Origin of the sequence: Micromonospora sp. NPDC048930 (assembly GCF_043197935.1) — a bacterium.
Classification (GTDB): Bacteria; Actinomycetota; Actinomycetes; order Mycobacteriales; family Micromonosporaceae; genus Micromonospora.
Genome location: NZ_JBICUB010000003.1, coordinates 115,344 through 230,686 on the forward strand (window position 1 = coordinate 115,344; position 115,343 = coordinate 230,686).

Here is a 115,343-nt window from a genome sequence, read left to right on the forward strand (position 1 = left end):
TGGAAGACGAGCCGGTGGTAGACCGGCCCGTAGATCAGATCCAGAGCGACGTCCAGATCGGCATCGGCGGCTAGCTGGCCGTCGCGCTGGGCCTTGCGCATGCGTTCCCTGAACGCGGTGATGCGTGGCTGGATGAGCCGTTCCCGTAGGCCGTGTGCCAGTTCGTTGTCGTGGAGGGCTTCGGCGATGAGCCCGGTGACGGCGGAGTTGCCCGGCGGGGTGAGCAGCTCGATGACCGCGGTGAGCTGCTTGTGCAGGTCGGTCGCGAGGTTGCCGGTGTCCGGGTAGTCGGCGACGGTCGCCGCGTCATCGACGGCCTCCAGGACGACGGCCCCTTTGGATGGCCACCACCGGTAGATCGTCTTCTTGCTGACCCCGGCGCGGGCGGCGATGGCTTCGATGGTCAGCCGTGAGTAACCAATCTCGGCGCACAGCTGCAGCGCCGCGTCCAGGATGGCGCGGCGGCTGGCCTCGTTGCGGCGCAGCGGGTTGGGCGATGCGGACATGACCAGCAGCCTAACAGGAAACGACACGTGCCGTGTTGACAGCCGCCGGGGCGATGCATAGCGTGTCGCCCAGTGGCAACACGACACGTGGCGTGTCGTGGCGTGGCCAATTGGCCGGATGGCAGAGCCTTGCCCACCCGGTGTGGCACAGACCACCGACCACAGCTGTCACAAGGATCCGTAGCGCTGGCATCCCATGTCCGACAGAGACCAACGAAAGGAACGCACAATGAGCAAGATCTGGTTCGTCACCGGCTCCTCGCGCGGCCTGGGCCGCAATGTGGTCGAAGCCGCCCTGTCCCGCGGCGACAAGGTGGCCGCGACCGCCCGGAGCACCGCAAGCCTCGATGTGCTCGCCGCCACGTATGGCGACGCGGTGCTTCCGCTGAAGATGGACGTGACCGACAAGGCCGCGGTCTTCGCGAGCGTGAAGCGGGCCAAGGAGCACTTCGGCCGCCTCGACGTGATCGTGAACAACGCCGGGTACGCCCAGGTCGGCGCGATCGAGGAGCTGTCCGAGCAGGAGTTGCGCGACCAACTCGAGACCAACGTGTTCGGCGCGGTGTGGGTGATCCAGGCGGCGCTGCCGTACCTGCGCGAGCAGGGTTCGGGGCACTTCATCCAGTTGTCGTCGGTTGCCGGGCTCATCGCGATGCCGCTCGGCGCCGCGTACCACATCTCCAAATGGGGCGTCGAAGCGCTGAACGAGACCCTCGCCCACGAGGTCGCCGAGTTCGGCATCAAGGTGACCGTGATCGAACCCGCCGGCTTCGCCACCCGGAAGGGCAAGAACCCGGATCCGCTCGCCAACGGCCACATGGCCCAGACCAAGCCGGTTTACGACGGGCTGCGCCGCCGCCTCGCCGAGATGACGGGCAGCAAGCCCGCCGGCGACCCGGCCGCTGCGGCCCAGACGCTGCTGAAGATCGTCGACTCGGACAACCCGCCGCTGCGGGTGCTGTTCGGCCAGGGCTTCCACCAGATGATCGAGCAGGTTTACGCCGACCGGCTCAAGACCTGGGCCGACGGGCAGCACCTGTCGCTGGCCGCGCACGGAAACCTCGACCAGTAAGACCGGGGCCCGGCCAGATCAGGGATATCGCTGGCATCCCCCGACCACGATGCCGGTGGTGTCCCTGATCTGGCGCCACACCTGCCTGCGAGGCGACCGCCGCCACAGGCGATCTTCCGATCCCAGGCAGAGCGAGTCCCACCGTCGGTGACGGTCGACGGGCGAGAGAGGTTGCTCGTCCTTAGCACGCCTTTAGCGATCGCTCAGGGCCTGTCTCAAAGTCCGGCTCACTTGATCTTGTGGCAAGATCGCGGGATGCTACGACTAACCGACTTCATCATCGATTGCCCGGACACGATGAAGCTGGCAGCCTTCTACTCTGGGGTGACGGGGCTCCCGGTCAAGGAGGGCAGTAACGAGAACTGGGCCGGTATCAAGTTCGGCGAGATCGAACTGGCCTTCATCCAGGTGGAGGACTACCGCGCCCCGCAGTGGCCCGACAGCGAGCACCCCAAGCAGTTCCACCTCGACTTCGAAGTCGACGACATCGAGGCCGAACAGCGCCGCATCCTGGCCCTCGGCGCGACCCTGCAGCGGGACTGCGTCGGCCCCGACGGCTACGGCTTCCGCGTCTACGCCGACCCCATTGGCCACCCCTTCTGCCTCTGCCGCAACAAGGGTGTCGTTTGGACCGATCAGGGCCCCATCTGGCCCAAGCGCGACTAGGGCGTGCGTCGAAGTCGGCGCCAGGGCTTGAGCTGACTTGAGGATCTTCGCGTGTCGGAGATCGAAAATGGGCGTGGTCTCCGGTAGATGGCTCAGCGACCAAGCAGAACCTGAAACCGCAGACCTCGTGGACACCCTGGCGGTGACGAGGCGGTGTGACCTGACCGACGTGCAGTGGGCGGGGCTGGAGCCGTTGCTGCCGGCGCCGAAGCGGCCGGGTCGACCGTCGTTGTGGAGCAGGCGGCAGTTGCCCCGGACCGCCAGGACCGGGGCGCTGCGCCGCGCCCCGGCCACCACCGCGCGGGTTCGGTCGTCGTGGTCACGAGAGCGAGCGTGCGCTGTTACGGTCGGCGCTGTGCCCGCCGAGGAACTCCGGCAGCGTGTCGGGTCGGCCCGGGTGGCCCGGCTGGCCACGGTCGGGGCCGACGGCCGCCCGCACCTGGTGCCGGTCTGCTTCGTCCTGCTCGGCGACGTCGTCTACCACGCGGTCGACGAGAAGCCCAAGCGCCACCAGCGGCTGCGGCGGCTGGAGAACATCCGGGCGACGGGCCAGGCCTGCCTGCTGATCGACGAGTACGACGAGGACTGGTCGCGGCTGTGGTGGGTCCGCCTGGACGGGGACGGCTGGCTGGTCGAGGACCCGGCGGAGGAGGCCGCGGTCCGCGCGGCGCTGGCCGACAAGTACCCCCAGTACGCCCGGCGTCCACCAGCCGGGCCGGTGGTCGCGGTGCGGGTGACCCGCTGGTCGTCGTGGTCCGGGGCGGACCCGGCCGGGTGAGGGCCTGACGCGGGGGTCAGCGGGTCGGGGCGAGGGCTTCGAGCACCTCGTCGGCCCTGCGCAGCGACTCCGGCGCGTCCGCGCGGGGTGAGCCGATCTCCGGGTCGAAGTTGAGGTCGATGAACAGTTCGGTGATCCCGGCGTCGGCGAGCCGGCCCAGATCCGACCGGATCTGCTCCAGCGTGCCGGTCAGCGGCTCGCGTCCCGCCGGCGTCGTCGCACGTACGCGGACCGCGCCGCGGCACACGAACCGCAGGGAGCGGGGGTCGCGCCCGGCGTCCGCCGCGGCGGCCTTCACCGTCGCGACCGCCTCGCCGATGCCCGTCAGGTCCGCCTGGCTGCCGCTGACCCAGCCGTCGGCGAGCCGGCCCGCCCGGCGCAGCGCCGCGGGCGCCTGGCCGCCGAGCAGGATCGGCGGGTGTGGCCGCTGCACCGGCTTCGGCGCGAGACGCGTCGGCGGCACCTGGTAGAACTCGCCGCGATGCTCGGCGACGTCCTGCTCCCACAGGGCGCGCAGGACCGTGAGGAACTCCTCGGCCCGCTGGCCCCGCCGATGCTTGCTCACGCCCGTCGCCTGGTACTCCTCGTCCGCCCAGCCGAGCCCGAGCCCGACGTCGAGCCGGCCGCCGGAAAGAATGTCGAGGGTCGCGGCCTGCTTGGCCAGCACCACCGGCGAGATGAACGGCATGTTGAGCACCGCGACGCCGAGCCGGATCCGCGCGGTGTGCGCCGCCAGGAACGCCAGCGTGGTCAGCGGGTCGTGGACGCTGTGGTAGGTCTCGCTCCAGGCGAGGTCGGCGGGCACCAGCAGGCGCTGGAACGTCCACAGCGAGTGGTATCCGAGCTGCTCGCAGCGGCGGGCGACGTGGATCATGTGCTCCGGGGTGGCCCACGAGCCGGACACGGGCGGGGCGAATCCAACCTCCACCCCGGCACGGTACCCAGTCCGGCCCCCGTCGGGCACGACGATCCGCTCAAGCGGGGCGGGCGGGCCGGGTGGCCGGGCGAACGGTGGTGAGGAACAGGGCCAGGGCGACGGCCTGGATGCCGGCCACGGTGACGATCAGGACGGTGATCGAGTAGTCGTAGAGGGCGCCGGTGAGCAGCCCACCGACCAGGGTCGCCCCGCCCAGGCCGGCGGCGAAGATGCCGTAGGCGGTGCCCCGCCGGGCGGCCGGCACGATGTCGGCGATGGCCGCACGCATGGTGGACTCCTGGATGCCGAGCACGGCACCCCAGGCCAGGACCCCGGCGATCGCGGTCGCCGAGGTGGTGGTGAAGGTCGCCAGCGGGATCAGGGCGGTCAGCACGGGCACGGCGGCCAGCACCCGGAAGCCGGCCCGGTCGTACAGCCAGCCGGAGGCCAGCGCGGCGAAGGCGTCGACGCCCATCGCGGCGGCGTACACGACCGGGACCACCGCCGGCGGTACGACGTGCCGGGTGGCGAGGTGGAAGCTGAGCACGCCGAAGGTGGCGTAGCCGACCGTGGTCAACACCGTGAACGCCAGGTAGGTCCAGAACGACCGGGGCAGCCGGGCGTTCGCCGGCGCGGGCGCGGCGCCGGGGTGCGGGCGCGGTTCGAAGCGGTGCGGGTCGGGCACGCCGGCGCGCAGCCACAGCAGCAGGAGCAGCGCGGCCACGCCGGGGACCGCCAGGGCGAGGAACGCGGGCCGGTAGTGCTGCGCGGTGGCGGCCAGCACGGCGGCGACCAGCAACGGCCCGGCGACCCCGCCGGCCTGGTCGAGCGCCTCGTGGACCGCGAAACCCTTGCCCCGCCCGATGGCCGCGGCGGCGTAGGAGATCATCACGTCCCGGGCGGGGCCACGGATCGCCTTGCCGGCGCGCTCGGCGATGAACAGCGCCGCGGCCAGCCACAGCGCGGTGGTCAGCCCGAGGGCGGGTACGGAAACCACGGTCACCGCGTAGCCGATCAGCACGAGCGGCCAGTAGGCCCGGGTCCGGTCGGCGAGCGGCCCGGTGCCCAGCCGCCCGGCCAGGGCGAACGCCTCCCCGGCGCCGGTGACCAGGCCGACCAGGGTCGCCGACGCGCCGAGGGTGGCCAGGTAGGGGCCGATGACGGACCGGGCACCCTCGTAGACCACGTCCGACAGCAGGCTGACGGCACCGAACGCGGTCACGAACCGCCACGGCGTCCACCTGATCGTCGGCACGGCGACTCTCACCCCTGCAGTCTGGCCCACCGGCAAGCCGGTCGGGCGGGCTCCTCGCCGAGTCGGGCGTGTCCGGGGCGGCGGCCCGCCCCGGACACCACCCCGCGGATCACGCCGTGCGCAGCCAGCCGAGGGTTTTCATGGTGGCGAGGCTGGTCGCCTTGAGGCCGGCGTCGGAGACGGTCCAGAGCACTCCGTCGACCACCAGTGACCGGCGGATCGGCGCCAGGTCGTAGGGGCTCCCGTTGGCCTGCGTGTGCGAGACCGCGCCGACCTCGGTGAACCCGCCGTCGTCGACCCGCAGCGCCAGCGCCACGTTGCTGGGCCCGCCCGCGACACCACGGCGGTCCACCGCACCAGGGCTGCCCACGATGCTGGGGCCGTAGACGGTCAGGGGGACCACGACCAGGCGTTCGGCCGGCCAGTAGAGGAACGCGTGCGGGTCGAACTCCGCCTCGGACTGCCCCTTCTTGACGTGATACTGCGAGATCCGGGTCGGCTTGGCCGGATCAGAGACGTCGAAGAGCGACAGTTGGGTGCCCTGGACCCGGCCCCGGTCGGTGGCCTCCTGCCCGACGCCGAGCAGCCGGCCGTCACCGGCCGGGTGCAGGTACGCCGAATACCCGTTGATCTTCAGTTCGCCGCTCACCTTCGGAGCAGCCGGTTCGCGCAGATCGACGGTGTAGAGCGGGTCGGTCTGCCGGAAGGTGACGACGTACCCGGTGCCGCCGACGAACCGTACGGCGTGGATCCGTTCCCCCTTGCCCAGTCCGGTGATCTTGCCGACCCGGGTCAACGTCCGGCCGTCGGCGCGCAGCACGTACACGCTGGACATCGAGTCGGGCTTGGCGCCCCAGGTACGGCCGCTGGTGGTGGCCACCCGCAGGTGCCCGTCCCACTCCGACATGGCGTACTGGTTGATCAGCCAGCCCGGTACGGACGCGGAGGCGACGTAGCGCGGGGTGCCCGGACCCGAGGTGTCGAACTGGTAGATCTCGGTGGTCTCGTCCTTCGGATCGGGTGCGGCGTTGCGCGCGGTCAGCATCGGCAGCACCCGCCAGCGCTGGTCGTTGGCGACGTACAGCCGGGGTCCGGTGCTGTAGACGGTGTCGCCGTCGGCGAGCACGGTGACCGGGTCGCCGGCGCCGAGCACGGCCGCACCGAGGTCGAAGCTGAGCACGGTCACCAGTGACGCGCCGGAGTAGGTGGCCGGTCGGCTCACCCGGTCGCAGCCGACCTGACCGGTGCTGGTCCGCCCGCCGGCGGTGACCTCGTACCGGGGCAGCCAGTCGTCGAGGGTGGCGTGGTCGATGATCTCGCGGGCGGCGGCGGTGCGCTGCTCGTCGGTGGCCCGTTCCTGGTACGGGAAGGTCAGCCGGGGCGCGGAGCGGACCACGACGCGGACCGTGGCGCCCACCTGGCGGGCGTCCACCAGGTTGCCGTCGATCCGGTATTCGCCGATGGTCTTCGGCTGGCCGGAGAGGTCGACCATGATCAGCCGGGGGCCGGGGATGTCATCCGGCTTCGGCGCGCCCGGCGGGGCGAAGCGGCCGCCTCCCTCAGGAACGGCCGGCTTCACGACTGGGCCCCACCCCTCCCGGAGCAGCACCAGCGCCCGGTCACCCTGGAGCAGCAGGCTGCCTTCGGCACCGCCGAACCCACCGGGTGCCAGTTTCAGTTTCCCGGTCAGCCGGCGGGTGGCCGGGTCGATCACGTACAGCGCGCCTCGGCTGACGGTGACGATCCGCTTGCCGTCGGTCTTGACCAGGTCCGGTTCGTCGACACCGGCCTCGTGGGTGTTGGTGCCCGAATAGCCGGAGCCCTCAGCCCCGGGCGCCGCGGACAGCGGGACCTGCCCGTTGGCCCCGGACGCCGCATCCGCCCGCATCACCCCGGACTTTTCCGCCCAGCCGAAGGTACGGATGCCCCCGTTCGGCCCGAACCCCCAGGGCCCGACGGATGTCTTGGCAGCGGTCTTGAGCTGCTGCAGCGCCTCGGCGCAGGAGTCGAACGCGACCAGCCGGAACGCGCCGGCCGACACTGCCCGGTCATGTGGCGGGGGAACCGGTTCCGCCGTACATCCGGTGACCAGGGCCAGCCCGGCGACGAGGGCCAGGCCCGCGATTCGGGGGATGCCCGTGGTGGCCGTCCGGCCGGGTACGTGGACGCTGCTACCTGTCATGCGTCCTACGACGTGTCCGTCCCTCTGTGGGTTCCCAGCCCGGGCAGACACCGCGCTGCGTGGTTGACCCCGTCCGAGCCGGACCTGTCGGGAATGTCCCCCTCCCAGGAGGTGCCGCCGGCTGCGGTTGCCCGCCGGTACCGGCCACGGACGAGGGTCCCATGCCGGGCCGCAGCGTTTGCCCCCGTACGCCTCGGGCAATCGCGCGCCGGAGCACCGTCACACTGGAAGGAGCAGGCTATGAAGATCCACGACCCGGCCAGCCAGGCGATGCAGAAGGACTACGACGTCACCGACATCGAGCGCCTGATGGGCAAACGCGACTGGAAGAACTACGACGACGTCATCAACTGGCTGAAGAAGGAAGGTGACGAGGACCGGCGGTTCACCCCCGGCGAGGTCCAGCACATGATCGACGACTTCTCCCGGGCCCGGGACAAGGGGATCGACTTCGTGCACGAGCCGGAACAGCTCTACAAGAAGCTGAAGAGCAACCGATAGGGCGTCGCGGAGACGCTTCGGCGCGTCCGGGTCGCTCGGGAGAACCGGTGCGACCCGGCATGCCGTGCAGGAGACACGAGCAGAGACATCGCATCGACAGCCAGGGGGCGTACGGGGCATGCGGGGCAGCGTCGCGGTGGAACCGAAGGTGACCGGCGGCGAGTCGGTGGGGCTGGCCGATGTGGTGTGGGACAACGCGCGGCGGAAGCCGGACACGGTGCAGTTCCTGCGCCCGAACCCGGACGCCCGGTCGTGGCCCGCGCCGCCGCCCGGCGCCGACGCGGGCGCGGTGACCTGCCGGCAGTTCCGCGACGACGTGCTGACACTGGCGCGAGGACTCATCGCCGCAGGGGTCGAGCCGGGGACACGGGTCGGGCTGATGAGCCGCACCCGCTACGAGTGGACGCTGGTCGACTATGCGTTGTGGACGATCGGCGCGGTGACCGTTCCGGTGTACGACACCTCGAGTCCCGAGCAGCTGGCGTGGATTCTCGCCGACTCCGGCGCGGTGGCGTGCGTGGTGGAGACACCGGATCACGCCGCGATGGTCGCCGGCGTGCGGGACAGGCTGCCCGCGCTGGGTCAGGTGTGGCAGATCGACGCCGGCGACCTGATCCAGGTGGCCGACCGGGGCCGGACCGTCGACGACGCGCAGGTGGAGACCCGGCGCGGCGCGGTGTCGGGCGCAGACATGGCGACGATCGTCTACACCAGCGGGACGACCGGCCGACCGAAGGGCTGCGTGCTGACCCACCGCAACATCAGCCTCGACGTCGGCAACGCGGTCGCGGTGCTACCGGACATCTTCCAGGAGGGGGCATCGACGGTGCTCTTCCTGCCGTTGGCGCACGCGTTCGCCCGGATGATCCAGGTCGGGATGGTGCAGACCCGGGCGACGATGGTGCACAGCGCCAGCATGAGCGGCGTGATGCAACAGCTCCACCGGTACCGGCCGACGTTCGTCCTCGCGGTGCCACGGGTGTTCGAGCGGATGTACAACCGGGCGCGGCAGAAGGCCGCCGAGGACCACCAGGGTCGCCTCTTCGCCATCGCGGACCAGGTGGCGGTGCGGTACAGCCAGGCGCTGGACCGCCCGTCCGGTCCGGGCCTGATGCTCCGGCTGCTCCGGCGGGCCTTCGACCTGCTGGTCTACCGGAAGCTGCGAGCGGCGCTCGGCGGCCGGTGCCGGCTCGCGATCGTCGGCGGCGCCCCCCTGGGCGAGCGGCTCGGACACTTCTTCCGCGGGGCCGGCCTGACGGCGCTGGAAGGGTACGGGCTGACCGAGACCTCCCCGGCCCTGGCGGTGAACCGGCCCTCGGCCATGCGGATCGGCACGGTCGGCCGGCCACTACCCGGCGTGGAGTTGGCGATCGCCGACGACGGGGAGGTCCTCGCCCGCGGTGACGTCGTCTTCCAGGGCTACTGGCACAACGACTCCGCAACCCGCGAGGCGTTCACGCCCGACGGCTGGTTCCGCACCGGCGACCTCGGCAACCTCGACGACGACGGGTACCTGCGGATCACGGGACGCACCAAGGAGATCCTGGTGACCGCGGCCGGCAAACACATCGTGCCCGCACCGATGGAGGACCGGGTACGAGCGGACCCGCTCGTCAGCCAGTGCATGCTCGTCGGCGACGCCAAGCCGTACGCCGCCGCGCTGATCACCATCGACCCGCACGCGTGGCAGCGGTGGCGAAGCGCCCACGGTCATCCGCGCGCGTCGGTGGCGGACCTGCGCGACGACCCTGCCCTGCGCGGTGCGATCCAGACCGCGGTCGACCGCGCGAACCGGACGGTCTCGAAGGCGGAGGCGATCAAGACCTTCCGCATCCTGCCCGACGACTTCACCGAGGCCAACGGTGAGCTCACCCCGACCCTGAAGATCAAACGCGAGGTGGTGCAGCGCCGCCGCGCCGCCGACATCGATGCTCTCTACGCCGGCCATTAGGGCCCGCGTCAGGGTCTGCGATCGTGGTGGCCGGCCGCTCCGGCCAGCGGGGCGGCCGGCCTGAGCAGGAGCGGTGAGAGCGACCGCGGCCTTTACGGTCCGGCCTGCGCGGCACGGGATTCGGGTGGCGTCAACCCGACGCTCGCCGGAACGGATCCGAACAGCGCACCGCCGACGAGCATGGTCGCGTAGGCGAGGCCCTGGGACTGCACCGTGATGTGATCCCCGTAGGGTTCGCTGGGCCACGCCGTGAAGTAGGAGAGCGAGACGAGGAACGCGCCCAGCACCCCGCTGATCAGCACCGCGGACCGACTCGCGGCCCGGCTTCTGGCGGCGAAGGCCGACGCTGCTCCGATCAGCATCCACAGCGCGGCCGGCAGCGGGAACCAGCCGCCCAGGTGTGCCATGTGCTGGGTGCGGAACTGGTCGGTGGGGAGGCCGAGTGGTGGTACCGCGACGGCGAGGTGCGTGCTCGCCGCGGCGAGGGCCCAGATTCCGGCGGCCGTGACCAGGAGGCCGGCGGTGACCGGCCGTCGGTCGGGCAGGCGGATGGCGGTGGCGGTCACCGCGCCCAGTGCGAGCCCAATGGCCAGGGCGACGGTCACGGAGTTCGCCGGCCCGCCGATCGCGAGCGAGACGTCGTGGGCGTCGGCCGCCAGGCGGCGCAGGTAGGGCGCCGAGGACAGGCCGGCCGCAGCGACCAGCATGACGAGGCCGAGTCGCGCCGGCGTACCAGACAGCAGGCGTGACGCGACGAGCCCGCCCAGCGTCGAGGTGATCGCCGCCAGTCCGGTGACGGTGGCCATCAGCGTCAACCACTCGCCGTCTGCGCCTGCGGCGAAGCTCCGGTCGAACGGCAGGAGCCCAATCCTCGACGCGGCGATGAGCTGCGCCAGGAGGACAACGGCCGCGCCGGTCGGCGCGAGGGTCCAGACGAAGGCATGGGATTTCCCGCTGACCGGCATGTGGCGGATCCTAGCCGCCCCCGGCATTCCGTTCCGCCCTCTGGGCAGGCCGATGCCGAGCCTTGTCGAGCCTTCTACCGTCGAGCATCCGCGACGTGCCGTTGACCGGCGCGGAAGCTTACCCACTCCGACCATCGCCGCAACCCGACGGGAAACTTTCGTTCACGGCGAAGGAAAGTTCGGTCAGTCCAGATGAAAGCTATAGACATGTCGACATGTCTTTTGTAGCGTCGGTCACATGGATGGTGTCACGTCGTGGTTGAGCCGCCGTGTCCGCGGCCCCTCGGCGCGGGCACCCCACGACGGTCGGCAGCGCGCCGGCACCTGACCTGACACCTGTCCCCTACCCCCGTCCTCCGCCCGTTCGCGGACACGCTGCGACGCCACCGGCAACAAGTCGGATGCCGCCGCGGTAGCGGCATGCCGCGCGACGGGCGGCTCAACCCTGCCCACGTATCCGTTCCGTCCACGAAGGAGCAGTTGGCCGCTCCCCCTCGACCTGCCCCGACCAGCCCCCAGCACAAGGAGAGGCAGATGAAGAGACCACTCGCGCTCGCCGTAGCGGGTCTGACGACCGCGGCGCTCGTCGCCACCCCCACCGTCTCGCAGGCCGCGCCGACCAGTCCGCCGCCGGAGAGCGACTTCCAGAAGGTGACCCTGAACGACCACCCGGGCGAGCCGATGGACCTCGCGGTGCTGCCCGACAACCGGGTGCTGCACGTGACCCGGGCGGGTGAGGTGTGGCTGCACGACCCGGACAGCGGGCGCAACACGATCGCCGCGACCCTGGACGTCTACCGGCACGACGAGGAGGGCCTGCAGAACGTCGCGATCGATCCGGACTTCGGCAAGGCCGGCAACAACTGGGTCTACCTGTACTACTCGCCGCCGATGAACACCCCGGTCGACGACCCGTCCACCCCGAACGTCAACGAGGGCGACGCACCGGCCTGGGGCACCGCCGCGGACTTCGCGAAGTTCAAGGGCGGCATCCGGCTCTCCCGGTTCCGGCTGGTCAAGGACAAGCTGGACCTGTCCACCGAGCAGCAGATCATCGACGTGCCGGTCGACCGGGGCATCTGCTGCCACGTCGGCGGGGACATCGTCTTCGACGCCCAGGGCAACCTGTACCTGTCCACCGGTGACGACACCAACCCGTTCGAGTCCGGCGGCTACGCGCCGATCGACGAGCGCCCGGGCCGGAACCCGGCGTACGACGCGCAGCGCACCGCGGCCAACACGAACGACCTGCGCGGCAAGATCCTGCGCATCAAGGTCGGCGAGAACGGCGGCTACCGCATCCCGGACGGCAACCTCTTCCCCGAGGGCACGGCCGGCACCCGGCCCGAGATCTACCTGATGGGCCTGCGCAACCCGTTCCGGATCGAGCTGAACCGCCAGACCGGCGACCTGTACGTCGGCGACTACTCGCCGGACGCGGGCCAGGCCGTTCCGTCGCGCGGGCCGGCCGGGCACGGCAAGTGGCTCGCCGCCCGCAAGGCCGGCAACTACGGGTGGCCGTACTGCGCCACCGCGCAACTGCCGTACGTGGACTACGACTTCGCCACCGGCCAGTCGGGGGCGCCGTTCAACTGCGCCGCGCCGGTCAACGAGTCGCCGCACAACACCGGTCTGCGGAACCTGCCCCCGGTGCAGCAACCGCAGGTCTGGTACGGCTACGGCCCCTCGGCGCAGTTCCCTGAGCTGGGCACCGGCGGTATCGGTCCGATGGCGGGGCCGGCGTACCAGTTCGTCCGCCCGACGACGAAGGGCCGCGCGCCGGTGGCGTGGCCGGCGTACTACGACGGCATGCCGCTGTTCCACGAGTGGACCCGCGACTACGTGAAGGGCTTCCGGCTGGGCGCCGGCGGCGAGCTGACCGGGATCGAGCCGGTGCTGCCCTCGTTCACCTTCGACAACCCGATGGACCTGGAGTTTGGCCCGGACGGCGCGCTCTACGTGCTCGAATACGGCGACGGGTACTTCAGCGAGAACCCGGACGCGCAGCTGGCCCGGATCGACTACACCGGCTGGAGCGGTAACCACACCCCGGTGCCGCAGGTCTCGGCCACGCCCACCAACGGGGTCACCCCGCTGACCGTCACGTTCTCCAGCGAGGGCACCACCGACTACGACGGCGACCGGCTGGCGTACGCGTGGGACTTCGACAACGACGGCAAGGTCGACTCGCGCGCGCCGAACCCGACGTTCACCTACCGGAAGAACGGCCTCTACCACGCCACGCTCAACGTGAGCGACCCCGGCGGGCTGTCCGCCTCCGCCTCCGCGCGGATCGTCGTCGGCAACGCCGCCCCCGTGGTGGAGCTGGTCAAGCCGGTCGACGGCCAGCCCTTCGCGTTCGGCGACACCGTGCAGTTCGAGGTGCGGGTCACCGACGACCAGCCGGTGGACTGCTCCCGGGTCAGCGTCACCTACGTCCTCGGCCACGACCAACACGGACACCCGCAGACCACCGCCAGCGGCTGCACCGGCTCGATCCAGACGACGGTGCCCTCCGGCCACGACCCGGAGCACGACAACCTCACCGCCGTGTTCGTCGCGTCGTACACCGACCCCGGCGGTGACGGCCTGCCGTCCCTGACCGGCACCGACCAGGTCGTCCTGGTCCCCACCGCCTGACCCAAGGAGAAACCATGTGTTACGGATACGACGGGATGGCCGCGCTGCGGCACTCCGTTGACCGACGCAGCCTGCTGCGCGGCTCCCTGGCCGCCCTCGCCGGCCTCGGGCTCGCCTCGTCCGCGATCGGCGCGACGCCCGCGGCGGCCACCACCCACAGCACCGGCCGGCACCAGGTACCGCCGGGCCTGATCAGCATCCAGCTGTGGACGGTCCGCGACGCCCTGTGGGGCGCGCCCGGGTACGACGCCACCCTCACCCACCTGGCCCGGATCGGGTACCCGCGCGTGGAGCTGGCGCTCGGCTACTTCGGTCGCACCGCCGCCCAGCTGCGCCAGTTCCTCGACGGCATCGGCATCCGGGCCAGCTCCAGCCACGACGGGATCAGCGGCAGCGCCGCCGAGCTGGAGCAGAAGATCCAGAACGCGGTCACCCTGGGCCAGCAGTTCATGGTGGTGCCGTACCTGTACTCCGAGAGCGCGGACGAATGGAAGCGTTGGGCGGAGCAGATGAACGTCGAGGCAGCCGCGGCGCAGGCGGCCGGCCTGCGGTACGGCTACCACAACCACGCCCACGAGTTCACCATCGACCTCGGCGGCGGTAAGCGCCCCTGGGACGTGCTGACCGCGGAACTCGACCCCGGGCTCGTGCACCTGGAGGTCGACCTCTACTGGGCGGTCACCGGCGGCATCAACTCCGGTGACGGCGTCGCGGACCCCGAGGGCTTCACGCTGGACGTGATCCGCTCCGCGCCGCAGCGGGTCCTGCAGTTCCACGTCAAGGACCGGGACGCGGCCACCGGCGACATGGCCGACCTGGGCACCGGGATGATCGATTTCGCCCGGATCTTCCGGGAGCACTCGGTGCTGGAGTACATCGTCGAGAACGACACCCCGGACGTGACGCCGCAGCAGACGGCCGAGGTCGGCTACCGCTACCTGCGCAAGCTCCGCTTCTGAGAGGAGTGCTGACGGACACCAGGGCCGGCGTCCGACCGGTGGGCGCCCCCACCCCGCTCGTGACGACCGGAAAGAATTGCCGGCCCTGGTGACCCGCCGCCATTTATTGTCGATATTCATCTGACCACCGATAACCACTCACTCCACTGGAGGCAGTGGTTATCGGCATGCCAGAAAACGGCAGGCGGAGCCATTGCCAGCGGAAATACGGAACACGCGGGAATATTGACCGGCCGAAATGGATCTCGTAGGGTGCAGGGAACGTGGAAAGCGCTTTCTTACCACCGTCCCCACCAAGGAGCGCGTGAATGAGACGCCATCGCACGCTACTCTTCTCCCTGCTCACCGCCATCGCCCTGGTGTTCACCGGCACGCCGATCAACGCCGCGAACGCATCGACCACCGACACCGATTTCCGGGTGCTGGTCTTCTCCAAAGTCACGAACTTCTACCACGACTCCATCCCCGCCGGCATCGCCGCCATCCGGCAACTCGGCGACCAGTACGGGTTCGCCGTCGAAGCGACCACCGACGCGGCCGCGTTCACCGACGCCAACCTCGCCCGATTCGACGCCCTCGTGTTCAACAACACGAACTCGACCCCGGCCTCCGGCGACCTGCTCAACGCCGACCAGCGGGCCGCGCTCCAGCGGTTCATCCGCGGCGGTGGCGGCTGGGTCGGCCTGCACGCCGCCTCCGCCAGCGAGCGGGACTGGTCGTGGTACGAGGGACTGGTCGGGGCCATCTTCGACACCCACCCGGACTTCTCCGCCACCGGCGGCACGTTCCCGGGCCGGATCAAGGTCCTCGACCACGCCCACCCCTCCACCAAGGGCCTGCCGGAACTCTGGGAGCGCAGCGAGGAGTGGTACAACTGGCGGGCCAACCCCACGGGCAAGGTCCACACCCTGGCCCAGATCAAGGTACGCGACGGCATCCCCGGGCTGAACGAGGGCGTCGACCACCCGTACTCGTGGTGCCAGAACTACGACGGCGGCCGCTCCTGGTTCACCGCCGGCGGGCACAGCTCCTCGTCCTTCCAGGAGCCGGCCTTCCTCCAACACCTGCTCGGCGGCATCACCTGGGCGGCGGGCGCCGCGCCCGGCGACTGCGGCGCCACCCGGACCACCAACTTCGAGCGGATCCCCCTGGTCAACCAGAACCTCTCCGACCCGTTCGAACTGGCCGTGGCACCGGACCGCCGGGTCTTCTACATCGAGCGCACCGGCGCGCTGAAGGTCGTCAACCAGGACACCCTCGCCGTCACCACCCTCCTGGACTTCGCCTACACGCCGGAGCAGACCAGCCAGTCCGACGGCCTGCTCGGCATGACGCTGGACCGGCACTTCGCCACCAACAACTGGATCTACCTGCTCTGGTCCGACCGGGTGGAGAAGCAGCTGAACCTGTCCCGGTTCACCGTCGACGGCGACACCGTCAGCCTCGACTCGGAGAAGCGCCTCCTCACGATCCCCACCTGGCGCGGTGAGGCCCGGGCCAACTCGCACATGGGCGGCTCGGTGACGATGGACAAGCAGGGCAACCTGTACGCCGCCATCGGCGACAACACCGACCCGTTCGAGTCCAGCGGCTTCGCCCCCATCGACGAGCGGGCCGGCCGGCGGGCGTACGACGCGCAGGGCACCGCCGGCAACACCAACGACCTGCGCGGCAAGGTCCTGCGGATAAAGCCCCTGGCCAACGGCACGTACGACATCCCGGACGGCAACCTGTTCGCCCCCGGCACGCCGAAGACCAGGCCGGAGATCTACGCGATGGGTCTGCGGAACCCGTTCCGCATCACCGTCGACTCGAAGACCAACGCCCTGCTGGTGGCCGACTACGGCCCCGACGCCCGGTCGGCCAACCCGAACCGGGGACCGGAAGGGACCGTCGAGTTCAACCGCATCACCAGCGCCGGCAACTACGGCTGGCCCTACTGCATCGGCAACAACACCCCGTTCAACGACTACGACTTCGCCACCGCCACCTCCGGACCGAAGTTCGACTGCGCCGCACCGGTCAACGACTCCCCCAACAACACCGGCCTGACCGACCTCCCCGCCGCCAGGCCGGCGCTGGTCTGGTACGCCTACTCCGCCTCCCCGCAGTTCCCCGAGCTCGGCACGGGCGGCGGCGGCCCGATGAGCGGGCCCGTCTACGACTACGACCCGTCCAACAAGCGCCTCACCAAGTTCCCGCAGTACTTCGACGGCAAGTGGATCGTCTACGAGCTGACCCGGCGGTGGTTCAAGACGCTGTCGATCCACCAGACCGCCCAGACCTTCACCGACCCCCGCTTCGGCGCCACCAACGTCGGTGACCTGCAGTCCATCAACGGGATCTTCGGCAACATGTCGTGGATCCAGCCGTTCGAGGCGGAGTTCGGGCCGGACGGCTCCCTCTACGTCATCGACTTCGGCGAGGGCAGCGGAAGCGGCCGCGGCGGCAGCAACGAGGGCGCCGGCATCTACCGCATCGACTACGTCGCCAACAGCCGCCCACCGGTGGCCAAGCTGACCGTCGACAAGGACAGCGGACCGGCGCCACTGACCGTCGCCTTCTCCAGCGCCGGCTCCACCGGCCCGGACGGCACCGCCATCGCGTACGCCTGGGACTTCGACGGCGACGGCAGCGTCGACTCCACCGCCGCCAACCCCACCCACACGTACGAGACACCGGGTCGCTACACCGCGCGGCTCACCGTCACCGCCACCAACAAGCAGACCGCCGTCGCCGTACAGGAGATCACCGCCGGCAACACCCGCCCGACGGTGACCCTCAGCGTCCCCGACGGGGCCTTCTTCGACTTCGGTGACCGCATCCCCTACACGGTGACCGTCACCGACCCGGAGGAGAACAGCATCGACTGCTCGAAGGTGGTCGTGCAGACCCAGCTCGGCCACGACTCACACACCCACCCGCTGGACAACTACATCGGCTGCACCGGAGTCGCGGTCACCGAGAGCAACGGCGGCGACGGGCACGGCCCGGGCCAGAACCTCTACACCGTGCTCACCGCCCAGTACACCGACGGCGGGGCGGCCGGAGCACCGCCGCTGGTCGGCTCCACCAAGGCGGAACTGCAGACCAAGAGCAAGGAGGCCGAGCACTTCGACGGCCAGAGCGGCATCCAGGTGCTTGACCGGGCCACCGCCAGCGCCGGCAAGCGCATCGGCGACATCGACAACGGTGAGTGGATCAACTTCGGGCCGGTCAACCTCCGCAACATCGACTCGGTCACCTTCGGAGTCGCCTCCGGCAGCACCGGCGGCGACATCGAGATCAGGGCCGACTCCCCCACCGGCCAACTCCTCGGCCGGGCCACCATCGGCAGCACCGGCGGCTGGGACAACCTCGTCTCACCCACCGTCGAACTGACCGACCCGGGCCGCACGATCACGCTCTACCTGGTCTTCGTCAACCCCAACCAGACGGGCGGCACCCCCGACCTGATGGCGCTGGACTGGCTGCGCTTCAACGGCGCCGGGGTACGCGAACAGACCGACGCCACCGTTTCGGCCTCGGCCACGCCCACCACCGGCACCGCGCCGCTGGCGGTCGCCTTCACCGGGACCGCCACGCCGGCGGCCGGACGCACCATCACCGACTACGCGTGGGACTTCGGCGACAACTCGGCCGCCGCGCACGGGGCGTCGACCAGCCACACGTACGCCCGCCGAGGCACGTACACGGCGCGACTGACCGTCACCGACAGCCTCGGGGCGACGACGTCCTCGCTCGTGGTCGTGACGGTGAGCTGAGCGTCACGGGTGGTGGCGGGGCGATGTCCCGCCACCACCGACCCGGCACGGCCCAACGGCCTCCAACAGCCGCCGTCCCTGGCGCTGCGGCCCACCCCTTCGATTTCCGGGAGACAACGATGAACTCCAGCTTCCCCCGCCCGTCCCACCATCGGCCCCGAGCCCGTCACCTGCTCGCCGTGTCGCTCGCCGCGACACTCCTGCCGCTCACCGCGGCTCCGGCGTCGGCCGCCGAACCCGAGACGCCCGCCGCGGAACAGGCGGCCGCCGACCTCTGCCCGTGGGGCTACACCACCTCGTCCACGGTCTTCTTCGGCCGTGCCGGCGCCGACTCGGGCGTACCCAACCGCGACCTCGGCGACGGGTGCACCATCCTGGACGCCGTCTGGGCACAGGCGCCTTTCGCCGACCACGGCAGCTTCGTGAGCACCGTCAGCGGGCTGGCCAACACGCTCCGGCAGGACGACGTCCTCACACCCGAGGAGAGCGCGAGCATCGTACGAGCGGCGGCCGACTCCGACATCGGCACACCGCAGCCGGCATCGGGGACCCGCGCCCTGCCCGACGACCGGATCGGCCTCGTCCTCTACACGGTGCGGGCCACCATGCCGACCGCGCCCGAAGCCACCCTGGCCTCGCTCGCCGCCTGCGGCTACCGCAACGCGGAACCCTCCGGCGGGGTGAACAACTTCTACGGCAGGACGGCCACCGCGCTGGCGCCCCTGGTGGCCGACGCCGGACTCTCCGTTCCCTCCATCGGGATCGGCCTCGGCGACCTCCAGAACAACCTCGACGGCGTCATCGCCAACGCCAGGGCGTTCGGCGCGAAGTACGTCCGCATCTCCGGATCGGGCTCCTGGACCCTCGCCGACTACTCCAGGGTGGCGGCGACCCTCAACACCGTCGGCGCCACGCTGAAGCAGGCGGGTATCACCGTCGCGTACCACAACCACGGCTTCGAGTTCACCGCCCAGAACGGCGTACGCGGCTACGACGTGCTGGTCCGCGAGACCGACCCGAACCTGGTGGCGATGGAACTCGACCTCTACTGGGCGGTCAACGGCGGCGCCGACCCGGTCGAGCTGATCAAGCAGTACCCGGGCCGGTTCTCGCTGTTCCACGTCAAGGACATGGCCGCCGACGGCTCCTTCGCCGACGTGGGCGAGGGCACCATCGACTTCGCCCGCATCTTCGCCCACAGCGAGATGGCCGGCGTCGACTACTACCTGACCGAAAACGACAACCCGCGCCCGAACGGCGTCTCGTCGGCCTGCGACAGCTACGCCAACCTCCGCGCCCTGCGCTACTGACATCTCCCACGGATGCGCCCGCTCCGGCAGACCAGTTGTGTCGGCCGGAGCGGGCGATCAACGGCATCAACATGATCATGGAGCAGCAACGCAAGGGCCGGCACCGCGACCTGTGCTGACCGGTATCGAACCGTCCGTCGGGTACGAGTAGGGTGCCGTTGATCATCCGACCTGGATTGGGGCGGCGGACACTTTGTGGCCTTCGCGCCGGAGTTTTGGAGGACTGTGTGCGCACACTGGCACGACGACTGTCGACCTCGGTGCTCGCGGTAGCTGTTGCTGTGGCGACGTTCGGGTCGCCGGCCCGCGCCGCGACGAACCCGTACACCCCGGCGCAAGCCTGCAGCACCGACTTCGGTGGCTCGTGGACCCAGGTCTCCGACGGCCACCGGTCGATCATCGCCGACGACGGCGTCCAGCTGGGCGACGTCTACCTGATGTACAACAGCGGGACCGGGTACAACTGCGTCACCATGATCAAGACGCGGTCCGTCGGAACGGCAACCAGCATCAGGGCCAGCATCAAGGTCGACGTGGAAGGCACCTTGCGGGAATGGCAGTCGGACTCGGGGTCCTACAAGTACTACGCCGCGATCCAACGCTATGGACGGGGCATGTGCATCCAGTACTGGGGAAGTGCCCTGTACGGCGGGTACTGGCAGGGCAACGGTAGGGACACCTGGGGGAACTGCATCTGACGCGCCGTGGGTTGCGGGTACGCGGCCACAGCCGCGTACCCACCCGGTAGAACCCGGCATTCGCCCGCTCCGGCCGACGCACCTGGTCCTCGGCCGCAGCGGGCGAATCCGTCTCTCCGCCACCCGCGACGGGGCGAGCGGCGTTCATCACCGGACCGACGTGGTCCTTGATCCGCCAGGCCCGCCAGCCGGACACTGGTCATGGCCCGCACCAGTCGCCGTCGCCACCCGCCCGCAGAGCAGGGGAAGCCATGACCACAGAGTTCCGGCCAACGGGGAATCAACCGTCGAAGCCCGACGCCGCCGGGCCGGCCGGCCTGCCGGTCGAGCTCAACGGCATCAACGTGATCGCGGAGGAGGAACGCAAAGGCCGACCCCGCGACCTGTTCTGGCCATGGTGCGCCGCGAACATCGCCGTCCTGGGCATCAGCTACGGCTCCTTCTTCCTCGGCTTCGGCGTCTCCTTCTGGCAGGCGACGATCGCCGGGGTGCTCGGGACCGTCGTCTCGTTCTTGCTCGTGGGCTTCGTGTCGCTGGCCGGCAAGCGCGGCTCGGCGCCCACGATGATCCTCAGCCGGGCCCCGTTCGGCGTACGCGGCAACGCCCTGCCGGCGGCCATCAGCTACGTCCTGCTCGTCGGCTGGGAGACCGTGCTCTGCGCCCTCGCCACGCTGGCCACGGCGACCGTCTTCGACCGGCTCGGCTGGGGCAGCGGCAACACCACGAAGGTCGTCGCGTTCCTCGTCGTCGCCCTGGTCGTCGTGCTCGCCGGGGTCCTCGGCTTCGACGCCATCATGCGCCTGCAGGGCATCATCACCATCGCCACCGCGGTCCTGACCGTCGGCTACCTCGCGCTGACCGCCGATCACATCTCCTGGGCCAGCGTGTCGTCGGTGCCGAGCGGGTCCGTCGAGGCGTTCATCGGCACCCTCATCTTCGCGATGACCGGCTTCGGCCTCGGCTGGGTCAACTCCGGCGCCGACTACGCCCGCTACCTGCCGCGCGGCGCGTCGAGCCGCGGTGTGGTCGGCTGGACCACGTTCGGCGCGAGCGTGGCGCCCGTGGTCCTGGTGGTCTACGGCCTGCTGCTCGCCACCTCCGACGAGCAGCTCAGCGGCGCGATCGCCGCCGACCCCATCGGCGCCCTGACGGCGCTCGTCCCGACCTGGTACCTCGTACCGTTCGCGCTCGTCGCCATCCTCGGCCTCATCGGCGGCGCGGTCCTGGACATCTACTCGTCGGGCCTGGCGCTGCTCACCCTCGGGCTGCGTGCGCCGAGGTGGGTGGCGGCGGGCATCGACGGCGTCCTGATGATCCTCGGCACCATCTACATCGTCTGGATCGCCAGCAGCTTCATCGGCCCCTTCCAGGGCTTCCTCATCACCCTCGGCGTGCCGATCGCCGGCTGGTGCGGCGTGTTCCTCGCGGACCTCGCCCTGCGCCGGCAGGCGTACGCCGAAGCGGACCTCTACCGGCCCGACGGCCGATACGGCTCGATCGGCGCCGCAGCGGTCGGGCTCGTCGTCGCCGGCACCGCCGTCGGTTGGGGCCTGGTGACCAACAGCCTGGCCTCGTGGCTGTCCTGGCAGGGCTACCTGCTCTCGGCCACGGGCCTCGGCGGCCGGACCGGCGGCTGGGCGTACGCGAACCTCGGGGTGGCGGCTTCCTTCGCCATCGGCTTCCTCGGCTACCTGCTGCTCGGCCGGCGCCGCGTCCGCGACCAGGAACGCACCGCGTGATCCGGGCAGTCCCGGCATAATGCCAGGTGTCCCTGGGACCTGAGAGGATGGGCGATGAAGCTCGGCCTGCACTACTGGAACTTCTCCACGCCCGCCGACCCGTCCGAGATGGCCGGGGCCCTGGCGGAGACCGCCCGGATCGCCGAGCAGGCCGGAATCTCCGCCTTCACGGTCATGGACCACTACTTCCAGATGGAGTTCACCACGTCGGCCGAGGAGCCGATGCTGGAGGCCTACACCACCCTGGGCTACGTGGCCGCGAAGACCGAGCGGATGACGCTCGGCGTCCTCGTCACCGGCGTGATGTACCGCTATCCGGGCCTGCTCGCCAAGATCGTCACCACGCTCGACGTGCTCTCCGGCGGGCGGGCCCGGCTCGGCATCGGCGCCTCCTGGTACGACCGCGAGCAGCACGGCCTCGGCGTACCGGTCGTCCCGGTCGGCGAGCGCTTCGAGCGGCTCGAGGAGACGTTGCAGATCTGCCTGCAGATGTGGAGCGACAACAACGGCCGGTTCGACGGCAGGCACTACCAGCTGGCCGAGACGCTGAACGTGCCGACGCCGATCAGCCGGCCGCACCCCCCGATCATGATCGGTGGCGGCGGCGAGAAGAAGACCCTGCGGCTCGTGGCCCGCTACGCCGACGCGTGCAACCTGTTCGGCAACAGCCCGGCGGAGGTCGCGCGCAAGCTCGACGTGCTGCGGGAACACTGCGCCGCCGAGGGCCGGGACTACGACCGCATCGACAAGACGGTGCTGGTCATGCGGCCGCCCCTGCCCGACGTCGACGCGTTCGTGGCCGAGGTGGCCGACTACGCGGCGCTGGGCGTGACCGAGGTGCAGACGATGCCCGACCGCCACCCGGTGGAGTTCGCGCGGGCACTGGCCGAGCAGCGGGTCGCGGCAAGACTCGCCGAGCTCGCCTGATCCACCATCGGCTCCGCTGCCCGCGAAACCTAGGACAGGCAGCCGGGGCCTCGCGCGACCCGGAAGCGTAGGTGGGTCACGGTTCCAGCGACCGGCTTTCCGTCCGCGATCAGCTCGGCCTGCTCGCCGGCGAACAGTGGTGTTCCCGCACCCAGCAGGAGCGGAACCAGGTGGATACGTACCTCGTCGAGCAGGTTCGCCCGGAGCAACTGGCGGGCGACATCGGCGCCCAGCACCAGGACGTCCTTGTGCCCGGCGGCCTGCTTGGCGCGCCGAACCGCGGCCTGCATCCCGTCGAAGGCAAACGTTCCGCCGTTGTCGCCGAGCAGGTCCTGCCTCGCCCGGTGGGTCACCACGAAGCTGGGGACACCGGGCCATGGAGTACCGCCCCACGGGCCGAGGCCGAGATCGAACGTGCGTCGCCCGATGACCGTTGCGCCAACGGCTGCGTCCACTTGCCGGCGCACCGCGTCGTCGATCTTGCCCTCGGGCCCGTTCGCGGCCATCCATGCGTGTAGGCGTTCGCCGCCATCCCCCATCGGCTCTGCCTCGCGGACGTTCGGCCCAGCCGTGAACCCGTCCAGGGACACCGACACGTCCAGCACGACCTTGCCCATCGCTAACCTCCGCCACTCTCGGCACCGCCGTCCGGCGCCGTCACGAGGTAGTCGGAGCCGACCCGGCAGTCCCGACATCGGCTCTCGAACGAGGTGCGGCGTTCGTGTCGCCGCCGGCCGGCCCTCAGGCGGCGAGGAGCACGGCGACGGCTCAGGCCGAGCGGTCGCCGTGCTCCTCGACCGTCAGTCGCGCGCCCAGCGGCCGACCACGGCCGCCGCGCCGCCGCCCCGGCGTACCGGCTCGGCGGCGGCGAGCAGCCGGCCGTCCGCCAGGAACTCGATACCGGTCGCCGCGCCGATCTCCGCCGTCGGCGAGAAGGCGTGGCCCGGCGGCAGGCCGGTGGCGTACGCGGTGATGAAGGCCGCCTCCGCCTGCGTGCTGGCGCCGTTGCGCTGCGACGCCCGCGGCGCGGCGAGGGCCTCCGGCAGCGTCATGCCCCGGTCGATCCGGTTGACCAGCATCTGCAGCACGGTGGTGATGATCGTCGCGCCGCCGGGCGAACCGACGGCCAGGAACGGCCGGCCGTCGGCCAGCACGATCGTCGGCGACATGGAGCTACGCGGCCGCTTGCCCGGCCCCGGGAGATTCGGGTCGGTCGCGGCCCCCTGGGTCGGCGCGAAGTTGAAATCGGTCAGCTCGTTGTTGAGCAGGAATCCCCGGCCGGGCACGACCATCCCGTTGCCGCCGGTCGCCTCGATGGTCAGCGTGTACTCCACCACGTTGCCCCAGCGGTCGGCCACGGTCAGGTTGGTGGTGCCGGTGCGGTCGTCGCGGACGTCGGCGACCGCCGCCGCCGAGCAGCCGCCGTAGGCGCCGTCGGGGACGCCGGGCGCGACCGGCTTGGGCAGCGCCGCCGACGGGTCGATCAGGCAGGCCCGCTCCTTGGCGTACGCGTCGCTGAGGAGCTCGCGGCGCACGTCCTGCTGGGTGTGGTCGCCGACGTACCGGTTGCGGTCGGCGAACGCCAGCGCGCTGGCCTCCAGGTAGTGGTGCATCGCCTGGGTCGGGGTCATGGACCTCAGGTCGAACTGCTCGAGGATGTTGAGCGCCTCGCCCACGGCGGTGCCGCCGCTGGACGGGGTGGACATGCCGTACACCTCGAGGCCGCGGTAGTCCGACCGGGTCGGCTCGGGGAAGCGGGTGCGGTACGCGGCGAGGTCTGCGGCGGTCATCCCGGCCGGGCGGATCGGGTACGGCCAGGAGCTGACCGGCTGCGCCGCCACCGGCGGGTGCTGCACGGTCGCGACCACATCGCTACCGACCTCGCCGCGGTAGAACACGTCGGTGCCCCGCTTGGCGATCAGCCGGTACGTCTCGGCGAGGTCCGGGTTGCGGAAGGTGCTGCCGACCGCCGGCGGCTGCCCGCCGGGCAGGTACAGCGCGCTGGTCGAGCTGAACTGGCCGAACGCCGCCCGGTTGCCGGCGACCTGACCGGCGAAGGTCTCGTCGACGGGGAAGCCGTCCTCGGCGACCCGCGCGGCGGGCGTGAGCAGCTGCGCGAGCGACCGGGTGCCCCAGCGGTCCAGCGCGTCCTGCCAGGTGAGCAGGGTGCCCGGGACGCCGACGGACAGCCCGCTGATGCGGGCCTCGTCGAACCGGTACGGCTGCCCGGTGGCCGGGTCGATGAAGGTGGTCTCGGTCATCGAGACGGGTCCGGCCTCGCGGCCGTCGATGGTGTGCACCCGCCGGCTCTTCGCGTCGTAGTAGACGAAGAAGCCACCGCCGCCGATGCCGGCGGAGAACGGTTCGGTGACGCCGAGGGTCGCGGCCGCGGCGACCGCCGCGTCGACCGCGTTGCCGCCGCGCCGCAGCACGTCCAGGCCGACGGCCGTGGCGGTGGCATCCACCGTGGACACCGCTCCCCCGTACCCGACGGCCACCGGCTCCTTCGGCGGCCCGGCCGGCGTCGCCTGGGCGGGAAAGGCGGTCCCGGCCACGATCGTGGCCAGGGCGATGGTCGCGGTGACGAGGGCCCGAGGTCTCATGTGGCCTGCTTCCTACTTGTTGCTCATAGTTGAGCAGCTTGGATGATTCGCTCTCCGCTCGGCGGTGGCCGGGCTGGAGTCCTGGACCGGCAGTCTGGTCCGGTGGCGATCGGTCCGGTCCTGCAGGATCTGCTTCACCCGATGGTGTGGGGTGTGCAGGGCGATGTCGGGGTCGCCGGCTCGCTGCAGGATGTTGATCGCGGCGTTCACGTCGGCCTGCCACACCACCCCGCACCAGGTGCAGTGAAACCGGTCCCCACTGCGTCGGCCGAACCGGCCGCAGCGGTGACAGGCTTGTGAGGTGTAGGCGGCGTTGACGGGAACGAGCGCAGAACCTCTGCGCTCCGACACGCTTTTCAGCGCCTCGCCGGTGACCCCTTTGGTCCACGCGGCCAGACGCCGATTCATGTTCTTGCCGAGCGTCTTGCGTCCGGCGAACTTCTTGGTGAGGTCTTCGGCGACCACCACGGCGGCTTTGTCCACGACCTCATGCACCGCGGTGAAGATCTCCGTACGCACCCGCGCCCGATGTCGGGCGGCTTGGCGGTCTCGCTTGATCGTGCCGAGGTTGTTGGTCTTGATCCGGTGTGCTTTCGCGTGGTCGCCACGTAGCGCGGCGGTGTTGGCGATGGAGCGTAGCTTCGCCCGACGGCGGTTTCGTTGCTTCAACCGGTCCGACTCGCGGGTGAGCAGGTCGCCGAGCTGTTCACCGTGGGGCTGGCCGTCGGAGTCGGTGAGGACTTCGGTGTAGCCCTTGTCCACGCCGATGGTCTGGTCGCCGCAGGGCCGCTGCGAGGACCGCATCTGCGATGCGTCGATCTGGTAGTGCACCTCGACCCGGCCGCCGCGCAGGATCAGCCGCAACGTCCCCGCCGGCGCCACCGTCGTCGACAGCGGGATTCTGACCATCTTGCGGCGTTCCAGGCCCGGGACCGCCAGCCACAACCGGCCCCGCCCATCGACGAGCGTGTTGTACTTGTCGGCGCGCACCACGATTTGATCATGCGTGCGGTTGCGGCCACGCTTCCAGTGCTTGCGCATCTGCCGCGCCAGGAACGGGTCACTGGCCCACTGGTCGGCCTTCAGCGCGCTGAACATCCGCTTACGCTCGGCCGGATCACTCGTGCGTCGGATGATCGCCCGCCGGACGTCGACCTTGGCCGCCTCCAGGCTCGCGGCGATGCCGGCCACGGCGTCGCGGACGGCTTCCTTCCACGCGTTCGCCAGCACGCCGAACCGGATGTGCGTGCCGTGGGCCAGCCACTGGTCTCGCACCTGCCGGTCTCTCAACCCAGATCCGACTCCGAGCATCGAGCCGTAACGCTGCCACACCTCACTACGCACCCGGCCCAACCGGCGGGCCTGCTCCGCCAGGGCCGCGTACTTGCCCGGATTCAGTCGGGCCGAGTAGGCGATCCGAGTGACCTTCACCGGTCACCTTCCATGGTCAAGTCCGTCCTTTAACTCCTGCTCGTAGCGGCGCAGACCGTACAGCCGGCACGAAAGGTGTGCACGATGGCCAGGAGGTCCTCGACCAGCTCCTGCTACGGGGACAGGGGCTCGTGATCGGCGACGAGGCTCTCGCAGCCGCCGCACGCCGATAGACACTACCCACGGCAGTCAATTGTGGACAGCTCAAGAGAAAGGATCAACTACGAGTCGCTACTTCCCATATCGACATGAGTGGACTTATTGGCTACTCCACCGGCCGGGAGCGGGCAACCCGAGAAGCTGGCCCGGGTCGGCCCAGGCACGGGTGCCCGCTCGGTTCGCGCGGCCAGCCGCTCGCCGCCCGGCGGCGGACCAGCAGTTCAGTCCTGCCGGTCGAGGAAGGCGAGCGTGACCGCGGCGAACAGCGGCGAGTCGGCGATGTCGTAGTGCGTCAACCCGGGCAGGATGGCCAGCGCGTGGCCGCCCTTCGGCCGGCTCTCGCCCATCCAGCCACCGTCACGCAGGCCGCCGTCGAGCAGCTTGAACACCTCGACGTAGTGGCTCGGCGGCGCCATGTCGGCGTCGGCTGCCATGATCAGGGTCGGCACTTGCAGGCCGCGGACCTCGTCGGTGTAGTCGTACTCCTTCGCCATCGCCGCGCCGATCTTGTCCAGCAGCCGCGGGAAGTCCTCGGGACGCGGGGCCACCCGCTGGTAGAGCTCGTACATCGGGGTGTCCTTCAGGAACTCGGCGGCCGCCGCGCCGACCTGGCCCTGCTGCTGGAGCATCTCCGGGTAGACGGCGTCGCGGCGGATGTGCGCCGACGCCGCGACCACGCGGCCCACCGTGTGCGGGTGCCGGATCGCGGCCTGGAGCGCCACGCCGCCGCCGAGAGAGAAGCCGACGACGTCCGGCTTGCGCAGCCCGAGGTGATCGATGAGGGCGGCGATGTCGTCGGCCATCAGGGTGACGTCGAGCGGCCGGTCGATGTCGGCGGTGCGGCCGTGTCCCTGCAGGTCGACCAGGATGACCTGGTGGTGGTCGGCCAGCGCGGGCAGGATCGGCGCGAACATCTCGCCCGAGCCCAGGCCGCCGTGCAGCAGGACCATCGGGTGTCCGGCCCCGTGCGTCTCGTAGTAGAGGTTGATCCCGTTGACCTCGGCGTACTGTCCGGTGCCGGCGCTGTGCTGGGTCGCGGTCATGGTGTGCTCCTCGGGTCGTCTCGAACTCACGCCGGTTCTGACCAGCTGACCCCCGGGAACTCATCGCTGCCGGCGCGGCGAATGTCGCGGGTGCCCGGACGACGGGCGCTGGACTACCGTGGTCGAGGTGAGTGAGCTGGCGACCAGCGTGTCCGTCGAGTCACAGCTGGAGGCGTACCGGCCGGAGCTGACCGGCTACTGCTACCGCATGCTCGGGTCCGTCTTCGAGGCCGAGGACGCCGTGCAGGACACCTTCGTGCGGGCCTGGCGCGGCTTCGACCGGTTCGAAGGCCGGGCGACGCTGCGGTCCTGGCTGTACCGGATCGCGACCAACGTGTGCCTGACCATGCTCGGCAGCGCCCAACGGCGGGTCCTGCCGATGGATCTCGGCCCGGCCGGGTCCGGCCACGCCACGGCGCCGGGAGAGCCGCGCCCCGACGAGATCTGGGTGGGCCCGGCGCCCGACAGTCGGGTCCTGCCGGAGAACAGCGACCCGGCCGACGTGGTCGCCGCGCGGGAATCGGTCCGGCTGGCGTTCGTCGCGGCGCTGCAGCACCTCCCACCGCGGCAGCGGGCCGTGCTGATCCTGCGCGAGGTGCTGGCCTGGCCGGCCCAGGAGGTGGCCGAACTGCTCGACACCTCGGTGGCGAGCGTCAACAGCGCCCTGCAGCGGGCCCGGGCCACGCTGGCGGCCGTCGACACCACCGCCGACGTGCACCGGCCGATGGATGACGAGCAGAAGGCGCTGCTCGGGCGCTATGTGCGGGCCTTCGAGGCGTACGACCTCGATGCGCTCACGACGCTGCTGCACGAGGACGTGACCATGTCCATGCCGCCGCTGCCGCTGTGGCTGCGCTGCCCCGACGACATCCGCGCCTGGATGGCCGGCACCGGCATCGGTTGCCGCGGATCTCGCCTGGTGCCGGTCGTGGCCAACGGCATGCCGGGGTTCGGGCAGTACCGGCCCAGCGTCACCGGCTCGGGACACGACCCGTGGGCCCTGGTCGTGCTGGGGCTGTCAGCCGGGCGGGTCGCCGCGATCACCAGTTTCCTGGACACCGCTCGGCTCTTCCCGTTGTTCGGGCTGCCGGCCCGACTGGGGTAACTCGTCGGTCAGGCCGAGCAGTTCGACCAGCCGCAGCAGGGCCGGGCCGGCTCCCCGGACGACGAGCTGCCAGCCGTGCCGCCGGGCGGTCAACCGCAGCCGGGCCAGCGCCTCGACCGTCACCACGTCCGGCGAGGCCACGGCGGCCACGTCGCAGGCGACGATTCCCGGACCGCGGCCGCGCAGCAGGTCGGCGAGGTCGGCGCAGAGGACGGGGATGTCCGCGCGGACCACCGCCGCGCCGACCGCGAAGGAGATCCCGGGGGCCACCCCGATAGGACCGCGCGCCGGCGCGGAACTCATCGCGCCTCCGTACGCCTCCTCGGGGCGACGAGATCGCCCGCGTTTGCGGTGCCGGCTGACGCGCGCGCGAGCAGCACTTTCAACCACAGGGTTGACAGGCTGTTCGCCTGCTGCCTACAGTCGTTTCAACCATCGGGTTGAAAGGGAGGGACGGATGACCACGGACGCGCTGTCCCGGGCCTTCGCCGCCCTCGCCGATCCGACCCGGCGCGACATGGTGGCCCGGCTCGCAGAGGGCGACGCGACCGTCAGCCAACTGGCCGAGCCGTACCGGATCACGCTGCAGGCCGTCTACAAGCACCTGCGAGTGCTCGAGGACGCCGGGCTGGTCAGCCGACCGCCGGGGCCGCAGCCCCGGCCGGTGCGCCTGGAGGTCCACGCCTTCGACCTGATGGACACCTGGATCGAGCGCCACCGCAGCCGCGTCGAGGAGCGCTACCGCCGCCTGGACGCCGTCCTGGCGGAGATGAAGGGAGACGAGCATGGACAAGATCACGGAGACGGTCATCGAAGCCGATCCGAGGCTGCCGGTCATCCGGATGACTCGTGACTTCGCGGCAACGCCCGAGCAGCTGTTCCGGGCCCACACCGATCCCGTGTTGTTCGCCAAGTGGGTGGGCCCCGACACCATGGCCACCCGGATCGAGCACTGGGACGCGTCCACCGGCGGCAGCTGGCGGTACGTCTCGGTGCACGACGGCGCGGAGTACGGGTTCCGCGGCTGCTTCCACGAGGTACGACCGGACCGGATCGTGCAGACCTTCACGTTCGAGGGCGAGCCGGACGGGGTCGCGCTGGAGACGTTGTGGTTCGAGGACCTGGGTGACGGCCGTACGCGGCTGCGGGCACAGTCGCTGGTCGACAGCTTCGAGGGCCGCGACGCGTGGCTGCGCAGCGGCATGGAGGTCGGTGTCAACGAGGGTTACGCGAAGCTGGAGAGGATGCTTGCCGATGGGGCTGTCTGACCGCCCGGCCGAGCGGCACCGGCAGGTTGCCGGGCTGTTCACCGACCGGGTCCGCGGCACCCGATCGTGGGACGCGCCAGCCCCGGTCGCCGGCTGGACCGCCCGGGACGTCGTGCGTCACCTGACCGAATGGTTCCCCGGGTTTCTCGCCTCCGGCGCCGGCATCGCACTGCCCGAGGGGCCGTCCGTGGACGAAGACCCGGTCGCCGCGTGGCAGGTGCACTGCGACGGTGTGCAGGCGGTGCTGGACGATCCGGAGACGGCGCACCGGGACTTCACCAACCCGCACCTCGGCAGCCTGCCGCTGGAGGCCGCGATCGACCGGTTCTACACCACCGACGTCTTCATGCACACCTGGGACCTCTCTCGGGCCACCGGCCAGGACGACGCGCTGGACCCCGAGTTCTGCGCTCAACTCCTCGGCGGGATGGCGCAGATGGAGGAGGTCATCCGCTCCTCCGGCCAGTACGGCGCCCGAGTGGCGGTGCCCGACGGCGCGGACGCCCAGACCAGACTGCTGGGTTTCATCGGCCGGGACCCTTTCTGGTCGTAGCGCCGACCTCGCACACCGCCTACGGTGCGCGAGGTCGGCGCGCAGCAGCGGAAAACCGTTTGAGCCTTCCTTCCGTCTTCCCGTAGGTTGCCTGCGGCCCATCGCAGTGAGGACAGAGGACAAACCGCGTGACCCCGCCTGCTCTTTAGACCTGACACCTTCTTCCGCTCACCTGTAGCCGACGCTCCCGTCGGTTCTGCCGGGCTGCCCTCGTGCGCCCGGTCATACAGCGCTTGAGGTCGCGCGTATTCGGCCTCGTGTCAGGTCTAGAGAGATCAGGTCTAGAGACATCGTGTCTTCACAACCTCATATCGTGCTGCCCTGGGTCGTTCGTCGGACCAGGCTGCCTCTGCTGTCGTTGCGGTGCGTGGACTGCCGGTCGGAGTCGGCCACCACCGGCGAGGGCAGGTTCCGCGTCAACGCCAACGGCAAGCTGCTGGACGTGTGGCTGCTGGTCCGCTGCGTATCCTGCGATCGGACGAGCAAGCTCACCGTGCACGAGCGAGCGCCGGTCAGATCCTTCGATCCGGCCGAGCTCCACGGCTACGGCGTCAACGATCCGGAACTGGTGGCGTCCAGGCTGTTGGATCCGCTGCTGGCCCGGCGCAACCGCTTCACCCTGGACTGGACGGGGGCGTGGCGGCTGGACACCCCGTCGGCATGGCTCGACGAGGCGTGGCCGGTCCAGGTCGAGGTCGTCTTCGAGGATCCGGTACCGGTGCGCCCGGAACGGCTCATCGCGCACGGGCTCGGCCTCAGCAGGAACGAGGTACTGCGCCGGGTCAAGTGCGACAGTCCGCTACGCCGTCCGACGAGCACCGGGTTCACCTTTACCGTGACGGCCGGGGACTAGTGGGGAGGTAGCCGCGGCGGGCCACCCCGGCCCGCCCGGCTTCACCCCGCTGCTCATCGGTCAGGGGCTTCACCGGCGCCACCGGTTGAGCCGGGATGCCGCACTCGGCCACGTCACGGTGCGAGGCGCTTCTCGAACCAGTGATGCGCGTAGCGTTCCGTGTTGTACGGGGCGATCTCCTGGTAGCCGGCGGCGCGGTACAGGGCGATCGCCTCGGTGAGGTTGCGGTTGGTGTCCAGCCGGACGGCGGTCCAGCCGTGGTCGGCGGCGTGCCGCTCGAGCTGAGCCAGGATCCGTCGGCCGATCCCGTGCCCGCGTACGCTGTCCGCCACCCAGACCCGCTTGATCTCCGCGGGTGCGCCCGCGTGGAGCTTGAGCGCGCCGCAGCCGACGGGCTCGCCGTTGAGGGTGGCGAGCAGGAACACGCCGGCGGGTGGGAGGAGTTCCTCGTCGCGCACCGGGTTGCTCAGCGCCGGGTCGAACCCCTCGTCGAACCGCTGCGCAACCTCCCGGGCGTACGCCCGTACGCACGCGCGGGCTCGGGGGTCCCCCGGTGGGCACGGCTCGATCACCACCATCGAGCTGACCAGCAGCCGTTCCACCTCGGCCATCGCCGCGACGAGACGCTCGCGGCGCTGCTCGCTGAGCGGTTCGAGGATGGACCACGCGAGGTCGTCGGACCGCTTGTCCAGCTCGGCCCACTCCGCCCGACCGGCCTCGGTGAGCGCGGCGACCCGTACCCGTCCGTCGCCGCCGGCCCGGTCGGCCGGCCCGACCGTCACCAGCCCGTCGCCCTCCAGGGTGCGCAGCAGCCGGCTGAGATGCCCGGAGTCCAACCCGAGCCGGGCCCGCAGCGCCGCGACCTCAGCGCCGTCGGGGCCGATCTCCCACAGCACGCGCGCCTGCGCGAGCGGGCGGTCGCGGGACATGTACTGGTCATCGAGCGCGCCGACCCGCTGGGTGACCGTGCGGTTGAACCGCCGGACGGTGGCGATGAACTCCGACCTCATATGCCTGACTTTAGTCAGGCTTTCGTGCCGTCGGCCAGCCCGGGGCCTCGCGCAGCCGCTCGCGGTGCAGCGGCGCCTCAGCCGGCGCTGGAGCGGGCCCAGAGGTTGATGCCGGACTCCGTGGCGTACCGGTCGATCTCGGCCAGCTCGTCCCCGGTGAACGTGGTGTTGTCCAACGCCGCCACGTTCGCCTCCAGCTGGGCCACGCTGCTGGCGCCGAGCACCGTGGAGGTCATCCGTGGGTCGCGCAGCGTCCAGGCGATCGCCAGCTGCGCGAGGCTCTGCCCGCGCCGGGCGGCGATGGCATTGAGGTTCCGGATCTTGTCCAGGTTCTCCTCGGTCAGCCATTCCGGAAACAGCGAGCTGCCGGCGCTGGCGCGCGAGTCCTCGGGTACGCCGCCCAGGTAGCGGTCGGTGAGCATGCCCTGGGCGAGCGGGGAGAAACCGATGCAGCCGACGCCTTCCCGTTCGAGCGTGTCCAGCAGCCCGTTCTCGATCCACCGGTTCAACATCGAGTACGACGGCTGGTGGATCAGCAGCGGCGTACCGAGATCGCGGAGGATCGCGGCGGCCTCGGCGGTCTTCGCCGGGGAGTAGGAGGAGATGCCGACGTACAACGCCTTGCCGGCACGCACCGCCGCGTCCAGGGCCCCCATCGTCTCTTCGAGCGGGGTCTCCGGGTCGAAGCGGTGGGAGTAGAAGATGTCGACGTAGTCCAGGCCCATCCGCGTGAGCGACTGGTCCAGCGACGCGGTCAGGTACTTCCGGGAGCCCCACTCGCCGTACGGCCCGGGCCACATGTCGTAGCCGGCCTTCGTCGAGATGACCAGCTCGTCACGGTACGCCCGGAAGTCGGTAACGAGGATCCGGCCGAAGTTCTCCTCCGCCGAGCCGTACGGCGGGCCGTAGTTGTTGGCGAGATCGAAGTGGGTGATGCCCAGGTCGAAGGCGCGGCGGAGGATGGCCCGCTGGGTCTCCAGGGGCCGGTTGTCGCCGAAGTTGTGCCACAGTCCGAGCGACACGGCGGGCAGTTTCAGGCCGCTGCGGCCGCACCGGCGGTACTCCATGGCGCCGTACCGGTCGGGGGCGGCGAGATAACTGGTGGTCATGGCGCTCCTCGGATCAGGGTGAACGGGATGGCGACGGCGTGCGCCGCCATCCCGCGCGGTGTCATGGCTGCCCGGTTCAGCCCAGGGCGTCGAGGTCCTCGGCGGTGAGGGTGAGCTCCGGCGCCTGCGCCGAGTCGCGGATGGTCTCCGGGCGGCTGGCGCCGGGGATCGGGATGACGACCGGGGACTTGGCCAGGTGCCAGGCGAGGCAGACACGCTGCGGGCTCACGCCGTGGCGTTGGGCGACGGCCGTGAAGGCGGCGGCGTGGCCGCCCAACTGGTCGGCGCGGCCGATGCCGCCCAGCGGCGACCAGGGCAGGAAGGCGATGCCGAGCTGGTCGCAGAGCTGCAGCTCGGGCTCGGAGGACCGGAACGCCGGTGAGAACTGGTTCTGCACCGACACCAGTCGGCCGCCGAGGATCTCCTGGGCCTCGCGGATCTGTTCCGGATTCGCGTTCGAGATGCCGGCCATCCGGATCTTGCCGGCGTCGAGCAGGTCACGGATGGCGCCGATGGAGTCGGCGTACGGGACCCGCGGGTCCGGGCGGTGGTGCTGGTAGAGGCCGATGGCCTCGACGCCGAGGCGCTTGAGCGAGGCGTCGCAGGCGCGGGCGAGGTACTCCGGGGAGCCGTTGATCGTCCAGCTGCCGTCGCCCGGCCGCAGGTGCCCGCCCTTGGTGGCGACCAGCACGGTCGACGTGTCGCCGCCGTACGTGGCCAGCGCGCGGGCGATCAGGGACTCGTTGTGGCCCACCTCGTCGGCGTGGAGGTGATAGGCGTCCGCGGTGTCGATCAGCGTGACGCCCGCGTCCAGCGCTGCGTGGATGGTCCGGATCGAGCGCTGCTCGTCGGGGCGGCCCTCGATCGACATCGGCATGCCACCGAGACCGATCGCGCTCACCTCGACGTCGCCGATGCGGCGGCTTTGCATGGCACAGACCTCCTCGTCGCGGCCCCGCACTCACGGGTCCAGGTTTCCAGCCTGGTACCGCGCCCGCTCGCAGTCCAACAGAAGAAACCGCTCGGAATCAGCACCTAGACTGCTCAATCGTGGAGCTGCGACACCTGGAGTACTTCGTGGCGGTCGCCGAGGAACGCCACTTCACCCGGGCGGCGGAACGGATGCGCGTCGCGCAGTCCGGTTTGTCCGCCGCCATCCGCTCCCTGGAGCGGGACCTCGACGCCGAACTGTTCGTCCGCAGCACCCGCCGGGTGGAGCTGACCGACGCCGGCCGGGCGCTGCTCGCGGAGGCACACCGGACGCTGGCCAGCGCGACCGCGGCCCGCAACGCCGTGGCCGCCGTACGGGGGCTGCTGCGCGGCAGCCTCACCGTCGGCTCCGAGCAGTGCCTGGGCGTGATCGACCTGCCTCCCGTGCTGGCATCGTTCCGCCGCGCCCACCCCGGCGTGGAGATCCGGCTGCGCTACGCCGGCTCCGGCCAGGTGACCGAGCAGGTCCGGCTGGGCCGCCTCAACGTGGGCTTCGTGGCGCTGCCCGGCCCGCCGCCGGACGGCGTACGCCTGCTGCCGCTGGCGACCGAGCAGATGGTCCTGCTCTGCCACCCGGCGCACCCGCTCGCCGAGCGGGACACCGTCGACGTGGCGGCTCTGGTGGACGAGGACTTCGTCGACTTCAGCACCGACTGGGGCGCCCGGCGGGTCAACGACCAGACGTTCGCCCGGGCGGACGCCGAGCGCCGCATCTCGGTCGAGGTCAACGACGTGCACACCCTGCTCGACTTCGTCCATCAGGGGCTCGGCGTGGCGCTGGTGCCGGCCCCGGTGACCCGCAAGCCGCACGCCAAGGGGCTGCACGTCGCCGCGCTCGCCGCCCAGGACGGCCCGACCTGGCAGGTGTCGGTGGCCGTGTCCGCGTCCGCGCCACCCGGCCCGGCGACCACCGAGCTGCTGCGGATGGCCCTGCCGGAGGGTCGGCTGGCCGGTCGCAGCGATGAGTCTGCCGGCGCCCACAGGTCTACCTATCGACTGAGACAACCAACTCATCGGGAGTAGGGCATGGGCCTCATCCACATCGAGCTGTTCGCCACCCTCGACCTCGTCGGGCAGGCGCCCGGCGGCCCCGACGAGGATCCGGTGGGGTTCCCGTTCGGCGGCTGGCAGGCGCCGCTGCTGGACGAGGTCTCCGGGGCGCAGGTCGTTGCCGCGTACGAGGGCACGGACGCTCTCCTGCTCGGCCGGCGGACGTACGACATCTTCGCCGCCTACTGGCCGCACCAGGAGGGCGGCCAGGACAACGAGATCGCCACGCTCTTCAACCGCGTCCCGAAGTACGTGGCCTCCCGCGGCAGGCCCGACCTCTCGTGGGCCGGGTCCACGCAGCTCGGCCCGGATCTGGCCGGCGCGGTGCGCGAGATCCGTGACCGGCACGAGCACGTGAAGGTCGTCGGGAGCCTGAACCTGGTGCAGACCCTCCTGCGCGAGAAGCTCTTCGACCGCCTCGACCTCTGGGTGCACCCGATCGTGCTCGGCGTCGGCAAGAAGGTGTTCGACGGTGGCGCGGTGCCCACGAACGTCACGCTTCTCGAACCGCCGGTAGCCAATCCGAAGGGCACCGTGTACCTGCGCTACGGGCTCGCCGAGGGCACGCCCGGCACGGGGGACATGACCGCACCCGATCGCGGTGTCGGGCGCGACGAATGAAGCGCCCCCGCCAGGTGAATCCGTGCCGTCGGTGGTGAATCCGCCCGGTCGGCATCCCGTCACGGCGTCGGCAGTTCGAGGTGCCGAAGCCGTGACGAAGTGCCTCGCCTGAGGGGCGCCGTCGTCACGCAAACGGGCCGGCAGGCCCCGTCGCCCTGGTCAGCGGGCGAGCACGTCCACGGCGAGATCCCGCACCACCGACTCGTCCACCTCGACGCCGAGCCCCGGCCCGGTCGGCACCCGGGCGACACCGTCCTTGACCTCGACCGTCGCCCCGGTGGCGTAGGAGGAGGTGAGGAACTGCCGCCCGTTCAGGTCGACGGGCGTGTCGATGCCGTACGCGGCGAACAGGTGCAGCGACGCGGCCAGCCCCAGGTCGGAGTCGGTGAGCCCGGATCCCATCAGCCGTACCCCGGCGTCCTCGGCCAGGGCGCAGAGCCGCCGGGACAACGTCAGGCCGCCGCTGCGCTGCACCTTGGCGATGGCCACGTCCACCGCGTTCAGCTTCACGAACGTCGCCAGGTCGCTCGGGTGGCGCAGGCTCTCGTCGAGCGCGACCGGGATGGGCGAGGTCTCCCGCAGGCGGCGCTGGCCGGCGACGTCGTTGGCCGGTAGCGGCTGCTCGAACGCGGCGACGTCGAGGTCGGCGAGGCGGCGGGCCATCCGCAGCGCCCCGTCGACGGTGTACGCCTGGTTGGCGTCCACCCACAGCGGGGCGTCGGGTGCGGCCTCGCGGACGGCCCGCACCACGGCGGCGTCCTCGGCCTCGGTGTGCAGGCCGACCTTCACCTTGAACGCCCGGTAGCCGAGGTCGCTGCCCTCCGCGACGGCGTCGGCGACCTCCCCCGGGGTCTGGCCGGAGACGATCCAGCCGAGCTGGACGCTCTCCCGGCGTCGCTGCCCCCACAGCACGCCCACGGACACGCCCAGCGCGCGGCCGAGCAGGTCGTGCAGGGCGACGTCGACCGCGCTCTTGGCGAGGGGGGAGCCGATGGTGAAGCCACGGTTGACGGCGCGGTCGAAGGCGGTGGTGACGCCGTCCAGGTCCCAGGCGGGGCGGCCGAGGATGGCCGGGGCGAGGTACCGGTCGATGGTGGTGACGATGGATTCGGCCGTCTCGTAGGTCCACGCCGGGATCGGGGTGGCCTCGCCCCAGCCGGTGACGCCGCCGGCGGTGACCTTCACCAGGACGCGGATGCTGGGTGTGCCGGCGACGGCGACGGATCCGCCGGACACCCCGAACGAACGCACGGTGGGCAGCGCGACGGCGTACGTCTGGATGGCGTCGATGGTCAGCCCGGACAGGGCGGTGGCGGGTGAGAGCACCTGATGCCTTTCGTCAGACCAGCTTGGCGGTGCTGGCGCGGATGACCACCTCGCCGCCGAGCCGGACGATGCGGCGGCGCCGTCCGGTGTTCTCGGTGAGCGCCATCTGCATCGCCTTCTCCCCGAGCTGCTGCAGCGGCAGGGCGACGGTGGTCAGCGGCGGGGTGAGGTCGCGGACGATGGGGATGTCGTCGAAGCCGGCGACGGAGACGTCGTCGGGCACGGAGAGTCCGTGGTCGCGCAGCGCGGCGCAGGCGCCGATGGCCATCACGTCGGTCAGCGCGAACACGCAGGTGGCGGTCAGCCCGCGGGCGAGCAGTTCGGTCATGGCGCCGTAGCCGCCGTCGCGGGTGAAGGGGGCCTCGACGATGTCGGTCGCGGCCAGGGGTACGCCGGCCTTCTTGAGTTCGTCGCGGAAGCCGCCGAGGCGGTCGGCGACGGTGGTCAGGGCGGGTGGCCCGGCGAGCACGGCGAAGCGCCGGTGGCCGAGGTCGAGCAGGGCGCGAGCCATCGCCGCCGCCCCGGCCCGGTTCTCCGGCAGGACGCTGTCGACCTTGAGGCTGCGGTGCCGGCTGACGACCGCGACCCGTCCCCCGCCGTCGAGGTAGGGCTTGAGCTCGGCTTCCATGGCCCGTTCCCAGCGGGGGTCCTCGAACCCGGAACCGGTGAGCAGGATGGCCGGGGCGCGTTCGGCGCGCAGCATCGACACGTACGCGATCTCCCGCTCGGGGTCGCGGAAGGTGCTGGCCAGCATCACGAGCAGGTCGTTGTCGCCGGCGACCCGCATGACGCCGCCGGCGACGGCGGCGAAGTAGGGGTCGCTGACGTCGTGGCAGATGACACCGACGGTGCGGTGGGAGGCGCCGGCCAGGGCGCGGGCGTGCGCGTTGGGGGTGTACGCGAGCTGCTCGGCGGCGGCCAGGACCCGGTCGCGCAGTTGCGGGGTGACCCGCATGCCGTTGAGTGCGCGGGAGGCCGTGGCGAGTGAGACCTCGGCGGCTCTGGCCACGTCTTCCAGCGTCACGTGGGTCCGTGGCTGCATGAGTTTCCCCCTGCGGAACTTCTTGACCGGATTATTTCGGCGTGGTTACCGTAGCACCCTGAAAGCGCTTACTGAAAGCGCATTCAGGGCCGGTTCCCCGTCCTCACCGGGGCCGTCCGGTCGTGCCGACGGCACGCGCCTACCCAGCGGCTGAGAACCCGGGATCACCGGCCAGCCAAGGAGAACGGAGGGTCATGGCCGCGCAGAGCACCATCGAGCAATGGGAGCCCAGCGCCCCCGTCCGCACCCCCGCGCCGGCCGCCCGCCGCCGGTCCGGCGCCGGCGCCGGCCTGCTCCGGTTCGCCCGCAGCACCTGGCGCCCCGCCGCCGTCCTCGCGGCGATCTTCGTCGTGTGGTGGGCGGTGACCGCGGCGGACCTGGTCAAGCCGTATCTGGTTCCCTCACCGGGCACGACGCTGGACGTCGTGACCGCCCAGACCGGCTACTTCGCGCACCACACCTGGATCACCACCTACGAAACCATCCTGGGTTTCGCGATCGCGATCGTGGTCGGCGTCGTCTCCGCCGTCGTCATGGTGTACTCCCCGACGGTCGAGAAGAGCCTCTACCCGCTGCTGCTGTTCGCCCAGGTCATCCCGAAGATCGCCATCGCGCCGCTGTTCATCGTGTGGCTCGGCTTCGGGCTCACCCCGAAGGTCGTCGTCGCGGTCCTGATGGCCTTCTTCCCGATCGTCATCTCCACGGTCACCGGCCTGAAGTCGATCGACCCGGAGATGCTGCAACTGTCGGCGACCATGGGCGCGGGCCCGGGGCAGACGTTCACGAAAATCCGCTTCCCGGCTGCCCTGCCGCACCTGTTCGCCGGCCTCAAGGTCGCCGCCACGATGGCCGTCACCGGCGCCGTGGTGGGCGAGTTCGTCGGCGCCAACGAGGGCCTCGGCTACGTGATCCTGCAGGCCAACGGCAACCTCGACACCCCGACGCTCTTCGCCGGGCTGCTCATCATGTCGCTGCTCGGCGTCGTCCTGTTCGTGGCCGTGGAACTGCTCGAGTACCTCGTCCTTCCATGGCACGCGAGTCGCCGTACCGACGCCGCTACGACGTCGCTCTGAATAGGAGAACCGTCCCATGAAGTTGCGCACCCTCGTCGCCGCCCTCGTGCCGGCGCTGATACTCGCCACCACCGCCGCCTGCGGCTCGTCCTCGGACGAGCAGGCCAAGAACGCCCAGGGCCTGGACAAGGTCACCCTCACCCTCAACTGGTACCCGTACGGCGAGCACGCCCCGTTCTACTACGGCAAGAAGCAGGGCATCTTCGCCAAGCACGGCATCGACCTGACCATCCAGGCCGGGCAGGGCTCGCAGAAGACCGTGCAGGCCACCGCCGCCGGGCAGACCGACTTCGGCTGGGCCGACACCCCGGCCCTGCTGTCGGCCGTCGGGCAGGGCATGAACGTCAAGAGCGTCGGCGTGTTCCTGCAGACCACCCCGTCGTCGGTGCAGTTCTTCAGCGACAAGAACATCAGCTCCCCCGCCGACCTCAAGGGCAAGACCATCGCCTCCACCGCCGGTGACGCGCTGAGCAAGACGTTCCCGGCCTTCCTCAAGGCCAACGGCCTCGCCCCGACCGACGTGACCCTGCAGAACACCGACCCGGCCGGCAAGATGGCCGCGGTCATGTCGGGCAAGACCGACGCGCTGCTGGGCTTCGCCACCGACCAGGGCCCGACGATGCAGGAGAAGGCCGGCAAGCAGGTCTCCTACCTCAAGTTCGCCGAGCACGGCCTGAGCTTCTACAGCAACGGCCTGATCGCCTCCACCGACACCATCAAGAACAAGCAGGACCTGGTGAAGCGGATGGTCGCGGCCAGCAGCGAGGCCTGGGCCGCCGCCGAGAAGGACGCGGCCGGCGCCGTCACGGCGATGCAGGGCGCCTCCCAGCAGCTGCCGTCGGAGAAGGTGCTCACCGACCAGTTCAACGCCACGCTGCAGCTGCTCCACACCGACGCCACCAAGGGCCAGGCCCCGGGCGTCAACGACGAAGCCGACTGGACCAAGACCATCACCGTCTTCGCCGACGCGGGTGTGATCAGCAAGGCGGAGTCGCCGTCGGCGTACTGGGACGCGAGCTTCGCCCCGAAGGGATGAACCGATGACGGTCGGCAACACCACCACGCAGCGACCCGACGACGCCACGACCACCGGCGCCGCCGTCGAGATCGACCAGGTCGCGGTCCGCTTCCGTACCAAGAAGAAGGACGTCACCGCGCTGCGCGACGTCTCGCTGCGGATCGAGCCGGGCGAGTTCGTCTCGATCGTCGGCGCCTCCGGCTGCGGCAAGTCGACGCTGCTGAAGCTGGTGTCCGGCCTGCTGCGGCCCTCGTCCGGCCAGGTCCGCCTGCACGGCGAGGACGTGCGGGGGCCGCGGCGCGACATCGGGTACGTCTTCCAGCGCGCCGCGCTGCTGGAGTGGCGTACGGCCCGGCGCAACATCCTGCTCCAGGCGGAGATGCGGCGCCTGCCCAAGGCGCAGGTACGCCAGCGCGTCGACGAACTGATCGAGATGACCGGGCTGACCGGCTTCGAGGACGCGTACCCGAACGAGCTGTCCGGTGGGATGCAGCAGCGCGTGGCCCTGTGCCGCGCGCTGCTGCACCGCCCCCCGGTCCTGCTGATGGACGAGCCGTTCGGGGCCCTGGACGCCCTCACCCGGGAGCAGATGAACGTCGAGCTGCGGCGGATCTGGCGGGAGACGGGCACCACGGTCCTGCTCGTCACCCACTCCATCGCCGAGGCGGTCTACCTGGCCAACCGGGTGATCGTCATGACCCCTCGACCCGGCACCGTCGCCGAGGTCATCGACGTCGACCTCCCGGTCGAGCGTGACTACGGCCAGACGATGTCCGAGCCGGAGTTCGCCCGCGCCACGGGACGCATCCGCGACCTGCTGGGTGCGACGACGACCGCCGAATAACCACCGGACCTGGGAAGGAAACACACGTGGAGCGCACGTCTATCGGGATCATCCTCAACGGCGTGACCGGACGGATGGGCTACCGCCAGCACCTCGTCCGGTCCCTGCTCGCCATCCGCGAGCAGGGCGGACTGCCGGCCCGCGACGGCAGCCGCATCTGGCCGGAGCTGACCCTGGTGGGCCGTAACGAGGCCAAGCTCGCCGAGATCGCCGCCCGGCACGGGCTGACGTCGTACACCACCGACCTGGACGCCGCGCTCGCCGACGACTCCCACCAGATCTACTTCGACGCGCAGGTGACCGCGCAGCGGGAGAAGGCGATCCGGGCGGCGATCGAGGCCGGCAAGCACGTCTACACGGAGAAGCCCCTCGCGGAGGAGCTGACCGGATCGCTGGAGCTGGCCCGGCTCGCCGCCGCCAAGGGCGTCAAGAACGGTGTGGTGCAGGACAAGCTGTTCCTGCCCGGGTTGCGCAAGCTCAAGCGGCTGGTCGACGGCGGGTTCTTCGGCCGGATCCTGTCGGTGCGCGGCGAGTTCGGCTACTGGGTGTTCGAGGGCGACTGGCAGGACGCCCAGCGGCCGAGCTGGAACTACCGCACCGAGGACGGCGGCGGCATCACCGTGGACATGTTCCCGCACTGGCACTACGTGCTGGAGCAGATCTTCGCCCCGGTGACCGCGGTGACCGCGCACATCGCCACCCACATCCCCGAGCGGGTCGACGAGAACGGCCAGACCTACCGGGCCACCGCCGACGACGCCGCGTACGGCATCTTCGAGCTGGCCGGCGGCATCACCGCGCAGATCAACTCGTCCTGGGCGGTGCGGGTGTACCGGGACGAGCTGGTCGAGTTCCAGGTCGACGGCACCCACGGCAGCGCCGTCGCGGGCCTGCGGAACTGCCGCATCCAGCACCGCGGCGCCACCCCGATGCCGGTGTGGAACCCGGACCTGCCGGTCACCGAGAACTTCCGCGCCCAGTGGCAGACCGTGCCGGACAACGAGGAGTTCGACAACGGGTTCAAGGTCCAGTGGGAGGCGTTCCTGCGCCACGTCGTCGACGACGAGCCGTTCCCGTGGGACTTCCTGGCCGGCGTCCGCGGCGTGCAGCTCGCCGAGGCCGGGCTGCGCTCCGCCCGCGAGGGCCGCCGGGTGGAGATCGAGGAGATCACGCTGTGACCGCGCGGATCACCCTGCCCACCCCGGGCGGCGGTGCCGAGACGCTGACCCTGCGCGAGCCGGCCGGCTGGCAGCGGCCCGCCGCGCTACCGGCCAGCCGGATCGCGTACGCGGCGGCGCACGTGGTCGCCGACCCGTACGCCGACAACGCCCCCGGCCAGCCCGCCCGGCTGGACTGGGACGCCACGCTCGGGGTACGCCGCAACCTCTGGTCCTGGGGGCTCGGCGTCGCCGAGGCGATGGACACCGCCCAGCGCGGCATGGGGCTGGACTGGGCCGCCACCCGGGAGCTGATCCGCCGCAGCGCCGCCGAGGCCGCCGCCTGCGGCGGGCGGATCGTGGCCGGCGCGGCCACCGACCAGCTCACCGCCGTGCCCGACACCCTCGACGAGGTCGTCACCGCGTACGCCGAACAGGTCGCCTTCGTGCAGAACTGCGGCGCGACCGCGGTGATCATGGCCAGCCGGCAGCTCGCCGCCCTGGCCACCGGGCCGGACGACTACCTGCGCGTCTACGAGCAGGTGCTGCGGGAGACCAGCGCGCCGGTCGTACTGCACTGGCTCGGCGACATGTTCGACCCCGCCCTGGCCGGCTACTGGGGGTCGACCGACCTCGACGAGGCGACCAAGACGTTCGTGGCGCTGATCCACGCCCACGCGAACGTCATCGACGGGGTGAAGGTCTCGCTGCTCGACGCCGCCCGGGAGGTCCGGCTGCGCGAACTGCTGCCGCCCACCGTCAAGGTCTACACCGGCGACGACTACCACTACCCCGAGCTGATCGCCGGCGACGGCGGGCAGTTCAGCCACGCCCTGCTCGGCGCGTTCGCCGCCATCGCCCCCGCCGCCTCGGCGGCCCTGCAACGCCTCGACGCCGGCGACACCGCGGGCTTCCGCGACGTCCTGGACCCGACCGTGCCGCTGTCCCGGCACGTCTTCGCCCCACCGACCCAGTACTACAAGACGGGCATCGCGTTCCTGTCCTGGCTCAACGGCTTCCAACCCGGGTTCACCATGGTCGGCGGGCTGCACAGCGGCCGCAGCGTCCCGCACCTGGTGCAGGCGTTCCGCCTCGCCGACACCGCCGGCCTGCTGCTCGACCCCGACCTGGCCGTCGACCGGATGCGCCGGTACCTGTCGGTCGCGGGGGTGACCGCGTGAACCCCACCGACCCGCGGCTGGCGCGGCTGTCGCTCAACCAGCGCACCACGGAACGCTGGTCGGTGCGCGAGGCCGTCGAGGGCTGCGTCCGGGCCGGCATACCGGCGATCGGGCTGTGGCGCGAACCGGTGGCCGAGATCGGGGTGCCGGCCGCCGCGAAGCTCGTCGCCGACGCGGGGCTGCGGGTGTCGTCGCTGTGCCGGGGCGGGTTCCTCACCGCCGGCGGCGAGGCCGGCCGCGTCGCGCTGGAGGACAACCGGCGCGCCATCGACGAGGCCGCCGGCCTCGGCACCGACTGCCTCGTGATGGTGGTCGGCGGGCTGCCGCCCGGGTCCCGCGACCTGATCGGCGCCCGGCAGCGGGTCGCCGACGCGCTCGCCGAACTGGCCCCGTACGCGGGCGAGCGCGGCGTCCGGCTGGCGCTGGAGCCGCTGCACCCGATGTACTGCGCCGACCGGGCCGTCCTGTCCACCCTGGGGCAGGCGCTCGACCTCGCCGAACCGTTCCCGGTCGCGCAGGTGGGCGTCGTGGTCGACACCTTCCACATCTGGTGGGACCCGGACGTGTGGCGGCAGATCGAACGGGCCGGCGACCGGATCGCCAGCTTCCAGGTCTGCGACTTCCTCACCCCGCTCCCGGCGGACGTGCTGCTCGGCCGGGGCATGATGGGCGACGGCCACATCGACTTCCCACCGTTCCGGCGGGCCGTCGAGCGGGCCGGCTACACCGGCGACACCGAGGTGGAGATCTTCAACGCCGACGTGTGGGCCACCGACCCCGACGAGGTCCTGGCCACCATGAAGGACCGCTACCTCCAACTGGTCCTGGCGGACTGATGCGGGTCGTCGTCGCGCCGGACTCGTTCAAGGGCAGCGTGCCCGCCGACGACGCCGCCCGCGCCCTCGCCGGCGGCTGGCTCGCCCATCGGCCCGGTGACGACGTACGGCTGCTCCCGCTGGCCGACGGCGGCGAAGGCACCGTTGACGCCTTCGCCGCCGCCCTGCCCGACGCCGAACGCCGCACGGTGACCGTGCCTGGGCCCGACGGCCGGCCGGTGTCCGCCGCCTGGCTGCTGCTGCCCGACGGCGCTGCGGTGCTGGAACTCGCCCAGTCCAGCGGCCTGCCGCTGATGGCCGCGCCGGACCCGCTCGGTGCCCACACGTACGGGCTCGGCGCGGTCGCCCGGGCGGCGCTGGACGCCGGGGCCACCCGCCTCGTCATCGGACTCGGCGGCTCCGCGTCCACCGACGGCGGCACCGGCGCGATGCGTGCCCTCGGCCTACGGCTGCGCGACGGCCAGGGCCGGGACCTGCCGCTCGGCGGCGCCGCCCTGGCCGACCTGGCCCACATCGACACCGCGGATCTGCTTCCCGCCCCGCCCGGCGGGGTGCAGTTGCTGGTGGACGTGACCGCGCCGCTGACTGGCCCGGCCGGCGCCGCCGCGGTGTTCGGGCCGCAGAAGGGCGCTGACCCGGCGGACGTGGCGGTGCTGGACGCGGCGCTGCGCCGGCTCGCCGAGGTGGCCGGCGGGGACCCTGAGGAGCCGGGAGCCGGTGCGGCGGGCGGCACCGCGTACGGGCTGGCGGCGTTGTGGGGGGCGCGGATCACGCCGGGCGCGTCCACGATCGCCGGGCTGGTGGGCCTGGTGGAGGCGGTGGCCGGGGCGGACGTGGTGCTCACCGGCGAGGGTCGGTTCGACCAGACCTCGCTGACCGGCAAGGTGGTCGGCTCGCTGCTGGAGTCCGCGGCATCCACCGGCGTACGCGTCGCGGTGGTCGCCGGGCAGGTGGCCGGGCCCGTGCCCGGGTCGGTGTCGGCGGCGGTGTCCCTGGTGGATGTCGCCGGCTCGGTCGACGCGGCGATGGAGGAACCCACGAGGTGGCTGACCGAGGCCGGTGGCCTGCTGGCCGACCAGCTCAGCGCAACAGCCTGATCGGAAACCGGGTCAGCATCTGCTTCATGCCGATCACCTGCGCAACGACGGAAGGGCTCGCGGCGTTCAGAGGCGACGTGCGGGTGGACGCCAGGCCCAGGAGAGCATCGCCATCCCCGCGAACATGGTGGGAGCGATGAGGGTGCCCGGGGCTTGGCGCATGGCGACGTGGGAGGCGGCCGCGCCGATCATGTTGATCATGATGCCGGCGTAGGCCCATTCCTTCAGTCGTGGCAGCCCGGGCGCCAGCACCACCCCGGCCGCGATGAGCTTCGCGGTGCCCATGATCGTGGCGAGGTAGCCGGGATATCCCAGGTCGATCATCACCGGGTAGAACGGCGCCATGCGGAAGAGGTCCATCGCGCCGCCGACCGCGCATTCACCGACGACGAACACGGTGGGCACCCAGTAGGCGGCGGTGCGGTATCGGTGAGCAGCGGTTGACGTGGCGGGCGCGGTAGCTGGCGCTCGTGGCATCGGACTCTCCTATCGAAACGGAGACGTTTTCTTATTACGAGTACGGTACCGTTTCGATGGAGGTGGGGCAATGGACAACGATCCTCGACCAGGCGGCGAGCCGCGAGGGCCGGTCTCACGCGGGGCGGGCGCCCGGCAGCGTGTGCTGCAGGCCGCCCTCCAGGTGCTCGACGAGCATGGCCTGGCCGGCTTCACCATGGAGGCCGTGGCCCGGCAGGCCGGCGCGAGCAAGGCCACCCTGTACCGGCACTGGCCCACCGCCGGCGCGCTCATGGTCGACGCCATGGACGCCACGTTCCAGCCCTTCCCCGTGCCCGACACCGGCCGCGTGGAAACGGACGTCGCCCAGCTGCTCACCGCCTTCGTCACCCTGCTCGAACACACCCCGTTCCCGCGCCTGCTCGCCGCCTTCATCGACGCCGCCGAACGCGACTCGACCCTCGCGGCCCTCCACGCCGACCTGACCCGCCGCCGCCGCGAGCCGCTCCTGCTCGCGCTGAACCGCGCCCGCGAGCGCGGCCAACTGCCCGGCGATCTCGACCCGGAGCTGGCCATCGACCTGCTCACGGGCCCGTTCTTCTACCGCCGCTTCATCGCCCACCGACCCATCCCCCCGAGCCTGGTCGACGACGTCATCGCCCAGGTGCTCGGCACCACCGGGCCACAAGCCACCAAGGACCACGCGGCCGCCGCGTCCACTCCCGAGACCGCCAACCGCCGCAGTCGTCACCGACCGTCCAGATAGGGCTTTCCCGCTGCGGTCCGTGCCGGCGAGAGGCGTCAGCGACGCGCCGACCGACGTCTCCGGCGCCACAGCAGGTACGCGGCGCCGAGGACGAGGACGCCGAGGACGGCGTTGACGAGCATCGGCCACGGGCCGCGTTGCGGGCGACCGGCGTTCCGGACGGTGAGGTCGGGCAGCAGGCCGGTGGCGAGGTGCAGGTCGAAGAGCTGGCAGCTCTGGGTGCCCAGCTCGCAGGTACGGCCGGTGTCGAAGTGGGACAGGGTCCGGCGGGTACCGGCACCCAACCGCACCTCGGCCAGCGAGGCGTGACCCGCGTCGTTGACGGTCGCGACGACCAGGCTGCCCGCCGAGCGCCAGCCGAGCAGTTGCACGACGTCCGGGACCGGTGCTGGTGGCGTGCCGGTGCCCGTGACGGGCAGGAACGTGATGTCGCCGACCTTCCACAGGAAGACGCCATGACTGGTGTCGCCGCCCCTGGTGCCATCGAACGGTCCGTCCGACAGCCACGGCACGGTGGCGAGGAGCGTCCCGTCCGGCGACCAGCCGACCTCGGCGGCCAACTCGCGCCCGCCCGGGATCTGCACGCTGCCGTACTCGCGGCCGTCGAGGTCGAGGAGGTGGGCCGTCTGGCCGACCTGCACGGCGAGCCGCCGGCTGTCCGGCGCGAACGACGCCGTCCACGCTGGCTTGATCGCCGGCACCTCCGTGCTGCGCCCGGTCGACAGGTCGAGCAGCCGCAGCGTGCCGGTGCGGGCCACCTCGGCCTCGACGACGTTGACGGTGCCGAACTCCCCGGAGTTGGTGAGCGGCGCGGCGCTGTACGCGACGTGCCGGCCGTCGGGCGACCAGGCCAGCAGCCGCACGCCGACCCGGTCCCCGAGCGGGATCGACCGGCGCTCGCCGGTGGCCAGGTCGACGAGGATCAGATCGGCGGTCGCGCCGCGGTCGTCGCCGAGCAGCACGCGGGTGCCGTCCGGGGCGAGCAGCGCCGACGGGCGGTCCCGCTCCTCCATGGTGTCGACCCGCCGGTACGTGTCCCGGTCGGCCCCGACGACCAGCGACTGGAACATGTTGACCGTCTCACCGTTGCCGTAACCGTAGAGGGCAATCGCGCGGCCGGGCGGAGCCGCCGTGACGGTGCTGGTGAGCATCGAGTACCCGGCGAAGCGGTCCGGCAGGCTGGGCCTGGTCGCCAGGGCCTCGGGATGGACGGGAAGCGGGACGCCGGGCACGACCAGGGCAGCCAGGACGAGCACAACCGCTGCCCAGCCCGCGGTGAGGGCGACACGGTGGCGTCGCGCCGACCGACGACCCCGGGTCAGCACCGTGTCCAGGTAGCCGGGCGGCAGCGGCGGCGGATCGTCCGGCAGGGTGGCGAACAGTTCTCTCATGGTGTGTCCGCCCCTCCCGGCACGTAGTTGGGCAGCAGGCGGCGCAGCGCCGCGATCGCGTACGAGGTCTGGCTCTTGACCGTTCCGGTCGAGCAGCCCAGCGCCGCGGCGGTCTGCGCGACGTCGAGGTCCTCCCAGTACCGCAGGACCAGCACCGCGCGTTGCCCGCGGGACAGCTTCGTGAGGGCGGCCAGCAGGTCGACGCGGTGTTCGGCACCGACCAGCGGCGCCGCCGGGGGCCCGGTCACGTCGGCCACGGGCCGGACGCGGCGGGTCCAGGACCGCTCCCGCTCGGCCAGGTAGGCGTGGACCAGCATCGCCCGGACGTACGCGTCGAGCGAGTCCGCCGCCGTCGCCTTGCGCCAGTGCCGGTACAGCGCGACGAGGCACTCCTGCACCAGGTCGTCGGCGGCCGACCACTGCCCGCACAGCCGGTACGCCAGCCGTCGCAGCCACGGCATCCGTGCCTGCACGTACTCGACGTACTCTCGTTCATTCCGCAACCCGGCCTCCCGCAACACTATGAGGGGTCCGGAGCCTGTTTCGGTTGTGGCCGGCGGTCGGCGGAATGCCGATCACGGGCCGCGCTGCGGGCGATCGCTCAATGCCCGGTCGGACAGGACCGCCGTTCCGTCTACGGCACGTACGGTCGCGCTGAGGTCGATCGAGCGACAGGTGACGCAGTCCAGGGGGAATCCCGCCACCGTCGCTGTCCCGCCTGCGGACGCGTCGTGCGGCTCGGCCCGTGGGGCCTGCGCCGACCTGGCGCGGGCCCCACGCACGTCTCCGCTCAGCGCTGACCGGGCGGTGTCCGAGAGCAGCCGAGGTGGAGCGCCGGTGTTGCTACCGCGTGCACTCGAGCTGGCTGAGGTCGACGGCGTTGGCCATCGCCTGGTAGCCGGCGTCGCTCGGGTGCAGGTGGTCGCCGACGTCGTAGGCCGGCAGGAACCGCTTGGGGTTGGCGGGGTCGCGGGTGACCTGGTCGAAGTCGATGACCCCGTCGAACTCGCCGCTGGTCCTGATCCACGTGTTCACCTGCTCACGGATGACCTCCTTGGCCGGGCTGTAGTAGCCGGCACCCTCGAACGGGGTGAGCGTGGCACCCAGGATGCAGGTCTGGTTGGTGTGGGCGCGTGCGATCAGGATCCGGTAGGCCGAGATCAGCTGGTCGGCCGACGTCGCGACACCACCGCCGATGTCGTTGATGCCTTCCATGAGGATGACGGTGCGTACGTCGGGCTGGGACAGCACATCCCGGTCGAACCTGGCCTGGACGTTCACCCCGGCACCATCGGTGAGGACCCGGTTGCCGGAGATGCCCTCGTTCATGACCCCGAACTGGTGCGCCGGGGGCTGTTCCGCGATGCGGCGGGCCAGGTAGTTCGGCCACCGGCGGTTGGCATCGCGCGTGGACCCGAAGCCGTCGGTGATGGAGTCGCCGAGCGTGGCCACGGTGTCCACCTGCTCCCGCTGGTCGACGACCAGCGCGTCGACCCAGTACCAACGGGTCGCCTGCTGCGTGAAGGCCCCGCCGTCGGTGTCCGCTGCGTGATCGCCCGCCCCGGAAATGTAGTTCGTCTGCATGGCCAGGTTGTGGCCGGTCAGGCTGCCGCTGGCGCCCTTCACGTGGATGCTGACCGTGAGGTTGGTGTCGGCGGGCACGTCGCCCGGCAGCGGGTCGCTGAGCACCTCGGCGCCGTTGGGGACGGTCACCGTCGTGCTGCCGGCGAAGGTGACCTGCCGGTTGGTGCCCGGTACGACGGCGGCGCCCTCGCTCTGGATGCCAACGTAGACGGAGTCGAAGGTCACGATGCGGTCGCCGAACACGTTCGACAGCGAGACGCGCAGGTTCGTGCCGCCGATGCTGGTGTGGACGATGTTGCGGACCGTCTGGTCGGTGAACGACCCGCCGGTGCGGTCCGCGCTGGCACCCCAGGTGACGACCTGGTCGGTGGTCACCGAGGTCGCCCGGGTGGAGGCGTCGGAGTCGGGCTCGGCGGCGACCGGTCCGGTGAGGGCGGCGACCGTTGCAAGGCCCGCGGCGACGGCGAGGCCGGCGGTGACCAACGGCATGCGTGATCGATTCATCAGGAATGGCTCCCTCAGTGGTGGTGGTGGTTCCGGGTTTCGGCACTTGCCCGGGCCGGGGAAATGCCTCGGCGCGAATGGTCGACCATGGACCGTTCAGCAGTCAGGAGCCGGGATCGCCGGCCGTTCAACTGAATGCCAACGCATAGATCACATTAGTTGCGCTGACGGCACCGCGCAGCAGTTTGATCCGGCAGCTGAGTTGAACGGCTTCAACCGCGCGACGAGCGGTTCCCATACGCCGACAAGCGGTTGTCCTCATCGCCAGCTCGACAAATCCGCCGAACCGTTGGAGGCGTCCAATTCCAGGCTCCATCGACGGTGTCGTGGCTGGCCGGGCACGTCGTATCAGCGCACGCAGTTTCCGGTCGACGGTTCTGGCTGGTCGATATGCGACCACGACACCAGGGCCGCCTGCTACCGCACATGCCCGACCCTGATCGCCATTCGCCAACGATAGCGTTGCGGCGTTGTGCGGCCCTTCGGTGCGCCATTCCAGATGGCCGCCGAGATAGCCCGGTGTCACGGTCTGTGGCGTGGTGGGGCCGACCGAGCCGGTCGACGAAGACGGCGATGTCGACGAGGCTCCACGGCAGCCGGCAAAGGGCCGGGCACGTACTATTGACCGATCGGCCGCCCGCGCGGCAGCAATTGAAAGTGGTTGGCGGACCCGCCGCGACAATCCTCGCCCGCGTTGCCGCCGGCCCGGGGAGGGCCGGCGGCAACCAAGGGGTCAGGACGATTTCAACGCCAACATCCAGTCCCGCAGCTGGCGGGCCTGACGGTCGAGTTCGGCACGCGCTGCCTCGCTGCCGGCGGCGGGGGTGCCGGCGATCGCGATGATCCGGTTGAGCGGCGTGGTGGCGGCCGGGTAATCCTGCCGCAGGTAGGCGGCCTGGGCGTCGTCGAGCAGCGCGGAGGCGGCCGCGGCCGGCTCCGCGTCCAGCGCCCCGGCGGCAGCGCCGCCGCTGATCAGCGTCCGGGTCTGCCGGAAGGTGGAGCAGTTCGCCTCGGTCTGCCCGGCCGTCCAGTGGATACCGCTCAGCAGGATCCGGGTGAACGGGTCACGGTAGTACTGCGCACGGTCGTGGCCGAGGATGAGCGAGAACTCGCGTCCGCCGTCGTACTCCTGGCACCACGCGATCGGGTGGTCCCCGTTCATAAGGCGCAGCGGGTTGGTCGCGGCGTTGCCACTGTTGAGGCTCCGCTGGTACGACGACTCGTCGAGGCTCAGCAACGTGTGCACCTCGGCGCGCGGGTTGTGGTCGAAGTTGTACAGCTCGTCGATGGTGAGCCAGGTCTTCGGCAAGTGCGCGACGGCGGGGTTCGTCGGGTCCTCCGTGTTGACCCGCACGTTGATGCAGCTTCCGCAGGTGCCTTCGCCGTTCTGGCCGCCCGGGTGGTTGGTGAACCACGCGCCGACCAGGTCGCGGTACCAGGGCACGTTGTGGATCGCGTCCGACGCCCCGTGCAGCCCGACGTACCCGCCACCGGCCCGGATGTACGCCTGGAAGGCGGCCAGTTCGCTCGCGTTGAGCGCGTCCGCCTCCGGGGCGCTGTTGGGGTTCGTCCCGTCCACCGGCGAGGAGAAGATGATGGTTTTGTACTTCGCCAGGTCGGCGGCGGAGGTGAACGGCGTGCTCGGCAGCGACGCGGGGGCGAGCCTCGGGTCCCAGATGTCCACGTCGAAGCCGTACTGCTCGCCCAACCGCTGGACGAGCAGGGCGGTGTCCGGGATGTGGTCGTGGCGGAAGCCCTTGGTGGCCGAGAAGTACAGCACCCGGAAGCTGGCGCCGGGGAAGTTCGTCGACGCCCCGAGCGGCGTGGCGGCGGGGATCGGGTTCGGTCCCGCCGCCGGCGTGACGGTCATGCCGGTGGCCGGATCCTCTGGAAGTGTGCCGGTGACCTGCTGCTGCAGGTAGCGGGCGTCGCCGACCAGCGTGTCCCGGGCGGCGCCGGGTTCCCGCTGCGCGGCGGCGACGAACTGGTTGAGGGCGCGTACGGCGCCGGTGGTGTCGCCGGTGTCCGCCAGGCTCGCCGCCTCCGCCAACGTGGCGCGCAGGCTCTCCGCGGCGGCGGCGCTGATCGCCTCGCTGGTGACGAAACCGGCGATGAGGGCGTCGAGGTCGGCGAAGGACGTGGTCACCACGAATGCCTGGTCGAAGCGTGCGGCGTTGCCGGCCGCGTCGCTGGCCACGAGGCTGATCGTGTGCCCGCCGGTGCTCAGCGTGGAGGTGGCGACGGGCAGCGGGGTGACCTCGGCGCCGTCGATCCACATCCGGTGGATGAAGACGCCGCCGGAGCCGGGAGCCGGGTCGGTCCGGGTCGGGATCAGCGTCGCGGTGTGCCCGACGTGCCCGTCGACGATGCCCGGCCAGCCGACCACCGGCGCGACGGTGTCGATCCGGATGGTGATGGTGCGGGCCGCCTCGACCGAGCCGTCACCGCCGACGGCCCGGTACCCGACGGCCGTGCTGCCCTGCTGGGTGATCTGGACCGAGCCGGTCAGGCTCGCGGGGTACGGGGCGGCCGCGGACGCCGCGGTCTGGAACGGGGCCGCGTTGCCGAGCCGGTACTCCAGGCGCTGGACACCGTTGACCCCGTCGGTGGCGGAGAGGTTCAGGGTGACCGGGCCTCGGTACCAGCCGTTGGTGCCGGTGGGGGCGGTCGGGGTGAGGACGGCCGGCGCGCTGGTCGGCGCGGCCCATGCGGGGGTGCCGACGGCGAGCGAACCAGCGGACAGGGTCGCGGCCGGTAGGACGGCGGCGACGAGGCAGCGCAGCAGACGCCGGCGGGGGTCTGTGCCTGCTCGGCGGGTTCTTACGACCAGAGGAGGTTGGCTGGGCATGTGGTTCCTTTCCAGTTCCAGCGCGGGAAGTGGAGGCGGATCTCGACGAGCCAGTAGCAGGGAGCATGCGCATCGATGCGGGAGGTGCCCTGAGCGAGAGGCTATCGCCGACCACAGCCAAAAGATATATGGAAAACAAGGAAACTTTTGCCTAGGGAATCAAAAGTCGCGCGCAAGGGGTCCGAAGTTTCGGGCAGGAGCCCTGGAGCGCAGCGTGGGGGCGGCGGCACGGTCGCCGCCGCCCCCACGCCATCCGTTCGTCAGGCGGCCGGCGTCCCGGTCACCGTGAAGAGACGGGTACGGCCGATGTTGTCGAACGAGCCGAAGCCCACCCGACCGGAGCCGAAGGTGGTGTCCTTCGCGGTCATCAGCGGATCCTTGTCGTTGTCGACGTAGACGGCGATCTCACCGGTGGCGGGCAGGTGCACGACCCGCACCTTGTGCCAGTCGGCGTCGGTGATCGCCGGGTTGGCGCCGCGGGAGCGTCCGTTCCACTGGTGGTCGATGCGTTCCCGGTCGGCGTTGTTGACCTTGAAGATGCCGTTGTGCGGGTAGATCGTGTTGTCGGTGGACAGGTGCGCGTAGTAGTACTGCGTGTCCGACTGCCAGCCGAAGACGATGATCACGTCCCGGTTGCTGACCTCGACCGGGGTGTCGAGGCGTACCCGGGCGTCGATCTGCACCGACGACCAGGCCGGGCCCTTGTCGAGGATGGCGTACTCGAACGGCCGGCGCGGGCCGGGGCGGCTGACGCCGGCCTCGGCGAGGATCACCTCGTCGCCGTCGAACTGCCACTTGGACGGGGTCACCGGCGTCCAGTTGTCCGCCCCGCCGGTGTGGACCACCTTGGTGTCGCCCACGTCGCCCTCCGCCACCGTCTTCGTACCGACCACCTTCCAGATCTTCCCGTTGGCCTTGGCCACGATGTAGATCTCACCGGCCGCGTCGGTGCCGAAGCGCAGGTCGACGCGGTTCGGGTCGCCGGGCGCGCCCGGGCCGGAGAGGTCCTGCATGCGTACCAGGTCACCGGCGGTGGTGTACAGGGCGAGCCGGTGGATCGGGGCGAGCCCCTCGCCGCGGCGCATCTCGTTGGCCTCGGTGTAGAGGACAGTGCCGGCGACGAGGTCGCCGAAGACGTACTTGCCGATCAGGTGCGGGAGGGTGTGGCCGCGGTAGACGAACCCGCCGGCCACCGCGACGCCGACGTCCGAGGTGCAGTTCCAGCCCGGGGCCGGGTCGTGGTCGTACGCGGCGACCGGGTAGGTGTAGCCGTACTTCGCGTCGTCGGCCGGCAGCGGGTAGAGCTTGTCGCAGGGCTTGGTGGCGGTCTTGTCGAAGACCCACGAGCCCTCGCGCTCGCTCCAGCCGAAGTTGTCCCCGGCCTGGACCTCGTAGATCGACTCGACGGCGTGCTCGCCGATGTGGCCGAGGAACATCCGGCCGGTGGCCCGGTCCCAGCTGAACCGGTGCGGGTCGCGGAAGCCCACCGCGTAGATCTCACCGAGCGCGCCGGCCGTGCCGACGAACGGGTTGTCCGCGGGGATGCCGTACCGGCCGTTGGGCGAGTTGGTGCCGCGCGGGTCGATCCGCAGCAGCTTGCCGTGCGGCAGGCCCATGTTCTGCGGGTCGCCGTTGCGGTAGCCCTGCCCGCCGTCGCCGACCGCGAGGTAGAGCATCCCGTAGTCGCTGTCGCCCGGCTCCGCGGTCGGGTTGAAGTTGATCTCCTGGATGCCGTGGATCTGGCCGCCGAAGCCGATGCGCAGCAGCTCACGGTGGGTGCCGGAGAAGGTGTCGGCGGCCGGGTCGGTGGCGGTCCACTCGTTGATGACGCCCTGGTAGATGGTGTTGGGCTGGGCGTAGTCCGGGGTCCGGGTGGCCAGCGACGCCTGCTCGGTGTGGATGGTGTAGAAGCGGCCGTTGTGCGCGAAGTCCGGGTGGAACGCGACGTACCCGAAGCCCTGGCCGAGGCCGCGGCCGGAGAAGAAGGCCGGTGCGAAGGTCGCCGCCACGTCGAGGTAGACGTGCGGCACACCATTCTCGACGAAGTAGAGGTTGCCGTTGAGGTCCGGCACCGCGCGGCGGCCCGAGCCGTCGGGCAGCTCGTTGATGGTGTTGATCCGGGCCTTGCGGACCAGCCGCTGGTCGACCGGGGCCGGGGTCGGGGTGGACTGCGGGAAGCTGGCGTACTCCTGCAGGACCAGCCCCAACTGCGACTGGATCGGGGTTTCGGGGATCGGGTCGTAGACGGCGCCGGCCGCCCGGGCGGGGCCGGCGACCAGGGTGGACAGGACGAGGGTGGCGGCGGTGACTCCGGCGGTCAGCCTGGCTCTCCGGAGCCTGCCGGCGCTGCCAGCGCGAATGAACACGCGGTTCTCCTTCTCGGTGGGACGGTGCCGAGGGATGGTCAGTGGGCCATGTAGCGGTACTGCTTGGCGATGTCGGTCGCCGGGATGACGCCGTCGAGGAACATGAGGCCGTCCATGCGGCAGTCGCACGGGTTGCGCTCGAGGTTGTTCTGCGGGAAGCTGCCGCCGATCTTGATGCCGCGCGGGTCGGTGGCGCTGGTGACGTGCGGGCCGGGCCCGGACACCTTCCACGGGTCGCCGGCGGTGGTGTAGAAGCCCTCGACCGGCTCGCCGTTGCGGTAGAGCGCCATGGTGCCGTTGGTGAAGTCGTAGGTCGCGGCGAGGTGCACCCACTCCCCCTTCGGCAGCAGGGTCCGCCAGTCCTCGTTCGCGGCGAAGGTCTGCGAGGACCCGCCGTCGAGGCGCCGGCCGAGGGCGACCAGGCGCAGTTCGCCGCTGACGTCGATGAGCTCGAGCAGGGCCCGCACGCCGTGCCCGTCGGAGTCACCGGTCAGCACGCCGGCCAGGCCGATCGCGTTGAACCGGTCGGTCGGGTTGGCGGTGGTGGAGTTGAGCGCCGGACCGTCCATGTCCCGCTTGAACCAGCCCATGACGGTCGTGCCTTCGGCGCTGCTGAACGCGTGCAGGGTCGGCACGCCGCTGACGGAGAAGACGCCGGCCTTCCAGTCGTCGTTGCCGGCGACCGTCGGGTTGACCTGCCCGGTCTGCAGGGCGTTGCCGCTGCCCTTGTACGCCTCGTCGGGCACCCGCATGGCCGCGCCGCCGTTGACCAGTTCGATCTCGGTGCCGGAGTGGCCCTGGTCCGCTTCGAGGGCGACGTTGCCGGGCACCGGGTGGTCGAAGTCGTACATGGCGACCAGGTGCGACCAGAGGGCGGGGTGGACGTCGTACGGGCCGGGCCGGTCGGCCTGGGCGGGGCTCGCCATCGCCGTGAGGCCGAGTGCGAGCAGGGTGGTGGCCGCGACGGCGGCTCGTCTGGTTCTTCTCATCGGGAGGTGCTCCGTTCGTCGGTACGCGGTGGGGCACGGACGAAAGCGCTTACGTGACGGGGCACGGCAACGCGCTCGGGTCGATGGAGTTGAGGTACGTCTGGACAGGACGGAGAGCCGTCCGACCGCCGGAACGGCCGAGGTGAGGCGCGCCGGGCGACGGTCGGGCGGCGGTGGTGCCGCACGTACGAAAGCGCTTACGTAAGCGCTTTCGTAGCCTATGCTGTGCCTTGCGCCACAGGCAAGAGCGCGGTCCGGATCAATGTTTCTCAGGAGTTGCGGATGCCCAGACCCGGCCCACGACTACGCCTCGCGGACGTGGCGGAACGCGCCGGTGTCTCGCTGGCGACCGCCTCCCGCTCCCTCGCCGGTCGGGAAGGCGTCAGCGAAGAGGTCGCCAACCACGTACGGCAGATCGCCCGCGAACTGGGCTACGTCGCCAACCCCTACGCCCGCAACCTCGCCGGCGGCGCCAGCTCCACCGTCGGCCTGATCGTCCACCAGATCGACGACCCGTACTTCTCCGAGATCGCCAGCGGGGTCATCGAGGTCGCCGCCAAGGAGAACCTGCTCGTCCAGATCGCCCACTCCGGCCGTGACCCGCACAACGAGCTGCGCCAACTGCGCCATCTCATCGCGCAACGGGTCGGCATCATCGTGATCGCCGGCTCCGGCTACAGCGACCCGCGCGTGGAGTCCGAGGCGCGTACCGAACTCGCCGGCTTCCAGCGCGCCGGCGGCCGGGTGGCCGTCATCGGCCGGCACGCCCTCGGCGTCGACGCCGTCGTACCCGACAACGAGGCCGGCGGACGCGCCATCGGCGCGCACCTGCTCGCGCTCGGCCACCGACGGATCGCCGTCGCCGCCGGCACCCCCGGACTGACCACGGTGGCCGACCGGCTCGCCGGCGTCGGCGCGGCGCTCACCGCGCACGGGCTCTCCCTCGACGAACTGCCCGTGGTCCACTCCGACTTCACCCGCGACGGGGGCCGGGTCGCGGCCGAGCGGATCCTGCACCAGCACCCCGACAGCACCGCGATCATCGCCCTCAACGACGCGATGGCGATCGGCGTGCTGTCCATCCTGCGGTCCCGGCGCATCGCGGTGCCGGAACACATGTCGGTGGTCGGCTTCGACGACGTCTCCGTCGCCGCCGACCTGGCGCCGAGCCTGACCACCGTACGGCTGCCGATGACCGAGATGGGGCGGATGGCGCTCCAGTTGGCGCTCAAGCCCAGATCGACGCGCCCCCGGCGCCGATCCACCGGCCACACCCTCGTCGTCCGCGACTCGACCGGCCCCGCCCCGGCGCTCGGCAACTGACCCGGCCCGTTCCTCGACGCCACGACGCCCTCCCGGGGAACGCGCCGACCTCACCCGCCGCGTTCAGCTCGTTCGCGGGCCGCTTCGACGATGACCATCGTGCGCGAGTGGCTCACCAGGGCACGGCAGCCACCATCACGTGCTTGTTGTCCGGATCGTAGTAGGACAACATCAGCGCATCGGCGGTGCTCAGCTCGGAATGGCCGAAGAAGGCGTAACACCAGCCGTCCGTGCTCGATTCGCACCCCGGCACCTGGACCTCCGCGCCGGCCGTCCACGGCCCGACGGGTGAGCTCGCGCGCCAGACCCGGTAGTGCCCGCCGATGGTGGTCTGCTCGACGGCGGCGAACCCGATGCCGGGATAGCTGCGCACATCGAGGTACAGCGGCCTGGCCTCGGCCATCACCGAAGGGGCGACGTTGAGGTCGCTGGTCCAGCCGCTCGGACTCCAGTACCGGTAGCTCCCCGACTTGGACCAGCCCGTGCTGCTGCGCCACGGGGTACGGGCCAGCACCGTGCGCCCCTTCCCGCAGGCACCAAAGGCGGAGTCGTCGCAATGGGAGGCGTACAGGTAGAGGTAGCCGTCGTCGGCGAAGACCGGTGATCCGAGCTGGCGTTGCCACGGCAGGTCGGCGCTCGCCCCCGTCGCGAAGACCCGGTGGTGCGCCACGAAGGTGTTGCTGGCCGGATGGTAGAAGCTGATGCCCCACGCCTGCACCGTCCAGTCCCACTGACCCCGCACGCAGACGTCGGTGTAGGTCATGGCGACCAGGTCCGGGCCCCAGTAGCCGTTGATGTAGCGGGCCGGGCCACGCGTCGCGCCGCTGAGCCAGGAGGCGGCATAGGAGTTGCTGCCGGCCGCCCCGCAGAGGGTTCCGTCCGGAAGGACGAGCCCCGCGGGTACGGGCAGGAACAGATGCGGGCCGTCGCTGTTGGGCACGGTCGCGGGGGCGGGCGGCGTGGTCAGCTCGCTGAGCGCGTCGGGCACGGCCCCGGCCGTGTAGGGCCCGGCGGCGGCGGTGGTGCCGCCGATGAAACCGAACGCCTCACCGGCCGGGTTCAACAGCACCGTGTCGCAGAACAGCCAGAGGGCCTGGTCGGCGGTGAGGCCGACGCTGTACCCGCAGTCCCGGGCAAGCGTGTTCCCGCTGGCCGTCTCGTAGTTGGAGGTGACCTTCGCCGGCGGCACGGCGGCTGCGGCAGGGGCCGTGGGCGCGGCGACCAGACCGATCACCAGACCCACGGCGAGGAGGTACTTCACCGTTGACGTTCCTTCCTACATGAGGGCGGCGATCTGGGTCGCCGTCAGGACACCGCTCTGGACGAAGACCCGGTCGATGTCGCCGGGCCAGTTGTTGACCGGTAGCGCGTTGTACCTGGAGCGGCCGACCTGCAGGGCCCGCCCGGCATTCCAGGTGATCTTGCAGTACGCGCTGGCGCGGAGCTGCCCGTTCACATAGAGATAGATCTTCTGGGCGGTCGCGTCGTACACCCCGGCCAGATGGGTCCACACCCCGACCTGGTAGTCCCAGGTGGCCGTGCCCGCCGCGTACTCCGGTGGCGGGCTGGCCGAGTTGTACGGGTTGTCGTTGCCGTACATCAGGAACGCCCAGCGGCGGTTCAGCGCGTCGTAGCGCAGGTCGAAGCCGCTGAAGTTCTCGCCGTCCTGGCTCACCGCGCTGTACCAGGTGTCATCTCTGGTCAGGCGCACCCAGGCCAGCACGGTGAAGCTCTGGTCGGTGCGGACGACCGGTCCGGCGGTGTACGCGTGGCTGCCCGGGTAATTGGTGTCGAAGTTGGCTCTCGAGCCGTCGAAGTGCAGGGCGTTGCCCTTGCCGGTGTGGGTCGTCCAGGTGGTCGTGCCCGCTGTCACCAGGGCGTGGTCGTTGTCCGACACGTCGTCGACGACGTTTCCCGTCCCCTCGTCCATGTCCCACAGGGCCTTGGGGCCGTAGTGGTCCCAGTTCATCCACGCGGCGACCTCCTCGGGCGTGAGGGCGTGCTGGGTCGCCCGGACCTCGTCGATGCCGCCGGGCCACTGCCCCACCGGAAGCCCGTTGCTCTGGAAGCGCCCGACCGCGAAGAGGCCGGTGGCGTTGCGGGTGCTGCGGTAGGGGGCCCGCGCCGCCAGCCGGCCGTTGACGTACAGGCGCAGCTCGCCGGCGTCGTGGTCGTAGACCCCGATCAGGTGGGTCCACACGTTCAGCTGTCTGGGCAGGGGTGACGCGGCGACGGCGGCCGATGGGCCGGTCTCATTCCAGTCGGTGTCGCCGTTCCCGGCGCTGAACGCCCAACCCTGCGGGTAGGCGGAGTAGCCGAGTTGGAACCCGCTGTCGAACCGGCCGTCCTGGCTGACCGCCCCGAAGTAGCCGTCGTCCCGGTCCAGCCGCACCCAGGCCGACACGCTGTAGCTGGCGTCGGTGCGCAGGATCGCCCGGTCGGCGACGAGGGCACCGCCGGTCAGGGCCACGCCGCCGCCCAGCCGACCCGGGCCCCACGCGGTGCCGGCGCCGCGCGCCAACGTGTGCCCGTTGCCGGTGGAATCGAAGGCGGCCACGTCACTCGTCTCGCTGAACTGCCACCACGCCTCCGGACCGTAGAGGTCGAACGTGGCCATCTCCTCCTGGACCTTGCGCTGGGCGGTGGCGAAGTCGTACACCTGCACCTCGTCCAGGTCACCGACCCACCGGCGGATGACGCCCATGCAGCAGTCCGTGCCGCCGATCATCAGCGAACCCGTCGCGGTGAACGGCTGGGCGAATGGCACCTCGGCGGCCTTCCGACCGTTCACGTAGAGCGTCAGGGTCCCCAGGGACCGGTCGTAAACGCCGGCCAGATGCGTCCACACCCCGATCTGAGCGGGGAGGTCCGAACGCGCCGCGACGTACCCCTCTCCCGCATTGGGCATGACGAACGTCCAGCGCCCCATGTCGAACTGCAGTTCGGGTCCCTTGCCCGCGATCGCCACGGCGGTCCGCCACGCCTCACTGCTCTCGCGCGCCCGCACCCAGGCCATGATCGAGAAGGAGTTGGCGGTGTCCACCGGGGGCCCCGCCGCGTAGCCACCGGTGTTCTCGGTGCCGTCGGTGTGCAGGGCCCCGCCGTGCCGTCCCTCCACCCAGGACACCCCGCCCCGCAGCTCCACCGTGCCGTCGGCGCCGTAGGTCGAGTAGTCCGCCGCGGTGGTGCCCGACTCCTCGTTCAGCGGCAGGCTCACCGCCGGGAACGGCAGCGGCCTGATCCGGAACTGGTAGGGAGGCGTGGACAGTCCCTTGTTTCCCGCGAGGTCCACCCCGGCCACCGTGATGGTGTACGTACCGCCCTTGGCGGGCACGAACACCAGGTCGGTCGCGCCGCCCGGAGTCACCGTGACGCGTCCGGCCTTGATGGCCGGACCACCAATGCGGTAGTCGAACCCGACGATGTCGGTGTCGCCCCGGGCGCTGAACGTGAACCGGCCGGTTTCGTCGACCCGGATGCCCATCGCCGGGAACTTGGGAAAGTCGCGCGAGGTGAGCGTCGGCGGGGTCGACGGGCCGGTGATGTCCACGGTGAACGGACACCAGGCGCTCCACGGTCCGCTCTCGACCTCGTCGGTCGCCTTGGCACGCCACTCGTACCGACCCCCGTCGGCCAGCACCCCGTCGCGCACCTCGTACTCGAGCACGGTCCACGGGGTCGCCTCCGGCGCGTCGACCAACTCGCCGCCCGCCCGGCGGATCTCGAAGTTGATCCGGTGCTGCTGCCCGTACGCGAGGTCGTCGTCGGGTACCCGAACCTTGAGCCGCGGCTTCAAGGTGGTGACCCACATGGCCGGCGAACCGGCACAGCCGGGCATGGTGTCGGTGGGCACCACGTCGGGTGCGCCGGGTGGCGTGTTGTATTCGACCGCGATCGACGGGTTGTTCTCGAAGGCCTTGCCGCCCAGCGTGCTTACCCCCTCGTCGGCGAGGAGGCCGAGGGTGACGTTGGCCCACGCACCGGCCGCCGCGTCCACCATCAACTGCTTGACGTCGAACTCGACGTCACCTGGCGGGCAGGAGGCGCTGAACCCCTTGGCGGCGTTGACGGTGCCGAGCTTCGCGCGTAGCGCGGGAGGATTGTTCCAGCTGGTGCTGGCGCTGATCGGGTCGGTGCGCCAAAGGTTCACCGGCTCCGGCGTACATGAGTACGAGTAGGTTTCGTGTGCGCGGAAGGTCCCGCTGAGGATGTGGCGACCGGCGAGGAACGCCGTGTCCATCTGGAAGAACGAGCGGAAGGTGTCGGTGGACGACCAGGCCGGATCCCGGCCGGCGCGGGCGTGCACGCTCGCGTCCCACCAGCCCTGCGACGGCAGGTCCTGCTCGACCATCGTCCAGTGCTGCTTGCTGGACGGGAACCACGGGTCCAGGTAGAGCGGGAAGACCAGGTGCGGATCCGTGAGCATCGCCCGGTCCGGGGTGATGATGAGCTCGGACTCCGTGGTCCGCACCGCCATGACGGCGCGTCGGGTGCCGGACGAGTCCCACATGAAGGCGTTCAGGTCCGGGAACCACCGATGGGTGTCCAGGCCGAAGCGGATCGGCGACAACCCGGCGTGCCGGGCCGCCCGGGCGGACTTCACCACCAGCACCTCGGCGAAGCCGGAGTCGGTGGCCTGCACCACCAGGTCGACCCCGGGCAACACCTCCGGATAGGTGGCCTTGTCGGCGGCCAGCGACGGTTCCGGGAGGGCACGCGGCCAGCTCAACGCGACGCGGCTCCCCTCCGGCGTCCGCATCGTGGCAATGGTCCGCTGGCCCGCCCCGCCCAACGAGAGGGCCACGCTGGTCCGCCGCGGCTGGATGGTGCCGTCCGGGCGGCGGACCAGCGTGGTGTCGAGCGGCGCCCAGCCGGTGGCGGTACGGACCCGCACCGGCCGGGCGTTGATCACGGCGCGCAGCGTGCCGTGCCCGGTGGCCTCGACCCGGGTCGTCTCCGTGGTAAGCCGGTCGAGGTCGATGGCCTGCGGATACCGCGCCGGCACGACGGCCGACGAGGCCACCGGAGGCCGCCCCGGCACGCCGGCTCGCGGTGCCGCCACCGGCGGACCGGGTACGAAGGCGAGGGTGCCCAGGAGCACCGCGACGATGGTTCCACCCAGCCACCGCCGCGTCCTGCGGCGGCGGCCGAGCAGGCGGACCACCCCGCCGCTCACCACCAGCCGCCGATCGTCACGGGCCGGCTCGACCAGCCACCGGCGGAGCTGGCCAGATAGATGGACCCTCCCGAGGGCTCGTTCGGGTCGAGGCTGATCACCCGCGAGTTGCTGCCACCGCGGGCGACAAGCCGTGTGCCGCCACCGTCCTGGCAGTTGATGATCGCCGATGCCACGCAGATGCCGCCCCACGGGACGCGGCCGGCGGAGTACGTGTCCGCGGTGTCATACCCGGCGTCGACGCGCTGCCACTCCCTGGGCCGGGGCGTGATGCACTCGTCCCACCCGTCGCACTCGCGCTCCAGGTACTCGTAGCTCGGCGCCGGGTCGTACGAGCTGTCGTAGCCGCCGTCGTAGCCACCCTCGTCCCAGATGGTGTAGCCATCGAGGTTGTCGCACCCGTACCAGTCGCACATGGCCTGGGCTCCGTCCTCGAACCCGGGGTAGCACGTGATGCCCCAGGTGGAGCAGAGGAAGTAGTCGTAGTCCATGTTCGCGATGATGTCGTTGGCCCACGGGTCGTTGGTCGGCCCGTCGTTCGTCGGCTTGGTCTTGGTCCGCTTCGGTGGCACCTTGGTGGTCGGCGTCTTGGACTTGGCCGGCGATTTCGACTTGGCCGGCTTCTTCGTTTTGAGGCCGTCGGCGTCGATGAAGGTGGCGGGGTTGTTGGCGGCGTAGGCGTACCCGTTGACCTGCTGCGGATCCTGGTGATCCACAATCGGGTCGGCGGAGATGAAGCGGCCCGTCGCCGGGTCGTACTCCCGGGCGCCCAGGTGGGTCAGCCCGGTCGGGTCCTGCGTGCCGCCGACGAAGCCCCGCTCCCCCGGCCAGCTCGTGGGTGCCGTGCCCCGGGTGCCGCCGAAGGGCAGGCTGCGGCGGACGGTCGCCGGCAGTCCCGCCTGGTCGGCAATCGAGATCTCGTCGGTGCCGTGGTGGTCGGCGGCGAGCCAGCGGAGCTGGGAGCCGGTACGCGCGGCCACGACGCTGCCGCCGAAGCGGTAGTACCGGGTGGTGGCCACGGCACCCGTGGTGGCCCGCCGCACCTCGGTGTCGCCCAGATAGAGCGTCACGCCGGTGGCGTCGCGACGGATCAGCCGCGTGCCGTCCGCGTCGTACACGTACGACGAGTCGGAGGTGGACGCCAGGTGACCCTCGGCGTCCCAGCTGAAGGTGCGGCCCGGAGCGATGGTCTGGTTGCCTGCCGCATCGTATCCGTACGAGGCGGTCGATCCGTTGGTGGTCACCGAGGCCAGCCGGTGCCCGCCTGGGTAGCTGTAGGTCCGGTTGGTGTTCCCGGTCGCGGCGTGCCGCACCTCGGAGAGCCGGTTACCGGTCGCGTCGTACGTGTAGGTGTGCCAATAGGCCGCCGCGCCGCCGGCGGCGGGCGTCGTGCAGTCCGTGGAGGTCCAGGCCTCCGTCAGGCGGCGCAGCGAGTCGTACCGGAAGCACTGGGCGTCCGCCGTCACCCCATCGGGTGCGTCGACGATCGACAGCACGTTGCCCGCCGGGTCGTAGGTGTAGCTGGTCTCCGAAACGGTGGGCAGGTCCACGTGGTCCCGGGCGGTCGTGGCCTTGGTCAGCCGGCGGGTGACCGGGTCCCGCTCGTACGAGCGGTAGACCTGCTGGCCGTACTCGCCGAACGCCTGCCAGGACACGTCGCCCAGCTCGTCGTAGCTGCTGTCCATCACGTAGTGGTTCAGGCCGGTGACGGTGGTGGGGTAACCGAGGGCGTCGTATCCGAACGCGAGCGTCTCGGCGGCGACGCCACCCGCGGCCGGGGTCACCATCCGGGTGACCTGGTCGGCCTCGTTGTAGGCGTAGCTGGTGGTGTAGCTGCCGGCGAGCCCGGTCTCGGCCGCCGGGACCGTGACGGTGGTGCCGAGCCGGCGGCCCCGGATGTCGTACCCGGTGACCGTGCTCGTGTACGCGGTGGCACCGACGTACCGGACGGCCGAGGCCGGCAGACCCTTGCCCAGGGTCGCCGTGTCGTAGGTCCACTGGGCGAGCCGGGTGGCGCCCTCGGCGAGCGAGGTACGGCGGCCGAGGTCGTCGTAGCCGATGGTGAGCGTCCGCCCTCGGCCGTCGGTGCTGGTGACCACCCGGCCGGCGTCGTCATGGCTCCACCGTCGGGCACCGGTGTCCGGCGCCTCGGCCCTCGTCATCCGCCCGCGCAGGTCGTAGCTGTAGCGCCACACGTTGCCGGCGGGGTCGGTGACCGTGGCCAGCTGCCCGGACCGGGTGTAGGTGTAGCGGGTGGCGTCGGACTGCTCGCGTAGCTCGACCAGGCGGTCCCGGACGTCGAAGACCCGGGTGGTGGTGGTGCCGCCGGCGGGCGGGGTGGTGGTCACCCGGTCACCGCCGTACGTGGTGGACGTCCGCCACTTCTCCACGCCCTTCGACAGCTGGATCTCCGCCGTCTCCCGGCCGGCCCCGTCGTACAGGTAGCGGGTCTCGCTGTCGAGGGTCGACGGGGTGGGCGCGAGGTCGGTGCCCGTCCCGGACGGGTCGTGCCGTGGCCCGTACGTCCGCTCTACCAGGCCGCGGGCGTCGTACCGGGTGTCGGTGACGATACGCCCACCGGCCGGGGACGGTTCCTGGGTCTGGCGGGGCCGCAGCAGGCCGTCGAAGAGTTCCCGGGTCGTCCTGTAGGTGCCCGCACCCTGCAACTCGTTGGTGGTCACCACGCTCGGGCCGTCGACCCGGACGAGGTAGGAGTAGGTGAGGTTGGGCGACGTGCCCGTGGTACGCCCCGGCAGCCAGACGTCGGCCAGCCGGCCGAAGGCGTCGTAGCCGCGGGTGGTGACGCCGCCGTTGGCGTCGGTGCTGCTGACCGGCAGTCCTCGCGCCGGCTCGAGATCGGTGGTGACCTGGTGTCCGAGGGGGTTGGTGACCACGGTCCGGGTCAACGGACCACCGGTGGCCGGGGTGTACGTGGTGCGGGTCAGCTTGCCCGCGGCGTCGTAGCTCTCCACCGGCCGGCCGTGCCCGTCCGGCGTGGTACGCGACACGGTCACGTAGGTGTTCCACGCCGAAGCCTGCTCGACCCGGGTGCGGTCACCCCGGGACGGCGCGGCCCCCCAGGTGTCGTTCCCGTCGTAGTAGTACCGCTGGTCGGAGAGCAGGTCATCCGGGTAGCTGGCAGTCGCGTCGCAGGCGACCCCGACGGTCTCCTCCCGGGAGACGCGGTCCCGGATCCAGTCGGTCAGATTCTCCGCGTAGCTCGTGCGGGTGCAGGTGTCGTCGGCGCCGGTCGCGATGTCCCCGAGGTCGCTGACGTACTTCAGCCGGCCCGCCGCGTCGTAGCCGTAGCGGGTCTCCGCGGTACGGGTGCCGCCCGAGGCCAGCGTCGTGACCACCTGCACCGACCGCTCGTCGGTCAGGGTGGCCTCCAACGTCCCGGAGGCGCGGGCGCGGGTGGCCGTGGTGCCGATGACCGTCGGCTCCGACACGGTGCGGGACACCACGGTGGCACCGTCGTAGACGGTCTCCTGGCGGGGGAAGCCGCGCCAGGCGGCCTTGTCCTCCAGGCCGTCGACCGTCACCGCGCGGCGGGAGCCGTCCGCCCGGAGGTCGTTGTGCAGGCCGCGCAGGAACAGGTACTCGGTCGCGGATTGCGTGCCGGCGGCACCCGTACGCACCCGCACCCGGGCGTACCCGCGCCAGCCGCCCCAGCTCTGGAACCGGGCCGGGGTGAGTTCCGCGTCGTCGTGGTGCCACAGCACCACGCCTGGATCGAGGTAGTCGTACTGGGTCAGCTTCGCCGGCGCGCCGCCGACCTGGTCCTCCTCGGTCACCTGGGTCACCACGTACTTGTTGAACCAGTCCAGCGTCGGGCCGGCGCCGGTCACGTCCCACCAGACCGGAAAGCATTTGAGCCGGTTGTCGTCCGGTACCGGCAACGTCGTGCGCTGGCACTCCTTCAGCCCATAGGTGACCTTGATCCGGCCGCCTGTCTCGGTGCCGATGGTCTCGACCCGCCACTTGTTCATCACCGGATGGCCGCCGGTCGCGTCCAGCCGGTTCTCCCGTTGCACGCCGGCGAATGTCACCGGCGGGAGGGTCAGGGTGCCGTTGGTGTGCCCGCTGTGCGCGATCGAGGAGAGCCAGAGCGCGGGGCTGGTGCCGTCCCCGGTGTCCGGGAACGCGTGCGTGAGCGTGTAGGAGTCGACATCCCGGTACGCCCCGTTGACGTGGACCTGGGTGGTGATCCTCGCCAGCCGCTTCGTGGACCAGAACGTCGGCACCGGGACGGCACACGACGACGCCCCGCATGCCTGGTCCAGCGGCACGTCGGGCCAGTTCTGCGGCTGCGACGTGACGCAGTCGGGTCCCTCGACCAGGCACCGGTTGCCGGGGGTGAAGACGACCCGGCCGGGCGCGGTGTCGTACAGCGACGCGAGCCGCTGACCGTACTCGATGCGGGCGAGCTGCCCGGACCGCACGTAGACCGTCGGGGTGCCCTGCCGGTCGTAGTAGTTGGTTTCCCGCTCGTAGTAGTAGGCCATGGCGTCGCCGTGCGGGTCCACCACGAAGTCGAGCATCCAGCGCCAGGCCTGCTGGCACCACTGCGTACCCTGGCACGGCTCGCCCGCGTCGTCGCCGTAGACCGGGACGGTGAAGGCCGAGTTGGTGTCGGGGTTGCCACTCTGCCACTGCGGCATCCGGTTACGCCCGAAGAAGTACTGCGTGCCGTCCGGGGCGGTGAGCTTCCAGTACTCGCCGTCGTTGTCCCCGTTCGACGTCGCGCCGGTCAGGAGTTCCACCCGCCAACCGTCGTCCTGTTCGGCGCGCCACGAGCCGGTCGCGTCGTCGCGCACCAGCTCGCCGGCGAGGCCGGGCAGCACCACCGTGGCGTTGTGGGAGGCCCAGCAGAGGTCCTGGTGGGACTGTCCGTCCTCGGTGCACGACTGGTAGGACCGCTCGATGTACCCGGTGGCCAGGTCGAAGCCCTCACCCACCGGTGAGGGCTGGTTGTTGGTGGAGGCGGTCCGCCCGTCGACCCCGCCAGAGCTGTAGCTCAGGGCCAGGTTGGGTGACTGTCCGGGCAGCGCGGGCACGGCGAGCGGATAACTCCAGGCGAAGTCCCCGCTGGAGAGCCCGACCTGCCAGGTCGCGGAGGGGCTCAACGAGGTAGGGGTGAAGCTGCCGGCACTGCCGCCGGCGTCGGCCGTGATGGCGAAACTCCCGTCGGGCAGGGTGGCGCTCAACCGTCCGGCCCGCACGTCGTTGCGCACCGGCGCCGCGGCCCCGGTGCGCTCGTCGACCACCCGCAGCCGGGAGGACCAGTCACCGCCGAAGGCCCAGCGGAAACCGCTGTAGTCGACCTCGACCGGGGTCGGTTTGCCGGTGTCACCGAGCCGGAGCCGGACACCGCCGGGCATCCGGTCCAGTCGCACCCGGGCCTGCCCGCTGACCCACACCGGCAGCGTTCCGGCCCGCTGGGCGGCTGGCCGGTCGGTTCCGGCCCGGTGCGCGACCGGTTTCACCTCGGCCTGTCCGGCCGGCCAGGTCACCTTGGGTGCGGTGCGCCAGCCGCGGGCCAGGGCGGCGTCGACCACGGGCTCCACCCGGACGGGCCGGTCGGGAGCGGCCCGCTCGGCAGCCGCGGCGACAGGCGCAGCCTGCGCGGGAGTGGCCACGACGGGCGTCACCGCCAGCGAGAGGGCACACAGCACGGTCAAGGTACGCATGCATAGAGCCTGAGGCGGGAGCGCATATCGGAGCGCACATCCCGGCGCATGCCCGGCGAGAGGTGGCCGTGGGCAGCGCGCCCCGCTACGAGCACACGGGTTCGGCCCGGCGTGGCGCCGACGCGGCGCCGGCGGCCAGCCGCACCGCCGGTTCACCCCGCAGGATCTGCAGGTAGAGGTTGGTGAGTTCGGCGCTCGGCTCGACACCGAGGCCGTCGACCAGGCCGCGACGGGCGGTGGCGTAGGCGCGCAGGGCCCCCTGGATGTCACCGCTGTTGCCGCACGCCACCATCAGTTGCGCCCACGCCCGCTCCCGGTACGGCTGCCCCGCGAGGAACTCGTGCAGCACGACCCGCGCGGTCTCGTACTGCGCCAACTCCAGCAGCACGGCGACGTACTCCTCCACCGCGCCCAGCCATCTGGCGGTCAGCGCGCCGGCCCGGCCGGAGAGCACCCGGCCCTGGGGGACGTCCTGCATCGGCGCGCCCCGGTGCAGCGTGACCGCCCGGCGCAGGTGCCCGGACGCCGCGTGGGGGTCGCCCGCGCGTACGGCGGCGCGCGCCCGTTCCAGGTGCTGCTCGAACGCGAACACGTCCACCTCGACGGGTACGTCTCCGAGCGCCAGCTGCCAGCCGTTCCGCCGCTGGACCAGCAGCCGGCCACCGTCGCCGTGGGTGCTGTCCGCCAACCACAGCCGCAACCTGGACAGGTAGGTGCGCAGGTTCGCCGCGGCGGACGGCGGCGTCACCTCACCCCACAGCTCACCGACCATGCGCTCGCGGGTGACCCCGGCACCCGGTTCGAGTAGCAGCAGTGCCAGCAGCGTCCGCGTCTTGCCGGCGGGAACCGCCAGCACCACGTCGTCGCGCCGCGCCCGGATCGGGCCGAGCAGCTCCAGTGACAGCAACGCGAAGCCCCCCTTGATATCGTCCGGCTTAAATGCTCGGGGCGGACCTGCGCGATCGACAAGAGACCTCGAACGATCTCGAACGCTTCCGGACAGCAGATCGGTCCGGCCCGGAACGGCACACGGAGGGCGGCCCGCCGGATACCGGCGGGCCGCCCCGATGTGTCGGTCTCAGCGGAGCATGGTCACCGCCACGCCCAGTTGCCCTGGACGCCCGGATACCCGTACGCGTAGACCGGCGCGCTCACGTAGGCGCTCGGGAGGTAGCCGTTCACCCACTTGCCATTCTCGTAGTGCCCGTCACCCGCTCGGCTGGTCTTAGGATTGATCGGTTGCCAATTCACCCGGTTCGAGCGGTTACCACCGATCGTTTCGTACGTCCCGTCCTTGTGGACTTTCGTCACGATCTCGACATGTCCACTGTCACCGAGACTGTCGCCCTTTCCGGGCTTGCCGTACACCACGATGTCGCCGGGCCGGGGCTCACTGTGCGCACCCTTGTTCTTGGCCCAGTTGGTCGCGTACGCCGCGCTCTTGGAAGGCAGGTCCTTGGGTTTGACGCCCGCCTTGACCAGCACCCAACTGACGAAGACGGCACACCAGGGGGTGTTGGTGGCGTTGGAATTCTTGTTGAGGCCGAAGACCTTGTTGTAGATCTTGTCGCCGACCATCTTGCGCAATTCCTTGAAGTACTTGTTGAACTCCCGCTCGGGGATCTTGTCCAGCCCGCCGTACTTCTTGGCCAGCTTCAGCGTGCGCTTCCACTCCTTCTCGGCGATCTTCACGATCTTCTTACGCAGTGCGTCGTCTTTCTCCGCCATCAGCCGGGGGTCCGGCTTGTCCTTCTTGGCGCTGGTGGTGGTCCGGGAAGACTTCTTCGAGTTCGACTTCTTGGTGGTCGTCTTCTTGGTCGTGGTCTTCTTGGTCTTCAGGCCGTCCGGGTCACTGAACGTGACCGGATTGTTCTCCGCGTACGCGTAGCCGTTCATCTGCTGCGGGTCGGTGACATCGATGACCGGGTCGACCGAGAGGAACCGACCCACCGCCGGGTCGTACTCCCGGGCACCGAGGTGCACGAGGCCGGTGGCGCCGTCGACCGTCCCGCCCACGAACCCCTGCCTGGAGGGCCACGTCGCGGCCGGCCCGCGGGACGCGCCGAACGGCGTCTCGTAGCGGCGGGTCACCGCGAGGGTGCTCCCGTCGACCGCGGTCTCCCCGGTGCCCTGGTGGTCCGGGACCGTCCAGGTCAGGCCGGCCGCGCTGCGGACCGCGACGACCGTGCCGTTCGCCGTGTAGAACCGCCGCGCGGTGACCGTGGAGCCCTTGAGCCGCAGCTCGGTGGAGTCCAGGTAGAGGGTCGTGCCGTCCGGGCCGCGCTCGATCAGCCGGTTGCCGTCGGCGTCGTACAGGTAGGACGTGGTCTTGCCGTCGCGGACCGAGGCGGACAGCTCGCCCTCCACGTCCCAGGTCAGTTCCTGGGCGACCCCGCCGACGGTGCGGCCGGTGGTGTTGCCGTCGGCGTCGTAGCCGAAGGTGTCGGTGCGGCTGCCGCCCGGACCGTCGGTGACCACCGACGCCACGGCGTGTGGCCGGGCCCCGCCCGCGGCCGGGTACCGGTAGGTGCGGCTGGTGTCGCCGGCGGTGGCGTGCTGCACCTCGCTGAGCCGGTTGCCGATCTTGTCGTAGCGGTAGCTGTGCCAGTAGGCGGCCGGTCCGCCCAGGGCAGCCGCCTCCGGCGCCGCGGCGCAGTCGCCGGACTCCGGCGACCACGCCTCGGTCAGCCGCCGCAACCCGTCGTAGCGGAAGCACTGGGCGTCGGAGGTGACGTCGCCCGGAGCGTCCACGATCGACAGGATGTTGCCGGCGGGGTCGTAGGTGTAGCGCTGGTCCGCGACGTACGGGTTGTCCTGGTCGTCGGAGTAGGTCTCCGCCCGCAGCAGCCGGTCCGTCGCCGGGTCGTAGCTGAAGATGCGGGCCAGCTGCCCGCCGATCGGGCCGCTGGTCAGGCCACCCATCCGGCCCAGCTCGTCGTACATGGTGTCGGCGAGGTAGGGGGTCAGGCCGGTCATCGTGGTCAGCAGGCCCAGCGTGCCCTCGTAGCCGTACCGCAGGGTCTCGGTGGTGAGGTCACCCGCCGACGGCAGGTCGATCGAGGCCGGCTGGCCGACCGCGTCGTACGCCTGCCGGTAGGTGTAGGTGCCGGCGAGCGCCCCCTCCGCCGCCGGAATCGTGATGCTCGTGCCGGTGGCCCGGCCCGCCGGGTCGTAGCCGGTCACCGCCCGCGTGTACGCGTTGCCGTTGGCGTAGCGGGTGGACGCGCTCGGCAGGCCCTTGCCGCCGGGCAGGGTGTCGAAGGTCCACTCGCTCAGCTTCGGGCCGGTCTGCGAGCCCTGCCGGGTCGAGGTCCTGCGCCCGAGCGCGTCGTACGTGTACGCCACCGTCCGCCCGGCGGCGCTGGTGACCGACAGGAGGTGGTCCTCGTCGTCGTACGCGTAGGTGGTCGTACCCGCGTCCGGGTCCTCCTGCCGCACCTTGCGGCCCCGCAGGTCGTAGCTGCTGCGCCAGACGTTGCCCGCCGGGTCGGTCACCGTGGCGACGTTCTCCCCGTCCGGCGTGTAGGTGTACCGCGTCGCGTCGTACCCGCCGGTGGGCGCGTCACCCTGGTACTGGCGCAGCTCGACCACCTTGTCGTCGGCGTCGAGGACGTTCATGGTCGGCGTTTCACCGGCCGGCGGGTCCACCGCCACCCAGTTGCCGCCGTAGCTCGTCGTCGTCCGCCACTTCTCCACGCCGTACGACAGCAGGATCTCCGCCGTCTCCCGCCCGGTGGAGTCGTAGAGGTAGCGGGTGGACGAACCGACTGCTGAGTCGGCGACCGACAGCAACTGGGTACCGGGCCCGGCGGCGTTCCAGTACGCGTCGTGCTTCCGCGCCAGGCGCCCGTACGAGTCGTAGAGCTCATCGGTCAGGATCCGCCCGCCGGCTGGAGATGGCGCCTGGGTCTGGCGCAACCGGAGGAAGCCGTCGAACAACGAGTACTTCGTGCTGTAGCCGCCGCTCGCGAGCAGTGAACTCGTACTCGTGACCGTAGGCGCGTTGTTGCGGACCAGGTAGCTGAACGTCATGTTCGCGCTCTGCCCCGCCGACCGGTCGCGGCCCGGCAGCCAGACCCCGGTCAGCCGGCCCAACGCGTCGTACCGGGCCTCCGTGCGGCGACCGTTGGCGTCGGTGGCGGAGACCGGCTCCCCGCTGAGCGGGTCGAACATGGTGGTGGACGTGTGCCCGAGCGCGTTGGTCCCGTCCGTCCGGACCAGTGGGCCGCCCACACTCGGCGTGTAGCTCACGGTGGTGCGGTTGCCGAGCGCGTCGTACTGCTCGGTCACCCGACCGTGCAGGTCGAAGGCGCCGCGCGACGCCGGGACGTAGGTCACCGCGCTCGCGGTACGCGCCGACGCCTCCTCGGTCATCGTGACGTCGCCCCTGGTCGGCGACGCTCCCCAGGTGGTGGACCCGTCGTAGTAGTAGCGGGTGTCGGCCTGCAGGTCGGCCGGGTACGACGGCGTGCCGGCACAGGCCGTCCCGACGGTCTCGGTGCGGGACTCGGTGTCCACGATCCAGGCGTCGACGTTGCGGGTGTAGGTGGTGGTGGTGCACTTGTCGTCGGCGGTGGTGGACAGGTCCCCCAGGTCGTCGACGCTGTGCAGGGTGCCGTAGTCCTCGTCGAACGTGTACCGCACCTCGGTGGTCCGCACGGATCCGTCGGAGAGCTTGGTGAACTCCCGTTCGGACCGCTGGGCGGTCAGGTACGCCTCGAGGTTGCCGGAGGGCCGGACCCTGGTCGCCGTCTTGCGGATCTCCAACGGCTCGGAGACGGTCCGCTCCACCCAGTCGCCGTCGGCGCCGAAGACCGTGGTCTCCCGGGCGAATCCGCGCCGCACCGGCCGGTCCTCGATCCGGCCGCCCTGCGAGTCGGTCACCCACACGTCGCGGCGGACGCCGCCCGGCAGCAGATCGTCGTCCATGCCGCGCAGGAAGACGTGCTCGACCAGCTGCTGCGGGCCGGCGTTCGGGTCCCCGGTACGCACCCGCAGCTTCTGGTAGCCGCGGTACTGGCTGTACGTCTTGTACCGGGACGGGGTCAGCTCCGCGTCGTCGTAGTGCCAGGCCGTGCCGTCGACGTACTCGTACTGCGTGATCTCGGTCGGGTTACCGCCGACCAGGTCCACCTCGGCCGTCTGGGTGACGACGTACTTGTTGAAGTAGTCGAGCGTCGGGTCCTTCCCCTCCCACTCGCGCAGCACCGGGTAGCACCTGGTGCCGTTGCTCTCCGGCGCCGGCAGCGCGTCGGCGGCGCACTGCTTCGGCGTGTAGGAGACCTGCACCTGACCGCCGGTCTCGCTGGTCACGGTGGCCAGCCGCCACTTGTTCATCGGCGGCGCGCCGTCGACGGCGACGACCCGGTTCTCCCGCTGGACGCCGTCGAACGTGACCGGCGGCAGGGCCGTCGTGCCGCCCACGTGCCCGGTCCGGACGAGGCTGTCCAGCCAGAGGGTGGGGCTGGTCGCGTCGCCGGTGGCCGGGAACGAGTGGGTGAGCTGCCAGGAGCTGACGTCCCGGTAGGCGCCGTCCTGGTAGACCTGGGTCGTGATGGTGGCCAGTCGCTTGTCGGTCCAGAACGTCGGCGTGGTGATCGCGCACGAGGAGGCGTCGCAGTACTGGTCCCACGGTACGTCCGGGGCGTTCTGCGGCTGGTCCTTGCCGCAGACGGTGCCGGGGATGCAGCGGTCGACGGCGGCGAAGGTGACCCGTCCCGAGGCCGGCGTGGTGAACAGCGAATCGGCCCGCTGACCGTAGTCGAGCCGGGTGAGGTGGCTGGACCGGTCGTACGGCGTTACCGTCCCGCCCCGGCTGTAGTGGTTGGTCTCCCGATCGTAGAACTGGGACATGGCGTCCCCGTGGGTGTCCACCACGTAGTCCAGGTTCCAGCGGTACGCCTGGCGGCACCAGGAGGCGGCGAACGTCGCGGCGTGGCAGGGTTCCCCGCTGTCGTCGCCGAAAACCGGCACGGTCAGCGTCGAGTTGGTCTCCGCCCGCCCGGCCGTCCAACCCGGGAGCCGGTTGAGCCCGAAGTGGTACTGCGTGCCGTCCGGCGCGGTCAGCCGCCAGTGCTCGCCGTCGTTGTCCCCGTTCGACGAGCCGGTCAGCAGCTGCACCCGCCAGCCGTCGTCGTCCTCGACCCGCCACTGTCCGGTCGTGTCGTCGCGGACCAACTCGCCGACCAGTCCGGGCAGGGTCACGATCGCGTTGTTCGAGGCGAAGCAGAGTTCTTCGTTGTCGGCCTGGCCGTCGTCCTTGCAGGACTGGTACGACCGCTCGATGTAGCCGACGTCGAGGTTGAACCCCTCGCCGACCCAGGACGCCTGGTTGTTCGTCGAGACGGTCCGACCGTCCACCGAACCCGAGTTGTAGGACAGACCGAGTTGCGGCGCCATCCCGGGCATGGGCGGAATGGAGATCGGGTAGGACCAGTTGAAGTCGCCGGACTGCAGTCCGACCTCCCAGGTAGCCGACGGCGCGAGCGAGGTCGCCGTGAAGCCTCCCGCGCTGCCGCTCGCGGCTGCGGCGAGCGCATAGAGCTCGCCCGACTGCGGCTGGTCCACCGCGGCAACGGTCCGGTCGGCGGGGGCCGGCGGCGGGAGCACCAGGTCGGCGCGGAGGACGCCAGCCCCAGGGTCGTTACGGCTCGGCACGACCTTGCCGGTCTTCGCGTTGACGAGCCGTAAACGGGTGGCCCAGTCACCGCCGTACGCGTTCCGAAAGCGTGAGTAGTCGATGTCGACGGGCGTCGGTCCGTCCCGGTCGCCGGAGATCCGGACCAGCAGGCCGGCCACTCCGGCCCGCGCCGCCGCCGCCCGGTCCAGCGCCGCCACCCGTACGCCGGGTCGCCGGGAGAGGTCAGCCGACGACGCGGGCCATCGGACGGTGGGGGCGGCGCGCAGTGCGTGGCTCTCCTCCGCGCCGGGAACCCGTTTCGTGACCGCCGCAGGCTTGCCGTCCACGGAAACCCGTGGGGTGGCCGAACCTGGTCGGTGTGGACGTTCTGGGCTGGCCTGAGCCGGTGCGGCGGACAGCAGCCCAGCCGTCAGTGCGGCGATCAAACCTGCCGCCGTGGTACGCCGATACACCTTGCTTCGACGAGCTGTCATGCAACACAGCGTCGTGATCGCTCGCATACGTGCACGCATATCGGTTCGCATAGGAGACCAGGGCCTGGCCCGGGTGAGCCCCGACTCGCGGCACCAGGCGGGGCATCAACCGGCCGGCTCGTCGCCGCCGAGCGCGGCACGTAGCCTGGCGCACGCCTCCCGGTCCAGGCCGTCGAGTCGTACCAATGCCTCCCGCCAGTGCCGGTACGCCTCGGACCGGCGCCCGAGACCCGCATGTGCGTCGCCCAGCACCTGGAGCGCCAGGCCGATGCCGCGCTGGTGCTCGTACCGCCGGCAGATCTCCAGGGACTCGCTCGCACGGGCGATCGCCGCGTGGTGGTCGCCGGACACCTGCAACGTCTCCGCGAAGTTGACCAGCGCCTGCGCCTCACGCATCGGGTCCGTGCCCTCGACGGTGATAGCCAGGCCTGCTTCGTGATGGGCGATCGCCTGCCGGTACTCGCCCTGACGCTGAAACACCAGGGCGAGGTTGTCCAGCACCGAACTCTCCTTGCCCCGGTCGCCGAGCTCCCGCCGGATGACGAGCGCGGCCTGCAGGTGGCCCACCGCGGCCTCGAGGTCGCCCTCGTCCCGCAACGCGTTGCCGAGATTGTTCAGGCAGGCCGCCTCCCGAGCCCGGTCGCCCAGTTCGCGCTGCACCGCGAGATTGCGCTCCAGCAGCGGGATCGCTTCGTTCCGCCGACCCTGCCGCAACAGTGACACGGCCACGATGTTCAGTGCCAGGGCCGCGCCCGACCGGTCACCCAGCCGCTGGGCCGCCTCAACCGCGAGCTGGCCGAGTTGCTGCTGCTCGGCACTGTACCCGGAGTAGTCGTAGAACTTGGCCGCCACGAGTGCCAGGTCGCGTACCTCGGGCAGGGTCCGTCCCGCCGCCACCTGCTGCCGGGCGATCATCACCAGGTTGGTGTGCTCGCGCTCGAACCAGGCCCACGCATCGGCCGCGCCGGCCAGCGGTGGGCCGGCGAACCCGGGGGGATAGCGCGGGATGGGGATGGGAAACCGCTCCTGCGGGTAGAGGAGCAGGGCCGCGGTGCCAGTGGTAGCGACGAGCCACGTAGTCAGGCGGCCCAGCGCCGCCTCCCGGTCGGACGTGTCCTCGGCAGCGTCGGCGCATTCCCGCGCGTACAGCCGGACGATGTCGTGGAACCGGTAACGGCCGTCACCGGACGGCTCGAGAAGATGCGCGCCCACCAAGCTGTCGAGGGCCCGTTCGGCGGCCACCACGGGTATCTCGGCAAGCACCGCACACGCGTACGCCGTGGTGTCCGCCCAGTCGGGCAGCGCCGCGAGCCGGAACAGTCGCGCGGCCTGCCGGCGGTCGCCCTGCGGCGCCGCGCCGAACGCCTGGTAGCCGACGTGCAGGCTGGCCCGCACCGAGAGATCCCCGATCTCCAGGACGTCGAGCCGCCGTCTCTCGTCGTTCATGCGTTCGGCGAGACCGGCCAGCGAGGCGTCGGCCACGGCCGCCGCGCGGGCCCCGACGATCCGCAACGCCAGCGGCAGTCCACCGCACCGCCGCACCACCAGCGCCGCCGCGGCCGGCTCCGCGGTGACGCGCCGCCCGCCGCTGAGCCCGCTGAGCAGGGCGAGGGCCGCGTCGTCGGGCAGCGGTCCCAGCCGGATCCGCAGTGTCGCGTCAAGATCGGCCAGCGCCCACCGGCTGGTGATCAGCGTGGTGCATCCCGGTCCGCTGAGCAGGAGCGGGCGCACCTGCGCCGCCGATGCGGCGTTGTCCAGGACCACGAGTACGCCCCGCTCGGCAGTCCAGGTGCGCAGGAGCGCGGTCGCCTCCTCCACCGAGGCCGGCACCGCGGGAGCGCCCAGCGCACGCAGAAACCGGGCCAGCACGTCCGCGGGTTCGGCCGGCGCGATCCCGGCGCTGGCGCCGTGGAGGTCGGCGTAGAGGCAGCCCCCCTCGTACTCCGCCGCGATCTGGTGCGCGAGGTGCAGGGCGAGCGCCGACTTGCCGACGCCGCCGGCGCCCTCGATGGCGCACACCGCGCCGTCGACCGCCGTCGCGCCGATCAGTTGGCGGATCTCCGTCGCCCGCCCGACGACCGTCGGCGGCGCCGGCGGGAGCTGGAACGGCACGGGCGCCGAGATGGGCGAGCGGCCGTTCGCTACCGGTGGGAGATCAACGGACGGCCGCGGCAGCCGGCGTGGCACCAGACGCTCGCCACCGGAACGTGCCCCGAGCGTGCTCACCCGGCCGAACCCGGCCACCTCACCCCCGGTCTCGCCGGCGCCGCGAACCAACCGCAACCTGCCGCCCCCTGCGGCGGTGCTGTTCATCGCCCGCGCGGCGGACAGCCGGGCCCACGCCTCCAACCAGATCAACGCCCGCTCGTCCGGTACCTCACACGCCCGCAGCAGGGCCACCACCAGATCCCGTCGCGGTAGCGTCGGCCGACCCAATACCGTGGCCAGTGTGCTGGCCGGAAGAACATCACCGTTGCGGTGAGCCCGACGGGCGATCGTACGGTAGGCGAGGCCGGACTGGTCGCGAACGCGACGCAACAAGGCGACATACTGCTCCGCGGAGGACGCGGCGGCCGGGTCGATGCCAGCGTCGGAGGCCATCATGCGCCCCTCGCTTCCGGGTCACTCACCCACTTTGAAATCTGCGGTACGTCTGTCCAGATAGGAGACTAACGGCAGCGCGCAAACGTGATTCGTGGTTCCACTCGCCTTCCCGACCGGCCGATTCATACGCCCGGGCGTTCTCCTCGCCCAGCCCGGCACCGGAATAATTGGATTCCGCGAGGTGTGAAACCGTACGACGCCGGAGGTCCGGTTGGTCCAGGAAGAGATCCGCCGACGCAATCTCGGCACATTGCTCCGACACGTCCATCTGAGCGGATCGGTCTCCCGCGCGGCGCTGGCCGAACGGATGGGCGTGAACCGCAGCACCATCATGGCCCTGACCGGGGAGCTCACCGCCGCGGGCCTGGTGCACGAGGAGATGCCGACCGACACCGGCCGCGCGGGACGGCCGTCGCTGGTGGTCCGGCCCCAGATCGGCCGGGCGTACGTGCTGGCGTTCGACGTCGCCGTGGACTGGCTGGTCGCCGCCCGGGTGGGGCTCGGTGGCGTGATCCTCGACCGCCGGCGCGCGCCCCGCCCGCGTGCCGGCGCCGACCTCGACCGGGTGGTCAGGGTCCTCGCCGAGTTCGGTCGCCGGCTGCACGAGGCGGCGCCGCCGGACTCGGTGTGCGTGGGCATCGGCGCGTCGTACTGCGGGATGATCCGGCCGGGCGACGGGATGGTCCGCTTCGGGCCCGACATGGGCTGGGTGGACCAGGCGTTCGGCGCCGAACTCGGCCGCCGGCTGGGGCTCGGCCTGCCGGTGTCGGTGGGCAACGAGGCCCACCTCGGGGCGCAGGCCGAGCAGCGGCGCGGGGCGGGGGTCGGCTTCCAGAACCTGATCTACCTGCACGGCGACGTCGGCGTGGGCGGCGGGATCATCGTCGGCGGCAAACTGCTGGACGGCGAGGGCGGGTACGGCTGCGAGCTGGGGCACATGGTGGTCAACCCCTACCAGGGGCGGCCGTGCGGCTGCGGCTCCCGCGGCTGCCTCGAGGCGGAGGTCGGCGAGCGGGCCCTGTTGGACGCCGCCGGGCGGCCCGCCGGGCTGATCGGCCGCGACGCCCTGCGCGACGTGGTGGCCGACGCCGACCGCGGCGATCCGGTGGCCCGCGACGCGTTGCACCGCATCGGCGACTGGCTGGGCATCGGGGTGGCGAACCTGATCAACCTGTTCAACCCGGGCGTCGTGGTCTTCGGCGGGATGCTGCGCGACGTGTATCCCGGCATGGCCGACCCGGTGCGGGCCCGCATCGCGGCCAACGTCCTGCCCGTCGCCAAGGAGCGGGTGCGGTTGCGGACCTCGGTGCTCGGTGACGACGCCACCCTCGTCGGCGCCGCCGAACTCGGCTTCTCCGACCTGCTGGCCGATCCGCTGGGGGTGCTCGCCCGCCCGGCGGCGCAGCCGGTCACCGCGACCCCGTCGCCCGTAGCGGCGACCCGGCTCAGGCCCACTCCCCGGTGAAGAGCGGCTCGACCGGGCGCTCCCGGCGGCCGATCCGCAGGTCTCCGAAGATCGTGCTCCGCTCCGCGTGCTCGACCTCCGCGTCCAGGTCGATTCGCAACTCCTCCGAGGCGTCGTGGGCGGCGCCGATGAGCACCAGCTCGGTTCCGGGGTGGTCGAGGAAGCCGGGCGGGTCCAGCGGGGCGAAGCGGCGACCGTGGAACGTCTTCTGCAGCGCGGCGGGCAGTCGCACCTTCCGGGCGGCACCGAGGCCGACGCCGGGCGGCGAGGGCGCCTGGGGGTTCTTCACGGTGATGATGTAGCTCGCCTCCGACTCGATGGCCAGCTCGTGCTGTGCCTCGCCCGGACGCGCCGGGAGTTCGAGCTCGTACGCGAGGTGGGTGTGGTCGTCGTGCCGGGCGATCACGTACGCCCCCTCCGCCGCGGGCCGGGCCGGCGGCTGCTCCCGCCCGCCCCGGGTGGCCGTGCGGTACCTGCGCGCCTGCAGGGTCTTGTGCAACTGCTCGGGCCGGTCGACCACCTCGTCGACAAACGCCCAGAAACGGTCATGCTCCCCGATGTCGGGCAGGCGCTTGCGCCCGACCACGAGCAGCCGCAGATGCCGCCCGTGCCACGGGTGCAATACCACCAGCAGCCGCTGGACCTCGGCCAGGGAGTCGACGTGCTCCTCCTCGACGCGGGGCCGGTAGAGGAAGTAGATGTCGCCGTCCTCGAGCACTTCCGCCATTCGCCCCGCGTACCCGATCTGACCGGCGACCAACGGCGGGCGTCGGCGCGCCTAGCGTCCGTCCGGCGGATCTTGGCTGACGGTCGCCAGCAGGTGCGTGACCAGGGGGTTCTGGTCGTTCTTGCGCCAGGCGACGGCGACCCGTGTACGCACGGTGCCGGGCTCGATCCGGCGAAAGGCGACGCCCTTGAAGCGGAGGCGCCGGATGCTCGCCGGGGCCAGCGAGACACCCAGACCGGTTTCCACGAGGGCACACACCGTCTGCCACTCCACGGCATGCTGGGCGATCCGGGGTGTGAAACCCGCTGTGGCGCACAGGCCGGTGATCTGGTCGTAGAGCTGCGGGCCGATCGTGCGGGGCGGAAGCACGAACGGCGAGTCCGCCAGTTGCCCCACGCGCACGGTCCGATGGGCGGCCACCGGATGGGTGGCTGGCAGCACGGCCACGAAGGACTCGTCGAGCACCGTCCTGAAGCCGAGCTCCGTGTCGTCGGTGGGTGGTTCGCGGAGCAGGCCGATGTCGATGATCTTGTCATGCAGGGCTGCGATCTGCGGCGCGGTGGTCATCTCCCGGATGTCCAGGTGCACGTCGGGGAATTGCTGCCGGAAGGAGCGCAGCAGGCCGGGCAGGATGGTCAGGGCGAGTGAGGCGGCGAAGCCGATCCTCAGGCGGCCGGCTCGGCCGCTGCCGACGGCCCGGGCCGCGGTCAGGCCGCCGGCGAGGTCGGTGAGGGCACGCCGGGCAGCGGGCAGCAGTTCGTGGCCGGCCGGGGTGAGGGTGACCCGGCCCGCTTCACGGCTGAACAGCGGGTGGCCGACCTTGTCCTCGAGGCGGCGGATCTGCTGGCTCAGCGGTGGCTGGGCGATGCCCAGGCGGGCGGCCGCATGGCCGAAATGGAGCTCCTCGGCCAGCACGACGAAGGCATGCACCTGTGCCAGGGGGAGTTCCGGTCGCTCCATACGCCTAGAGATATCACGTCATCCCGGTGACGCTATTAGACGTATCATGGCTGATCATTTAGCGTTCGGCGCATGACAGATCGACGTGCGATCCTCAGCGGCTCGACCTTCGAGGAGCAGATCGGCTATGCCCGCGCCGTGGTCGACGGCGACTGGGTGCACGTGTCCGGGACGACCGGGTTCGACTACACCACCATGACGATTTCGGATGACGTGGTGGAGCAGGCCGAGCAGTGCCTGCGCAACATCGGGGCTGCGCTGGCCGAGGCGGGGTGCACCTTCGCCGACGTGGTGCGGGTGCGCTACCTGCTGCCCGACCGGGCCGACTTCGAACCCTGCTGGCCGGTCCTGCGCCGCCACTTCGGCGAGGTCCGGCCGGCCGCCACGATGCTCATGTGCGGCCTGTCCGACCCCCGCATGAAGATCGAGATCGAGGTGTACGCGCGGCGGGCCACCGCGTAGCCCATCCCTGGCGTGGCCGATCCGCCGGCACCACTGCGGAAAACAGCCACCTCTCAGGTATCCACCGCCTGCGTCGCGTCCCCTAACCGGTGACCGCTCAACCGGAAGGACGCATGATGTTGGACGTCGTACACCAGGTGCTGGCCGACTTCCTCACCCCGATGGAGGGTGAGGTCCGCTGGATGTACCAGGATCACCTCGGACTGGTCACGGTGGGCATCGGCAACCTCATCGACTCACCCGAGGCCGCCTGGGCGACCCGCGACTACGGAGCACCGTTCCTGCACGGCGGGGACCCGGCTCGCGAGGCGGCGGAGCCGCAGGTCAGAGAGGCCTGGCAGGCGGTCAAGAAGGACCCGTCGCTGGCGGGCCGGTGGCCGCTCGCCGAGCACCTCTCCGACCTGCGGCTGTCGGCCGACGGCGTACGGAACCTCGTCCGCAACCGGCTCGTCGAGTACGAACAGACCCTGTACGGATTCGCCGAGTTCGCCGGCCACGACTCGTGGCCGGCCGACGCGCAGCTGGCCCTGGCGAGCATGACCTGGGCGATGGGGGCCGCCTTCGCCGAGGACTGGCCGAACCTCCGCGCGGCCTGCGCGGCCCGCCGCTGGCTGGCCGCGGCGAGCGAGTGCAACATGTCGAACCACTGGATGCTCAGACGCAACGCGGTGGACCGGGGGCTGTTCCGCAACGCGGCCTGGGTGGACGCCACCGGCGCGGACCCCACCCAGCTGTACATCGGCATCCCGGGCAACCTGCCCACGTTGCGCCTGGGCGCCAGCGACGAGCAGTACGCCGGCCAGGGCTACGACGTCGACGACCCGGTGTCGACGCTGCAACGTTTCCTGGCGTTCCTCGGCCATGACGCTCCGGCGACCGGCACGTTCGACGCCGGGACCGACGCCGCGGTGCGCGCCTTCCAGGCGAACGAGGAGCGGCTCATGCCGGGATTCGGCGTCGACGGCGTCGTCGGCCGGACCACCTGGGCCGCACTCGGCTACGTCGTGCCGCAGTACTAGGAAGGAGCCGGACAATGACCGAACCGCTCGTCTTCGAGCGCTGGCGGTCGGCCGCGATCACGGCCGACCCCGCCGCTTTCCTCAACACCTCGCAGGGTCCGCTCTACCTCACTCCCACCCTGCTGGCGACCGCATCACCGGACCTGGCCTGGCTCGGCATCCAGGACCTGCACCTGCGCGCGCTGGACCGGCCGGGCCGGTGGAACTCCCCCACCGGGACCGCGATGAGCACGGACGACGCCTTCGGGCTCTACAGCAGCGCGCTCACCTCGGTCCTCGGCCAGCTCAGCGTGACCGGGCCCGCCGCGGCGAACCGGCTGCTCGAATCGCTGACGGATTTCACCAGCGCGTACGGCATGGACGGGCTGGAGGCCCCGTTCCTCAACGCGTACGGCGCCGCCCTGCGCGGCGGCCCCAGCCAGCAGCTCGACGACGCGGCGAACCTGTGGAGCGCGGTCGGGCTGCCCGACACCCTCGGCGGCGGCGCCGCCACCGTGCCCCTGTTCGACACCAGCAGCGGTCGGCTCACCATGCCGGACGCGGACACCATCGGCCAGGTGCTCGGCGGCGGCGGACCGTACACCGTGGAGAGCATGGCCCGGGGCCTGGACACCGCCCAACATTCCACCAGCGGCGCGGCACCAGAGATGTTCCAGGACGCCGCCCACGCCGTCCACCAGGTCGGCTCCGCCATCTCCTCGACGGGCCGGCTCGTCGAGCACTTCGTACCCGGGGTGGGTGAGGGCCTCGAAGCCGTCGGCTCCGCGGTCAGCAGGATCGGCGAGTTCTTCGAGGGTCTCTTCGGCGGCGGGCAGTCCACCCCGGCCTCGTCGGCCGCCCAGGCGCAGCAGGTGACCCAGGGCAGCGCGGTCGCGATCCAGCAGTCCCACGTCGTCGACCAGGAGCAACGAACGATCACCTTCCACAAGAACGGCGACATCAGTGTCACCGAGACCCACACCCACGAGAGCCACACCCAGCGCCAGACCATCGAGCCGGCACACCCCGCCAAATGCGAGCGCGGCGACGACGGCACCTTCGACGCCGGCTTCGAGGTCCCGTACTGGGGCCGGTCGGCCGGCTCGGTGCCGAGCATCACGCCGCTCGGCCCGGGCCTGGACGCGATGTTCGCGGTGTCCCCCGGCTGCGTGTTCCTGCAGTCACTCCCGACCCTCGACGACGCGGGCGAGCTGATCTCGGCGGGATACCTCGCCGAGGTGCTCATGCCGGCGGGGCTGCGGCTGCGCGGGCGCGTCGCCCGGCCCGGCGGCGGCCGCTGGAACCTGGGCCTCGCGTACCGCCCTGGGGCTCGCCAGGCCATCGTCGACCTGGCCGCCGCCGTGCTGCGGGAGGCCACGCGGGTGGGCCTCCGGCCGACCGACCCGGCCGCCGAGCGGCTGGCCCACCTGCACAGACTGGGCTACTGATGGACGGCGTGGAACTGGCCCCGGGGTGGCTGCGCGCCACCCCGGCGGGTATGGCCTGGCTCGGGCTGCGCGAGCTGCACCTCCGGGCGATCCAGGCACCGCGGCACTCCTACGCCACCCGGGCCGGGCAGCTGACCCCGCCGCAGGCGTACCCGGCGTTCGGCACGACGGTCACGGCGGTGCTGGGCCAACTGGCGGTCACCGACGCCGCGGCGGGCCTGCGGATCCTGCAGTCCCTCGTCGCGTTCGCCGACACGTACGGATCGCTCGACGGCGTCGAGGCGCCGTTCGTGTCGGCGGTCCGGTCGGCCGCCCGGGCGGGCCGGCCAACCGACCTCGGACCGGCCCTGACCCTCTGGCGGCGGCTGGGGCAGCCCGGCCCGCTCGGCGGCGGGGCGCGGACCGCGCCGGTGCTGACCGCGCGGGGCGCCGTCCTGACCGCCGCCGAGGCAGGGCGGCTCGACGACCTCCTCGATCCGGCGACCAGCCCCCTACCTCGGCAGGCCGCCGCCGCGGCGGGACCGGTGGCCGAGCGGCTCCGGCCCCTGGCCCGCGCCTGGGCGCAAGCGATGGCCGCGGTACCCACCGCAGCCGAATTCGCATCCGTCCCCGCTGACCTCGCCGCGCCGCTGCACCAGGCAAGCCGTCACGATCCCGCGTTGGCGCCCCCGCCCGACCCGCGGGCCACACTCGCCGCGATCGGGCAGGGCCGGATGGTCGTGGTGGACGTCAGCACCCTGCGACCACCACCGGACCCGCCGCCGCCGGCGCCGCCACCCGGCCGGCCGCCGGCGCTCACGCCGGCGCTGGCCGGGTACGGGTCGCCCGGCGACCCCGCGTTCTGGCGGCGAGGCACGGTGGTCCTGCCGACGGTGGTGCCGGTGGGCCCCGGGGTGGACGGGCTCACGTCAGCCGCCGGCCCCGACTCGACCGCGGCACCGGCGCCGCCCGCGCTCGACGCCAGGGGGCTGGTCTCGTCGCGCGGGTTCCTGGCCGGATGGCTGGTATCCCCGGGCGCCCACCTCGCCGAGTCGACGGACACTGCGGTGCCTCGACAGCGGCCGGGGGTCGTCCGAGCGGTGCCGATTCCCGACCTGCACGACCTGATGACCTACCCGCCCTGGATGCTCGGGCCGTTCCCCCCGGTCGGTGGGGGCGACGGCGGCGAGCCGATCGTCGGGCTGGGTCTGCGGCTCGCGGCCGAGGTGGTCCGCACCGACGGAATCCTCTGAACCCGGGATAGCGCCCGCGCTCCTGGCCGTCGTCCGCCATCTGGGCGGGCGACGGTCATCGAGCCAGGTGGGCGGCCGTCAGATCTGGTGGCGGTCGTCGGTCGGGAGGCTGGGCGGCGCGGGCGGCTCGGCGGGCTGGTCGGGCTGACCGAGCTGCGCGACATGGGTCGGGTCGAGGACCCGGGACAGGAACGAGCGGGTCCGCTCGTGGCGGGGCGCGCCGAGCACCTCCTGCGGCGGGCCCTGCTCGACCACCACGCCGCCGTCCATGAAGACGACCCGGTCGGCCACGTCCCGGGCGAACGCCATCTCGTGGGTCACGACCATCATCGTCATGCCGTCCTCGGCCAGCCGGCGCATGACGGTGAGGACGTCACCGACCAGCTCGGGGTCGAGCGCGGACGTCGGCTCGTCGAAGAGCATCAGCTTCGGGTCCATCGACAGCGATCGGGCGATCGCCACCCGCTGCTGCTGACCGCCGGACAGCTGTGCCGGGTACGCCCCTGCCTTCTCGCTCAGGCCGACCCGCGCCAGGTTGTCCCGCGCGACCCGCTCGGCCTCGGCGCGGCCACGCCGGAGCACCCGGCGCTGGGCGATGGTGAGGTTGTCCAGCACCGTCAGGTGCGGGAACAGGTTGAACGACTGGAAGACCATGCCGATACCGCGGCGTACGGAGTCGATCTCGACGTCCGGGTCGGTCATCTCGGTGCCGTTGACCCAGATCTTGCCGGCGGTCGGCTCCTCCAGGAGGTTGACGCAGCGCAGCAGGGTCGATTTGCCGGAACCGGACGGCCCGATGACGCACACCACCTCGCCGTGGCCGACCTCGAAGTCGATGCCCTTGAGCACTTCGAGCGGGCCGAAGGACTTGTGCAGGTCGCGGATCTCGACGGCGGGCCGGGGTTGGGTAGTCGTCATGTGGGTCACCGAGCCTTGGCGTAGCGGAGTTCGAGGCGTCGTACCACCTGGGACAGGGGCAGGGTGATGATCAGGTAGGTGAGGCCGGCCACCAGCAGCGGGGTGGCGTTCACCCGGTCGTTCAGCGTGTCGCGACCGAACTTGGTGACCTCGATGGTCTGCGCGGTCACGCCGAGCACGTAGGCCAGCGACGAGTCCTTGGTGAGCAGGATGAGCTCGTTGGTCAGCGGCGGGATCACGATCCGGAACGCCTGCGGGATGACGATGGTGCGCATCGCCGTGAAGTGCGACATGCCCAGCGTGCGGGCCGCCTCCATCTGCCCCTTCGGCACGGCCTGGATACCGGCCCGGATGGTCTCGGCCATGTACGCCGCGGCGGTCAGCCCGAGACCGATGGTGATCGACCCGAACACGCCGCCCGGGATCTCCCGCTCCGGGAAGGCGATGGGGATGCCGTACCCGACGAGGAAGAGCACCAGCAGCGCGGGCAGGCCCCGGAACAGCTCGATGTACCCGGTCGCCACCCAGCGGTACGGCGCCACCCGGGACAGCCGCATCAGCGCGAGGATGGTGCCGAACACCAGGCCGAAGGCGAACGCGCCCAGCGTGTAGAGGATGGTGTTGCGCAGCGCGACGGTGATGATCGTCGGGAACATCGACTCGATGATGTCGACGCGGAAGAACGCTTCCCGCAGCCGGCCCCAGTCCGCGGCGAGGAGCACCACGGCGATGACGGCGACGAAGGCCAGGTACTGGAGCCAGAGGGACAGCCGCTCTCGCTGGCGGCGTCGCAGCTTCACGGTTCGACGCTCCTTGGACTGTGCGGAGGGGTCAACGCGGAGGGCGCGCCCCGCGGGCGCGCCCTCCGGCCGGGAATCAGGCGTTCGGCTTCTTGCCGATCCACTTCTCGTAGACCGTGTCGTAGGTGCCGTCCTGCTTGGCCTTGGCGAGCACCTCGTTGATCTTCTTGAGCAGCTCCGGGTTGCCGCCCTTCTTCACCGAGAAGCCGTACTGCTCGCCGGTGTCGAACTCGGCGGTCACCTCGAACCCGCCCGGGTGCTCCTTGATGTACTCGGTCCAGACCGGCAGGTCGTTGATGGCGGCTTCGATCTGGCCGTTGGCCAGCGCCTGCTGCTCGGCGGCGAGGTCCTCGAACTCGACGAGCTGCAGGCCCTTCTCCTGCTCGAACTTCTTGGCGTAGTCACGGCCGGTGGTCGCGGCCTGGACGCCGACCTTCTTGCCCTTGAGGTCGTCGAGCGACTTGTACGGCTTGCCGGTCTTGACGAGCAGGGCCTGGGTCGCGTCGAAGTACGGGTCGGAGAAGTCCATGACCTTCTGCCGCTCTTCGGTGATGGTCATGCCGGCGGCCGCCGCGTCGCACTTGCCGGTGTTCAGGTCCTGGCCGGACTTGATGCCCTCGAACGGCGTGTCGACGATCTTCTGCTCGACGCCCAGGTCCTTGGCGACCAGGTCCATGACGTCGACGTCGAACCCGATCACCTTGCCGCTGGCGTCCTTGGACTGGAACGGCGCGTACGGCAGGTGGGTGCAGACGGTCAGCTTGCCCTTCTCGATGAGCTTGACCCCGCTCGCCTGGACCTCGCCCTCGTCCTTCTTGGCGCATCCGGCGCTCGCCGCGAGGGCGGCGATCGCCACGACGACGCCAGCCTTGCGGACTGCGCTCTGGAACTTCACGGCAGTGTCCCTCCGTTCGACCCCGGTGTGACGGGCAGCCAGGGGTGGTGCAAAGACGGTGTGACAGCGGACGGTACCTGATCTGCGGAGCCCCACCAAGATCACCAGGGACGCTTCGTCAAGCTGTGACCGTTTCCGCTCCGGTAAACCGGCATCGGGCGCGCAACCGGACGCGGCACCGGGGTCGCCACCACCTTGCCCCAAGGATTGAATGATGGTTCACTTCTTGCGTGGCGTACCGGAGCACCGAGCGGGTGAGAGCCCGGCTGAGCGCCTCCCGGGAACGGATCATCGCCGCCGCCCTGGAGATCATGGCCGGGCACGGGTACGCCGGCTGCTCCGTCGCCGCCGTGGCCGAACGGGCCGGCGTCGCCACCGGCAGCGTCTACCGCCACTTCCCCACCAAGGCCAACCTGTTCGCCGAGGTCTTCCGCACCGCCTCCCAACGGGAGGTGGACGCGGTCGCGCGTGCCGCAGCGGCGCGGACCAGCGCCGCCGCGCAGGTGTCCGCCGTCGTCGAGACGTTCGCCGGCCGTGCCCTGCAGTCCCCGCGGCTGGCGTACGCCCTGCTCGCCGAGCCGGTCGACCCCGCCGTCGACGCCGAACGGCTCGTCTTCCGCCGCGCGTACGCCGAACTGATCGCCGGCTACGTCGTGGCGGGCGTGGCCACCGGCGAACTGCCCCCGCAGGACCCGGAGCTGAGCGCCACCGCCCTGGTCGGCGCCCTGGCCGAGGCCATGGTCGGTCCGCTGGCCGCCGGGGTCGCCGGCCCGGACACCATCCCCAGCCTGGTCACCTTCATCCACCGCGCGCTTGGAGTATCGCCGTGACGACACACGAGGTCTTCAACCAGGTTCCCCCGCTGGTCGGCTACGACGCCGCGGACGACCCGGCACTGCTGGACGCGCTCGACCGCGAGGGCGCCGGCTGGGCCGCCGCCGAACTGCACGAGCTCGGCCGGCTCGGCGGCAGCGAGCAGGCGATCGAGCACGGGCGGCTGGCCAACGAACACCCGCCGGTCCTGCGCACCCACGACCGCTACGGCCACCGCGTCGACGAGGTGGAGTTCCACCCGGCCTGGCACGAACTGATGCGGACCGCGGTCACCCACGGCCTGCACGCCGCGCCGTGGGCCGACGACCGGCCCGGCGCGCACGTCGCGCGGGCGGCCAAGTTCTACACCTGGCGCCCCGACGCCGGGCACGGCTGCCCGATCTCGATGACCTACGCTGCCGTGCCGGCGCTCCGGCACAACCCGGACCTGGCCGCGCGGTACGAACCGCTGCTCACCGCCACGACCTACGACTTCGGTCTGCGGGCGCCGCTGGGCAAGCAGGGACTGCTGGCCGGCATGTCGATGACGGAGAAGCAGGGCGGCTCGGACGTACGCGCCAACACCACCACCGCCCGCCCCGAGCCGGACGGCACCTACCGGCTCCTCGGGCACAAGTGGTTCACCTCGGCGCCGATGTGCGACCTCTTCCTCACCCTCGCCCAGGCGCCGGGCGGGCTCACCTGCTTCCTCGTCCCGCGCGTCCTGCCCGACGGCGCCCGCAACCCGATGCGCCTGATGCGCCTCAAGGACAAGCTCGGCAACCGGTCCAACGCCTCCGCCGAAATCGAGTACGAGCACGCCACCGCCTGGCGCGTCGGGGACGAGGGCCGAGGCGTACGCACCATCATCGACATGGTCAACCTCACCCGCCTGGACTGTGTCATCGGCGCGGCGGCCGGCATGCGCCAGGGCGTGCTCACCGCCGTCCACCACGCCACCCACCGGCGGGCCTTCGACCGGTACCTCGTCGACCAGCCGCTGATGCGCAACGTGCTCGCCGACCTCGCGGTCGAGTCGGAGGCCGCCACCGTCCTCATGATGCGGCTCGCCGGAGCGACCGACCGGTCCGCCCGCGGCGACGCCGACGAGACCGCCTTCAAACGGCTCGCCCTCGCCGTGGGCAAGTACTGGGTCTGCAAGCGCTGGCCGGCGCACGCCGCCGAGGCCCTGGAATGCCTGGGCGGCAACGGCTACGTCGAGGAGTCCGGCATGCCGCGGCTGTTCCGTGAGTCGCCGCTGAACTCGATCTGGGAGGGCTCCGGCAACGTCGCCGCGCTGGACGTACTGCGCGCCATCGCCAGGGAACCCCAGGTCATGGAGGCGTTCCGCGCCGAGGTGACCGCCGCCGCCGGCGCCGACGCGCGGCTGGACGCCGCGCTGCGCCAGGTACAGGCCGACCTGTCCGACCACGACGACCTCGAACCCCGGGCCCGCCGCGTCGTCGAGCGACTCGCCCTGGTCCTGCAGGGCTCGCTGCTGGTGCGGCACGGCCACCCCGCCGTCGCCGACGCCTTCTGCGCCTCCCGGCTCGGCGGCGACCACGGCCACGCCTTCGGCACCCTGCCCGGCGGCGTCGACTTCGCCGCAATCATCTCCCGCGCCGCCCCGAAGGTGGGCTGACCCGGCGAACGCGTCTGCCCGTTAGGATCGGCGGACATGCCCACTATGGACAGGGAGGCCGCGGTGGCCGAGACCACGTCAGGCGTACGCCCCGTGCCGGAACAGCCGTCGTCGCGGATCGACCCGTCCGTGCCGCATCCGGCTCGCCGCTACGACTACTGGCTCGGCGGCAAGGACAACTTCGCGGCCGACCGGCGCTCCGGTGACGCGGTCGCCGAGGCGTACCCGGCGATCCGGACCACGGTGATCGAGAACCGCCGGTTCATGCACCGGGCCACCCGCTACCTGGCCGGGACCGCCGGGATCCGGCAGTTCCTGGACATCGGCACGGGCATCCCGACCAGCCCGAACATGCACGAGGTCGCGCAGGGCGTCGCCCCGGAGTCGCGGGTGGTGTACGTCGACAACGACCCGATCGTGCTCGCGCACGCGCGGGCCCTGCTCAGCAGCACACCGGAGGGCGCCACCGCGTACGTCGACGCGGACCTGCGGGAGCCGGAGCGGATCCTCGCCCACCCCGACGTCCGCGCGACGATCGACTTCGACCGGCCGGTCGGGCTGATGCTGGTGGCGATCCTGCACTTCCTCACCGACGCCGACGACCCGTACGCGATCACCCGGCGGCTGGTGGACGCGCTGCCGTCGGGCAGCTACCTGGTGGTCTCCCACGCGACCATCGACCTGGTGCCCCGGGACATCGCGGCGACCGCGGCGCCGGTCACCACCACCAGCATGATCGACATGGCGTTCCGGAGCCGGGACGAGTTCGGCGGGTTCTTCGACGGTCTGGAGTTCGTCGAGCCGGGCATCAGCCCGGTGACCGAGTGGCGGCCGGACGACGCGCCGGAGCAGCGCCTGCCGGCGGCCCACGCGTCGATGTACGCGGCAATCGCCCGCAAGCCCTGATCCGGCCGCTCCACCGGCTCCGCACGCTGGTCAGCCGACGGAGACGGTGGCCACACCCCGCCCGCCGCCATCGACAACGCATGCGGGCGAGGCGTTGGATCAGCCTATGTCTGCACACTTTGACGTGGTGGTGCTCGGCGCCGGTCCGGGCGGCTATGTCGCCGCGATCCGCGCGGCACAGCTCGGGCTGTCGACGGCCATCATCGAGGAGCGGTACTGGGGCGGGGTTTGCCTGAACGTCGGCTGCATCCCGTCCAAGGCCCTGCTGCGCAACGCCGAACTCGCCCACCTCTTCACCCACGAGGCGAAGACGTACGGCATCCAGGTCGACGGTCGGGTCCGTTTCGACTACCGGGCGGCCTTCGACCGGAGCCGCAAGGTCGCGGACGGACGCGCCAAGGGCGTCCGCTACCTGATGAAGAAGAACGCGATCACCGAGTACGAGGGACGGGCCAGCTTCACCGACCCGCACACCCTGGCGGTGGCGCGCAACGACGGCGGCAGGGAGACGGTCACCTTCGACCAGTGCATCATCGCCACCGGGGCGACCACCCGGCTGCTGCCGGGCACCTCGCTCAGCGACCGGGTCGTGACGTACGAGCAGCAGATCCTCTCCCCGGAACTGCCGGAGAGCATCGTCATCGCCGGAGCCGGCGCGATCGGCGTGGAGTTCGCGTACGTCCTGCACAATTACGGGGTACGGGTCACGATCGTCGAGTTCCTCGACCGGATGCTGCCGCTGGAGGACGAGGAGGTCTCCGCCGAGCTGGCCCGCCGCTACCGACGGCTCGGCATCGAGGTGCTCACCTCGACCCGCGTGGAGTCGATCGACGACAGCGGCGACCGGGTCCGGGTGACCGTGTCGAAGGACGGCGAGCAGCGGGTGCTGGAGGCCGACAAGGTGCTCCAGGCCATCGGGTTCACGCCGCGGGTCGACGGCTACGGCCTGGAGAACACCGGGGTCCGGCTCACCGACCGAGGCGCGATCGACGTCGACGGCCGGTGCCGGACAAGTGTGCCGCACCTGTTCGCGATCGGCGACGTGACCGCGAAGCTGATGCTCGCGCACACCGCCGAGGCGATGGGCATCGTCGCCGCCGAGACGATCGCGGGCGCGGAGACCATGGAGCTGAACTACCCCATGATCCCGCGGGCGACGTACTGCCAGCCGCAGGTCGCGAGCTTCGGGCTGACGGAGGCGCAGGCCCGGGAGCGGGGTCACGACGTACGGGTGGCGAAGTTCCCGTTCAGCGCGAACGGGAAGGCGCACGGCCTGGGCGACACGGTGGGCTTCGTCAAGCTGATCAGCGACGCCAAGTACGGCGAGCTGCTCGGTGGGCACCTGATCGGGCCGGACGTGACCGAGCTGCTGCCCGAGCTGACGCTGGCGCAGCAGTGGGATCTCACCGTGCACGAGCTGGCACGCAACGTGCACGCGCACCCGACGCTCAGCGAGGCCGTCAAGGACGCCCTGCACGGGCTCGCCGGACACATGATCAACATGTAGCTCATCCGGGTGCCGAGCTGATCCGCGTACCCATCTGCGAAACCGAGTTTCGGTCCGCCGGTCGCCGGGCCGGTGCGAGACTGGGTGCGTGCCAGCCTCGCCGGTGCCCCGGCGCCGGTCGACCCGACCCGCCAGGTGGAGAGCATGTCAAACGACGAAATCCGTCCCTTCCGGCTCGACACACCGGAAGAAGCGATCGCCGACATGCACCGCCGGATCGCGGCCACGCGCTGGCCCAGCCGAGAGCTGGTCACCGATCGCTCCCAGGGCGTGCAACTGGCGACGGTCCAGGAGCTGGCCCGCTACTGGACGACCGATCACGACTGGCGCGCGTTCGAGGCGAAGTTGAACGCCCTGCCGCAGTACACGACCGACATCGACGGCGTCGAGATCCACTTCATCCACGTACGGTCGCAGCACGAGAACGCCCTGCCGCTGATCATGACGCACGGCTGGCCAGGCTCGGTCGTCGAGCTGCTCGGGGTCGTCGGCCCGCTCACCGACCCGGCCGCGCACGGCGGCACCCCCGAGGACGCGTCCCACCTGGTGCTGCCGTCCTTGCCCGGCTACGGCTTCTCCGGCGAGCCGACCAAGCTCGGTTGGGATTCCAACCGCATGGCGCGCGCATGGGCGGAGCTGATGGGCCGCCTCGGCTATCCGCGCTACGTCGCCCAGGGCGGCGACGTGGGCGCCAATGTCACGGACGCGATGGGTCGCCAAGGACCCGAGGGGTTGCTCGGCATCCACCTCAACCTGCTCTCCGGGGCGATCGCCCTCAAGGACCAACTGCCGGCGGAGTCCGAGCAGGAACGCGCGGCGCTCGACGCGCTCAACACGTTCATGATGGACGGCTTCGGCTATTTCCTGGAGCAGTCCACCCGGCCGCAGACGATCGGCTACTCCCTGCTGGATTCACCCGTCGGGCTGGCGGCCTGGATGCTCGACCACGACACGGACAGCTACTACAAGATCTCCCGCGCGTTGGTCGAAGGCAAACCCGTGGGCGGCCTCACCCGGGACAGCATCGTCGACAACATCACGCTGTACTGGCTGACGGGCACCGGCACCTCGGCCGCCCGGTGGTACTGGGAATTCGGACGGTTCCGGGCCGCAGCCGCCGCGTCCGGCCAGGCTCCTCCGCCGGTCCGAGTTCCGGTCGGCTTCACGACGTTCCCCGGCGAGCTCTGGGCTGCCCCGCGCAGCTGGGCCGAGGCGGTCTACCCCGGCCTCGCGTACTTCAACGAGGTCGACAGGGGTGGCCACTTCGCCGCCTGGGAGGAGCCGGAGCTCTTCTCCACCGAGGTGCGGGCCGCGTTCCGGCCGCTCCGGAAATCCTGAGCTCGCTCCGGTTCGCGCCTGCCCCTCCTGGCTCCCTTGTCGAGGCGGGGTCGAGGCGGACGTTCGGCTCAGGACCCCACGGTCAGGCGAACCCTGACCGGCTCGCCGACCTCGAGCCCTTCAGCCTTCCGCACCGACGCCTTCACCGGCACGATGTACCGGCCGTCCTTCGGCCACAGCGACGTCTGCCAGCCGGTGCCGCCGATCCGCGCCGTCACCGGGATCATGCCCCAGCCGTAGGTCACCAACGCGGCGGCCGCCTCCAGTTCACCGCACTGCTCGTCGGGCACGGTGACGAAGTGCCAGGGCGCCGGGCCCTTCCAGAACCACATCTCACCGGTGAACTCCAGCATCATCGGCTCAGGATAGGAGCCGCCCGCCGGGTGCCCAGATTTCCGGGTTGCGAAGATCAATGATCTTCGACGACACTCCCCTGACCGCGCCGCCATGCACTGGCGCCGACAGAAGGATGCCGCATGCAACCGTCACACCCGGACCCGAGCCGACAGCGCCACGTCTGGATGTGGGCGGGCGGCGGCTGGTGACCCTGGTGCCTCGACTGACGGCACGGCCAGCGGTCAGAGATTCAGCGGACCGAGATCGCCGGCCAATTGCCGAAACCGCACCCGCGGGTCGGGCACCAACCGCCGGGAGGACAGATCCAGCAGCCCACCCACCCCGGTCACCGTCGCGACCTGGGTGCCGTCCGGGCGGGTGAAGTCCTGCACGATCTGGAAGGTCTTGCCCTCGCCCCAGCGGAACTCGCAGGTCACATCCACCTCGTCACCGCCCCGCAACTCCCGCAGGTACCGGACGGTGACCTCCAGGGCGACCGGGCCCACGCCGCTGGCGATGAGCCGGTCCTGCGAGATCCCGGCGGCACGCAGGCACTCCCACCGGGCATGCTCGCTGTACTGCAGGTAGACGGCCTGGTTCAGGTGGCCCTGGGTGTCGAGCTCGTAGCCGCGGACGGTGATGCGTACCCGGAACGGATCTGCCATGGGGCTGAGCGTAACCAGCGGGACCGGTCCGGAAGATCAGATGTGGCGGGCGGCACCGCGCTGGTGCAGGAAATCACGCGCACCCGCGCCCTCCTCGCCGTACCGCGCGTCGTGCTCCGCCACCGGATCCGTCACTGGATCAGCCGACCCTGGTGATGAGTTGTCGCGCCCGCACCCGTCACACCTAGGACGGGACACGACGAGGCGGAAGGATGACGTGATGAGTGCGGACGGGCGGCTGGAGGAGCTGGGCGTGAGCGGTCTGGGCGAGGTCGACGAGCCGGCGTTCTCGGGGCTGGCGGAGCGGCACCGGCGGGAACTGCACGTGCACTGCTACCGGATGCTCGGGTCGTTCGAGGACGCCGAGGACACCGTGCAGGAGACGTTCCTCCGTGCCTGGCGGCGGCGGGAGACCTTCGAGGGACGGTCGACGTTCCGGGCCTGGCTGTACCGGATCGCCACCAACGCCTGCCTGGACCTGCTCGCCAAGTGCCGCCCGGAGCCTGCGACCGGCGGCGAGGTGCGGTGGCTGCAGCCCTACGCGGACCGGCTGCTCGACGAGCTGCCCGCGGGCGACGCGGACGAGCCGGAGACCGTCGCCGTCGCGCGGGAGACGATCGAGCTGGCGTACCTGGTCGCAGTCCAGCACCTCGCGCCGCGCCCGCGGGCCGTGCTGATCCTGCGGGACGTGCTCGGCTGGCCGGCGAAGGACGTCGCAGAGCTCCTCGGGGACTCCGTCAACTCCGTGAACAGCGCGCTGCAGCGGGCCCGCGCCGGCATGCGGGAGCACCTGCCCGCCGAGCGGCAGGACTGGACCGGCGGGGAGGAGGACGCCGGGACGCGCGAGCTGGTACGCCGCTTCACCGACGCGAGCGTGGCCACCGACATCCCGGCGCTCGCCGCAATGCTGCGGGACGACGTCCGGTGCTCGATGCCGCCCACCCCGGGCCTGTACGTCGGCCGCGACACGGTCGTGAACAGCTGGATCGAGGACGGTTTCGAGGGCATGACGGGTCTGCGCGCCGTCCCGACCTCCGTGAACCGGCAGCCCGCCGTCGCCTTCTACCTCTGGCGGGAGCGGGAGCGCGCGTACCTGCCGCTGACGATCGACGTCCTGCGCATCACCGGCGGGGCGATCACCGAGATCTTCATATTCCACGACGACCGGTTCCCGCCGCTCGGGCTGCCGGAGCGCCTGCCGGCGGACGGCACGGAGTAGTCCCGGTGTGGACGCTCGCGCTGCGCGGTGGCGCGCGTGTCGCCGTGGTCGCGGCGGAGTGGCGCGACGCGTTCGGCGTCGTCACCCGCGGGCGGGTGCAGTTGGAGCTGCGCGACGGCGAGCCCGGGCCGATCCTCGGACGCGACGCCGGGTTCTGGCTCCGCGGCACCGGCGTCCGCGCCCTGCGGAACCCCGGCCGTCGCACGGCGAGGGTGCGCATCGCCACGCCCAGGGCCAGGACCGTCACATGCCAGTCAACACACCCCGTACGCCAGTTACCGAAGGATGGAGGAACGACATGAACAGCATGAATGACACCGGGGTCGTCACAGGCCCGGCATCGGGCCAGACCAGCCACACCCACCGACTCCGCGGGCTCGCCGGCACCGGCTTCATTGCCACGCTCGCAGCGATGGTGGCCACCACCCTCGCCGCTGCGCTTGCCCAAGCCGTTGGCGTCGACTTCGAGGTCCCCGATGGTGGCGAGACGATTCCGTTGCCCGGGTTCGCCGTGGTGACCGGCTTCTTCTCGGTCGTGGGCATCGTCATTGCCGTCGCTCTTCGTCGTTGGAGCGCTCGCCCCGCCGAGCGATTCGTGTGGACGGCGGTGTCGCTGACCGCGATCTCGTTGGTCCTGCCCCTCCTCTCCGGGGCAAACACCGCCACCACCACCGCCCTCCTCGGGCTACACCTCGTCCCTGCGGCGGTGATGATCCCCACCCTGACGCGGAGTCTCCGCACCCGGACCGATTGACGATCCCGCAACGGGACAACGCGCGGCGCAAGGGCGTGCGCGAGCGCAGTATCGACGGTTAGTCGAGCGGGTCATGACCCAGCATCCAGTGCTCCTCCGTGGTCCAGCCGAGCAGCCGCCGCCCCACGCCGGCCCTGCCGTCAGGGTCGAAGGTGCCACCCTCGATCACGTGTGCGAGCCCTGCCACCGCCGGCGACATCCGCACCCGCACGGTTGCCGGCTGGTCGGCCAGCCGGTGCTCGGCGTACTGGGCGAAGGATGCCTGCTCGGCGGGCGTTGACAGCGAGAGGAAGAACAGCATCTGCCGCCAGGCGTACGCGGTGTTCTTGACCGTCGCGAGCGGGCGTGGATTGCCGTGGACGCGCGCGACCAGACGCAGCGCGCTGTCCAGGCTGTGCCCGGCCAGCTCTCGCCAGGCCAGGTCCACCCCCAGTTCGGCGATCGTGGCCAGGTTGTGCGTGGTCAGGATCTGCGCCTGCTCGATGATGATGCCGTTCGCGGCGACGTTGAACCAGGACCGGCCGTGGCGGGCCCCCGCCCGGTCCCGGCACAGCCGGTCGAAGGCGTCCGAGGTCCGTACGCGCCGGAACCGTCGCTTGCCGGTGTCGTCGATCCCGACGACCGCCGGGTAGTCGATGTCGTAGTACCGGGCGTAGATGCTGTCGGTCAGCCAGCGGCCGGCGACCTTGGCGGCCTGGAGGAACTTCGCGGAGAACGTTCCCATGAAGATGTCGGCGGCGAGCTCCTCGACCCAGGGCAGGTCCAGTCCGGCCTGCCGGGACAGCGTCGACAGCTCAGCGATGAGGGGGTTGGGCAGCACAGTCGCCGGGAACCCGCCGACGGCCGCGGCGGCGAGCCGCCGGAGGGCGCGATGCGCCTGGCGGCGGGCGTCGCTGGTGTCCACCCGCGCGAAGTCGACCGCCTTCACCCAGGGCAGTTCGGCCAGGCGCACCTGGTGCTGCAGGTTGAGCAGCAGGAGCGAGCGGCGGTTGCGGAACGCCTGGTAGGTCACGTCCATCAGCGTGCGCAGCGCCGCGTCCGGGTACGCCGAGGTTGCGGTCGCGGCAGCCAGGCGCGGGGTGAGCCGGGCCAGCACCTCCGCCGAGCCGATCACGCCACGGCCGATCAGCTGCTCCAGGGTGCCGGCGGTGGCCCGGGCGACGACGCGAACGATCGGGGCGGGGATCAGCCAGCCGGCCGGCAGGTCGCTGCGCTCGGCCTCGTCGGCCTCGACCGGGCGCAGCACCCACTCGACGTCGCTGATCCCGGTGCCCTGTGGCAGGGCACCAAGCCGGGTCGCCACCAACCCTGCCAGCTGGTGATGGGTCGGCCGGGCGGCCTCGCGGGCCTGCTCCTCGCGTACGGCGGTGTGCGCGGGGCTGCCGGGACGGCCGCGCTTACGCAGCATCGCCTTCACGACGCTGTCCACCAGGCCGCGCTCGCGCGGTGTCAACTCCTCGCCCGCCACCCGCCGCTCCAGAGCGTTCCGCAGGACACCGATGTTGCTCGTGCGGCGGCGATGCTTGGTGCACCGGGTGTTCGTGGCCGCGAGGTGCTGATAGCGGTCGAGAAGCTGCGCGGCCCGGCGCAGCCAGTCACCCGGGGTGGCCGCACCGATCCGGCCGGCCTGCTCCGTTTCGCACCACAGGGCGAGCAGGTCGTCGGCGAACGGATTCCACACCGTCAACGCCTCACGCATCGCCTCGATCTGTTCGTTCGGCTGCCGCGCCGCGAGCGCCGCCCGGGCGTCGCCCGCGGTCTGCCGGTACACGACGTCAGGGTCACCGGCGATCTGGTCATTGGGCGCGGGGGTGAAACGCAGCCGGTCCGCGTACGGCGCGATTTCCTCCAGCACCGCCAAGGCGCTGTCGCGGTGCCCGGTACGCAGCAACCACGCCACCACCGGCAACGCCGCCTCCTCGGCGTGCTCCAGGCGGTAGCGGCCACTGTCGAGCAGGTGGCCCAGCTCCGCCAGGCCCGCGTCGGTCAGCCACGAACCGAACAGGGCCCGGCGGTCAGCCGGCACGCCGAGCCGCTGCGACCGCTCGATCTCGTCGGGCCGCAACGGTCCGCTCGCAGCGGGCTCGCCGGTCGCGAAACCACCCTGGATCACCACGGGTGTCGCCCATGCCGGCAGGCCGGCAACCGGGGTACGGGAACCGATGTCCAGCCGCCCGTCGGCCATTCCGTCGAGGACCAGCCGCCACCGCTGCGCCCGCAGGTCGGCCCGCTCCCGGGTGTCGGCGTCCTCGTGCGTCTGCGCGGTGGTGAAGGCGCGCGCCAGCTGGCCGAGCGGGTAGCCGGGGTTCACGCGCAGGTGATTGTCGTTCACGCCGACGTGGCGGGTTCCGCCCCCGCGCCCTCCGGGATTTCAGCCCGGTGCTCTACTGGCTGAGCTACACGTCGATGGCGGCAGACTCTACGACCACCGCCGCGAACACGCATCCGAGATCAGCGCGCGCCCAGGGGACGGCCCGGGTCCGCTGAATATGACGTGCGGTGCGGGGCTGCGACGGGCTACCGTCCCGGCCGTGACCCTCGAGATCGTGAGCCTGGCGGACCGTCCCGACCTCGCCCCGCTGCTGACCAACGGCGACTTCGACGGCGCCTGGCCGACCTTCATGATCCAGGACGTGATCAGCCCGGTGTACTACGCGGTCGCCGACGACCTCTACCCGGACCTGGTGTTCGCCGCGATCGATCCGGCCGAGCCGGGGCGTGCGGTGGCCCGCGGGTACGCCGTACCGGTGCACTGGACGGAGCCGGAGCTGCCCGAGACCGGCTGGGACAAGATGATCCAACGGGCCACCGTCGACCGGCACGTCGGGCGGAAGCCGACGATGGTGTCGGCGCTGGAGATCTGCATCCGCCCCGACCGCCGCGGTGGCGGGGTGTCCGCGCTGATGCTGGACGCGATGCGGGAGGCGGTCGCCAAGCGGGGCCTCGACACCCTCGTCGCGCCGGTCCGACCGAGCGGCAAGCACAGCCAGCCCGACCTGCCGACGGCCGAGTACGCGGCGCGGGTCCGCGAGGACGGCCTGCCGGTCGACCCGTGGCTGCGGGTGCACGTACGGGCCGGTGGCGTCATCGAGCGGGTGGCGACCCGGTCGATGACCATCACCGGCACGCTCGCGGAATGGCGTAGCTGGACCGGGCTGCCGTTCGACACCAGCGGGCCGGTGCACGTGCCGGGCGCCCTGGTGCCGGTGCTGTGCGACGTGGCGCACGACTACGCCGTCTACGTCGAGCCGAACGTCTGGGTGCGGCACCGCCTCTAAGCGGCCCCGCCGGCCGCCCGCTGGGTCCGCGGCGGGCCGGCTGGCACAATCGCCGCCATGGATGCTCCCGAGCTGGTGCTGGTGCTGCGCTACCGCAAGGCGGTCACGTACGGCCTGCACGTGCTGCTCGGCGCGCTGGAGACCCACGAGACCAGCACCCGCTACGAGGTGCGCTTCGGCGAGACCCCGGAGGCGACCGCCGCGCACATCCGGGAGGCGTCGGCCACGGCGACCCGGGTGCTGGTGCTGTGGTCGTTCTACTCCCCCGACGCCGAGGCGCTGGCCCGGGAACTGGCGCAGATCCGCGACCTCGCGGACGCGCCGAACGTGGCGCACGTCGCGGGCGGGGTGCACGCCACCGCCGAACCGGTGCAGACCCTGGACGCCGGGTGGGACATCGCGGCCGTCGGCGAGGGCGAGACGACGCTGCTGAGCCTGGTCGACGCCGTCGGCGATCCGACCGGCATCAGCGGCCTGGCGTACCGGGACGCGACCGGCGCGGTGGTGCGGACCGGACGCCCGCAGCGGCGGCCGCTGGACGACTTCCGGGGTTTCTCGCTGCGCTGGGACCGGTTCAACGCCCTGGAGATCACCCGCGGGTGCGTCTTCTCCTGCCGGTTCTGCCAGACGCCGTTCATGTTCTCGGCGCGATTCCGGCACCGCAGCGTGGAGAACGTCCGCTGGCACGTCGACGCGATGCGCCGGCGCGGGCTGCGCGACGTCCGGTTCATCACCCCCACCGCGCTGTCCTACGGCGCGTCCGGGGACGAGGCGAACCTGGACGCGGTCGAGGAGCTCCTCGCCACGTGCCGGGACGGGATCGGCCCGGAGGGGCGGGTCTTCTTCGGCTCGTTCCCCAGTGAGATCCGGCCCGAGCACGTCTCCCGGGAGGCGCTACAGCTGGTGAAGAAGTACTGCGCGAACAACAACATCATCGTGGGCGCCCAGTCCGGGTCGGACCGGGTCCTCGACGCCGCCAAGCGCGGGCACGGCGTCGAGGAGGTGAAGCGCGCGGTCCGCCTCGGCGTCGAGGAGGGCTTCCGGATCAACGTGGACATGATCTTCGGGATGCCGGGTGAGGACCAGGGCGACGTGGACGCGTCGCTGCGGCTGGCGCGCGAGCTGGCCGACCTGGGCGCGCGCATCCACGCCCACACGTTCATGCCGCTACCGGGTACTCCATGGCGGGACGCGCCGCCCGGTGACGTGGACCCGGAGACGATCAGCGAGGTCGACCGGCTGTCGCAGCGGGGGGCGCTGTACGGGCACTGGCAGAAGCAGCGGGACCACGCGGCCCGGCTGGCCGCGGCGGCCGAGGCGTACCCCCGTCCGGGCCGCAGCCGCACCATCCTCCCGCTGCGGACGGAGTGTTCCTGAACCCGTGGGCGACGAGCGCCCCGGCTGAGCAGCCGGGGCGCTGGCCGTGGTGCGGTGGGCGTCAGCTGGTGACGATGCTGGCGCCGTACGCCCCGAGCGAGGTGCCGATCGGGATGTAGTAGACGTAGTTGTAGCCGGGCGTGTAGATCGTGCCGGGACACAGGTTGTTGGCGACCGCCACGGCGCCGGCGGTCATGGTGCCGAGGGCGTTCGCCTTCCCGTCGGTGCGGTAGGCGATCACCGGACCGCCGCTGTCACCGGGGGCGACGGCGCAGGTGCCGTTGAGCTGGCGGGCCTGCACCAGCGGGCCGACCGTGCTGCACGGGATGCCGTTGACGCCGAGGTAGAGGTTGACCGCGGTGACCTGGATGTTGCTGTGCTCGCCGCTGGTGGCGCCGCTGGTGACGACGTAGTTGCCGACGAAGCTGCTCGCCGCGCCACCGATGGGGACGCTGGTGCCGGAGTAGGGACCGCCGGTGAAGACCCGGCCCCAGGACCCGGTGTTGATGATCTCGATGTCGGTGCAGGTGATCTTGTTCGAGATCGTGCCCATGTTGACCCCGGCACCGGTGGTGACGGCCTGCCCGTTCTCCCCGCAGTGCCCGGCGGTGAGCATCCGTACGGTCCCCGCGGTGTTGATGGCGAAGCCGGTGCTGCACCCGCCGACCGGCGACCAGAACCGGCCGCCGCCGTAGTAGTTGGGGATGTCGGCCTGCCGGTCGTAGGTCGCCACCGGGGCGTCGCCGGCGACGACGGACACCACCGCGGCCGAGTCCCGCACCGCGGGGGTGGCCTTGACCTTGGCGAGCTTGGCCTCCGTGGCGACGACCTGCACGCCGCTGCCGTCGACCTGCGGTACGACCGAGGCGACGTCGGGCACGGTGGCCAGCTTCCGGGCGGTCGCGGCCAGGTCGGCCTCGGAGTAGCGGGCCGGCAGCAGCCGGACCGGCACGGTGCGGTTCAGCTCGCGGACCAGCGCCCGGACCGAGGTGCCGGCGGTGCCCTTCCAGTACACGCGCAACTCGCGGTTCTCCGGGGCGGCGACGATGCCCGCGAAGCCGTCGCCCTTGACCGCCGTGATCCGGGTGGCGGCCTGGTTGAGCTTGTCCTGAACGGAGATGAGCTCCGCCCAGCTGGCGAACCCGGCGGGCACCGGGCCGGACGGCCCGGCACCGGGTGCGACGGGCTTGGCCGGCTCGTTCGCGGACGCGATGCCGGCCAGCGACGAGACGGCCAGGACGGCCGCGCCGGTTACGGCGAGGGCGCCGCGCAGCAGCGCGCGCCGTCGGGATTGCTGCGAATCGATCATCGGTCGTGACCTCCTGCGGTCGGGGAAGCAAGCGTGGAGTGACCGGTCGTTTCGCAGTGTGTTGATGGAGGCACGGCAAGTCACCGCATTAGCTGGGTAGCTGACAGTGACATGAGCTTGACGCTTAGTTATGAAACGTCGTCACGACCCGACGCGGCACCGACCATCCTCGACGTCGGACGGCGGCCGCGATCGCCCTACGTCCACACCGGACCCGGGGGCTGCCGTCAACCAGCCGAGCGGGGCGCGGGGACACCGTCCACCAGCAGCACGACGCCGTCGGTGGCGGCCTCCCGGTCGCGGGAGATCTCCCGGTAGTCCGGCGAGGTGGACCAGCGCTCGAAGTCCTCCCGGCTGTCGAAGGCCATGAGGATCACCTTCTGGTAGGGCCAGTCGCCCTCCACCACCCGGGGCGCGTCGTCGGCGGCGAGCAGGCGTCCCCGGTAGCGGGTGAGGACGGGCATGAAGGCGGCCACGTACCGGTCGTAGCGCCGGCGGTCATGGATGGCGATCTGCGCGAGGGCGTATACGGTCACCGGCTCATGTTACTAGCGGGTAAACAAGCGGTGGGGCCGGGCGGTCGTCAATCTGTCAAAGCGCCCGCCCGGCCTGTCGCAACGGCCCTGACCTGCGGATACTTTGGAGACAGGCGCTTTCGCCCAGGTCGGAGACTCCCGACGACTGGAGGGCCGCTCATGTCCACCGACATCACCGCCCCACCCGCCGGCACCGGCAGCGAGACGGCTCCGGAGCCCACCACGGGTACGATCACGACCGTTCCCGGAGCCGTGTGGCAGGTGCGGGTGCGCACCAAGCTCGACGACCTCCACCGACAGCTGGGCGGCTTGGCGGCCCGCGACACGGCGAACGCCGAACGGGTGGCTGAGCTTCGGGCACAGCTGTCCAGGGTGGAGCCCGTCCTCCGGCGGAGCAACGTGGTCGAGTGGCTGCGCGGCGGCAACGTCGAGTACGCCTGGCAGACGATCCACGCGGTGGAGCGGGCCATGGTGGAGCTGCGTACGCCGGAGGAGCTGCTCGGGCTGCTGCCCGCGTACCAGGCGGCGGCCGGGCGCTACCTGCCCAGCGACGACAAGGTGCTGACCGCGTTCGACCCGCAGGCCGACCCGACCCAGCCCACGTTGCTGCGGGCCAAGGTGCAGGCCCTGCTGCTGCGCTTCCACGTCGAGTCGGACGAGTTCAACGAGTCCGTACGCCGGCTGCGCAACCGGATGCTGGGCCTGTCCGTCTTCGCGCTGGTCGCCGAGACGCTGATGGTGCTGGTGCAGTGGAGCAGCCGGGACGTCCAGCTCCTCAAGCCGCCGACCGACGCGGCCGGGGTGCCGGCGTGGCGGCTGCTGTTCTTCGTCCTGATCGCCGGCGCGCTCGGCGCGTTCATCAGCGCGCTCCCCTCGATGATCACGTCCCGCTCCGGCGGCCTGCCGTACAAGCTGCCGTTCCAGCAGGGGCTGCTGAAGCTGGCCATCGGTCCGCTGGTCGCGGTCGTCGGGATCATGCTGGTGATCGGCGGCCTGGTCGAGACCACGGTGAACAGCACGGCCGCCCTGCTGGGCGTGGCGATCGTCTTCGGGGCCGGTCAGCAGGCGGTCACCGCGTTCGCCGACCGCCGGGCCTCGGAGTTGCTCAGCCCGGTCACGAAGAGCTGACCGGACGGTCGCCGGTGCGCCCCGGGCACGGCCGGGGCGCACCGTGCGCTGCTAGCCGGCCCGTTCGGCTCCGCGGCCGGCAGCGGCCGCCGTGTCGAACGGCGGATCGGCGACCGGCTCGAACAGGACTCGGGCCCGCACCTGCCGGAACCCGGTGCGTTCCAGTTCCGCCACCACTGCCACGCGGTGGGCGTCCACGTCGGCCACCACCTCCCTCGCGCCGCCGGCGGCCAGCACGCTGACCGCCTCGGCGATCAACTCTCCCCGGACGGCCTCGTCGAACAGGCCGAGGTAGGCCAGCAGCGGGTAGCAGGCGTTGCCGGCCGTTCCCGCCAGGCCGACCGGCTTGCCGGCGTGCATCGCGATGCGCCAGTTGCCGGCGGGGCCGGTCAGCCAGGCCAGCGGGTCGGTGGCCAGGTCCACTCCGCCGACCGCCCGCGCCAGTTCCATGCCGGTCAGCACGTCGGGCTCCGCGACGCGGGCAACCAGGGTGTTGATCTCCGCCGCGTCGGCCGCCGGACGGAAGGTGTACCGCCCGGAGGTCGCCGGCAGCGGCGTACCCGTCCAGGTGCACCGCACCCGCTCCCGGCGTTCGACCAGCCCGGCCAGCCGGGCGGCCGCCATCGGCGCCTCCATCACGGCCAGCACCTCTGGCCGGCGTCGCCAGTGCGCCGGCATGGCGGCGTAATACTTCTGCGGACCACCGAGCGCCTCGTGGGCCGCGCGCAGCAGGGCCGCGCCGACCTCTGGCTCGGCGTCCAGATCGAACCGCTCCAGCCATGGCGCGCCGACGGCTCCCGGCGGGAGCAGCCAGGCCGCCCGGCCGACGACGCGGCCGGCGCGCAGGGCGACCCAGGTGCGCTCGGGCCGGTAGCCGCCGCCGGCGATTCCGTCGGCGTAGCTGACCTGGCGTAGTTGGGGTAGCGGATCGGGCATGGAGTCGAACAGACTTTCCTCGCCCGCGACGAGCGGGCGGATGACCACGTCGGTCATGGGTCGATCCTCCGGGAGGCAGACGCCCCGGGTCAGATCCGCGTGGACGCCAGGACGCGGAGGGGGCGCAGAACATCGGACATTGTTCTGACCTCCTTCCAGCTCGTCGGCGCGTCCCGGAACATACCCAACGCGTCCGGCCGCGGCAAGCCGCGCCATCGTGGTCGCCCGCCGACGTCGGCGTGCACCTCATGCCGCTGACGGCCACCGGCCGGCTCGGTAGCCTGGAGCGCATGATCTTCATTACCGCCAAGTTCCGCGTCCTGCCGGAGCACGCCGACCGGTGGCCGCAGATCGCCGCCGCGTTCACCGAGGCCACCCGCGCAGAGCCGGGCTGCCTCTGGTTCGACTGGTCCCGCAGCCTCGACGACCCGACCGAGTACGTGCTGGTCGAGGCCTTCCGGGACGACGAGGCCGGCGCGGCCCACGTGCAGTCGGACCATTTCCGTGAGGCGCAGCGCACCCTGCCGCCGCACCTGGCCGAGACGCCCCGGATCGTGAACGTGACCGTGCCGCAGCAGGACTGGTCGCAGCTCGGCGAGATGGCGGTCCCGGAGAGCCGCTGAGGGCGGCGCGGAGTCGGCGTACGCCCTCATGCCGTCATGGGGCACCGCCGTCAGCCCTCGGCGTAGCGGAGGTCCATGGTGTCGGTGCGTCCGGACCAGGACAGCACGAGATGCCAGCAGCCGGCCTGCGGCAGGTCGATGATCGACGGGCCGGGGCCGCCGGTGACCTCCCGGGTGGCCCGCGTGTCCGTGCCGTCGAGCGTCGCCGTGATGACCAGGGTGGCCGGTGCCGTCGGGTCGGGTGACGCGGTGGCGGGGCGGGGCACCCAGAGGATCTTGTTGTTCGCCCCGTCGGTTCTGTTGTGCGTGAGCGGGTGAGCGAACAACACCGCGACGATCTCGCCCTTCGCGCCGAAGACGTGCGGGATCCGGGCGTCCCCGCTGAACCCGGCGTCGGCCCAGTCCGGCAGCGACCCCGTCTCGATCCGCGAGTTGCAGCCCGTCGCGGCGCTCGCTGTGGTGGCCACGCCCCCGACGGGTGTGGCTGGCCGGCTCGCGGTCGTGCACCCGGCCAGCAGCACCGCCGACACCAGCACCGCCCTGCCCGCTGAACGCATCTGGCACCCCCGATCCGACGATGTCCCTCACCAGCAGGGACACCGGCCGGGGCCGCCCGGTTCCACTAGGGCCTGTGTCAAAGTCCTCGGTCGAGCCGAGGCGGAGTCCAGGCGGCGTCCGGCAAGGCGGAGATTCGTCTGGATACCGGTGTTGTATCCGGACGGAGCTCCAACGCAGCCGGTCGTCGTCTGGGCCCGCCGCAGGCCGGCCAGGGGCTTTGACACAGGCCCTAGTCCAGCGAGTCGGCGATCCTGATCGCATCGTCCCGGCTGAGGTCGCCCTCCAGCCGGTAGCTCACCCCCGCCTCCTGCCAGATCAGGGTCGCGCCGGCGAGCCGCGCGGTCTCCACCCGAACCGTGCCGCCACGATCGACGTACGCCAGGGCGTGGGGGCGGCCGATCCAGAGGGCGAAGTCGCCGTCGACCTGGACCCACTCCACATCCGGCCCGGCCGCCTGCTTCTGGAAGACGGGGTCGAGCTGACCGTCGAAGGCGTCGAGGCGCAGCGCCCCGCCCCGGTAGAGCAGCGTGGCCACCCGGTAGCTGCCGATACCGTCCGCGTCGGCGATCAGCACCTGCTCGGGCGGACCCAGCTTCGCCGGCACCCGGATGGGGAAACGTACCTTCCGCTGTGCCTCGTGCAGGTCGGCGGGCCGCTGCTGCGGCAACGGCGACGGGGTGCCGGAGGGCAGCACCGGCGCGGGCGACGTACCGATGACGATCCCGGAGAAGCGCAGCAGTCCCGCGACGGCGTCGGCGAGGGCGGCCCGTCCCGGCGGCAGCACCGCGACGAGCAGCGCGGCGAGCGCCCCGGCCAGCCAGTAGCGCCAGCGGCGTCGCCGGGCCGCCGGGGCGGTCAGGCGGGCGCGTACCCGCGCGGTGATGTCCGGGGCGGCGGGCGTCTCCAGCCACGCGGAGAGGTCGCGCAGTTCCCGCTCGAGGTCATCCACGGTGCACCACCTCGCGGTCGAGCAGTCCGCGCAGCTTCGCCAACGCCCGGTACGTCCGCGACTTCACCGTGCCCCGGGGCAGCCCCAGCGTGGTCACGGTCTCGTCCTCGCTGAGGTCGAGGAAGAACCGGCAGACGATCACCTCGCGGTCCTTCACCGGTAGCCGGCGCAGCGCCTGCACCAGCGCGGCCCGGCGCTCGGCGGCGAGGACGGCCGCGACCGCGTCGTCCTCGGCGAACTCCGACTCCGGGTTCGCCGCCGCGGCCCGCAGGACCAGCCCGTCCCGGCGGGTACGCGAGCGGTGCAGGTTCCGGGTCTCATTGGCGACGATGGCGAGCAGCCACGATCGGAAGGAGGACTCCGCGCGGTAGCGGGAGAGGTTGCGGTATCCCTTCACGAACGCCTCCTGGATGACGTCCTCCGCGTCCGGTCCGGCGCCGAGCAGCACCGCGGTCCGGTACGCGGACGCGGTGTGCCGGGCGACCAGGAGGTCGTACGCCTCCAGGTCACCGGCCCGCGCGCGGGTGACAAGCTCTTCGTCGTCCAGGGGAAACCTCCGGTCGGCTCACCCTTCATGACACCGCCCACGCCGGTCCGGTTCCACCTTCCGGGGTGGGAACCTCGCCGCCTTCCCCGGTGTCACCGGGGCATGACACCCACCACGATGTCGCGTCGCACCGCCTTGACCCTGCTCGCCGGCGCCGGCGCCGCCACCCTGGCCGGCTGCGAACCCGGCCGGACCCGGACCTCCCCGCCCGCCGTGACGATCCCCGACGCGCTGCTCGTCGAGGTCGACGACGGGCTCGGCGTGCTGCGCGGCGGCGACCGGCAGGCGATCCCGGGCGCCGTCGCCACGGCGGACGGGCGGGCGGTCTGGGCGACCGCGCCCGCCGGCGCCGACACCGCGTTCTGGCGGGTCGACACCGCCACCGGCCGTGCCTCCGCGCGGGTGCGGCTGCCCGGGCGCTGGGTGCCGCAGTCCGTCTCGGCCAGCGGCACGCTGGTGGCCCTCACCCCGACATCCGGCGACGTCACCACGGGGCACCCGGACGGGCGGGAGGTCACCCCGGTGCTGATCGCCGACGTCACCGGGGTCCGGCACCGGCTGGAACTGCGCGGCAACTTCGTACCGGAGACGTTCACCGGGGACCTCACCGGCCTGTTCGTCCTCGAGTGGCTTCCGCCGACGGCACCGGACCGCTACCGGGTCCGCGTCGTCGACCTCGCCAGCCGGACGCCGCGCCCGCTCTACACCCGCGACAAGACGCCCGTGCCGCCCGGCGCCGAGGAGGAGATGCGCGGCGACGGGCGCCAGGCGGTCCTCGCCCCCAACCGTTCAACCCTCTACACGCTCTACACCCACCAGCCGGACCACCGGCACACCCGCGACCTGGTCAGCGGGCGGCCGGGCAACGCGCACGCGTTCGTGCACACGCTCAGCCTCGACGCCTGGTGGGCGTACTGCATCGATCTTCCGCACCCGTTCGGGGCGGGACCCGCGGCCGGGCACGCCGTCGCGATCAGCCCCGACGGGCGGCGGCTCTTCGTCACCGACGTCGCGTCCGGCACCGTCGCGGAGATCACCACCGAGGACCTGACGGTACGCCGGACGGTCAGCCACGCCCCGGGCGCCGGGATCGCGTACGCCGCCACGGACCGCGACCGCCTCTTCCTCGGCGCCGGCCCTGCGGTGCGCACACTGGACCTCGACCGCCTCACCCCTACCACGGACTGGCGGGCCCGCGACCCGGTGCGCGGCCTCGTGCCCAGCCCGGACGGCGCCCGCCTCTACCTGGGTCAGACCGGCGCGGTGACCTGGCACGATCCCGCCACCGGCACCGAACTCGGCCGCGTCGCCGTGCCGGGTCTCGTCACCCTGCGCGGCCTGGCCGGCCAGGGGTGACCAGCCCCAGGCTTGACTCTCTGGCGGCACTACGACGAGCGCCTGGCCCAAATAGCCGGGCAGCAACTGGACGCCTCGTCAGCCAGACGGCGCGGTCACCTGGAGTACCTACTGGGACAGGCCGCAAAAGGCCGCACCTTGCGGCCTGTCCCGGCGCGCTTGTCGAACGACGCGCTAACCGTTGAAATCCCCGACCCACCAGTCGGGCCGCTACCGCGTACCCGTCCGCAGAGCGGTCCTTGACAAGAATCAAGTCGCCGTACGGCTGGAAGCAGGCGATCCCGCCGATTATTTCCGAGCAGGTGGAATCGGAATTGGCCACGCTTCAGTTGTTCGAGAACGACCACAGGTAGTCGAGTGGCATGGTGGCGTAGTTCTGGAGAATGCCGGCGCTCACCTCTTTCCTGCCGGACTCGCTCCAGTCGAAGTTGCACCTCGCCCAGGTGCCAGCGGTGTGCGGGTTACGGCAGTACCGGTCGCGCAAGCCGTATTCGCTCTCGATGTACGCCATCGCCGCGAAGCCGTCGGCATGGTTGTCCTTGACGTACACGTAGTCACCGTAGTAGTCGACGCAGACGATGGTGGAGCCGTAGTACGCCCCCGCGGTGGTGCACACGCCGGCCGGGTACGAGACCTTGACGCCGGTTTGACACGACGCGCTCGCACTTTCACATCCGACGAAGTAGAGGTCACCGCCGGCCATGCTCGGCGTCGATGTGGCGAACACGGTGACGGCCGTTACCGCAAGGGCGAGGAGCCCGGCCCGGATACGGCGACTCGAGCCGAGCCGAGCGGAGGAAAGGCCCACAAGGACCGTCTTCATGCGACTCACCAACAACACCCATTCTCTGGAAATGACGCGACGACGGCGGTCATCTTCCCAACAGAATCCGGTCATCGATCATCAACACCGACGAATCTTGACGGAATCTTGAGCTGTAGTCGTCGTCCCACCTGCACCACGGGAAGCGCGATGACGAGCTTCGCGAGCTGTCGGTCGGTGACGCCTCCTGTGCCGTGGCCAGTAGCCCGCGGATCCCGTCGAGCAGGCCGTCGGCCGAGCTCCGGTCGCACAGGCACCTTGTGGGGTGACGTGGCGACGAATATCGTCCCGATGTATCGGCTTGATATATCGGAACGGCGCTTGTGGTCGCCCGGCTGACGCGGGAGGTCCGATGAGGACGATCGACTACGACAGGGAGCAGTACCAGGACTACGCGCGCGGCCGCGCGCTCAGCCAGCAGCAACTGCAGGTATGGATCAGCGCGTTCGAAGCGGTGCTGCCCGAGCGGCGTCCGCTGGTGGGGCTGGACGTCGGCTCAGGGACCGGCAGGTTCACCCCCGCGTTGGCAGGAGCGTTCGGGCCGGTCACCGGCGTCGAGCCGTCGGTCCGCATGCGCGAGGTTGCGCAGACGCAGTCCCCGCATCCCGATGTGCGGTATCTGGCCGGCGCCGCCGAGGACATGCCGGTGCCGGCCGGCAGCGCCGACTACGCTCTCCTGTTCTTGTCCTGGCACCACGTACAGGACAAGACCCGGGCAGCCCGGGAGCTGGCCAGGGTGCTCAGGCCCGGCGGGCGGCTGCTGCTGCGCGCGAACTTCAGCGACCACCATCCCCGGCCGTGGTGGCTGGAGTACTTCCCCCGCGGTTACGAGGTGGACGCCTCGTTGTTTCAGCCGCTGCACGAGGTCATCGCGATGTTCACCTCGGTCGGCTGGCGCGTCACCAGCTTCGGCACGGTCACCGAGCCGTCCTCGGGCACCTGCGGGGACATGCTCGAACGGCTGCGCCTGCGCACCCTCTCGTTCTTCGCGCAGCTCAGTCCCGACGAACTGGAGGCCGGCTTCCGCCGACTGGAGCAGGCGGTTGCCGCAGACCCCGGCGCACCACCGCCGGTGTTTGCTGAGCCGCTGCTCACGCTGGAACTGCGCTGACGCGGCTCTTCGCCATTGGCCGGGTGGGCGGTGGTCACCTAATAGTAGTTGTCGATCGGCCGGCGCGCCTCGTCGAACAGCGCCGGCCCCTCGTACCGCACCGGGGGCAGCGCCGGGGTGGGTGGCTTGACCTCCTCGAACTGTTCGGCGGACAGGGCGTACACGACCCGGCCGAGGCCGGACCGGTCGATCGCGGTCGCGCACATCGGGCAGGGCTGGCAACTGGTGAACATGGTGGTGGTGGCCGCGACCTCGAGGGTGAGTTCCCGAGCGGCCCAGCGGGCCAGCTTCAGTTCCGGGTGGGCGGTGATGTCCGAGTCGGAGACCACGGTGTTGTGGTCCTCGATCAGGACGGTGCCGTCCGCACCGACCAGCAACGAGCCGAACGGGCGTTCGCCGGACGCCCCGGCCAGGCTGGCGAGTTGCACGGCACGGCGGAGGAACTTCTCGTCGTCGGGGGTCATCGGTCCTCCTGGGATTTGTGGTGTGCGGCCACGGCGGCGAGTGTCCGCCAGGCGCGTTCGGGCTGGCGGATCTCGGTCGGGTCGCCGTGGTACGGGTCGAGCAGCACCGTGTCGGCGCCGAGGAGACGGATCTGGTCGAGGTCGGCGTGGATCTGGTCGATGGTGCCGACACCGGCGAGCCGGTCCGGGCCGGTGACCGGTTCACGCGTCTCCCGGAGCGCGATGCGCGGCGTCAACGCGGGCACCGGGCGACCGAGTTCGTCGGCGGTGGCCGTCAGCCGCCCGGCCGCCTCGGCCAGCCATCCGGGGGTGACCCGCAACGGGTGCCAGGCGTCACCGAGCAGCACCGCGCGTTTGATGCCGGCGTCGCTGTTGCCGCCGACCCAGATCGGGATCGCCGGCGAGTCGTAGTCGTCCGTGTTCCGCCAGGCGTCGCGTACGGCATGCAGGTACGCGTCGGTCAGCGTGCCGCGCCGCCGGAACGGCACCCCGAGCGCCTCGAACTCCTGCCGGGCCCAGCCGACGCCGACGCCGAGGACGAGCCGGTCGCCGCTGAGCCGGTTGAGGTTCGCCGCCATCCGGGCGGTGAGCAGCGGGTGCCGGTACGGGACGATGAGCACCGTGGTGCCCAGCCGGACCCGGCGGGTCACCCCCGCCAGCCAGGACAGCGTGGTGAACGGTTCGTAGAACGGCGCCGGATACTGCGCGGCCACGTCCGGGGTCACCGCGATGTGGTCGGAGACCATCAGCAGGTCGAAGCCGAGCGCCTCGACCATCTGCGCCCACCGTCGCAGCACCTCGGGGTCGGTACCCGGGGCGAAGTTCGGTACGTTCACGCCAATACGCACGGGTCTCACGCTATCCACGGCGGGTGGGATGTGTGAACACCGCTTCCCCGGCCTTTGCTGGCCTTTGCCGTGGATCCGCCGGTAGATTGGGCCTGGTGGCCGAGAATCTTGATGCTGTCGATTGGTCCATCCTCGGCGAGCTGCAGGGCGACGGCCGCCTGCCGATCACCGAGCTCAGCCGCCGGGTCAGGCTGAGCGCGTCGGCCACCAGTGAACGCGTGCGGCGGCTGGAGGCGATCGGCGTGATCACCGGCTACCGTGCCGAGGTCGACCTGACCAAGGCGGGCTTCGCCGTGCTCGCGGTGATCCGGCTGAAGTATCCCGGCAGCCGGCACGAACCGCTGCACGAGCTGCTGGAGCGACGGTCGGAGATCCTGGAGTGCCTGCGCACGACCGGAGAAGACTGTTACGTGCTGAAGGTGGCCGCGACGTCGATGGCGCACCTCGAACAGGTCGTCAACGAACTCGCCTCCTTCGGCAGCACCACCACCAACGTGGTCTACAGCGCCACCCTGCCCTATCGCGGCCCCCGCCCGGCGCCGCCCCGCCCGTGACCCGGTCTCCGGCGGTGGATCCGGCGCGGCGGTGGTCGCGAGCCTGGCCGAACTCTCGAACGAGGGATGCCCCGCGGTCTCCCCCGACCGTTTCGACCGGATGGCCGACCTCGGGCTCCGCCGCTGGCGCAGCTTCGCGCGCCGCCACCGCTCCCCTCGACCGGCCGCGCTCGACGACCGGATCCGCGACCTGGTACGCGGCCTGGTCGACGCCTTTGAAGCCGAGCCGTCGTTGACCGGTCCGCTGAACAAGGACTACAAGTGCGTCGCCCGGGCGATCGCCACGGCCGTGATGTCAACAGCTGGACAACCCTGGTCGGGCACCCGCACTGGCCCCCGAGTCGGCGCAGGGATGACCGCCGGCGTCGGCCGCCTCCGGCATGATCGGCATCATGAGTGCGATTCCCGGCCGGGTCTCCGTCGTGACGCTCGGCGCTCGCGACCTTCCGGCACTGCGTGCCTTCTACCGTGCACTGGGCTGGCCCGAACTGCCGAGCAGCGGCGACGGCTGGTGCGCCTTCCTCCTCGGCGGCGTGCTGCTCGCGCTCTATCCGGTGGAGGACCTGACCGCCGAGGCCGCACCGGACCTGGGCGTGCCGACCGGGAACTGGTCGGGCGTCACACTGGCGTGCAACGTGGACAGTCGCGGCGAGGTCGACAGGGCCTTCGCCGCGGCCGTCGAGGCGGGCGCGGCGGTGGTGGCCGAGCCGACCGACCGGCCGTGGGGTGGGCGCTCCGGATACTTCGCCGATCCGGAGGGCAACCGCTGGGAGATCGCCTGGGCGGGCAGCGCCGTCTTCGACGAGCGCGGCGCCCTCACCGCCTTCGGCTGACCACCTGTCTGGTCGCCGAG

Annotated in this window: 93 protein-coding genes and 1 tRNA gene (1 of these 94 only partly in view); 48 read left to right on the top strand and 46 right to left on the bottom strand. The window is 71.3% G+C overall.

Features of this window, described 5'->3' with window-relative positions:
• Positions 1 to 506: the 5' portion of a TetR/AcrR family transcriptional regulator gene (locus ACGFI9_RS09565; RefSeq protein ID WP_393176891.1), read on the bottom strand. Its footprint begins 85 nt before the window's first position; the window shows 506 of its 591 coding nt (coding positions 1–506); its start codon is at positions 504 to 506; its stop codon lies beyond the left edge, outside the window.
• A 229-nt stretch (positions 507 to 735) separates the two neighbouring features.
• Between ACGFI9_RS09565 and ACGFI9_RS09570 the strand changes: the two genes are divergently transcribed.
• The 3 genes from ACGFI9_RS09570 to ACGFI9_RS09580 all read left to right on the top strand — a co-directional run bounded on the left by ACGFI9_RS09570 (position 736) and on the right by ACGFI9_RS09580 (position 3,022).
• Positions 736 to 1,578, top strand: coding sequence for an SDR family NAD(P)-dependent oxidoreductase (locus ACGFI9_RS09570; protein WP_393176893.1), 843 nt, complete (start codon positions 736 to 738; stop codon positions 1,576 to 1,578).
• A gap of 255 nt (positions 1,579 to 1,833) precedes the next feature.
• Positions 1,834 to 2,244: a VOC family protein gene (locus tag ACGFI9_RS09575; protein ID WP_393176896.1), complete on the top strand. Its 411-nt coding sequence runs from the start codon at positions 1,834 to 1,836 to the stop codon at positions 2,242 to 2,244.
• Between the two features lie 355 nt (positions 2,245 to 2,599).
• Positions 2,600 to 3,022 (top strand): TIGR03668 family PPOX class F420-dependent oxidoreductase, encoded by a 423-nt coding sequence (locus ACGFI9_RS09580; RefSeq protein WP_393176899.1) that lies wholly within the window; start codon positions 2,600 to 2,602, stop codon positions 3,020 to 3,022.
• A 16-nt stretch (positions 3,023 to 3,038) separates the two neighbouring features.
• On the opposite strand, the gene ACGFI9_RS09585 is transcribed toward ACGFI9_RS09580, so the two are convergent.
• The 3 genes from ACGFI9_RS09585 to ACGFI9_RS09595 form a co-directional block, all read right to left on the bottom strand.
• Positions 3,039 to 3,950 carry a TIGR03619 family F420-dependent LLM class oxidoreductase gene (locus tag ACGFI9_RS09585; protein WP_393176901.1) on the bottom strand — a complete coding sequence of 304 codons (912 nt, stop codon included), beginning with the start codon at positions 3,948 to 3,950 and terminating at the stop codon, positions 3,039 to 3,041.
• A gap of 46 nt (positions 3,951 to 3,996) precedes the next feature.
• Positions 3,997 to 5,205, bottom strand: coding sequence for an MFS transporter (locus ACGFI9_RS09590; RefSeq protein WP_393176903.1), 1,209 nt, complete (start codon positions 5,203 to 5,205; stop codon positions 3,997 to 3,999).
• A 97-nt stretch (positions 5,206 to 5,302) separates the two neighbouring features.
• Positions 5,303 to 7,375: a beta-propeller domain-containing protein gene (locus ACGFI9_RS09595; RefSeq protein WP_393176905.1), complete on the bottom strand. Its 2,073-nt coding sequence runs from the start codon at positions 7,373 to 7,375 to the stop codon at positions 5,303 to 5,305.
• Positions 7,376 to 7,615: 240 nt separating this feature from the next.
• Here ACGFI9_RS09595 and ACGFI9_RS09600 point away from each other — a divergent pair, with 240 nt between their 5' ends.
• Positions 7,616 to 7,876: a hypothetical protein gene (locus ACGFI9_RS09600; protein WP_393176908.1), complete on the top strand. Its 261-nt coding sequence runs from the start codon at positions 7,616 to 7,618 to the stop codon at positions 7,874 to 7,876.
• Positions 7,877 to 7,994: 118 nt separating this feature from the next.
• Positions 7,995 to 9,827, top strand: a complete 1,833-nt coding sequence (locus ACGFI9_RS09605) for an AMP-dependent synthetase/ligase (protein WP_393176910.1) — start codon at positions 7,995 to 7,997, stop codon at positions 9,825 to 9,827.
• Between the two features lie 92 nt (positions 9,828 to 9,919).
• Here the strand turns inward: ACGFI9_RS09605 and ACGFI9_RS09610 are convergent, their stop codons facing one another.
• Positions 9,920 to 10,792 (bottom strand): hypothetical protein, encoded by an 873-nt coding sequence (locus ACGFI9_RS09610; protein ID WP_393176912.1) that lies wholly within the window; start codon positions 10,790 to 10,792, stop codon positions 9,920 to 9,922.
• Positions 10,793 to 11,326: 534 nt separating this feature from the next.
• Here ACGFI9_RS09610 and ACGFI9_RS09615 point away from each other — a divergent pair.
• The 7 genes from ACGFI9_RS09615 to ACGFI9_RS09645 all read left to right on the top strand — a co-directional run bounded on the left by ACGFI9_RS09615 (position 11,327) and on the right by ACGFI9_RS09645 (position 22,829).
• Positions 11,327 to 13,432 carry a PQQ-dependent sugar dehydrogenase gene (locus tag ACGFI9_RS09615; protein ID WP_393176914.1) on the top strand — a complete coding sequence of 702 codons (2,106 nt, stop codon included), beginning with the start codon at positions 11,327 to 11,329 and terminating at the stop codon, positions 13,430 to 13,432.
• 14 nt (positions 13,433 to 13,446) lie between these two features.
• Positions 13,447 to 14,391: a sugar phosphate isomerase/epimerase family protein gene (locus tag ACGFI9_RS09620; RefSeq protein ID WP_393176916.1), complete on the top strand. Its 945-nt coding sequence runs from the start codon at positions 13,447 to 13,449 to the stop codon at positions 14,389 to 14,391.
• A 308-nt stretch (positions 14,392 to 14,699) separates the two neighbouring features.
• Positions 14,700 to 18,155, top strand: coding sequence for a ThuA domain-containing protein (locus ACGFI9_RS09625; protein ID WP_393176919.1), 3,456 nt, complete (start codon positions 14,700 to 14,702; stop codon positions 18,153 to 18,155).
• 119 nt (positions 18,156 to 18,274) lie between these two features.
• Complete coding sequence (locus ACGFI9_RS09630) at positions 18,275 to 19,465, top strand: sugar phosphate isomerase/epimerase family protein (RefSeq protein ID WP_393176922.1); 1,191 nt, start codon at positions 18,275 to 18,277, stop codon at positions 19,463 to 19,465.
• Positions 19,466 to 19,692: 227 nt separating this feature from the next.
• Entirely contained in the window at positions 19,693 to 20,163 is a 471-nt protein-coding gene (locus tag ACGFI9_RS09635) for a hypothetical protein (RefSeq protein ID WP_393176925.1), read from the top strand.
• Between the two features lie 251 nt (positions 20,164 to 20,414).
• Positions 20,415 to 21,902, top strand: a complete 1,488-nt coding sequence (locus tag ACGFI9_RS09640) for a purine-cytosine permease family protein (RefSeq protein ID WP_393176928.1) — start codon at positions 20,415 to 20,417, stop codon at positions 21,900 to 21,902.
• 54 nt (positions 21,903 to 21,956) lie between these two features.
• A complete protein-coding gene (locus ACGFI9_RS09645) occupies positions 21,957 to 22,829 on the top strand; it encodes a TIGR03560 family F420-dependent LLM class oxidoreductase (RefSeq protein ID WP_393176931.1) in 873 nt (290 codons plus the stop codon).
• A 29-nt stretch (positions 22,830 to 22,858) separates the two neighbouring features.
• On the opposite strand, the gene ACGFI9_RS09650 is transcribed toward ACGFI9_RS09645, so the two are convergent.
• The 4 genes from ACGFI9_RS09650 to ACGFI9_RS09665 all read right to left on the bottom strand — a co-directional run bounded on the left by ACGFI9_RS09650 (position 22,859) and on the right by ACGFI9_RS09665 (position 28,065).
• A complete protein-coding gene (locus tag ACGFI9_RS09650) occupies positions 22,859 to 23,446 on the bottom strand; it encodes a dihydrofolate reductase family protein (RefSeq protein ID WP_393176934.1) in 588 nt (195 codons plus the stop codon).
• Between the two features lie 183 nt (positions 23,447 to 23,629).
• On the bottom strand, positions 23,630 to 25,432 hold the full coding sequence (ggt, locus tag ACGFI9_RS09655; protein ID WP_393176937.1) for a gamma-glutamyltransferase: 1,803 nt from the start codon (positions 25,430 to 25,432) through the stop codon (positions 23,630 to 23,632).
• 12 nt (positions 25,433 to 25,444) lie between these two features.
• Positions 25,445 to 26,863 carry an RNA-guided endonuclease TnpB family protein gene (locus ACGFI9_RS09660; protein WP_393176940.1) on the bottom strand — a complete coding sequence of 473 codons (1,419 nt, stop codon included), beginning with the start codon at positions 26,861 to 26,863 and terminating at the stop codon, positions 25,445 to 25,447.
• 380 nt (positions 26,864 to 27,243) lie between these two features.
• Positions 27,244 to 28,065 (bottom strand): alpha/beta fold hydrolase, encoded by an 822-nt coding sequence (locus ACGFI9_RS09665; protein WP_393176943.1) that lies wholly within the window; start codon positions 28,063 to 28,065, stop codon positions 27,244 to 27,246.
• A gap of 127 nt (positions 28,066 to 28,192) precedes the next feature.
• Here ACGFI9_RS09665 and ACGFI9_RS09670 point away from each other — a divergent pair, with 127 nt between their 5' ends.
• Positions 28,193 to 29,170, top strand: coding sequence for a sigma-70 family RNA polymerase sigma factor (locus ACGFI9_RS09670; protein WP_393176946.1), 978 nt, complete (start codon positions 28,193 to 28,195; stop codon positions 29,168 to 29,170).
• Here ACGFI9_RS09670 and ACGFI9_RS09675 read toward each other — a convergent pair.
• A complete protein-coding gene (locus ACGFI9_RS09675) occupies positions 29,084 to 29,473 on the bottom strand; it encodes an STAS domain-containing protein (protein ID WP_393176949.1) in 390 nt (129 codons plus the stop codon). The genes ACGFI9_RS09670 and ACGFI9_RS09675 overlap by 87 nt on opposite strands.
• A 154-nt stretch (positions 29,474 to 29,627) precedes the next feature.
• On the opposite strand from ACGFI9_RS09675, the gene ACGFI9_RS09680 reads away from it, so the two are divergent.
• The 4 genes from ACGFI9_RS09680 (at position 29,628) to ACGFI9_RS09695 (ending at position 31,844) form a co-directional block, all read left to right on the top strand.
• Positions 29,628 to 30,023 carry an ArsR/SmtB family transcription factor gene (locus tag ACGFI9_RS09680; protein ID WP_393176951.1) on the top strand — a complete coding sequence of 132 codons (396 nt, stop codon included), beginning with the start codon at positions 29,628 to 29,630 and terminating at the stop codon, positions 30,021 to 30,023.
• Entirely contained in the window at positions 29,956 to 30,438 is a 483-nt protein-coding gene (locus ACGFI9_RS09685) for an SRPBCC family protein (protein WP_393176953.1), read from the top strand. Before ACGFI9_RS09680 ends, ACGFI9_RS09685 begins: the two co-directional genes overlap by 68 nt.
• A complete protein-coding gene (locus ACGFI9_RS09690; protein ID WP_393176955.1) occupies positions 30,425 to 30,991 on the top strand; it encodes a TIGR03086 family metal-binding protein in 567 nt (188 codons plus the stop codon). The genes ACGFI9_RS09685 and ACGFI9_RS09690 overlap by 14 nt, the downstream gene beginning before the upstream one ends.
• A gap of 367 nt (positions 30,992 to 31,358) precedes the next feature.
• Entirely contained in the window at positions 31,359 to 31,844 is a 486-nt protein-coding gene (locus ACGFI9_RS09695) for a DUF1062 domain-containing protein (RefSeq protein ID WP_393176957.1), read from the top strand.
• A gap of 113 nt (positions 31,845 to 31,957) precedes the next feature.
• Here ACGFI9_RS09695 and ACGFI9_RS09700 read toward each other — a convergent pair whose 3' ends face one another.
• The 3 genes from ACGFI9_RS09700 to ACGFI9_RS09710 all read right to left on the bottom strand — a co-directional run bounded on the left by ACGFI9_RS09700 (position 31,958) and on the right by ACGFI9_RS09710 (position 34,894).
• Entirely contained in the window at positions 31,958 to 32,854 is an 897-nt protein-coding gene (locus ACGFI9_RS09700) for a GNAT family N-acetyltransferase (RefSeq protein WP_393176959.1), read from the bottom strand.
• Positions 32,855 to 32,931: 77 nt separating this feature from the next.
• Positions 32,932 to 33,963, bottom strand: a complete 1,032-nt coding sequence (gene mgrA / locus ACGFI9_RS09705) for an L-glyceraldehyde 3-phosphate reductase (RefSeq protein ID WP_393176961.1) — start codon at positions 33,961 to 33,963, stop codon at positions 32,932 to 32,934.
• A gap of 76 nt (positions 33,964 to 34,039) precedes the next feature.
• Positions 34,040 to 34,894 carry an aldo/keto reductase gene (locus tag ACGFI9_RS09710; protein WP_393176963.1) on the bottom strand — a complete coding sequence of 285 codons (855 nt, stop codon included), beginning with the start codon at positions 34,892 to 34,894 and terminating at the stop codon, positions 34,040 to 34,042.
• A 119-nt stretch (positions 34,895 to 35,013) separates the two neighbouring features.
• Here ACGFI9_RS09710 and ACGFI9_RS09715 point away from each other — a divergent pair, with 119 nt between their 5' ends.
• Entirely contained in the window at positions 35,014 to 35,976 is a 963-nt protein-coding gene (locus tag ACGFI9_RS09715) for a LysR family transcriptional regulator (protein ID WP_393176965.1), read from the top strand.
• A gap of 3 nt (positions 35,977 to 35,979) precedes the next feature.
• Positions 35,980 to 36,624: a dihydrofolate reductase family protein gene (locus ACGFI9_RS09720; protein WP_393176967.1), complete on the top strand. Its 645-nt coding sequence runs from the start codon at positions 35,980 to 35,982 to the stop codon at positions 36,622 to 36,624.
• Positions 36,625 to 36,783: 159 nt separating this feature from the next.
• Here the strand turns inward: ACGFI9_RS09720 and ACGFI9_RS09725 are convergent, their stop codons facing one another.
• The gene (locus ACGFI9_RS09725) at positions 36,784 to 37,950 is read right to left on the bottom strand and encodes a mandelate racemase/muconate lactonizing enzyme family protein (RefSeq protein WP_393176969.1); all 1,167 of its coding nucleotides are present in this window, start codon (positions 37,948 to 37,950) and stop codon (positions 36,784 to 36,786) included.
• Positions 37,951 to 37,963: 13 nt separating this feature from the next.
• On the bottom strand, positions 37,964 to 38,992 hold the full coding sequence (locus ACGFI9_RS09730; RefSeq protein ID WP_393176971.1) for a LacI family DNA-binding transcriptional regulator: 1,029 nt from the start codon (positions 38,990 to 38,992) through the stop codon (positions 37,964 to 37,966).
• A gap of 194 nt (positions 38,993 to 39,186) precedes the next feature.
• Here ACGFI9_RS09730 and ACGFI9_RS09735 point away from each other — a divergent pair, with 194 nt between their 5' ends.
• Genes ACGFI9_RS09735 through ACGFI9_RS09765 form a run of 7 tightly spaced genes read left to right on the top strand, consistent with a single transcriptional unit; the run spans position 39,187 to position 46,198 of the window.
• On the top strand, positions 39,187 to 40,065 hold the full coding sequence (locus tag ACGFI9_RS09735) for an ABC transporter permease (protein ID WP_393176973.1): 879 nt from the start codon (positions 39,187 to 39,189) through the stop codon (positions 40,063 to 40,065).
• A gap of 16 nt (positions 40,066 to 40,081) precedes the next feature.
• The gene (locus tag ACGFI9_RS09740) at positions 40,082 to 41,101 is read left to right on the top strand and encodes an ABC transporter substrate-binding protein (RefSeq protein ID WP_393176975.1); all 1,020 of its coding nucleotides are present in this window, start codon (positions 40,082 to 40,084) and stop codon (positions 41,099 to 41,101) included.
• 4 nt (positions 41,102 to 41,105) lie between these two features.
• Entirely contained in the window at positions 41,106 to 41,927 is an 822-nt protein-coding gene (locus tag ACGFI9_RS09745) for an ABC transporter ATP-binding protein (RefSeq protein WP_393176977.1), read from the top strand.
• Positions 41,928 to 41,953: 26 nt separating this feature from the next.
• Entirely contained in the window at positions 41,954 to 43,105 is a 1,152-nt protein-coding gene (locus ACGFI9_RS09750) for a Gfo/Idh/MocA family protein (protein ID WP_393176979.1), read from the top strand.
• Positions 43,102 to 44,265 (top strand): dihydrodipicolinate synthase family protein, encoded by a 1,164-nt coding sequence (locus ACGFI9_RS09755; RefSeq protein WP_393176981.1) that lies wholly within the window; start codon positions 43,102 to 43,104, stop codon positions 44,263 to 44,265. Before ACGFI9_RS09750 ends, ACGFI9_RS09755 begins: the two co-directional genes overlap by 4 nt.
• Complete coding sequence (locus tag ACGFI9_RS09760; RefSeq protein WP_393176983.1) at positions 44,262 to 45,101, top strand: sugar phosphate isomerase/epimerase family protein; 840 nt, start codon at positions 44,262 to 44,264, stop codon at positions 45,099 to 45,101. Before ACGFI9_RS09755 ends, ACGFI9_RS09760 begins: the two co-directional genes overlap by 4 nt.
• Positions 45,101 to 46,198 (top strand): glycerate kinase, encoded by a 1,098-nt coding sequence (locus tag ACGFI9_RS09765; RefSeq protein WP_393176985.1) that lies wholly within the window; start codon positions 45,101 to 45,103, stop codon positions 46,196 to 46,198. The genes ACGFI9_RS09760 and ACGFI9_RS09765 overlap by 1 nt, the downstream gene beginning before the upstream one ends.
• Positions 46,199 to 46,264: 66 nt before the next feature.
• Here ACGFI9_RS09765 and ACGFI9_RS09770 read toward each other — a convergent pair whose 3' ends face one another.
• A complete protein-coding gene (locus tag ACGFI9_RS09770) occupies positions 46,265 to 46,675 on the bottom strand; it encodes a DoxX family protein (RefSeq protein ID WP_393176987.1) in 411 nt (136 codons plus the stop codon).
• A 70-nt stretch (positions 46,676 to 46,745) separates the two neighbouring features.
• On the opposite strand from ACGFI9_RS09770, the gene ACGFI9_RS09775 reads away from it, so the two are divergent.
• The gene (locus tag ACGFI9_RS09775) at positions 46,746 to 47,420 is read left to right on the top strand and encodes a TetR/AcrR family transcriptional regulator (RefSeq protein WP_393176989.1); all 675 of its coding nucleotides are present in this window, start codon (positions 46,746 to 46,748) and stop codon (positions 47,418 to 47,420) included.
• A gap of 35 nt (positions 47,421 to 47,455) precedes the next feature.
• On the opposite strand, the gene ACGFI9_RS09780 is transcribed toward ACGFI9_RS09775, so the two are convergent.
• The 6 genes from ACGFI9_RS09780 to ACGFI9_RS09805 all read right to left on the bottom strand — a co-directional run bounded on the left by ACGFI9_RS09780 (position 47,456) and on the right by ACGFI9_RS09805 (position 57,102).
• Complete coding sequence (locus ACGFI9_RS09780) at positions 47,456 to 48,811, bottom strand: WD40 repeat domain-containing protein (RefSeq protein WP_393176991.1); 1,356 nt, start codon at positions 48,809 to 48,811, stop codon at positions 47,456 to 47,458.
• Positions 48,808 to 49,314, bottom strand: a complete 507-nt coding sequence (locus tag ACGFI9_RS09785) for a SigE family RNA polymerase sigma factor (protein ID WP_393176993.1) — start codon at positions 49,312 to 49,314, stop codon at positions 48,808 to 48,810. Before ACGFI9_RS09785 ends, ACGFI9_RS09780 begins: the two co-directional genes overlap by 4 nt.
• 340 nt (positions 49,315 to 49,654) lie before the next feature.
• On the bottom strand, positions 49,655 to 50,899 hold the full coding sequence (locus ACGFI9_RS09790) for an SGNH/GDSL hydrolase family protein (RefSeq protein ID WP_393176995.1): 1,245 nt from the start codon (positions 50,897 to 50,899) through the stop codon (positions 49,655 to 49,657).
• 733 nt (positions 50,900 to 51,632) lie between these two features.
• Positions 51,633 to 53,747: a ThuA domain-containing protein gene (locus ACGFI9_RS09795; protein ID WP_393176997.1), complete on the bottom strand. Its 2,115-nt coding sequence runs from the start codon at positions 53,745 to 53,747 to the stop codon at positions 51,633 to 51,635.
• Positions 53,748 to 54,007: 260 nt separating this feature from the next.
• On the bottom strand, positions 54,008 to 56,113 hold the full coding sequence (locus ACGFI9_RS09800) for a PQQ-dependent sugar dehydrogenase (protein WP_393176999.1): 2,106 nt from the start codon (positions 56,111 to 56,113) through the stop codon (positions 54,008 to 54,010).
• Positions 56,114 to 56,151: 38 nt separating this feature from the next.
• Positions 56,152 to 57,102, bottom strand: coding sequence for a LamG-like jellyroll fold domain-containing protein (locus ACGFI9_RS09805; RefSeq protein ID WP_393177001.1), 951 nt, complete (start codon positions 57,100 to 57,102; stop codon positions 56,152 to 56,154).
• Between the two features lie 282 nt (positions 57,103 to 57,384).
• Between ACGFI9_RS09805 and ACGFI9_RS09810 the strand changes: the two genes are divergently transcribed.
• Positions 57,385 to 58,425, top strand: a complete 1,041-nt coding sequence (locus tag ACGFI9_RS09810; protein WP_393177003.1) for a LacI family DNA-binding transcriptional regulator — start codon at positions 57,385 to 57,387, stop codon at positions 58,423 to 58,425.
• A 112-nt stretch (positions 58,426 to 58,537) separates the two neighbouring features.
• Here ACGFI9_RS09810 and ACGFI9_RS09815 read toward each other — a convergent pair whose 3' ends face one another.
• The 6 genes from ACGFI9_RS09815 to ACGFI9_RS09840 form a co-directional block, all read right to left on the bottom strand.
• Positions 58,538 to 59,686, bottom strand: coding sequence for a hypothetical protein (locus ACGFI9_RS09815; RefSeq protein ID WP_393177005.1), 1,149 nt, complete (start codon positions 59,684 to 59,686; stop codon positions 58,538 to 58,540).
• A gap of 15 nt (positions 59,687 to 59,701) precedes the next feature.
• A complete protein-coding gene (locus ACGFI9_RS09820; protein WP_393177007.1) occupies positions 59,702 to 63,604 on the bottom strand; it encodes a LamG-like jellyroll fold domain-containing protein in 3,903 nt (1,300 codons plus the stop codon).
• Positions 63,598 to 69,291 (bottom strand): RHS repeat-associated core domain-containing protein, encoded by a 5,694-nt coding sequence (locus ACGFI9_RS09825; protein WP_393177009.1) that lies wholly within the window; start codon positions 69,289 to 69,291, stop codon positions 63,598 to 63,600. The genes ACGFI9_RS09820 and ACGFI9_RS09825 overlap by 7 nt, the downstream gene beginning before the upstream one ends.
• A gap of 85 nt (positions 69,292 to 69,376) precedes the next feature.
• Complete coding sequence (locus ACGFI9_RS09830) at positions 69,377 to 70,198, bottom strand: BTAD domain-containing putative transcriptional regulator (RefSeq protein WP_393177013.1); 822 nt, start codon at positions 70,196 to 70,198, stop codon at positions 69,377 to 69,379.
• Between the two features lie 185 nt (positions 70,199 to 70,383).
• Positions 70,384 to 76,257, bottom strand: coding sequence for an RHS repeat-associated core domain-containing protein (locus ACGFI9_RS09835; protein ID WP_393177015.1), 5,874 nt, complete (start codon positions 76,255 to 76,257; stop codon positions 70,384 to 70,386).
• Positions 76,258 to 76,509: 252 nt separating this feature from the next.
• Positions 76,510 to 78,804 carry an ATP-binding protein gene (locus ACGFI9_RS09840; RefSeq protein WP_393177017.1) on the bottom strand — a complete coding sequence of 765 codons (2,295 nt, stop codon included), beginning with the start codon at positions 78,802 to 78,804 and terminating at the stop codon, positions 76,510 to 76,512.
• 517 nt (positions 78,805 to 79,321) lie between these two features.
• On the opposite strand from ACGFI9_RS09840, the gene ACGFI9_RS09845 reads away from it, so the two are divergent.
• A complete protein-coding gene (locus ACGFI9_RS09845) occupies positions 79,322 to 80,473 on the top strand; it encodes an ROK family protein (protein WP_393177019.1) in 1,152 nt (383 codons plus the stop codon).
• On the opposite strand, the gene ACGFI9_RS09850 is transcribed toward ACGFI9_RS09845, so the two are convergent.
• The gene (locus tag ACGFI9_RS09850) at positions 80,454 to 81,200 is read right to left on the bottom strand and encodes a hypothetical protein (protein ID WP_393177021.1); all 747 of its coding nucleotides are present in this window, start codon (positions 81,198 to 81,200) and stop codon (positions 80,454 to 80,456) included. The genes ACGFI9_RS09845 and ACGFI9_RS09850 overlap by 20 nt on opposite strands.
• 51 nt (positions 81,201 to 81,251) lie before the next feature.
• Positions 81,252 to 82,160, bottom strand: coding sequence for a LysR substrate-binding domain-containing protein (locus ACGFI9_RS09855; protein ID WP_393177023.1), 909 nt, complete (start codon positions 82,158 to 82,160; stop codon positions 81,252 to 81,254).
• 72 nt (positions 82,161 to 82,232) lie between these two features.
• Between ACGFI9_RS09855 and ACGFI9_RS09860 the strand changes: the two genes are divergently transcribed.
• From ACGFI9_RS09860 to ACGFI9_RS09875, 4 genes are all read left to right on the top strand, one after another.
• Positions 82,233 to 82,622 carry a RidA family protein gene (locus tag ACGFI9_RS09860; protein WP_393177025.1) on the top strand — a complete coding sequence of 130 codons (390 nt, stop codon included), beginning with the start codon at positions 82,233 to 82,235 and terminating at the stop codon, positions 82,620 to 82,622.
• A gap of 116 nt (positions 82,623 to 82,738) precedes the next feature.
• Positions 82,739 to 83,641, top strand: a complete 903-nt coding sequence (locus ACGFI9_RS09865) for a peptidoglycan-binding protein (RefSeq protein WP_393177027.1) — start codon at positions 82,739 to 82,741, stop codon at positions 83,639 to 83,641.
• Positions 83,642 to 83,655: 14 nt separating this feature from the next.
• Positions 83,656 to 85,068 (top strand): hypothetical protein, encoded by a 1,413-nt coding sequence (locus tag ACGFI9_RS09870; RefSeq protein ID WP_393177029.1) that lies wholly within the window; start codon positions 83,656 to 83,658, stop codon positions 85,066 to 85,068.
• Complete coding sequence (locus ACGFI9_RS09875; RefSeq protein ID WP_393177031.1) at positions 85,068 to 86,300, top strand: hypothetical protein; 1,233 nt, start codon at positions 85,068 to 85,070, stop codon at positions 86,298 to 86,300. Before ACGFI9_RS09870 ends, ACGFI9_RS09875 begins: the two co-directional genes overlap by 1 nt.
• Before the next feature lie 78 nt (positions 86,301 to 86,378).
• Here ACGFI9_RS09875 and ACGFI9_RS09880 read toward each other — a convergent pair whose 3' ends face one another.
• The 3 genes from ACGFI9_RS09880 to ACGFI9_RS09890 all read right to left on the bottom strand — a co-directional run bounded on the left by ACGFI9_RS09880 (position 86,379) and on the right by ACGFI9_RS09890 (position 88,913).
• Positions 86,379 to 87,218 (bottom strand): amino acid ABC transporter ATP-binding protein, encoded by an 840-nt coding sequence (locus ACGFI9_RS09880; protein ID WP_393177033.1) that lies wholly within the window; start codon positions 87,216 to 87,218, stop codon positions 86,379 to 86,381.
• 5 nt (positions 87,219 to 87,223) lie between these two features.
• Positions 87,224 to 88,018: an amino acid ABC transporter permease gene (locus ACGFI9_RS09885; protein WP_393177035.1), complete on the bottom strand. Its 795-nt coding sequence runs from the start codon at positions 88,016 to 88,018 to the stop codon at positions 87,224 to 87,226.
• Between the two features lie 76 nt (positions 88,019 to 88,094).
• Positions 88,095 to 88,913, bottom strand: a complete 819-nt coding sequence (locus tag ACGFI9_RS09890; RefSeq protein WP_393177037.1) for a basic amino acid ABC transporter substrate-binding protein — start codon at positions 88,911 to 88,913, stop codon at positions 88,095 to 88,097.
• A gap of 230 nt (positions 88,914 to 89,143) precedes the next feature.
• On the opposite strand from ACGFI9_RS09890, the gene ACGFI9_RS09895 reads away from it, so the two are divergent.
• The 5 genes from ACGFI9_RS09895 to ACGFI9_RS09915 all read left to right on the top strand — a co-directional run bounded on the left by ACGFI9_RS09895 (position 89,144) and on the right by ACGFI9_RS09915 (position 95,119).
• On the top strand, positions 89,144 to 89,743 hold the full coding sequence (locus ACGFI9_RS09895; protein WP_393177039.1) for a TetR/AcrR family transcriptional regulator: 600 nt from the start codon (positions 89,144 to 89,146) through the stop codon (positions 89,741 to 89,743).
• Positions 89,740 to 91,368, top strand: a complete 1,629-nt coding sequence (locus ACGFI9_RS09900; protein ID WP_393177041.1) for an acyl-CoA dehydrogenase family protein — start codon at positions 89,740 to 89,742, stop codon at positions 91,366 to 91,368. The genes ACGFI9_RS09895 and ACGFI9_RS09900 overlap by 4 nt, the downstream gene beginning before the upstream one ends.
• Positions 91,369 to 91,431: 63 nt before the next feature.
• On the top strand, positions 91,432 to 92,274 hold the full coding sequence (locus ACGFI9_RS09905; RefSeq protein WP_393177043.1) for an SAM-dependent methyltransferase: 843 nt from the start codon (positions 91,432 to 91,434) through the stop codon (positions 92,272 to 92,274).
• 106 nt (positions 92,275 to 92,380) lie between these two features.
• Positions 92,381 to 93,781, top strand: coding sequence for a dihydrolipoyl dehydrogenase (gene lpdA, locus ACGFI9_RS09910; RefSeq protein WP_393177045.1), 1,401 nt, complete (start codon positions 92,381 to 92,383; stop codon positions 93,779 to 93,781).
• Between the two features lie 144 nt (positions 93,782 to 93,925).
• Complete coding sequence (locus ACGFI9_RS09915; RefSeq protein WP_393177047.1) at positions 93,926 to 95,119, top strand: epoxide hydrolase family protein; 1,194 nt, start codon at positions 93,926 to 93,928, stop codon at positions 95,117 to 95,119.
• Between the two features lie 68 nt (positions 95,120 to 95,187).
• Here ACGFI9_RS09915 and ACGFI9_RS09920 read toward each other — a convergent pair whose 3' ends face one another.
• Together ACGFI9_RS09920 and ACGFI9_RS09925 are read right to left on the bottom strand one after the other, a co-directional pair.
• Positions 95,188 to 95,475, bottom strand: a complete 288-nt coding sequence (locus tag ACGFI9_RS09920; RefSeq protein ID WP_393177049.1) for a DUF1905 domain-containing protein — start codon at positions 95,473 to 95,475, stop codon at positions 95,188 to 95,190.
• Positions 95,476 to 95,697: 222 nt separating this feature from the next.
• A complete protein-coding gene (locus ACGFI9_RS09925; RefSeq protein ID WP_393177051.1) occupies positions 95,698 to 96,120 on the bottom strand; it encodes an acyl-CoA thioesterase in 423 nt (140 codons plus the stop codon).
• Between the two features lie 217 nt (positions 96,121 to 96,337).
• Here ACGFI9_RS09925 and ACGFI9_RS09930 point away from each other — a divergent pair, with 217 nt between their 5' ends.
• Entirely contained in the window at positions 96,338 to 97,339 is a 1,002-nt protein-coding gene (locus ACGFI9_RS09930) for an RNA polymerase subunit sigma-70 (protein WP_393177053.1), read from the top strand.
• A gap of 298 nt (positions 97,340 to 97,637) precedes the next feature.
• Entirely contained in the window at positions 97,638 to 98,093 is a 456-nt protein-coding gene (locus ACGFI9_RS09935; protein WP_393177056.1) for a DUF6069 family protein, read from the top strand.
• Positions 98,094 to 98,151: 58 nt separating this feature from the next.
• Here ACGFI9_RS09935 and ACGFI9_RS09940 read toward each other — a convergent pair whose 3' ends face one another.
• Positions 98,152 to 100,425, bottom strand: coding sequence for a hypothetical protein (locus ACGFI9_RS09940; RefSeq protein WP_393177058.1), 2,274 nt, complete (start codon positions 100,423 to 100,425; stop codon positions 98,152 to 98,154).
• A gap of 1 nt (position 100,426) precedes the next feature.
• A tRNA-Phe gene (locus ACGFI9_RS09945) sits at positions 100,427 to 100,499 on the bottom strand.
• Between the two features lie 125 nt (positions 100,500 to 100,624).
• On the opposite strand from ACGFI9_RS09945, the gene ACGFI9_RS09950 reads away from it, so the two are divergent.
• Both ACGFI9_RS09950 and ACGFI9_RS09955 read left to right on the top strand, forming a co-directional pair.
• Positions 100,625 to 101,371: an N-acetyltransferase gene (locus tag ACGFI9_RS09950; protein ID WP_393177060.1), complete on the top strand. Its 747-nt coding sequence runs from the start codon at positions 100,625 to 100,627 to the stop codon at positions 101,369 to 101,371.
• A 57-nt stretch (positions 101,372 to 101,428) separates the two neighbouring features.
• Positions 101,429 to 102,748, top strand: coding sequence for a TIGR04013 family B12-binding domain/radical SAM domain-containing protein (locus tag ACGFI9_RS09955; RefSeq protein ID WP_393177062.1), 1,320 nt, complete (start codon positions 101,429 to 101,431; stop codon positions 102,746 to 102,748).
• A 61-nt stretch (positions 102,749 to 102,809) separates the two neighbouring features.
• Here ACGFI9_RS09955 and ACGFI9_RS09960 read toward each other — a convergent pair whose 3' ends face one another.
• Positions 102,810 to 104,057, bottom strand: a complete 1,248-nt coding sequence (locus tag ACGFI9_RS09960) for a hypothetical protein (RefSeq protein WP_393177064.1) — start codon at positions 104,055 to 104,057, stop codon at positions 102,810 to 102,812.
• Positions 104,058 to 104,284: 227 nt separating this feature from the next.
• Positions 104,285 to 104,593: a DUF1330 domain-containing protein gene (locus ACGFI9_RS09965; RefSeq protein WP_393177066.1), complete on the bottom strand. Its 309-nt coding sequence runs from the start codon at positions 104,591 to 104,593 to the stop codon at positions 104,285 to 104,287.
• Positions 104,594 to 104,752: 159 nt separating this feature from the next.
• Here ACGFI9_RS09965 and ACGFI9_RS09970 point away from each other — a divergent pair, with 159 nt between their 5' ends.
• A complete protein-coding gene (locus ACGFI9_RS09970; RefSeq protein ID WP_393177068.1) occupies positions 104,753 to 105,721 on the top strand; it encodes a hypothetical protein in 969 nt (322 codons plus the stop codon).
• Between the two features lie 51 nt (positions 105,722 to 105,772).
• Here ACGFI9_RS09970 and ACGFI9_RS09975 read toward each other — a convergent pair whose 3' ends face one another.
• Positions 105,773 to 106,714 carry an acetyltransferase gene (locus ACGFI9_RS09975; RefSeq protein WP_393177070.1) on the bottom strand — a complete coding sequence of 314 codons (942 nt, stop codon included), beginning with the start codon at positions 106,712 to 106,714 and terminating at the stop codon, positions 105,773 to 105,775.
• Between the two features lie 233 nt (positions 106,715 to 106,947).
• Here ACGFI9_RS09975 and ACGFI9_RS09980 point away from each other — a divergent pair, with 233 nt between their 5' ends.
• On the top strand, positions 106,948 to 107,280 hold the full coding sequence (locus ACGFI9_RS09980; protein WP_393177072.1) for a putative quinol monooxygenase: 333 nt from the start codon (positions 106,948 to 106,950) through the stop codon (positions 107,278 to 107,280).
• A 50-nt stretch (positions 107,281 to 107,330) separates the two neighbouring features.
• On the opposite strand, the gene ACGFI9_RS09985 is transcribed toward ACGFI9_RS09980, so the two are convergent.
• From ACGFI9_RS09985 to ACGFI9_RS09995, 3 genes are all read right to left on the bottom strand, one after another.
• Positions 107,331 to 107,837, bottom strand: a complete 507-nt coding sequence (locus tag ACGFI9_RS09985; RefSeq protein ID WP_393177074.1) for a hypothetical protein — start codon at positions 107,835 to 107,837, stop codon at positions 107,331 to 107,333.
• A 230-nt stretch (positions 107,838 to 108,067) separates the two neighbouring features.
• Positions 108,068 to 108,787, bottom strand: a complete 720-nt coding sequence (locus ACGFI9_RS09990) for a hypothetical protein (protein ID WP_393177076.1) — start codon at positions 108,785 to 108,787, stop codon at positions 108,068 to 108,070.
• On the bottom strand, positions 108,780 to 109,334 hold the full coding sequence (locus ACGFI9_RS09995; RefSeq protein ID WP_393177858.1) for an RNA polymerase sigma factor: 555 nt from the start codon (positions 109,332 to 109,334) through the stop codon (positions 108,780 to 108,782). Before ACGFI9_RS09995 ends, ACGFI9_RS09990 begins: the two co-directional genes overlap by 8 nt.
• Before the next feature lie 117 nt (positions 109,335 to 109,451).
• On the opposite strand from ACGFI9_RS09995, the gene ACGFI9_RS10000 reads away from it, so the two are divergent.
• Entirely contained in the window at positions 109,452 to 110,690 is a 1,239-nt protein-coding gene (locus ACGFI9_RS10000) for a YncE family protein (RefSeq protein WP_393177078.1), read from the top strand.
• Positions 110,691 to 111,015: 325 nt separating this feature from the next.
• Here the strand turns inward: ACGFI9_RS10000 and ACGFI9_RS10005 are convergent, their stop codons facing one another.
• Positions 111,016 to 111,417, bottom strand: coding sequence for a hypothetical protein (locus ACGFI9_RS10005; protein ID WP_393177080.1), 402 nt, complete (start codon positions 111,415 to 111,417; stop codon positions 111,016 to 111,018).
• 448 nt (positions 111,418 to 111,865) lie between these two features.
• On the opposite strand from ACGFI9_RS10005, the gene ACGFI9_RS10010 reads away from it, so the two are divergent.
• On the top strand, positions 111,866 to 112,624 hold the full coding sequence (locus tag ACGFI9_RS10010) for a class I SAM-dependent methyltransferase (protein ID WP_393177082.1): 759 nt from the start codon (positions 111,866 to 111,868) through the stop codon (positions 112,622 to 112,624).
• Positions 112,625 to 112,662: 38 nt separating this feature from the next.
• On the opposite strand, the gene ACGFI9_RS10015 is transcribed toward ACGFI9_RS10010, so the two are convergent.
• Together ACGFI9_RS10015 and ACGFI9_RS10020 are read right to left on the bottom strand one after the other, a co-directional pair.
• Positions 112,663 to 113,088, bottom strand: coding sequence for a nucleoside deaminase (locus ACGFI9_RS10015; protein ID WP_393177084.1), 426 nt, complete (start codon positions 113,086 to 113,088; stop codon positions 112,663 to 112,665).
• Positions 113,085 to 113,936: an LLM class flavin-dependent oxidoreductase gene (locus ACGFI9_RS10020; protein WP_393177086.1), complete on the bottom strand. Its 852-nt coding sequence runs from the start codon at positions 113,934 to 113,936 to the stop codon at positions 113,085 to 113,087. The genes ACGFI9_RS10015 and ACGFI9_RS10020 overlap by 4 nt, the downstream gene beginning before the upstream one ends.
• A 95-nt stretch (positions 113,937 to 114,031) precedes the next feature.
• Between ACGFI9_RS10020 and ACGFI9_RS10025 the strand changes: the two genes are divergently transcribed.
• Both ACGFI9_RS10025 and ACGFI9_RS10030 read left to right on the top strand, forming a co-directional pair.
• Positions 114,032 to 114,490 (top strand): Lrp/AsnC family transcriptional regulator, encoded by a 459-nt coding sequence (locus tag ACGFI9_RS10025; RefSeq protein ID WP_393177861.1) that lies wholly within the window; start codon positions 114,032 to 114,034, stop codon positions 114,488 to 114,490.
• A gap of 392 nt (positions 114,491 to 114,882) precedes the next feature.
• Positions 114,883 to 115,323, top strand: coding sequence for a VOC family protein (locus ACGFI9_RS10030; protein WP_393177088.1), 441 nt, complete (start codon positions 114,883 to 114,885; stop codon positions 115,321 to 115,323).
• Positions 115,324 to 115,343 lie beyond the last annotated feature (20 nt).

Coding starts and splice junctions, on each gene's coding strand:
- ACGFI9_RS09570 (WP_393176893.1), top strand. CDS start 736: ATGAGCAAGATCTGGTTCGTCACCGGCTCCTCGCGCGGCCTGGGCCGC.
- ACGFI9_RS09575 (WP_393176896.1), top strand. CDS start 1,834: ATGCTACGACTAACCGACTTCATCATCGATTGCCCGGACACGATGAAG.
- ACGFI9_RS09595 (WP_393176905.1), bottom strand. CDS start 7,375: ATGACAGGTAGCAGCGTCCACGTACCCGGCCGGACGGCCACCACGGGC.
- ACGFI9_RS09600 (WP_393176908.1), top strand. CDS start 7,616: ATGAAGATCCACGACCCGGCCAGCCAGGCGATGCAGAAGGACTACGAC.
- ACGFI9_RS09605 (WP_393176910.1), top strand. CDS start 7,995: ATGCGGGGCAGCGTCGCGGTGGAACCGAAGGTGACCGGCGGCGAGTCG.
- ACGFI9_RS09610 (WP_393176912.1), bottom strand. CDS start 10,792: ATGCCGGTCAGCGGGAAATCCCATGCCTTCGTCTGGACCCTCGCGCCG.
- ACGFI9_RS09615 (WP_393176914.1), top strand. CDS start 11,327: ATGAAGAGACCACTCGCGCTCGCCGTAGCGGGTCTGACGACCGCGGCG.
- ACGFI9_RS09620 (WP_393176916.1), top strand. CDS start 13,447: ATGTGTTACGGATACGACGGGATGGCCGCGCTGCGGCACTCCGTTGAC.
- ACGFI9_RS09625 (WP_393176919.1), top strand. CDS start 14,700: ATGAGACGCCATCGCACGCTACTCTTCTCCCTGCTCACCGCCATCGCC.
- ACGFI9_RS09630 (WP_393176922.1), top strand. CDS start 18,275: ATGAACTCCAGCTTCCCCCGCCCGTCCCACCATCGGCCCCGAGCCCGT.
- ACGFI9_RS09640 (WP_393176928.1), top strand. CDS start 20,415: ATGACCACAGAGTTCCGGCCAACGGGGAATCAACCGTCGAAGCCCGAC.
- ACGFI9_RS09645 (WP_393176931.1), top strand. CDS start 21,957: ATGAAGCTCGGCCTGCACTACTGGAACTTCTCCACGCCCGCCGACCCG.
- ACGFI9_RS09650 (WP_393176934.1), bottom strand. CDS start 23,446: ATGGGCAAGGTCGTGCTGGACGTGTCGGTGTCCCTGGACGGGTTCACG.
- ggt (WP_393176937.1), bottom strand. CDS start 25,432: ATGAGACCTCGGGCCCTCGTCACCGCGACCATCGCCCTGGCCACGATC.
- ACGFI9_RS09665 (WP_393176943.1), bottom strand. CDS start 28,065: ATGACCGCGACCCAGCACAGCGCCGGCACCGGACAGTACGCCGAGGTC.
- ACGFI9_RS09675 (WP_393176949.1), bottom strand. CDS start 29,473: ATGAGTTCCGCGCCGGCGCGCGGTCCTATCGGGGTGGCCCCCGGGATC.
- ACGFI9_RS09680 (WP_393176951.1), top strand. CDS start 29,628: ATGACCACGGACGCGCTGTCCCGGGCCTTCGCCGCCCTCGCCGATCCG.
- ACGFI9_RS09685 (WP_393176953.1), top strand. CDS start 29,956: ATGGACAAGATCACGGAGACGGTCATCGAAGCCGATCCGAGGCTGCCG.
- ACGFI9_RS09690 (WP_393176955.1), top strand. CDS start 30,425: ATGGGGCTGTCTGACCGCCCGGCCGAGCGGCACCGGCAGGTTGCCGGG.
- ACGFI9_RS09700 (WP_393176959.1), bottom strand. CDS start 32,854: ATGAGGTCGGAGTTCATCGCCACCGTCCGGCGGTTCAACCGCACGGTC.
- mgrA (WP_393176961.1), bottom strand. CDS start 33,963: ATGACCACCAGTTATCTCGCCGCCCCCGACCGGTACGGCGCCATGGAG.
- ACGFI9_RS09710 (WP_393176963.1), bottom strand. CDS start 34,894: ATGCAAAGCCGCCGCATCGGCGACGTCGAGGTGAGCGCGATCGGTCTC.
- ACGFI9_RS09720 (WP_393176967.1), top strand. CDS start 35,980: ATGGGCCTCATCCACATCGAGCTGTTCGCCACCCTCGACCTCGTCGGG.
- ACGFI9_RS09730 (WP_393176971.1), bottom strand. CDS start 38,992: ATGCAGCCACGGACCCACGTGACGCTGGAAGACGTGGCCAGAGCCGCC.
- ACGFI9_RS09735 (WP_393176973.1), top strand. CDS start 39,187: ATGGCCGCGCAGAGCACCATCGAGCAATGGGAGCCCAGCGCCCCCGTC.
- ACGFI9_RS09740 (WP_393176975.1), top strand. CDS start 40,082: ATGAAGTTGCGCACCCTCGTCGCCGCCCTCGTGCCGGCGCTGATACTC.
- ACGFI9_RS09745 (WP_393176977.1), top strand. CDS start 41,106: ATGACGGTCGGCAACACCACCACGCAGCGACCCGACGACGCCACGACC.
- ACGFI9_RS09765 (WP_393176985.1), top strand. CDS start 45,101: ATGCGGGTCGTCGTCGCGCCGGACTCGTTCAAGGGCAGCGTGCCCGCC.
- ACGFI9_RS09770 (WP_393176987.1), bottom strand. CDS start 46,675: ATGCCACGAGCGCCAGCTACCGCGCCCGCCACGTCAACCGCTGCTCAC.
- ACGFI9_RS09775 (WP_393176989.1), top strand. CDS start 46,746: ATGGACAACGATCCTCGACCAGGCGGCGAGCCGCGAGGGCCGGTCTCA.
- ACGFI9_RS09780 (WP_393176991.1), bottom strand. CDS start 48,811: ATGAGAGAACTGTTCGCCACCCTGCCGGACGATCCGCCGCCGCTGCCG.
- ACGFI9_RS09790 (WP_393176995.1), bottom strand. CDS start 50,899: ATGAATCGATCACGCATGCCGTTGGTCACCGCCGGCCTCGCCGTCGCC.
- ACGFI9_RS09795 (WP_393176997.1), bottom strand. CDS start 53,747: ATGCCCAGCCAACCTCCTCTGGTCGTAAGAACCCGCCGAGCAGGCACA.
- ACGFI9_RS09805 (WP_393177001.1), bottom strand. CDS start 57,102: ATGAGAAGAACCAGACGAGCCGCCGTCGCGGCCACCACCCTGCTCGCA.
- ACGFI9_RS09810 (WP_393177003.1), top strand. CDS start 57,385: ATGCCCAGACCCGGCCCACGACTACGCCTCGCGGACGTGGCGGAACGC.
- ACGFI9_RS09825 (WP_393177009.1), bottom strand. CDS start 69,291: ATGCGTACCTTGACCGTGCTGTGTGCCCTCTCGCTGGCGGTGACGCCC.
- ACGFI9_RS09850 (WP_393177021.1), bottom strand. CDS start 81,200: ATGGCGGAAGTGCTCGAGGACGGCGACATCTACTTCCTCTACCGGCCC.
- ACGFI9_RS09855 (WP_393177023.1), bottom strand. CDS start 82,160: ATGGAGCGACCGGAACTCCCCCTGGCACAGGTGCATGCCTTCGTCGTG.
- ACGFI9_RS09860 (WP_393177025.1), top strand. CDS start 82,233: ATGACAGATCGACGTGCGATCCTCAGCGGCTCGACCTTCGAGGAGCAG.
- ACGFI9_RS09865 (WP_393177027.1), top strand. CDS start 82,739: ATGTTGGACGTCGTACACCAGGTGCTGGCCGACTTCCTCACCCCGATG.
- ACGFI9_RS09870 (WP_393177029.1), top strand. CDS start 83,656: ATGACCGAACCGCTCGTCTTCGAGCGCTGGCGGTCGGCCGCGATCACG.
- ACGFI9_RS09875 (WP_393177031.1), top strand. CDS start 85,068: ATGGACGGCGTGGAACTGGCCCCGGGGTGGCTGCGCGCCACCCCGGCG.
- ACGFI9_RS09880 (WP_393177033.1), bottom strand. CDS start 87,218: ATGACGACTACCCAACCCCGGCCCGCCGTCGAGATCCGCGACCTGCAC.
- lpdA (WP_393177045.1), top strand. CDS start 92,381: ATGTCTGCACACTTTGACGTGGTGGTGCTCGGCGCCGGTCCGGGCGGC.
- ACGFI9_RS09915 (WP_393177047.1), top strand. CDS start 93,926: ATGTCAAACGACGAAATCCGTCCCTTCCGGCTCGACACACCGGAAGAA.
- ACGFI9_RS09920 (WP_393177049.1), bottom strand. CDS start 95,475: ATGATGCTGGAGTTCACCGGTGAGATGTGGTTCTGGAAGGGCCCGGCG.
- ACGFI9_RS09925 (WP_393177051.1), bottom strand. CDS start 96,120: ATGGCAGATCCGTTCCGGGTACGCATCACCGTCCGCGGCTACGAGCTC.
- ACGFI9_RS09935 (WP_393177056.1), top strand. CDS start 97,638: ATGAACAGCATGAATGACACCGGGGTCGTCACAGGCCCGGCATCGGGC.
- ACGFI9_RS09955 (WP_393177062.1), top strand. CDS start 101,429: ATGGATGCTCCCGAGCTGGTGCTGGTGCTGCGCTACCGCAAGGCGGTC.
- ACGFI9_RS09960 (WP_393177064.1), bottom strand. CDS start 104,057: ATGATCGATTCGCAGCAATCCCGACGGCGCGCGCTGCTGCGCGGCGCC.
- ACGFI9_RS09970 (WP_393177068.1), top strand. CDS start 104,753: ATGTCCACCGACATCACCGCCCCACCCGCCGGCACCGGCAGCGAGACG.
- ACGFI9_RS09975 (WP_393177070.1), bottom strand. CDS start 106,714: ATGACCGACGTGGTCATCCGCCCGCTCGTCGCGGGCGAGGAAAGTCTG.
- ACGFI9_RS09980 (WP_393177072.1), top strand. CDS start 106,948: ATGATCTTCATTACCGCCAAGTTCCGCGTCCTGCCGGAGCACGCCGAC.
- ACGFI9_RS09985 (WP_393177074.1), bottom strand. CDS start 107,837: ATGCGTTCAGCGGGCAGGGCGGTGCTGGTGTCGGCGGTGCTGCTGGCC.
- ACGFI9_RS10000 (WP_393177078.1), top strand. CDS start 109,452: ATGTCGCGTCGCACCGCCTTGACCCTGCTCGCCGGCGCCGGCGCCGCC.
- ACGFI9_RS10010 (WP_393177082.1), top strand. CDS start 111,866: ATGAGGACGATCGACTACGACAGGGAGCAGTACCAGGACTACGCGCGC.
- ACGFI9_RS10015 (WP_393177084.1), bottom strand. CDS start 113,088: ATGACCCCCGACGACGAGAAGTTCCTCCGCCGTGCCGTGCAACTCGCC.
- ACGFI9_RS10030 (WP_393177088.1), top strand. CDS start 114,883: ATGAGTGCGATTCCCGGCCGGGTCTCCGTCGTGACGCTCGGCGCTCGC.